90 protein-coding genes (2 of these 90 only partly in view) are annotated in these 115,343 nt (G+C 73.4%); 50 read left to right on the top strand and 40 right to left on the bottom strand.

Features of this window, described 5'->3' with window-relative positions:
* A protein-coding gene (locus HT134_RS23400) for a GuaB1 family IMP dehydrogenase-related protein (RefSeq protein ID WP_175602572.1) crosses the window boundary here: on the bottom strand, positions 1-1,169 show its 5' portion. 271 nt of this gene lie to the left of the window's left edge; 1,169 of the gene's 1,440 nt are visible here — the first part of the coding sequence; it begins with the start codon at positions 1,167-1,169; the stop codon falls past the left edge of the window.
* 98 nt (positions 1,170-1,267) lie between these two features.
* On the opposite strand from HT134_RS23400, the gene HT134_RS23395 reads away from it, so the two are divergent.
* Complete coding sequence (locus tag HT134_RS23395) at positions 1,268-1,720, top strand: GyrI-like domain-containing protein (RefSeq protein ID WP_175602571.1); 453 nt, start codon at positions 1,268-1,270, stop codon at positions 1,718-1,720.
* Here the strand turns inward: HT134_RS23395 and HT134_RS23390 are convergent.
* Positions 1,717-2,274 (bottom strand): TetR/AcrR family transcriptional regulator, encoded by a 558-nt coding sequence (locus tag HT134_RS23390; protein WP_175602570.1) that lies wholly within the window; start codon positions 2,272-2,274, stop codon positions 1,717-1,719. The genes HT134_RS23395 and HT134_RS23390 overlap by 4 nt on opposite strands.
* A 90-nt stretch (positions 2,275-2,364) precedes the next feature.
* Here HT134_RS23390 and HT134_RS23385 point away from each other — a divergent pair, with 90 nt between their 5' ends.
* Positions 2,365-3,582, top strand: coding sequence for an FAD-dependent monooxygenase (locus HT134_RS23385; protein WP_175602569.1), 1,218 nt, complete (start codon positions 2,365-2,367; stop codon positions 3,580-3,582).
* Between the two features lie 60 nt (positions 3,583-3,642).
* Here HT134_RS23385 and HT134_RS23380 read toward each other — a convergent pair whose 3' ends face one another.
* Positions 3,643-4,773: a CaiB/BaiF CoA transferase family protein gene (locus HT134_RS23380; protein WP_175602568.1), complete on the bottom strand. Its 1,131-nt coding sequence runs from the start codon at positions 4,771-4,773 to the stop codon at positions 3,643-3,645.
* Positions 4,774-4,933: 160 nt separating this feature from the next.
* Here HT134_RS23380 and HT134_RS44785 point away from each other — a divergent pair, with 160 nt between their 5' ends.
* The 5 genes from HT134_RS44785 (at position 4,934) to HT134_RS23355 (ending at position 10,746) form a co-directional block, all read left to right on the top strand.
* Positions 4,934-6,487, top strand: a complete 1,554-nt coding sequence (locus tag HT134_RS44785) for a serine/threonine-protein kinase (protein WP_217708223.1) — start codon at positions 4,934-4,936, stop codon at positions 6,485-6,487.
* Positions 6,484-7,467, top strand: coding sequence for an NAD(P)-dependent oxidoreductase (locus tag HT134_RS23370; protein ID WP_175602567.1), 984 nt, complete (start codon positions 6,484-6,486; stop codon positions 7,465-7,467). Before HT134_RS44785 ends, HT134_RS23370 begins: the two co-directional genes overlap by 4 nt.
* Before the next feature lie 148 nt (positions 7,468-7,615).
* Positions 7,616-8,965 (top strand): FAD-binding oxidoreductase, encoded by a 1,350-nt coding sequence (locus HT134_RS23365; protein ID WP_175602566.1) that lies wholly within the window; start codon positions 7,616-7,618, stop codon positions 8,963-8,965.
* A gap of 4 nt (positions 8,966-8,969) precedes the next feature.
* Positions 8,970-10,229 carry an SAM-dependent methyltransferase gene (locus HT134_RS23360; RefSeq protein ID WP_175602565.1) on the top strand — a complete coding sequence of 420 codons (1,260 nt, stop codon included), beginning with the start codon at positions 8,970-8,972 and terminating at the stop codon, positions 10,227-10,229.
* Positions 10,230-10,305: 76 nt separating this feature from the next.
* The gene (locus HT134_RS23355; protein WP_175602564.1) at positions 10,306-10,746 is read left to right on the top strand and encodes a group II truncated hemoglobin; all 441 of its coding nucleotides are present in this window, start codon (positions 10,306-10,308) and stop codon (positions 10,744-10,746) included.
* A gap of 7 nt (positions 10,747-10,753) precedes the next feature.
* On the opposite strand, the gene HT134_RS23350 is transcribed toward HT134_RS23355, so the two are convergent.
* Positions 10,754-11,140 carry an ACT domain-containing protein gene (locus tag HT134_RS23350; protein WP_175602563.1) on the bottom strand — a complete coding sequence of 129 codons (387 nt, stop codon included), beginning with the start codon at positions 11,138-11,140 and terminating at the stop codon, positions 10,754-10,756.
* 78 nt (positions 11,141-11,218) lie between these two features.
* Here HT134_RS23350 and HT134_RS23345 point away from each other — a divergent pair, with 78 nt between their 5' ends.
* Positions 11,219-12,175, top strand: coding sequence for a phage baseplate protein (locus HT134_RS23345; protein ID WP_217708222.1), 957 nt, complete (start codon positions 11,219-11,221; stop codon positions 12,173-12,175).
* A 9-nt stretch (positions 12,176-12,184) separates the two neighbouring features.
* Here the strand turns inward: HT134_RS23345 and HT134_RS23340 are convergent, their stop codons facing one another.
* Positions 12,185-13,717, bottom strand: coding sequence for a long-chain-fatty-acid--CoA ligase (locus HT134_RS23340; protein ID WP_175602561.1), 1,533 nt, complete (start codon positions 13,715-13,717; stop codon positions 12,185-12,187).
* A gap of 158 nt (positions 13,718-13,875) precedes the next feature.
* Between HT134_RS23340 and HT134_RS23335 the strand changes: the two genes are divergently transcribed.
* From HT134_RS23335 to HT134_RS23325, 3 genes are read left to right on the top strand one after another with little or no spacing between them, the layout of a single operon-like run.
* Positions 13,876-15,441: a GMC family oxidoreductase gene (locus HT134_RS23335; protein WP_175602560.1), complete on the top strand. Its 1,566-nt coding sequence runs from the start codon at positions 13,876-13,878 to the stop codon at positions 15,439-15,441.
* A gap of 28 nt (positions 15,442-15,469) precedes the next feature.
* Complete coding sequence (locus tag HT134_RS23330) at positions 15,470-16,723, top strand: cytochrome P450 (RefSeq protein ID WP_175602559.1); 1,254 nt, start codon at positions 15,470-15,472, stop codon at positions 16,721-16,723.
* Between the two features lie 47 nt (positions 16,724-16,770).
* Positions 16,771-17,607, top strand: coding sequence for an alpha/beta fold hydrolase (locus tag HT134_RS23325; protein ID WP_175602558.1), 837 nt, complete (start codon positions 16,771-16,773; stop codon positions 17,605-17,607).
* A gap of 46 nt (positions 17,608-17,653) precedes the next feature.
* On the opposite strand, the gene HT134_RS47715 is transcribed toward HT134_RS23325, so the two are convergent.
* Positions 17,654-18,874, bottom strand: coding sequence for a TRM11 family SAM-dependent methyltransferase (locus HT134_RS47715; RefSeq protein ID WP_175602557.1), 1,221 nt, complete (start codon positions 18,872-18,874; stop codon positions 17,654-17,656).
* A gap of 242 nt (positions 18,875-19,116) precedes the next feature.
* Between HT134_RS47715 and HT134_RS23315 the strand changes: the two genes are divergently transcribed.
* Complete coding sequence (locus tag HT134_RS23315) at positions 19,117-20,358, top strand: cytochrome P450 (RefSeq protein WP_175602556.1); 1,242 nt, start codon at positions 19,117-19,119, stop codon at positions 20,356-20,358.
* A 32-nt stretch (positions 20,359-20,390) separates the two neighbouring features.
* Here HT134_RS23315 and HT134_RS23310 read toward each other — a convergent pair whose 3' ends face one another.
* Positions 20,391-22,046 (bottom strand): hypothetical protein, encoded by a 1,656-nt coding sequence (locus HT134_RS23310; RefSeq protein ID WP_175602555.1) that lies wholly within the window; start codon positions 22,044-22,046, stop codon positions 20,391-20,393.
* Between HT134_RS23310 and HT134_RS23305 the strand changes: the two genes are divergently transcribed.
* Both HT134_RS23305 and leuS read left to right on the top strand, forming a co-directional pair.
* Complete coding sequence (locus HT134_RS23305; RefSeq protein WP_175602554.1) at positions 22,045-22,299, top strand: hypothetical protein; 255 nt, start codon at positions 22,045-22,047, stop codon at positions 22,297-22,299. The two genes, HT134_RS23310 and HT134_RS23305, sit on opposite strands and share 2 nt — an antisense overlap.
* A 518-nt stretch (positions 22,300-22,817) precedes the next feature.
* Entirely contained in the window at positions 22,818-25,304 is a 2,487-nt protein-coding gene (leuS, locus tag HT134_RS23300; protein WP_175602553.1) for a leucine--tRNA ligase, read from the top strand.
* A 161-nt stretch (positions 25,305-25,465) separates the two neighbouring features.
* Here leuS and HT134_RS23295 read toward each other — a convergent pair whose 3' ends face one another.
* Complete coding sequence (locus HT134_RS23295) at positions 25,466-26,356, bottom strand: NAD(P)H-binding protein (RefSeq protein WP_175602552.1); 891 nt, start codon at positions 26,354-26,356, stop codon at positions 25,466-25,468.
* 99 nt (positions 26,357-26,455) lie between these two features.
* On the opposite strand from HT134_RS23295, the gene HT134_RS23290 reads away from it, so the two are divergent.
* Positions 26,456-26,911, top strand: coding sequence for a MarR family winged helix-turn-helix transcriptional regulator (locus HT134_RS23290; protein WP_175602551.1), 456 nt, complete (start codon positions 26,456-26,458; stop codon positions 26,909-26,911).
* Positions 26,912-26,961: 50 nt separating this feature from the next.
* Here HT134_RS23290 and HT134_RS23285 read toward each other — a convergent pair whose 3' ends face one another.
* Together HT134_RS23285 and HT134_RS23280 are read right to left on the bottom strand one after the other, a co-directional pair.
* Positions 26,962-27,927, bottom strand: a complete 966-nt coding sequence (locus HT134_RS23285; RefSeq protein WP_175602550.1) for a TIGR03557 family F420-dependent LLM class oxidoreductase — start codon at positions 27,925-27,927, stop codon at positions 26,962-26,964.
* 54 nt (positions 27,928-27,981) lie between these two features.
* Positions 27,982-28,410: a hypothetical protein gene (locus HT134_RS23280; protein WP_175602549.1), complete on the bottom strand. Its 429-nt coding sequence runs from the start codon at positions 28,408-28,410 to the stop codon at positions 27,982-27,984.
* A gap of 180 nt (positions 28,411-28,590) precedes the next feature.
* On the opposite strand from HT134_RS23280, the gene HT134_RS23275 reads away from it, so the two are divergent.
* Entirely contained in the window at positions 28,591-31,764 is a 3,174-nt protein-coding gene (locus tag HT134_RS23275) for a S41 family peptidase (protein WP_175602548.1), read from the top strand.
* A 123-nt stretch (positions 31,765-31,887) separates the two neighbouring features.
* Here HT134_RS23275 and HT134_RS23270 read toward each other — a convergent pair whose 3' ends face one another.
* Positions 31,888-32,925 carry a MalY/PatB family protein gene (locus HT134_RS23270; RefSeq protein WP_312888349.1) on the bottom strand — a complete coding sequence of 346 codons (1,038 nt, stop codon included), beginning with the start codon at positions 32,923-32,925 and terminating at the stop codon, positions 31,888-31,890.
* 317 nt (positions 32,926-33,242) lie between these two features.
* On the opposite strand from HT134_RS23270, the gene HT134_RS23265 reads away from it, so the two are divergent.
* A complete protein-coding gene (locus HT134_RS23265) occupies positions 33,243-33,923 on the top strand; it encodes a tyrosine-protein phosphatase (protein WP_175602547.1) in 681 nt (226 codons plus the stop codon).
* Positions 33,924-34,601: 678 nt separating this feature from the next.
* On the opposite strand, the gene lexA is transcribed toward HT134_RS23265, so the two are convergent.
* On the bottom strand, positions 34,602-35,312 hold the full coding sequence (lexA, locus tag HT134_RS23260) for a transcriptional repressor LexA (RefSeq protein WP_217708220.1): 711 nt from the start codon (positions 35,310-35,312) through the stop codon (positions 34,602-34,604).
* A gap of 2,220 nt (positions 35,313-37,532) precedes the next feature.
* Here lexA and HT134_RS44780 point away from each other — a divergent pair.
* From HT134_RS44780 to HT134_RS23250, 3 genes are all read left to right on the top strand, one after another.
* On the top strand, positions 37,533-37,853 hold the full coding sequence (locus HT134_RS44780; protein WP_217708219.1) for a hypothetical protein: 321 nt from the start codon (positions 37,533-37,535) through the stop codon (positions 37,851-37,853).
* 699 nt (positions 37,854-38,552) lie between these two features.
* Entirely contained in the window at positions 38,553-39,008 is a 456-nt protein-coding gene (gene nrdR / locus HT134_RS23255; protein WP_175602546.1) for a transcriptional regulator NrdR, read from the top strand.
* A complete protein-coding gene (locus HT134_RS23250; RefSeq protein ID WP_175602545.1) occupies positions 39,005-41,884 on the top strand; it encodes a vitamin B12-dependent ribonucleotide reductase in 2,880 nt (959 codons plus the stop codon). The genes nrdR and HT134_RS23250 overlap by 4 nt, the downstream gene beginning before the upstream one ends.
* A 130-nt stretch (positions 41,885-42,014) precedes the next feature.
* On the opposite strand, the gene HT134_RS23245 is transcribed toward HT134_RS23250, so the two are convergent.
* The 4 genes from HT134_RS23245 to HT134_RS23230 all read right to left on the bottom strand — a co-directional run bounded on the left by HT134_RS23245 (position 42,015) and on the right by HT134_RS23230 (position 44,974).
* Positions 42,015-42,899 (bottom strand): alpha/beta fold hydrolase, encoded by an 885-nt coding sequence (locus HT134_RS23245; RefSeq protein WP_175602544.1) that lies wholly within the window; start codon positions 42,897-42,899, stop codon positions 42,015-42,017.
* A 12-nt stretch (positions 42,900-42,911) separates the two neighbouring features.
* Positions 42,912-43,328 (bottom strand): VOC family protein, encoded by a 417-nt coding sequence (locus HT134_RS23240; RefSeq protein WP_175602543.1) that lies wholly within the window; start codon positions 43,326-43,328, stop codon positions 42,912-42,914.
* Positions 43,329-43,497: 169 nt separating this feature from the next.
* Positions 43,498-44,466: an AraC-like ligand-binding domain-containing protein gene (locus HT134_RS23235; RefSeq protein WP_175602542.1), complete on the bottom strand. Its 969-nt coding sequence runs from the start codon at positions 44,464-44,466 to the stop codon at positions 43,498-43,500.
* A 28-nt stretch (positions 44,467-44,494) separates the two neighbouring features.
* Positions 44,495-44,974 (bottom strand): PPOX class F420-dependent oxidoreductase, encoded by a 480-nt coding sequence (locus tag HT134_RS23230; RefSeq protein WP_175602541.1) that lies wholly within the window; start codon positions 44,972-44,974, stop codon positions 44,495-44,497.
* Positions 44,975-45,144: 170 nt separating this feature from the next.
* On the opposite strand from HT134_RS23230, the gene HT134_RS23225 reads away from it, so the two are divergent.
* Positions 45,145-46,242: a PrsW family intramembrane metalloprotease gene (locus HT134_RS23225; protein WP_246365183.1), complete on the top strand. Its 1,098-nt coding sequence runs from the start codon at positions 45,145-45,147 to the stop codon at positions 46,240-46,242.
* Between the two features lie 114 nt (positions 46,243-46,356).
* On the top strand, positions 46,357-47,772 hold the full coding sequence (locus HT134_RS23220; protein WP_217708218.1) for an MFS transporter: 1,416 nt from the start codon (positions 46,357-46,359) through the stop codon (positions 47,770-47,772).
* A 42-nt stretch (positions 47,773-47,814) separates the two neighbouring features.
* On the opposite strand, the gene HT134_RS23215 is transcribed toward HT134_RS23220, so the two are convergent.
* Entirely contained in the window at positions 47,815-49,161 is a 1,347-nt protein-coding gene (locus HT134_RS23215; protein ID WP_217708217.1) for an MFS transporter, read from the bottom strand.
* Between the two features lie 47 nt (positions 49,162-49,208).
* Here HT134_RS23215 and HT134_RS23210 point away from each other — a divergent pair, with 47 nt between their 5' ends.
* Both HT134_RS23210 and HT134_RS23205 read left to right on the top strand, forming a co-directional pair.
* Complete coding sequence (locus HT134_RS23210) at positions 49,209-49,730, top strand: winged helix-turn-helix transcriptional regulator (RefSeq protein WP_175602538.1); 522 nt, start codon at positions 49,209-49,211, stop codon at positions 49,728-49,730.
* A gap of 33 nt (positions 49,731-49,763) precedes the next feature.
* Positions 49,764-50,384: a pyridoxamine 5'-phosphate oxidase family protein gene (locus HT134_RS23205; protein WP_175602537.1), complete on the top strand. Its 621-nt coding sequence runs from the start codon at positions 49,764-49,766 to the stop codon at positions 50,382-50,384.
* Between the two features lie 9 nt (positions 50,385-50,393).
* On the opposite strand, the gene HT134_RS23200 is transcribed toward HT134_RS23205, so the two are convergent.
* On the bottom strand, positions 50,394-50,564 hold the full coding sequence (locus HT134_RS23200; protein WP_175588129.1) for a hypothetical protein: 171 nt from the start codon (positions 50,562-50,564) through the stop codon (positions 50,394-50,396).
* Between the two features lie 340 nt (positions 50,565-50,904).
* Positions 50,905-51,411 (bottom strand): RICIN domain-containing protein, encoded by a 507-nt coding sequence (locus tag HT134_RS47100; protein ID WP_175602536.1) that lies wholly within the window; start codon positions 51,409-51,411, stop codon positions 50,905-50,907.
* Between the two features lie 153 nt (positions 51,412-51,564).
* Between HT134_RS47100 and HT134_RS23190 the strand changes: the two genes are divergently transcribed.
* Entirely contained in the window at positions 51,565-55,059 is a 3,495-nt protein-coding gene (locus tag HT134_RS23190; RefSeq protein ID WP_175602535.1) for a WD40 repeat domain-containing serine/threonine protein kinase, read from the top strand.
* On the opposite strand, the gene HT134_RS23185 is transcribed toward HT134_RS23190, so the two are convergent.
* Positions 55,056-55,529: a hypothetical protein gene (locus HT134_RS23185; protein ID WP_175602534.1), complete on the bottom strand. Its 474-nt coding sequence runs from the start codon at positions 55,527-55,529 to the stop codon at positions 55,056-55,058. The two genes, HT134_RS23190 and HT134_RS23185, sit on opposite strands and share 4 nt — an antisense overlap.
* A 43-nt stretch (positions 55,530-55,572) precedes the next feature.
* On the opposite strand from HT134_RS23185, the gene HT134_RS23180 reads away from it, so the two are divergent.
* The 4 genes from HT134_RS23180 (at position 55,573) to HT134_RS23165 (ending at position 59,572) form a co-directional block, all read left to right on the top strand.
* Positions 55,573-56,685, top strand: coding sequence for an MFS transporter (locus HT134_RS23180; protein ID WP_175602533.1), 1,113 nt, complete (start codon positions 55,573-55,575; stop codon positions 56,683-56,685).
* A 107-nt stretch (positions 56,686-56,792) separates the two neighbouring features.
* Entirely contained in the window at positions 56,793-57,044 is a 252-nt protein-coding gene (locus HT134_RS23175) for a metallothionein (RefSeq protein WP_175588134.1), read from the top strand.
* 59 nt (positions 57,045-57,103) lie between these two features.
* A complete protein-coding gene (gene sthA / locus HT134_RS23170; protein ID WP_175602532.1) occupies positions 57,104-58,507 on the top strand; it encodes a Si-specific NAD(P)(+) transhydrogenase in 1,404 nt (467 codons plus the stop codon).
* 141 nt (positions 58,508-58,648) lie between these two features.
* On the top strand, positions 58,649-59,572 hold the full coding sequence (locus HT134_RS23165; RefSeq protein ID WP_312888347.1) for a DMT family transporter: 924 nt from the start codon (positions 58,649-58,651) through the stop codon (positions 59,570-59,572).
* A 67-nt stretch (positions 59,573-59,639) separates the two neighbouring features.
* Here the strand turns inward: HT134_RS23165 and HT134_RS23160 are convergent, their stop codons facing one another.
* Together HT134_RS23160 and HT134_RS23155 are read right to left on the bottom strand one after the other, a co-directional pair.
* Positions 59,640-60,515 (bottom strand): DoxX family protein, encoded by an 876-nt coding sequence (locus HT134_RS23160; protein WP_175602531.1) that lies wholly within the window; start codon positions 60,513-60,515, stop codon positions 59,640-59,642.
* Between the two features lie 35 nt (positions 60,516-60,550).
* Positions 60,551-62,080: an MFS transporter gene (locus tag HT134_RS23155; protein ID WP_175602530.1), complete on the bottom strand. Its 1,530-nt coding sequence runs from the start codon at positions 62,078-62,080 to the stop codon at positions 60,551-60,553.
* 334 nt (positions 62,081-62,414) lie between these two features.
* Here HT134_RS23155 and HT134_RS23150 point away from each other — a divergent pair, with 334 nt between their 5' ends.
* The 8 genes from HT134_RS23150 to HT134_RS23115 all read left to right on the top strand — a co-directional run bounded on the left by HT134_RS23150 (position 62,415) and on the right by HT134_RS23115 (position 75,394).
* Positions 62,415-64,802, top strand: coding sequence for a hypothetical protein (locus HT134_RS23150; protein ID WP_175602529.1), 2,388 nt, complete (start codon positions 62,415-62,417; stop codon positions 64,800-64,802).
* Between the two features lie 263 nt (positions 64,803-65,065).
* Entirely contained in the window at positions 65,066-67,414 is a 2,349-nt protein-coding gene (locus tag HT134_RS23145; protein ID WP_175602528.1) for an AAA family ATPase, read from the top strand.
* 91 nt (positions 67,415-67,505) lie between these two features.
* On the top strand, positions 67,506-68,489 hold the full coding sequence (locus tag HT134_RS23140) for an ABC transporter permease (protein WP_175602527.1): 984 nt from the start codon (positions 67,506-67,508) through the stop codon (positions 68,487-68,489).
* Complete coding sequence (locus HT134_RS23135) at positions 68,486-69,406, top strand: ABC transporter permease (protein WP_175602526.1); 921 nt, start codon at positions 68,486-68,488, stop codon at positions 69,404-69,406. Before HT134_RS23140 ends, HT134_RS23135 begins: the two co-directional genes overlap by 4 nt.
* Positions 69,407-69,428: 22 nt before the next feature.
* Entirely contained in the window at positions 69,429-71,612 is a 2,184-nt protein-coding gene (locus HT134_RS23130; protein ID WP_175602525.1) for a dipeptide ABC transporter ATP-binding protein, read from the top strand.
* Positions 71,609-73,321 (top strand): ABC transporter family substrate-binding protein, encoded by a 1,713-nt coding sequence (locus HT134_RS23125; protein WP_175602524.1) that lies wholly within the window; start codon positions 71,609-71,611, stop codon positions 73,319-73,321. Before HT134_RS23130 ends, HT134_RS23125 begins: the two co-directional genes overlap by 4 nt.
* An 83-nt stretch (positions 73,322-73,404) precedes the next feature.
* Positions 73,405-74,532, top strand: coding sequence for a winged helix DNA-binding domain-containing protein (locus HT134_RS23120; protein WP_175602523.1), 1,128 nt, complete (start codon positions 73,405-73,407; stop codon positions 74,530-74,532).
* A 31-nt stretch (positions 74,533-74,563) separates the two neighbouring features.
* Entirely contained in the window at positions 74,564-75,394 is an 831-nt protein-coding gene (locus tag HT134_RS23115; protein WP_175602522.1) for a PhzF family protein, read from the top strand.
* A 117-nt stretch (positions 75,395-75,511) separates the two neighbouring features.
* Here the strand turns inward: HT134_RS23115 and HT134_RS23110 are convergent, their stop codons facing one another.
* The 6 genes from HT134_RS23110 to HT134_RS23085 form a co-directional block, all read right to left on the bottom strand.
* Positions 75,512-76,435, bottom strand: a complete 924-nt coding sequence (locus HT134_RS23110) for a 5-oxoprolinase subunit C family protein (protein ID WP_175602521.1) — start codon at positions 76,433-76,435, stop codon at positions 75,512-75,514.
* Positions 76,432-77,052, bottom strand: coding sequence for a 5-oxoprolinase subunit B family protein (locus HT134_RS23105; RefSeq protein ID WP_175602520.1), 621 nt, complete (start codon positions 77,050-77,052; stop codon positions 76,432-76,434). Before HT134_RS23105 ends, HT134_RS23110 begins: the two co-directional genes overlap by 4 nt.
* Positions 77,049-77,804, bottom strand: coding sequence for a LamB/YcsF family protein (locus tag HT134_RS23100; protein WP_175602519.1), 756 nt, complete (start codon positions 77,802-77,804; stop codon positions 77,049-77,051). The genes HT134_RS23105 and HT134_RS23100 overlap by 4 nt, the downstream gene beginning before the upstream one ends.
* An 18-nt stretch (positions 77,805-77,822) precedes the next feature.
* Positions 77,823-78,596 (bottom strand): thioesterase family protein, encoded by a 774-nt coding sequence (locus HT134_RS23095; RefSeq protein ID WP_175602518.1) that lies wholly within the window; start codon positions 78,594-78,596, stop codon positions 77,823-77,825.
* Positions 78,597-78,607: 11 nt separating this feature from the next.
* Positions 78,608-80,131, bottom strand: coding sequence for an amino acid adenylation domain-containing protein (locus HT134_RS23090; RefSeq protein ID WP_175602694.1), 1,524 nt, complete (start codon positions 80,129-80,131; stop codon positions 78,608-78,610).
* Positions 80,132-80,252: 121 nt separating this feature from the next.
* Positions 80,253-80,477, bottom strand: a complete 225-nt coding sequence (locus HT134_RS23085) for a hypothetical protein (protein WP_175602517.1) — start codon at positions 80,475-80,477, stop codon at positions 80,253-80,255.
* Positions 80,478-80,631: 154 nt separating this feature from the next.
* Here HT134_RS23085 and HT134_RS23080 point away from each other — a divergent pair, with 154 nt between their 5' ends.
* The 3 genes from HT134_RS23080 to HT134_RS23070 all read left to right on the top strand — a co-directional run bounded on the left by HT134_RS23080 (position 80,632) and on the right by HT134_RS23070 (position 85,426).
* A complete protein-coding gene (locus HT134_RS23080) occupies positions 80,632-81,213 on the top strand; it encodes an HhH-GPD-type base excision DNA repair protein (protein ID WP_175602516.1) in 582 nt (193 codons plus the stop codon).
* 194 nt (positions 81,214-81,407) lie between these two features.
* Entirely contained in the window at positions 81,408-83,501 is a 2,094-nt protein-coding gene (locus HT134_RS23075; RefSeq protein WP_175602515.1) for a SpoIIE family protein phosphatase, read from the top strand.
* Between the two features lie 242 nt (positions 83,502-83,743).
* A complete protein-coding gene (locus HT134_RS23070; protein ID WP_175602514.1) occupies positions 83,744-85,426 on the top strand; it encodes an RNA polymerase sigma factor in 1,683 nt (560 codons plus the stop codon).
* A 71-nt stretch (positions 85,427-85,497) separates the two neighbouring features.
* On the opposite strand, the gene HT134_RS23065 is transcribed toward HT134_RS23070, so the two are convergent.
* Positions 85,498-86,250 carry a YaaA family protein gene (locus tag HT134_RS23065; protein ID WP_175602513.1) on the bottom strand — a complete coding sequence of 251 codons (753 nt, stop codon included), beginning with the start codon at positions 86,248-86,250 and terminating at the stop codon, positions 85,498-85,500.
* Between the two features lie 149 nt (positions 86,251-86,399).
* On the opposite strand from HT134_RS23065, the gene HT134_RS23060 reads away from it, so the two are divergent.
* Complete coding sequence (locus tag HT134_RS23060) at positions 86,400-87,101, top strand: GNAT family N-acetyltransferase (RefSeq protein WP_175602512.1); 702 nt, start codon at positions 86,400-86,402, stop codon at positions 87,099-87,101.
* A 178-nt stretch (positions 87,102-87,279) separates the two neighbouring features.
* Here HT134_RS23060 and HT134_RS23055 read toward each other — a convergent pair whose 3' ends face one another.
* Positions 87,280-87,510 (bottom strand): DUF7455 domain-containing protein, encoded by a 231-nt coding sequence (locus HT134_RS23055; protein WP_175602511.1) that lies wholly within the window; start codon positions 87,508-87,510, stop codon positions 87,280-87,282.
* 280 nt (positions 87,511-87,790) lie between these two features.
* On the opposite strand from HT134_RS23055, the gene HT134_RS23050 reads away from it, so the two are divergent.
* Positions 87,791-89,857, top strand: a complete 2,067-nt coding sequence (locus HT134_RS23050; protein ID WP_175602510.1) for a DNA gyrase/topoisomerase IV subunit B — start codon at positions 87,791-87,793, stop codon at positions 89,855-89,857.
* Between the two features lie 395 nt (positions 89,858-90,252).
* Here HT134_RS23050 and HT134_RS23045 read toward each other — a convergent pair whose 3' ends face one another.
* On the bottom strand, positions 90,253-91,293 hold the full coding sequence (locus HT134_RS23045) for a hypothetical protein (protein WP_217708214.1): 1,041 nt from the start codon (positions 91,291-91,293) through the stop codon (positions 90,253-90,255).
* A 186-nt stretch (positions 91,294-91,479) separates the two neighbouring features.
* Positions 91,480-91,974, bottom strand: coding sequence for a beta-class carbonic anhydrase (locus tag HT134_RS23040; protein WP_175602509.1), 495 nt, complete (start codon positions 91,972-91,974; stop codon positions 91,480-91,482).
* Between the two features lie 139 nt (positions 91,975-92,113).
* Here HT134_RS23040 and HT134_RS23035 point away from each other — a divergent pair, with 139 nt between their 5' ends.
* Positions 92,114-92,419 (top strand): hypothetical protein, encoded by a 306-nt coding sequence (locus HT134_RS23035; RefSeq protein ID WP_175602508.1) that lies wholly within the window; start codon positions 92,114-92,116, stop codon positions 92,417-92,419.
* Between the two features lie 141 nt (positions 92,420-92,560).
* Here the strand turns inward: HT134_RS23035 and HT134_RS23030 are convergent, their stop codons facing one another.
* Positions 92,561-93,601 carry an aldo/keto reductase gene (locus HT134_RS23030; protein WP_175602507.1) on the bottom strand — a complete coding sequence of 347 codons (1,041 nt, stop codon included), beginning with the start codon at positions 93,599-93,601 and terminating at the stop codon, positions 92,561-92,563.
* A gap of 124 nt (positions 93,602-93,725) precedes the next feature.
* Between HT134_RS23030 and HT134_RS45870 the strand changes: the two genes are divergently transcribed.
* A complete protein-coding gene (locus HT134_RS45870; RefSeq protein WP_312888343.1) occupies positions 93,726-94,109 on the top strand; it encodes a VOC family protein in 384 nt (127 codons plus the stop codon).
* A 289-nt stretch (positions 94,110-94,398) separates the two neighbouring features.
* On the opposite strand, the gene HT134_RS23020 is transcribed toward HT134_RS45870, so the two are convergent.
* Both HT134_RS23020 and HT134_RS23015 read right to left on the bottom strand, forming a co-directional pair.
* Entirely contained in the window at positions 94,399-97,524 is a 3,126-nt protein-coding gene (locus HT134_RS23020; protein ID WP_312888342.1) for a glycoside hydrolase family 3 N-terminal domain-containing protein, read from the bottom strand.
* A gap of 287 nt (positions 97,525-97,811) precedes the next feature.
* Complete coding sequence (locus HT134_RS23015; protein WP_175602505.1) at positions 97,812-100,394, bottom strand: DNA gyrase/topoisomerase IV subunit A; 2,583 nt, start codon at positions 100,392-100,394, stop codon at positions 97,812-97,814.
* A gap of 391 nt (positions 100,395-100,785) precedes the next feature.
* Between HT134_RS23015 and HT134_RS23010 the strand changes: the two genes are divergently transcribed.
* Both HT134_RS23010 and HT134_RS23005 read left to right on the top strand, forming a co-directional pair.
* Positions 100,786-101,607: a TauD/TfdA dioxygenase family protein gene (locus tag HT134_RS23010; RefSeq protein ID WP_175602504.1), complete on the top strand. Its 822-nt coding sequence runs from the start codon at positions 100,786-100,788 to the stop codon at positions 101,605-101,607.
* Positions 101,608-101,674: 67 nt separating this feature from the next.
* Entirely contained in the window at positions 101,675-103,762 is a 2,088-nt protein-coding gene (locus HT134_RS23005; protein WP_246365000.1) for a RecQ family ATP-dependent DNA helicase, read from the top strand.
* 103 nt (positions 103,763-103,865) lie between these two features.
* On the opposite strand, the gene HT134_RS23000 is transcribed toward HT134_RS23005, so the two are convergent.
* A complete protein-coding gene (locus HT134_RS23000) occupies positions 103,866-104,759 on the bottom strand; it encodes a carbohydrate kinase family protein (protein WP_175602503.1) in 894 nt (297 codons plus the stop codon).
* 202 nt (positions 104,760-104,961) lie between these two features.
* On the opposite strand from HT134_RS23000, the gene HT134_RS22995 reads away from it, so the two are divergent.
* The 4 genes from HT134_RS22995 to HT134_RS22980 all read left to right on the top strand — a co-directional run bounded on the left by HT134_RS22995 (position 104,962) and on the right by HT134_RS22980 (position 110,627).
* Positions 104,962-107,613 carry a bifunctional acetate--CoA ligase family protein/GNAT family N-acetyltransferase gene (locus HT134_RS22995; protein ID WP_312888341.1) on the top strand — a complete coding sequence of 884 codons (2,652 nt, stop codon included), beginning with the start codon at positions 104,962-104,964 and terminating at the stop codon, positions 107,611-107,613.
* Positions 107,614-107,705: 92 nt separating this feature from the next.
* Complete coding sequence (locus HT134_RS22990) at positions 107,706-108,296, top strand: DUF5998 family protein (protein ID WP_175588167.1); 591 nt, start codon at positions 107,706-107,708, stop codon at positions 108,294-108,296.
* Positions 108,297-108,598: 302 nt separating this feature from the next.
* Positions 108,599-109,774 carry an alkaline phosphatase family protein gene (locus HT134_RS22985; protein WP_175602502.1) on the top strand — a complete coding sequence of 392 codons (1,176 nt, stop codon included), beginning with the start codon at positions 108,599-108,601 and terminating at the stop codon, positions 109,772-109,774.
* Positions 109,775-109,814: 40 nt separating this feature from the next.
* Positions 109,815-110,627, top strand: coding sequence for a sulfurtransferase (locus HT134_RS22980; protein ID WP_175602501.1), 813 nt, complete (start codon positions 109,815-109,817; stop codon positions 110,625-110,627).
* 87 nt (positions 110,628-110,714) lie between these two features.
* Here HT134_RS22980 and HT134_RS47710 read toward each other — a convergent pair whose 3' ends face one another.
* From HT134_RS47710 to HT134_RS22960, 4 genes are all read right to left on the bottom strand, one after another.
* Positions 110,715-113,648, bottom strand: a complete 2,934-nt coding sequence (locus HT134_RS47710; protein ID WP_175602500.1) for a CHAT domain-containing protein — start codon at positions 113,646-113,648, stop codon at positions 110,715-110,717.
* Entirely contained in the window at positions 113,645-114,091 is a 447-nt protein-coding gene (locus tag HT134_RS22970) for a hypothetical protein (protein WP_175602499.1), read from the bottom strand. Before HT134_RS22970 ends, HT134_RS47710 begins: the two co-directional genes overlap by 4 nt.
* Positions 114,088-114,627, bottom strand: coding sequence for an RNA polymerase sigma factor (locus HT134_RS22965; RefSeq protein WP_312888340.1), 540 nt, complete (start codon positions 114,625-114,627; stop codon positions 114,088-114,090). Before HT134_RS22965 ends, HT134_RS22970 begins: the two co-directional genes overlap by 4 nt.
* A 65-nt stretch (positions 114,628-114,692) precedes the next feature.
* Positions 114,693-115,343: the 3' portion of a S8 family peptidase gene (locus HT134_RS22960; RefSeq protein ID WP_175602498.1), read on the bottom strand. 363 nt of this gene lie beyond the right edge of the window; the window shows 651 of its 1,014 coding nt (coding positions 364-1,014); the start codon falls outside the window, past its right edge; its stop codon occupies positions 114,693-114,695.

Genomic DNA, 115,343 nt, shown 5'->3' with positions numbered 1-115,343 from the left:
GCGGAGGCCATGCCGAAGTTCTCCTTGTACTTGCGCCCGTCGGCGTCGGTGCGGGTGTCACCGGGCGACTCGTACGTGCCCGCGAACCACGACCCGATCATCACGTTGGCCGCTCCGGCCGCCAGGGCGAGGGCCACGTCGCGCGGGTGGCGCACGCCGCCGTCGGCCCACACGTGCCGGCCCAGCCGGCGGGCCTCGGTGGAGCATTCGAGCACCGCCGAGAACTGCGGCCGGCCCACCCCGGTCATCATCCGGGTCGTGCACATGGCGCCCGGGCCGACGCCGACCTTGAGGATGTCGGCCCCGGCCTCGACCAGGTCGCGCACGCCCTCGGCCGTCACGACGTTGCCGGCCGCCACGGGGACACCCGGGTCGAGGGCCCGCACCGCGCGCAGCGCCGAGATCATCTTGTCCTGGTGACCGTGGGCGGTGTCGACGACCAGGCAGTCGATGCCGGCTTCGAGGAGCTCCTTGGCCCTGGCGGCGACGTCTCCGTTGACGCCCACGGCGGCGGCCACGCGCAGCCGCCCGGAGGCGTCCACGGCGGGCTTGTAGAGGGTGGCGCGCAGGGCGCCGGTGCGGGTCAGGATGCCGACGAGCCGGCCGTCGCCGTCCACGATGGGCGCCAGCCGGTGCCGGCCCTCGTGCAGCCGCTCGAACGCGGCGCGCGGCTCCAGCCCGGCGGGCAGCGTCAGCAGCTCGCTCGACATGACCTGCGCGAGCTGGGTGTACATGTCGACGTCCGAGCAGTCGGCCTCGGTGACCACGCCGACGGGGCGGTTGTCCCAGTCGACGACGATGACCGCGCCGTGGGCCCGCTTGGGCAGCAGCTGCAGCGCCTCGCCGACGGTGTCGTGCGGGGTGAGCGTCAGCGGGGTGTCGTGGACGAGGTCGCGCTTCTTCACCCAGTCCACGACGTCGGCGACGACGTCGATGGGGATGTCCTGCGGGATCACGGTGACGCCGCCGCGCCGCGCGATGGTCTCGGCCATGCGGCGGCCCGCGACGGCCGTCATGTTGGCGACGACGATCGGGATGGTCGTGCCCGTGCCGTCGGAGGTCGACAGGTCGACCTCGAGCCGGGATCCGACCGAGGAGCGCGACGGCACCATGAACACGTCGCTGTAGGTGAGGTCGTGGTGCGGCTCGATGCCGTTGAGAAATCTCACGTTCGTCCATCTTATGCGGTGACAGGCCTATTCAGGGGTTTTCCCCGTTCTGGGGGGCTTATGATCGGCCCGGACACCCGAGGGGGAGGAGGGGCCCAGTGGAGATCACGGACCGCGACGAGCTGATCGTCGTCGGCTTCGCCATCCGCACCACGAACGCCGACGAGATGGACCCGTCGAGGGCGAAACTGCCGTCGCTGTGGCGGCGGGCCGGCGCGCCGGGGGCGTTCGCGCACGTGCCGGGACGGATCGACGAGAACCTGTACGCCGTGCTCACCGACTACGAGAGCGACCACAACGGCGCCTACACGCAGATCGTGGGCACCGGGGTGCGCACGGTGGTGCGGCTGCCCGAGGGCATGGTCGCGGTGCGCGTGCCGGCGGCCAAGACGCTGCTGTTCGAGGCGCGGGGGCAGATGCCGCAGGCCATCGTGGAGGCGTGGCAGCGGGTGTGGGCGCACACCGAGTCGGGAGCGGCCCCGGCCCGGGCGTTCACGACGGACCTGGAGATCCACCACCCCGGCGGGGCCGACCTGCACATCGCCGTCTAGGCCGGCACGGCGGTCAGGGCTGCGACGGCGGCCTCGACCGCCGGCCCCTTGACCTGCTCCAGCGGCAGGTGCGCGTACTCGACCGCGCAGTCCGACATGCCGCCCAGCGCCACCGTCGCGGCGATCTGGGCGGCGGTCGTCGGCTCGGGCCCGAGCAGCAGCAGGATCAGCCGCCGCCGCCAGGAGAACATGCGCTCGCCCAGCTCCAGCGGGGCCAGAACGGGCAGCTCGCGGATCACCATGACGAGCACGTCGCGGTGCTCCCAGGCCAGGTCGAAATAGTCGCCGAGCAGCTCGCGCGGATCGTGCGCCGCGGGCCCGGCCCCGTCGCGGGGCTCGCGCTCGGCCACGAAGCGCTCCATGCCGTCCATCATCGGCTCGACGATGCTGCGCACCAGGTCCTCGCGTGAGGCGAAGTGGTAGTAGAGCGCCGGCTTGGTGATGCCGAGGCGGTCGGCGATCTCGCGCAGGCTGGTCTCGCGCACGCCCTGCCGGACGAACAGCTCGCGGGCGACGGCGAGGATGCGGGTGCGCGTGTCGGTCGGCTTCGCCATGCCTGCAGCCTATCCCTTACCTATCGTTAAGTAAGTCCTTGCGCGCCCGCGGCGCAGCCACTTACCATCCGTTAAGTAAGGAGGTTCGCCATGCATGTACTCATCTCCGGCGCCAGCGTCGCCGGACCCGTCCTGGCGTACTGGCTGCGCCGCCACGGCTTCGACGTCACCGTCGTCGAGCGCGCCCCCGCGCTGCGCAAGACCGGCGGCCACGCCGTGGACCTGTTCCGGCCCGCCATGGACATCGTGGACAGAATGGGCCTGATCGGGCCCGTCACCGCCCGCAAGACCGGCACCGAGCACATCACCATGTACATCGAGGGCCGTGGACGCCCCGTCGAGATGGACATGCGCAAACTCGTCGCGACCGTCTCCGACCGCCACGTCGAGATCATGCGCGACGACCTCAGCGAGGTCTTCTACGACGCCACCCGCGACGACGTCGAGTACGTCTTCGACGACTCCATCGCCTCCGTCGGCGGCGACGGGCTCGTCACGTTCGAGCGCGGCGAGGCCCGGCGCTTCGACCTGGTCGTCGGCGCCGACGGCCTGCACTCCAACGTCCGCCGGCTGGTCTTCGGCCCCGAGTCCGCCCACACCCGCTGGATCGGCGCCTACCTCGCCGTCGCCACCATCCCGAACTACCGCGGGCTCGACGGCCGCATGGAGGGGATCACCGGCGTCGGTCGCATGGCGGGCCTGTACAGCGCGGCGCACCTGGACGGCGCCCGGGCGCTGTTCCTGTTCCGGACGCCCGAACAGCTCGACTACCACCACCGCGACACCGCGCGGCAGAAGGAGCTGCTGCGCGAGCGGTTCGCCGGCCTGGGGTGGGACGTGCCCCGCCTGCTGGACGAGGCCGACCGGGCCTCGGCCTTCTACTTCGACTCGATCACCCAGCTCACCCTCGACACCTGGACCCGCGGCCGGGTGGCGCTCGTCGGCGACGCCGGCCACTGCCCGGGCCCCGCGGTCGGCGGCAGCACGAGCCTGGCCGTCGTCGGCGCGTACGTGCTGGCGGGCGAGCTGGCCGCGGCCGGCGGCGACCACACGCGGGCCTTCCCGGCCTACGAGGCGGCGATGGGCGACTACGTGCGCCGCAGCCGCTCGTTCGCGCTCAACGCCGCCAGGCGGCTGCTCCCGGGCACCGCTCTCGATCTCGGGCTGCTCGCGGGGACCACCTGGCTGGTCGGGCGGCTGCCGAGCGGGCTCAGCCGCGCCGCGAGCAAGCTCGCCGCCAAGGGGGTGCGCCTGCACGACTCGGTCGAGCTGAAGGACTACTCCGCCTACGGGGCCGTCCCGCGATAGGAGCCGGTGAGGCGGGAGACCCGGGACCGGCGGGACCGGCGGGGCAGGCGGCCGGCCGGATCAGGCCAGCACGCCCTGGGCGCGCAGCTTGGCCGCGGTCTCGGCCGGGATGCCCCACGACGACAGGTCCTCCAGGCGCGTGGCCGGCGACAGGTCCGGCTCCGGCACGCCGAGCAGGCGCGGCGCGGGCACGGGCTGCACGACCCCGCCCACCTCGGTGAACGCGCCACGCGCCACGTTGTGCGGATGCCGGGCCGCCTCCGCCATGGACAGCACCGGCGCCACGCACGCGTCCGACCCCTCGAAGACCGCCTCCCACTCCGCCCGGGTGCGCTTGCGGAACTCCTCGGCCAGCCGGGCCTTCAGCGCGGGCCACTGGGCCCGGTCGCCGCGGTCGGGCAGGCCGGGGTCGCCGGCCAGGCCCATGCGGGTCAGCATCTCCGCCCAGAACTTCGGCTCCAGCGGCCCCACCGCGAGGTGGCCCCCGTCGGCGGTCTCGTACGTGTCGTACATGGGGGCGCCGGTGTCGAGCAGGTTGGTGCCGCGCGGTCCCCAGCCGCCGCTCTGCGCCGCGTTGTAGAACATCGCGAACAGCAGCGCGGCCCCGTCCACCATGGCGGCGTCGATGACCCGTCCGAGGCCGGTGCGCTGGCGCTCGACCAGGGCGAGCAGGATGCCGTAGGCGAGCATGAGGCCGCCGCCGGCGAAGTCGCCGAGGATGTTGACCGGCGGCGTCGGCGGCTGGCCGGCGCGGCCGAGCTGCGACAGCACGCCCGCGACGGCGATGTAGTCGATGTCGTGCCCGGCGGTGGCGGCGAGGGGGCCGTCCTGGCCCCAGCCGGTCATCCGGCCGTAGACCAGCCGCTCGTTGACGGCGTGCAGGTCGGCGGGGCCGATCCCGAGCCGCTCCGCGACCCCGGGCCGGAACACCTCGATGACCGCGTCGGCGCGGCGGGCCAGCTCCTTGAACGCGGCCACGCCCTCGGGAGCCTTGAGGTCCAGCCCGATCGTCCGCTTGCCGCGATCCATGACGTCGGAGCGCGGGGCCGCCGAGACGGCGGCGACGCGGTCGATCCGCAGCACCTCGGCCCCGTGGTCGGCGAGCATCATGCCGGCGAACGGCCCGGGCGCGAGCCCGGCGAGCTCCAGCACGCGCACGCCGGCGAGCGGTCCCTGACGGCCTTCGGACATGGGCGTCTCCTCGGTGATGCGGGCCGCGGGCCGGTCCCGCCCGGACCCCAGTAGAACAACATTCGGTGAGCTGTCGCAAGCCACCTTTGCGACCTTCCGGCGAAGCAAGGAGAGGTATGGGAAACTTGCCCACTGATCGGGTGGTCTACAGGGGTAGGACATGGTTTCGGATAGCACGCCGCTGATCGCCAGGCGTTACCAGTTACTCCGCGAGCTGGGGCGCGGTGGCATGGGGGTCGTCTGGGAAGGCCGCGACACGCTGCTCAACCGGCAGATCGCGGTCAAGGAAGTGCTGCTGCCCGACGGGCTGCCGCGCGCGGAACAGGAGAACATCCTCCTGCGCACGGCCCGCGAGGCCCGTACGGCGGCGCGGCTCAACCACCCGTCGGTCGTCGCCGTCTACGACGTCGTCGAGGAGGACGGCCGGCCCTGGATCATCATGGAGCTGGTCTCCCACCCCTCGGTGGAGCAGGTCGTCGCCACCACGGGCGCGCTGCCCATCCGGCAGGCCGCCGACGTGGGCCGCCAGGTGCTGTCCGCCCTGCGCGCCGCGCACGAGGCCGGGATCCTGCACCGCGACGTCAAGCCGAGCAACATCCTGCTCGCCGACGACGGCCGGGCCGTGCTGACCGACTTCGGCATCGCCACCGCCGAGGGCGACTCCTCGCTGACCCGGACCGGCATGGTCACCGGCTCGCCGAGCTTCCTCGCGCCCGAGCGGGTGCGCGCCGCCGAGGCCGGGCCGCCCTCCGACCTGTGGTCGCTCGGCGCCACGCTGTACGCCACGCTCGTGGGCCGCTCGCCGTTCGAGCGGGGTGAGGCGATGGCCACGCTCAACGCCCTGCTCAACGAGGAGCCCGACTACCGCCGCATCCCGCCGGCGATGCACCCGGTGCTCAAGGGCCTGCTCCGCAAGGAGCCGCACGAGCGGCTGACCGCCGAGGAGGCCGACCGGCTGCTCGCCGAGGTCATCGCCTCCCGTCCCGCGGGCGCCGACATGGACGCGCCCGACGAGGGCACGCCGCGCCGCCGCTCCAGCCGTACGCTGCTGGCCGCCGCCGCGGCCGCGGTGCTGGTGCTCGCGGGCGGAACGGTCGCCTACCTCAACCTGGTGCCGCCCGCCGAGGGCACCTCCACGATCGCGCAGCGCGCCGCCACCAGCCCTCTGCCCAGCGCGCCCGCCACCGTCACCGCGACCACGCTGCCCGCCGCCGTCACCCCCAGCGCCACGCCCACGCCCACGCGCACCAGGACCGTCCCCCTGACGCGGACCTGGACCTCGCGCGAAGGCTGGACGATCGCCCGCCCGTTCGGATGGCGCGGCGCGCGCAAGGAGGCCTACACCGAGTGGACGCGCCGCGACGGCGCCGCCCACCTCGGCGTCCAGGCCGTCTACGTCCAGCGCGACGCCGCCCAGCTCATCGAGGACGCCGAGACGCTGCTCCGCCAGGGCGCCCCCGACCTGCGCGTCGCGGGCCGCCGGTCCGTCATGCACCGGGGCGTCAAGGCGGTCGAGTGCGAGTTCGTCTACACGGCCGGCCCCGGGTCGGACACGCCGTGGGCCCGGCCGGGCGTGCGCTACCGGGAGCTGCGGCGGGCCGTCGTCGCCGGCGACACCTCCTACATCCTGTCCTGGACGGTCGCCGAGGCCCAGTGGCGGCGCAGCGCGACGCTGATGCGGCAGGTGATCGGCAGCTTTACCGTAGGGGCATGACGCCCTGGAACCTCCTCGCCCTGGCGCCGCTTCCCGAGGACGCGCTGCGCGGCCTGATGGCCCCGCTCGGCGACCGGGTGGAGGTCCGGGCGCCCGCCTCCCGCGACCGCGCCGCGCTGCTGGCCGCCCTGCCCGAGGCCGAGATCGTGGTCGGCGACTGGACGGCCGAGCTGGCGCTCGACGCGGAGGCCGTCGCGGCGGCGCCCCGGCTGGCGTTCGTGCAGCAGCCGTCGGTCGGCGTCGACGGCCATGACCTGGCCGCGCTGGCCGCCGCCGGCGTCCCCCTCGCCAACACCGCCGGCGTCAGCGCCACGGCGGTCGCGGAGTGGTGCGTGGCCGCCGCGCTCGCGCTGGTGCGCCGGCTGGCCGACGCCGACGCCGCCGTCCGTGCCGGCGGCTGGCCCCAGCAGTCGCTCCAGCCGGGCGAGCTGAACGGCAGGCGCGTCGGGATCGTCGGGTTCGGCCCGATCGGCGCGGCCTGCGCCCGGCTGTTCCGCGCGTTCGGCTGCGAGGTGTCGTACTGGACGCGCACGCCCCGCGACGAGCCCGGCCAGGTGGACCTGGAGACGCTGGTGTCGGCGTCCGACGTGCTCGTCGTGGTGGTGGCGCTGGCCGACGAGACGCGCAGCGTCATCGACGCCCGCCGCATGAAGCCGGGCGCCCTGCTGGTCAACGCGGCCCGCGGCGGGGTCGTGGACCAGGACGCGCTGGCCGCCGCGCTGCGCGACGGCCACCTCGGCGGGGCCGCGCTCGACGTGTTCGAGACCGAGCCGCCGCCCGCCGACGATCCCCTGCGCGAGCTGCCCGGGGTCCTGCTGTCGCCGCACGTCGCCGGCGTCACCCCCGGGTCCACCGGCCGCCTGCTGGAGTCGGTGCTGGCCAACCTCGCCGCCGTCCTCGACGGCCGCCCCGTGACGAACGTGCTGAACGGTGTCTCCCCGACGGTCCGTCGCCGGCCGGGCCGGTCACCGTCCGTGTAGCCCCCAGCTCGGAGCCCATGGGGCCACCTGGCGCGAAGAACAGTTTTCGAGTCTTTAACGACCCCGGTCTGTTCGACGTCTGGCCCGGGAGATACCTTCTTACGGACGATCTCTACCAGCTCAAGGGGGTGCTTAGGTGACGACGACGATGTCGACACACCAACGGGCAGTAGAGCAGATCCGGCGGTCCTACGCGGAGATCCCCGGTGGCGCGGCGCCCCGGCTGGCGAAGGCGACCTCCAACCTCTTCCGGTTCCGCGACGGCGGCAGGACCGCCAAGCTGTCCGCGCGCGACCTGGACGAGGTCATCAGCGTCGACCCGGAGACCATGACGGCCGAGGTCCAGGGCATGACGACCTACGAGCACCTGGTCGACGCCACGCTGCCGCACGGCCTCATGCCGTACGTCGTCCCGCAGCTCAAGACCATCACGCTGGGCGGGGCCGTCACCGGCCTCGGCATCGAGTCCACGAGCTTCCGTGACGGGCTGCCGCACGAGTCGGTCGAGGAGCTGGAGATCCTCACCGGCGACGGGCGCGTCATCGTGGCCCGCGACGACAACGAGCACCGTGACCTGTTCCGCGCCTTCCCGAACTCCTACGGCACGCTCGGCTACGCGCTGCGCATCAAGATCCGGCTCAAGCCGGTCCAGCCGTACGTGCGGCTCACGCACCTGCCGTTCACGGACGCCGGCAAGTGCATGCTCGCCATGCAGGAGATCTGCGAGCGCATGGAGCACGACGGGGAGCCCGTCGACTTCGTCGACGGCGTGTTCTTCTCCCCGCAGGAGATGTACATCACGCTCGGCCGCTTCGCCGAGCGCGCCCCGTACGTCTCCGACTACACCGGCATGCGCATCTACTACCAGTCGATCCGCAACCGCCAGCGCGACTGGCTGACGATCCGCGACTACCTGTGGCGCTGGGACACCGACTGGTTCTGGTGCTCGCGCGCCTTCGGCGTGCAGCAGCCGGTCGTGCGCTCGCTGATCCCGCGCCGCTGGATGCGCTCCGACGTCTACCGCCGGCTCGTCGCGCTCGACCGCAGGCACGGCGTGACGGCGCGGATCGACCGCTGGGCCGGCCGGCCCGTGCAGGAGTCGGTCATCCAGGACGTGGAGGTGCCGGTCGAGCGGGGCGCCGAGTTCCTCGACTTCTTCCACGACAAGGTCGGCATGACGCCGGTGTGGATGTGCCCGCTGCGGGCCTCGTCCCGCTGGCCGCTCTACCCTCTGGAGCCCGGCCGGCTGTACGTGAACTTCGGTTTCTGGGGGATGGTCCCGCTGCCGCGGGGACGGTTCGACGGCTACTACAACCGGTTGATCGAGCACAACGTGCACGAGCTCGACGGCCACAAGTCGCTCTACTCGACGTCCTTCTACGCCCGCGAGCAGTTCTGGGAGCTGTACAACGGCGGCGCCTACTGGCCGGTCAAACGGGAATACGACCGGGAGGGGCGCCTGCTGGACCTGTACGACAAATGTGTGCGGGGAAGGTGAGCAGATGGCTCTGGCAAGCATCTTCGAGAAGATCGTCGGCTCTGAGGCGAAGGTCGCCTTCCGGGCGTACGACGGGAGCAAGGCGGGGCCGGACGGCGCCGACCTCTGTCTTGAGGTGAAGTCGCCGATCGCGGTGGCCTACCTCGCGCAGGCGCCGGGCGAGCTGGGCCTGGCCAGGGCCTACGTCTCGGGTCACCTCGACCTCCACGGCGACCTGTACACCCTGCTCGATCGCATGTGGACCATCACGACCAACGACCTGACCACGGCCGAGAAGGTCGCGGCGGTCCGGGCGCTGGGCGTCAAGCCGCTGCTGATGCGGGTGCCCCCGCCTCCGCAGGAGATGCGGCAGAGCACGCTGGCCCGGCTGGGCTCCCGGCACGCCAAGCAGCGCGACGCCGAGGCCATCCACCACCACTACGACGTGTCGAACCGCTTCTACGAATGGGTCCTCGGGCCGTCCATGGCCTACACCTGCGCGGTCTTCCCCACCGACTCCTCGACCCTTGAGGAGGCGCAGTACGCCAAGTTCGACCTGGTGGCCCGCAAGCTCGACCTCAAGCCGGGCATGCGGCTGCTCGACGTCGGCTGCGGCTGGGGCGGCATGGTCATGCACGCCGCCAAGCACTACGGGGTCAAGGCCCTCGGCGTGACGCTGAGCAAGCAGCAGGCCGAGTGGGCGCAGCAGGCCATCGCCGAGGCGGGCCTGCAGGACCTGTGCGAGGTCCGCCACATGGACTACCGCGACGTCCCCGAGGGCGGCTTCGACGCGGTCAGCTCCATCGGCCTCACCGAGCACATCGGCAAGGCCAACGTGCCGGGTTACTTCCGGTTCCTGTACGGCAAGCTCAAGCCGGGCGGCCGGCTGCTCAACCACTGCATCACCCGGCCGACGGGCGCCGAGAAGACCTTCAACAAGGGCGGCTTCATCAACCGCTACGTCTTCCCCGACGGCGAGCTGGAGTCGGTGGGCTGGCTGATCCGCCAGATGGAGGACCTCGGCTTCGAGATCCGCCACGAGGAGAACCTGCGCGAGCACTACGCCAAGACGCTGCGCCACTGGTGCGACAACCTCGACGCCAACTGGGCCGACGCGGTCGAGGAGGTCGGCATGGGCACCGCCCGGGTGTGGGCGCTGTACATGGCGGGCTGCATCGTGGGCTTCGAGCGCAACAAGGTCCAGCTCCACCAGGTGCTGGGCGTCAAGCTGGACAAGGACGGCCGCTCCGGCGTGCCGCTCCGCCCGGCCCGCGACTGGCCGTGATCCGCGGTGAAGGGGCGCGAGGCGGCATCGCCTCGCGCCCCTTCACGCGTCGGCGGGCATTTGTAATGCTGTAATCATGGTCTCCTTATACGAGCACGCCGGCGGGCACGAGGCCCTGCACCGCTTCGTCGACCTCTTCTACGGCAGCGTCCTGAAGGACCCGCTGCTCCAGCCGCTCTTCGGCGCCGGCCGCCCGCACCACGTCGCGCACCTGACGGCCTTCACGGCCGAATCGTTCGGCGGCCCGGACGTCTTCACCCGCGAGATGGGCGGCTTCCCCACCCTCATCAAGGCCCACCGGGGGCTGCGCATCCGCGAGGACCAGCGGCAGCGCTTCGTGGAGCTGTTCATGGCCGCGGCCGACGACGCCGGGCTGCCGGACGACGCGCCGTTCCGCCAGGCGCTGCGGGAGCACGTCGAGTTCGGCAGCCACGTGGCCTTCCAGAACTCCCACGCCGAGACCGACGACCAGCTCCACCCGCTGCGGGAGGTGCCGCGCTGGGACTGGCCCTCCTAGCGCGGGTTCACGACCGCAGGTGCTTGGTGTCCACCCGGTGCCCCGCGCCTTCGAGGACGGCCACCGCCTCCCCGGCCCTCGGCTCCGGCACGAGGACGAGGTCGGCGTGGAAGGTCGAGGCGACGAAGACGGGGATCGCCGCCTCGGCCAGCGGCCCCACGACCGCCGCCAGCATGCCCGGGGCGTCGAGGCCGTGCGCGCTCGCGGCGCCGTACAGGCCGATCCAGCGCTCGCCCGAGCCCGACGGCCACGCCTCGCGGACCACGGTCAGCCCCTCGGGGGCGCGGACCAGCGCGATCCACTCGTCGTCGTCGGGGAAGGTCGCGTGGGGCAGGTGCTCCACGGCGAACGCGGACGGGACGACACTGAGGCGCTGGGCGGTGGGTGACGACATGGCACGTGTCTACCACGGCGAGATCACCCGCTAGGGTGTTGGGCTCCTGTCGATCGTTGTGGAGGACCCTTGTCCGAGATGTCATCGTCCTTGACCAGGAGGGGGCTGCTCGTGGGCGGCGCCGGGGCCGCCGCGACCACGTTGCTGGGCGGCAGGGGCGCCGAGGCCGCCGCGAGGGCCGCCGGCCGGTTCGACGTGGCGGCGCCCGCCACGAGCCTGATCTGGAAGAAGGCGCTGTACGACGAGACGGTCCTGCAGTCGTTCGCCTTCGACAACGCCCACGGCCACATCTACACGGTGCAGGTCAAGAACGGGGCCGGCAGCTCGGCGGCCGGCCACCTCTGCCTGACGAAGCTCAGCCTCAGTGGCGCGGTGCTCGGGCACATGTACCTCATGGGGTTCGGCCACGGCGTGCAGATCGGCGTGGAGCCGTCGGGCGGGTCGGCCTACCTGTGGACCGAGACCGACGCGGTCGCCGACGGCGCCGACGCCTGGGGCAACCGGCTGGCCAGGTTCGCCTTCGCCTCCGGCCGGACGATCACCCCGGCGTCCGCCGGCGTGACGCGGTACGCGCCCGTGACCGGCGCGACCAACACCACGTGCGCCATCGACCCCTCCACCGGCCGGCTCGTCATGCGCTACCGCAAGCACGGCGGCTTCCGCTACGCCGTCTTCCCGCTCCAGGCGGTCAGGTCCGGCTCGCGGACTCCCGTGCACGACATCGCCCAGCCGGCCGGCCTCGGCACCTTCCAGGGCTACGCGGCCCACGGCGACTACCTCTACCTGCTCGACGGCGACGCCTACGGCTCGGCCAACCCGGCGCCGGGCAACACCTACGTCACCTGCGTCGACCTGCGTACCGGCCGCAAGGTGCAGCGGGCGCTGACCCAGGCCGGCAAGTCGCTGGACCACCGCGAGCCGGAGGGCATGGCGATCCAGATCGCCTCGGGCCGCCCCCGGCTCTGCCTCGGCCTGGCCTCGGGCGCCTCCGGGGCCAGGAAGGCGAGCATCTTCTACAAGAGCGCCCTGGTGTGAGGGGCGGCGTCAGCGCAGCTCACGCTTGAGGATCTTGCCGGTGGCGGTCATGGGCAGGGCGTCGCGGAACTCCACGATGCGCGGGTACTTGTAGCCCGCCATGTTCTCCCTGCACCAGGCGACCAGCTCCGCCTCGGTGATCGTCGCGCCCGGGGTGCGGATGACGTACGCCTTGACCTCCTCGCCGTGCGAGTCGTGGGGCACGCCCACGACCGCGGCGAGCGAGACCGCCTCGTGCGTCAGCAGCACCTCCTCCAGCTCCCTCGGGTAGACGTTGAAACCGCCCCTGATGATCATGTCCTTGGCCCGGTCGATGATCGCGTAGTAGCCGTCGGCGTCACGGGTGGCGATGTCGCCGGTGCGGAACCAGCCGTCGCGCAGCACCTCGGCCGTCGCCTCGGGGCGGCCGTAGTAGCCCTTCATGACGTTGTGGCCGCGGATCGCGATCTCGCCCGGCTCGTCCTCGACCGTCTTCCATTCGGCGTCGACCAGCCGCATCTCCACGCCCCAGATCGGGGTGCCGATCGTGCCCGGCTTGGCGGGCCGGCCCGGCTGGTTGAAGCTGGCCACCGGCGAGGTCTCCGACAGGCCGTACCCCTCCAGGATGGGGACGCCGACGGTGCGCTCGAAGTCCTTCAGCACCTCGACCGGCAAGGAGGAACCGCCCGAGACCGCCGTCCGGAGCGTGGCCGGCAGCTCGCCGCCGTCCGCGTGGATCCTCGTCAGCAGCGCCCAGTACATCGTCGGCACGCCCGCGAAGAACGTGACGCCCTCCCGGCGCATCAGCTCCAGCGCCTCGCCCGGCTCGAAGCGCGGCATGAGCACGACGGCGGCGCGCCGCCGGAAGCCGACGTTCATGACCACCGTCTGGCCGAAGGAGTGGAACAGCGGCAGCACCGCGAGGTAGACGTCGCGCTCGATGTCGCGCTCGAACATCTGGTCGCAGACCAGGGTGTTCATCAGCATGTTCTGGTGGCTCAGCTCGGCGCCCTTGGGCTGCCCGGTGGTGCCCGAGGTGTAGAGGATCACCGCGGTGTCGTCGGGGGCGGTCGCCGCGGTCTCGAACGTGCCGGGCATCCCGTCCAGGGCCGCCCAGAACGACTCGCCGTACTCCGACTCGGTGGCCAGCGGCGTGGCGGGCAGCACGAAGAAGTGCTCGCACCCCTCGGCGGCCTCGAAACCGGCCCGGCCGCGCTCGCCCAGCGGCAGCTCCGGCGTGCCCTCGAAGCAGAACAGCGCCTTGGCGTCGCTGTCGTCGAGATGGTAGGCGATCTCGCGCGGCTGGAGCAGCACGTTCAGCGGCACCACGGCGGCCCCGGCCTTGAGGATGCCGTAGTAGACGAACGGGAAGTACGGCAGGTTCGGGCAGGCCAGCGCCACCTTGTCGCCCGGGCCTATGCCGCGCGACACCAGCAGGTTGGCGACCTGGTTGGCGACCGCGTCCACCATCGAGTACGGCAGGCGCATGTCGCCGAAGACCACCGCGACGCCGTCCGGGTTGTTCCTGGCGCTGTCCTCCAGCACGACGGACAGGTTGAGCATGTCGCCTTCCTCCCTCTGCGCAGCCTCAGCGAGCTCGCCGCCATCTTCGCAGGACGGCATACCGACCGGTAGGTAGCAGGGGTCACAAGTGGATATGGACGCCTCCGGCCGCCTGGAGTAAGCAGGTACCACGTCACTCAGGCCTGCGGAGGAGCCACATGGACTACGACTACGTGATCGTCGGCGCGGGGTCGGCGGGGTGCGTGCTGGCCGGCCGGCTGTCGGCCGACCCCGGGGTGAGCGTGGCGCTGGTCGAAGCGGGAGGCCCGGACGACAAGCTGGAGATCCGCATGCCGGCGGCCTTCAACAAGCTGTTCAAGACCGCCTACGACTGGAACTACACCACCGCCAAGCAGCCCGAGATGTCCGGCCGCGAGCTGTACTGGCCGCGCGGCCGGGTGGTCGGCGGCTCCTCCTCGATCAACGCGCAGATGTGGGTGCGCGGCGGCCGGCTCGACTACGACCAGTGGGGGGTGCCCGGCTGGTCCTACGACGAGGTGCTGCCGTACTTCCACCGGGCCGAGCACCGCGAGGGCGGCAACGCGGGCGGCGTGTACGGCACCGACGGCCCCCTGTACGTCTCCGAGCTGCGCAGCCCCAACGTCACCACGGCCGCCTTCCTCAAGGCGTGCGAGGAGCTGGGCATGGCCCGGCTGCCCGAGCTGAACGGCCCCGGCGACGAGGGCTGCGGCCCCACCCCCGTCAACCAGCACCGGGGCCGCCGGTGGAGCGCCGCCGACGCCTACCTGCGCCCCGCGCTCAAGCGGCCGAACCTGACCCTCGTCACGGGCGCGACCGTGGACCGGGTGGTGTTCGACGGCTCGCGCGCCGTCGGCATCGAGCACGACGGCGGCGCCCAGGTGCGGGCCCGGCGCGAGGTGATCCTGGCCGCGGGCGCGATCGGCTCGCCGTACCTGCTCATGCGCTCGGGCGTGGGCGCGGCGGCCGAGCTGCGCGACGCGGGCGTGCCCGTGGTGCGCGACCTGCCGGAGGTCGGCAAGAACCTCCAGGACCACCTGTCGTCGGGGGTGATCGTCCGCTGCCGGCAGCCGGTGACGCTCAGCAAGGCCGAGTCCGTGAGCAACCTGCTGCGCTACCTCGTGCTGCGCTCCGGCATGCTCACCACGAACGTGGGGGAGGCCGTCGCGTTCGTGCGCACCTCGCCGGAGGAGCCGGCGCCGGACGTCGAGCTCATCTTCGCGCCGGGCCCGTTCGTCGACCACGGGCTCACCCCGCCGACCGGCCACGCGATGACCGTCGGCGTGGTGCTGCTCCAGCCCGAGAGCCGCGGCCGGATCGGGCTGAACGGGCGTGACGTGGTCGTCGACCCCGGCTACCTGACCCGCGAGGGCGACCTCAGGCGGATGGTCGCCGGGCTGAGGACGGCCAAGCAGATCTTCGCCACCGCCGCCATGCGGCCGTACGCGGACGGGCCGATGCCGCCCTACGACGGCCCGGAGAGCGACGAGGAGCTGGCCCGGTGGGTGCGCGAGCGCGGGGAGACGCTCTACCACCCGGTCGGCACCTGCCGGATGGGCGTGGACGACGCCTCGGTCGTGGACCCGGAGCTGCGGGTGCGGGGCGTCGAGGGGCTGCGCGTCGCCGACGCCTCGATCATGCCGACCCTCAATCGCGGCCACACCCACGCCCCGGCCATAATGATCGGGGAGAAGGCCGCCGATCTGATCCTGGCGGCCCGTACCCGGCCGGACTCCTTGACGTAAGTGGGCACTTGCACAAGGCTTTGCGGTTATGACCATCTCCGCCGACATGGACCTGTCGCAGCTTCCGTTCTGGTCGCTGCCGCAGGCCCACCGCATGGAGACCTTCCGGCGGCTGCGCGCCCTCGACCAGCCCCAGTTCGTGCCGGAGCAGCCGCTGCCGTTCATCAAGAGCGGCGCGGGATACTACGCGATCGTGCGCCACGCCGACGTGGTCGAGGCGAGCCGCACGCCCGAGGTGTTCAGCAGCGAGCCGTGCTCCAACAGCATCCCGGACATGCCGCGCTGGCTGGCCGTCTACTTCGGCTCGATGATCAACATGGACGACCCGAAGCACGCCCGGCTGCGCCGCATCGTCTCGCGCGCCTTCACCCCGCGCGTCCTCGCCAAGATGGAGGAGGACCTGGAGCGGGCCGCCGCCGAGATCGTGGACCAGGCGATCAAGGAAGGGCCGCGCGACTTCGTCACCCAGGTCGCCGCCAGGCTCCCCGTACGCGTCATCTGCGACATGATGGGCGTCCCGCCCGCCCTGCACGACCTGGTGCTGCGCCGCACCAACGTCATCCTCGGCAACGCCGACCCCGAGTACACCGGCATCGGGCCCGAGCTCACCCGCCTCAACGTGGCGCGCGGGCTGGCCCGGCTCATCCACGCCGGCTACTCGCTCAACCGGCTGGCCGCCCGCCTCGGCGACGAGCGGCGCAAGCGGCCGACGGGCGACCTGGTCAGCCTCCTCGTCAACGGCGAGGAGCGGCTCACCTCGCAGGAGCTCGGCTCGTTCTTCATCCTGCTCGTGGTGGCCGGCAGCGAGACCACGCGCAACGCCATCGCCCACGGGCTCAAGCTCCTCACCGACCATCCCGACCAGCGGCGGCTGCTGACCGACAACTTCGAGGGGCTCATCGGCAAGGCGTGCGACGAGATCATCCGCTACGCCACCCCGGTGATCCAGTTCCGGCGCACGGTCACGCGCGAGCACGTCATGAACGGCATGCGCTACCGGCCGGGCGACAAGGTGCTGCTGTTCTACAACTCCGCCAACCGCGACGAGTCCGTCTTCCGCGACCCCGACGCCTTCGACATCACCCGCGACCCCAACCCGCACGTCGGCTTCGGCGGTCCCGGGCCGCACCACTGCCTGGGCGCCCACCTGGCGCGCCGCGAGATGACCGTGATGTTCCGGGAGCTGTTCACCCGGCTGCCCGACATCCGGGCGGTGGGGGAGCCCGACTACCTGCTGTCGAACTTCATCAACGGGATCAAGCACCTCCGTTACGCCTACTGAGCGCTTTCCCGGGGTCCGCGGCCAAGCGGGTGCTAGGTTTCGCAGTCATGGAGATCAGGACGATCCACGCCAACGGGGTGGAGTTCGCGTATCTGACCGTGGGCGAGGGGCCCCTGGCCCTGTGCCTGCATGGGTTCCCCGACACCGCGCACACCTGGCGGCACCTCATGCCGGCGCTGGCCGAGCGCGGCTACCGGGCGGTGGCGCCGTTCATGCGCGGGTACGCGCCGACCGAGGTGCCCGCCGACGCCGCGTACGAGGGCGCCGCGCTGGCCGCCGACGTGGCCGCCCTGCACGAGGAGCTCGGCGGCGACGACCGCGCGGTGGTGGTCGGGCACGACTGGGGCGCCTTCCCGGTGTACCACCTCGGCGGGCGCTTCCGCCGGTCCGTGGCCATGGCGGCGCCGCCGGTCGGCGCCATGGCCGGCTCGTTCCTCACGTACGAGCAGCTCAAGCGCTCCTTCTACGTGTTCCTCTTCCAGACCGGGCTGGCCGAGACCGCGGCGGCCGCGCCCGGCTTCCTGGAGGGGCTGTGGCGGGACTGGTCGCCCGGCTACGACGCGGGGCGGGACCTGGAGTTCGTCCACCGCAGCCTCGGCCGGCCCGCCAACCTGGCCGCCGCCATCGGCTACTACCGGGCCATGCTCGGCACCACGCCGCCCTCGGGCCGCCACCCCGAGCCGGAGCCCACGACCGGGCCGGTCCTCTACCTGCACGGCGGGCAGGACGGCTGCCTCGACCCCGGCCTGGTCGAGGCCGTGCCGGAGCACCTGCCGGCGGGCTCGCGCGCGGCGACCGTGGACGGGGCCGGCCACTTCCTCCACCTGGAACGGCCGGACGAGGTCAACCGGCTCATCCTGGACTGGCTCGGCCCCGCCTCCTGACCACCCGCCCCGCCTCCTGCCCGTCCGGCCGCGCCCGCGCCGGCGGTCAGTGGCGGCGCCGGGCCGGGTGGAGGACCGCCAGGAGCGGGTGCCTTCCGGACAGGGACACCTCGATCGCCCGCTCGACGCGGAAGCCGTCCGGCACGTCCTCGGTCAGGGCCACCACCAGCCCGCCGGGCGCCAGCACGCGCCGGACCTCCCGCCACAGCAGCCCGCCGTCCCGCGCCAGCAGCCCGGCGGCGGCGACCTGGCGGCCCCAGGGCGGGTTCACCAGCACCCGGTCCACGCTCCCCGAGGGCACGGGCAGCCGCCCCGCGTCGCCGACGACAAGGGTCAGGGGCACCCCGGCCCGCCGGGCGTTGGCCGCGGCGGCCCGCACGGAGGCGGGGGACCGGTCGATCCCGGCCAGGCGGGCGCGCGGCGCCAGCAGCCCGGCCTCCACCAGCGTCGTCCCCGCCCCGCAGCACGGGTCCAGCACGACCGGGCCCGCTCCGTGCCCGCGGTCCGGGCCCGCTCCGTGCCCGCGGTCCGGGCCCGCCGCGGCGAGGTCCGTCCCAGTGAGGCCCGTTTCAGTGAGGCCCGTTCCAGTGAGGCCGGCTTCGGTGAGGCCGGCTCCGGTGAGGCGGGCTTGGGTGGGCCCGGTTTCGGCGTGGCCCGCCTCGGGGAGGCCCGCGAGGGCGGCCATGGCGGCGGCCAGCGGCGGGTGCAGGGTGCCGGGGATCGAGTCCTCCTTGTACGGCCGGCGGTGCAGCGGCCGCTCGCCCAGTCGTACGGCGATGACCGCCTGGTCGTCCTCGATGGTGACCCGCCACGGCACCGCCCCCGGCGGCGGCGCGACGCCGCCCGCGCGGGAGTGGTACGGCACCCCGAGCGCCCGCGACAGCCCGGCGCCCACGGCGTCCTCGACGTCGAAGCGGCTGTAGGAGCGCCGCCCCACGAACGTCGCCGACACCTCGACCGGCCGCCCGCCGTCTCCCGGGGCGCGGGCCGTGCGGCGGAGCGCCAGCGCGGCGCCGGCGTCGGCGTTCCCGGCGGCCCGCCGCAGCCGCTCCAGCGCGCCGCGGCCCGCCCCGACGCCGTCCACGACGGCCGCCGCCAGCAGCACGTCGTCGGCCGTCCGCAGGCCCAGCAGATCGGTTCCGGTCCCGGGCGCCTCGAACCACACCTCGCGGTGGCGCAGTCTGCGCACGACACCCAGCTTCATGATTTCCGCGGCCAGCAGGGGCTCGATGCCACGCACCGCCCTGGCCACGGCGAAAGCACGCACGTGTCCTTCTCCAACGTCGCGACCCGGGACGGCCTCCGGCCGCCCCGCATCGCCGGCGGTGGGTCATGCCGCGACCCGCCGGCGGATCGCTAACGGAGCTGGAAGAAGAACTGCTGCACCCGCCCATGCTAGCGATCACCGACCGCTCGGCCGAACAGGTTTTTCCGGACTTCACGGACAGATACGTACGCTGTACGTCATGACCATTGACGTAAGTGGTCACTTGCCCGAATGATGGGCATATGACTGCCGTTGACTTCGATCTCTCGGACCTGGCGTTCTGGGCCAGGCCCATGGCCGAGCGGGCGCGGGCGTTCGAGGTGATCCGCTCGCTGGAGCGGCCGCCTCACTTCGAGGAGATGGAGATCTCCTTCGCCCCGAAAGGCCCCGGCTACTACGCCCTGGCCCGGCACGCCGACGTCGTCGAGGTCAGCCGCCATCCCGAGATCTTCTGCTCCGGCGACGGCGGGGCGACCAACATCCCGGACATGCCCGCCGAGTTCACCGAGTACTTCGGCTCGATGATCAACATGGACGATCCGCGCCACGCCCGCCTGCGCCGGATCGTCTCGCGGTCGTTCACGCCCAAGATGATCAAGCAGTTCGAGGCGGACGTGGAGGTGGCCGCCGCGAAGATCGTGGACGACCTGCTCGCCAAGGGGCCCGGCGGCGACTTCGTGACGGACGTGGCCGCCCGCCTGCCGCTGAAGATCATCTGCGACATGATGGGCATCCCCGAGCGCGACTACCAGTTCGTCTTCGACCGCTCGAACATCATCCTCGGCGGCTTCGACCCCGAGTACTCGAGCGGCGAGCCCGACCGCGTGGCCGAGCGCCTGCTCACCGCCGGCATGGAGCTCCAGCAGCTCGTGCAGGACCTCGCCGCCTACCGCGCCGAGCACCCCACCGACGACCTCACCTCGTCGCTGGTCAACGCCAACATCGACGGCGAGCGGCTGACCCTGCAGGAGCTGGGCTCGTTCTTCATCCTGCTCGTGGTGGCGGGCAACGAGACCACCCGCAACGCGATCTCGTACGGCCTGCGGCTGCTCACCAAGAACCCCGACCAGCGCGCCCTGTGGCTGCAGGACATCGACGGGCGCGCCCCCGGCGCGGTCGAGGAGATCGTCCGGCTCGCCTCACCGGTCAACTACATGCGCCGCAAGGTGACCAGGGACTTCGAGCTGAACGGCCACCTCTACCCGAAGGGCATGAAGGTCGTGCTGTTCTACTGGGCGGCCAACCGCGACCCCGAGGTGTTCACCGACCCGTACCGCTTCGACATCACCCGCGACCCCAACCCGCACGTCGGCTTCGGCGGACCGGGGCCGCACTTCTGCCTCGGGGCGCACCTGGCCCGGCGGGAGATCACACTGATGTTCCGCGAGCTGCTGCGCCGCGTCCCCGCGATCGAGGGCGGCGCGCCGGACCGGCTGCAGAGCAACTTCATCAACGGGATCAAGCACATGGAGTGCACGTTCTGAAGCCCGGCCCGGGCCGGTGGCCGCGCTCGCGGCTACCGGCCGAGGACCTTCAGCTGCCTGACCACCGTGTTGACGTCCGGGAGGAGCTGCTTGGCCGTCTCCGGGACCGACATGTAGACGATCGCCGGGACGTCCTTGCCGGAGTTCACGGCGATCGTCACGATCGTCGCCTTCTCCGTGGGTGAGGTCAGCGAGTAGGCGATCAGGCGGCCCGTGGAGTTCCCGACCCTGATCGGCTGCTGGGCGATCTTGCGGACCGTGTTGCCCTTCGGGAAGAAGTCCTTGCGGGCGTCCACCACGACCGCCTTGATGGCCGGCTCCAGGTCCTTGTCGGAGGTGAAGGACGAGGCCAGCGCCTGCGGCAGCGGGCCGGTGAGGATCTGGGCGTAGCTCTCGGGGCCCGTCTTGACGTACTGGCGGGTGTAGAAGCCGTACGTGCCGTGGACGGTGGCGCGCTGGTCGAGCTGCCACGTGCCGCCGAGCCGCGGGACGCTGATGCCGGCGTCGGCGTCGGTCACCGAGCCGAGCACCGGAGCGGCCTTGCCCGGGTAGCGCGGCAGGCGGCCGATCGAGGTGGCCTGCTTGGGGTTCTTGGGCGGCGTCGTGCCGGACGGCGGGGCCGAGGTCTGCGCGGCGGCCGTCTCCTTGCCGGAGCCGGACGCCAGCGGGCCCGCGAGGAACGCCCACAGCAGGGCGCCCACGAGCGCGATCGACACCGAACCGGCCAGGGCGTAGATCCAGATCGGCTTGCCCGGCTCGTCCAGCGACTCGGGCTCGCCCATGGCGTCGTAGTCCTCGCCGAAGACGGTGTCCCAGAGCTCCTGCTGCCGCTGCGGGGGAGGCGTGCGGGAGCCGCTGATCTGGCCGGCCGTCACGAACGGGCGGTCGGGGTCGGAGGGGTCACGGCTCAGGTTCGCACCGGGACGCGGCTGGCCGTCCGGCCGGCCCTGCTGGCCGGGGAACCCGGGGTCGCCGGGCTGCTGGTCGTCGGCGGGCGGCCGGCCCGAGGCGTGCTGGGCGTGCCCGGCCTGGCCGGGGCCCGCCGGCGGGTGGCCGGCGCCGGGGTGCGCGGGAGCGGGGTGACCGGGGCCGGGGCGGTCGCCGGACGGCCGTCCGCGGTCGCGTCCCTGGGAGGCGACCAGCTCGTCCACGGGGCCGCCGCCACGCGGTCCCTGCGGTGCCTGGTGCCGCGGCGGGCCCTGGTGTCCCTGCGGCGTGCCGCGCTCGTCGAGCCCGGCCGCGGGCGCGCCCAGGGGGGCGGCGCGGTCGTGCGACGGCGCGCCCTGCGGGACGGCGTGGTCGTGCGGCGGCGCGCCGCCGCCCTGGGGGACGGCCTGGTCGTTCAGAGGCGTGCCGCGGCCGTAGGTGACCGTGCGGTCCATGGCGGCCGCGGCCGACGCGCGCACCTGCCCGCCGTCGGCGGGCGGCCACGGGGCCGGGGAGCTGAGGTTGGACCAGGCGTCGGACGGCGAGGAGGGCGCGGAGACGCTGGAGGCGTCCTGCCAGGCGGGCACGGGGTCGCGGCGGCCGGGCTCACGGGAGCCGTCGCGCGCGCCGCCGTCCGTCCCGTCGCCGCGGCGTCCCGCTCCCTCACCGCGACGCGCGGAGCCGGGGGCGTCCCGGTCGTCCTGGCGCGGCGTCTCCGGCCAGGACGCGTTCGAGGCGACCGAGACGTCGGGCCAGGACATGTTCGACGCCGAGCCGGAGTCCGGCCAGCCGTTCGAGGCGGGGCCCGCGTCCGGCCACGGGTTGGAGGGGGAGGTCCCGCCCGACGGGGGCACGGGGTCCGGCCACGGGTTCGAGGGGGACGTCCCGCCCGACGGCGGTACCGGGTCCGGCCACGCGGCGGAAGGGCCCGCGTCCGGCCAGGAAGCCTGGGAGGCCTGGGAGCGCTGCGAGGGCCGACCGGCGGACGAGCCGCGGCGGGCGGACGAGGGCTGACGGGAGTCCCCGTGCGAGGAACCCTCCCAGGGCGGCACCTCGGGCCAGGAAGGTGGCAGGTGCTGTGCTCCGGAATGATCCGTTGCCATGGCTCCCGTACCTCCTGGTGGTGTTCTGTCCGCTTTTAGCGTGTCGGACATGATCTCATGGGATTTTCCAGGAGAGTCGGTGGGTTCCGCAGCGAAACGCGTGAAGCCATGCGGATCTGTGGGCGGATCCTGCATGGGCAGGCCGGCCAGGGACCACTGGGGCTCGACGGGGTGTACCACGGGGTCGAGGGTAGTCTAATGGGACATATGAGGTCACAACGGATAGATCACCATCGGGTCTCTTAAGGCGAGGAACTGGCGGGAAACGCCACTTGCGCCCGATGGTCACTGTCGAGTATCGGCAAAGTCCTGATGAGGTGCGCTAGGCTTGACCTATGCGTTCCGCGACCCTGCTTCTTAGCGGGCCGCGACGGCCCTGAGCTCTCGCCGTCGCGGCTGCCCCTCGTCCTGCGCACGAGGGGTTTTCTTATGGGTCCGAGTCGAGGCAGAAGGACATTCGCCGTGAGTGAGTACGATCCGCAGGCGCTGCAGGCCAAGTGGCAGCAGCGGTGGGAGGAGCTGGACCCGTTCCGGGCGGGCGAGGACGCCGCCGACACCCGGGAGCGGCGCTACATGCTCGACATGTTCCCCTACCCCTCCGGCGACCTGCACATGGGCCACGGCGAGGTGTTCGCCATCGGCGACGTCGTCGCGCGCTACTGGTTCCAGCGCGGCTACAACGTCCTGCACCCCATCGGCTGGGACTCCTTCGGCCTGCCGGCCGAGAACGCCGCGATCAAGCGCAACGCGCACCCGGCCGAGTGGACCTACGCCAACATCGAGACGCAGGCCACGTCCTTCCGCCGCTACGGCATCTCCTTCGACTGGTCGCGCCGCCTGCACACCAGCGACCCCGAGTACTACCGCTGGAACCAGTGGCTGTTCAACCGCTTCTTCGAGCGGGGCCTGGCCTATCGCAAGGGCGGCCTGGTCAACTGGTGCCCCAACGACCAGACCGTGCTGGCCAACGAGCAGGTCGTGGCCGGCAAGTGCGAGAGGTGCGGCGCCGACGTCATCCGCCGCGAGCTGACGCAGTGGTACTTCAAGATCACTGACTACGCCGAGCGGCTGCTGAAGGACATGGAGCAGCTGGAGGGCGGCTGGCCCGAGCGCGTGCTGACCATGCAGCGCAACTGGATCGGCCGCTCCGAGGGCGCCGACGTGCTGTTCGAGATCGAGGGGCGCGAGGAGCCGGTCCACGTCTACACCACCCGCCCCGACACGCTGTTCGGCGCGACGTTCTTCGTGGTGGCCGTGGACGCGGCGCTGGCCGACGAGATCGTCACCGACGACCGGCGCGAGGAGTTCGAGGCCTACCGCGCCGAGGTCGCCAAGCTGAGCGACATCGAGCGGCTGTCCACCGACAAGGAGAAGACCGGCGTCTTCCTGGGCCGCTACGCGATCAACCCGGTCAACGGCGAGCGCATCCCGGTCTGGGCGGCCGACTACGTGCTGTCCGACTACGGCCACGGCGCCATCATGGCCGTGCCCGCCCACGACCAGCGCGACCTGGACTTCGCGCTGAAGTTCGGGCTGCCGGTCAAGGTCGTGGTCCACACCGGCCTGGCCGACCCGGGCGAGACCGGCGAGGCCACGCCGGGAGAGGGCAGCCTGGTCAACTCCGGCCCGCTGGACGGGCTGAGCAAGACCGAGGCCATCGCGAAGATCATCGAGATCCTGCGGGCCCAGGGCAAGGGCGAGGCCTCGGTCAACTTCCGGCTGCGCGACTGGCTGCTGTCGCGCCAGCGGTTCTGGGGCACCCCGATCCCGATCATCCACTGCCTGGACTGCGGCGAGGTCCCCGTCCCCGACGACCAGCTGCCGGTCACGCTGCCCGACCTGCGCGGCGAGGCGCTGGCCCCCAAGGGCGTCTCCCCGCTGGCCAGCGCCACCGACTGGGTCAACGTCGAGTGCCCCAAGTGCGGCGGCCGCGCCATGCGCGACACCGACACGATGGACACCTTCGTCGACTCGTCGTGGTACTACCTGCGCTACTGCTCGCCGGGCTACACCGACGGCCCGTTCGACGTCGAGCAGGTCCGCAAGTGGGGCCCGATCGACCAGTACGTCGGCGGCGTGGAGCACGCGGTGCTGCACCTGCTGTACTCCCGGTTCTTCACCAAGGTCCTGCACGACATGGGCATGGTCGACTTCACCGAGCCGTTCCTGCGCCTGCTGAACCAGGGCCAGGTGATCAACGGCGGCAAGGCGATGTCCAAGTCGCTGGGCAACGGCGTCGACCTGGGCCAGCAGATCGACGCGTACGGCGTCGACGCGGTCCGCCTGACCATGGTGTTCGCCGGCCCGCCGGAGGACGACATCGACTGGGCCGACGTCTCGCCGGCCGCCTCGCAGAAGTTCCTGGCCCGCGCCTTCCGCGTGATGGACGACGTGGCGAGCGAGCCGGGCGTCTCCTTCGAGGGCGGCGACCTGGAGCTGCGCAAGTTCACCCACCGCACCATCGACGAGGTCACCAAGCTGGTCGAGTCCCACCGCTTCAACGTGGCGGTGGCGCGGCTGATGGAGCTGACGTCGGCGGCCCGCAAGGCCATCGACTCCGGCCCCGGCGCGGCCGACCCGGCGGTGCGCGAGGCGGCCGAGGCGCTGGCCGTGATGCTGTCGCTGGTCGCGCCCTACACCGCCGAGGAGGGCTGGGAGCGGCTGGGCCACACCGGCACCACGGTCGCGCTGGCCGGCTGGCCGGTCGCCGAGCCCGCGCTGCTGGTGCAGGACTCCGTGACCTGCGTCGTCCAGGTGGCCGGCAAGGTGCGCGACCGCCTGGAGGTCTCGCCCTCGATCTCCGAGGACGAGCTGCGCGGGCTGGCGCTGGGGTCCGACAAGGTCCGCGCCTACCTGGACGGCGAGCCCCGCAAGGTGATCGTCCGCGCGCCCAAGCTGGTCAACATCGTCCCCTGACCGGGACGGGCCCCGGCACACCGGCCCCCGGCCGGGTCGAACGGCGACGGCCTCGTGATCACATCGGTGATCGCGAGGCCGTTCCCTTGCCGGGGTGCGCGGCGCGGGCGGCGCACCTCATGGGGGTCAGGGGGTCCGCAAGGCGCGGCGTCGTGCGCGGGTCAGGGGGTCCGCAGGGCGTCGGCGTCGTGCGCGGACCAGGCGGTTCGGAAGGCGTCGGCGTTGCGCGCGCACCAGGCGGCGAAGGTGCGCGGCTTGCGCCCGAGCAGGCGCTCCACGGTGTCGGTGCGGAATCCGGCCGTGTCGGCGCGCATGAGGTGGAACCCCTCGACGATGGCCGCGGCCAGCGCCGGAGGCGCACCGTGGGGGAAGCGGGCGGCCACGGCCTCCTCCGCGGTCGTCACCGGCCGGATCGCGATCTCCCGGCCGAGCGCCGCGGCGAGGATCTCGACCTGCTCGGTGACGGTGAACAGCTCCTCGCCGGTGAGCACGTACTCCTGGCCCTGGTGGCCGTCGCCGGTCAGCGCCACGGCGGCGACGGCGGCGATGTCGGCGGGGTCGATCGGCGCGTACCGGCCGGGGCCGACCGGGTCGAGGACGTGGCCCGCCCCGCGGATGGTGGGCAGCCAGTCGAAGGCGTTGGTCATGAAGCCGCCGGGCCGCAGGAAGGTGGCCGGGATGCCGCCGGCTCGGATCGCCTGCTCGCGTTCGTGGTGCCAGCGCCCCATGGCGGGCATGGGGTCGCCGAGGACGTTGAACGAGGACAGGTGCACGATGTGCCGCACCCCCGCCGAACGGGCGGCGGCGACCGCGTTCCTGGTGTGGTCGAGGCCGATGCCGGGGGTGAGCAGGAACAGCCGGTCGGCTCCGGCGAAGGCGGGCGGCAGCGTCGCCGGGTCGTCCAGATCCGCCACGACCCGTTCGGGCCGCCCGGGCAACGTGGCGGCACGGGCCGGGTCGCGGACCAGGACGCGGAACGGCGCGCCGGTCTCGGCCAGCTCGCGGACGAGCTCACGGCCGACGTTCCCGGTGGCGCCGGTGACCAGTATCATGAGGACCCCATAATCGTGTACCGGTTAACGAACGAGGAGAACGTTAACCGGTACATGATCTGGTGTCAATCGTCCCTCGACAGCACCGGAGGTCTCCTCGTGCCCGAGTTCCTGGACCTGCACAGCACGATGTCGAAGGCGCTGCGGGCGGCGGCCGAGGCGGCCGTGCGGCGGCACGGGCTCCACCTGGGACAGGACCACCTGCTCGCGGTGCTGTGGCGGCAGGACGGCCGCACTCCCGGCGAGGTCGCCGCCGCGCTGAACGTCACCACCCCCAACGTGGTCAAGGCGGCCACCCGGATGGCCGCGGCCGGCCTGCTCACCCGGCGCCGCGACGAGCGGGACAACCGGCTGGTCCGGCTGTGGCTCACCGACGCCGGACGCGCCCTGCAGGCGCCCGTCGAGAAGGAGCGGCGGCTGCTCGAGGAGCAGGTGACCGCCGACCTCACCGAGTCCGAACGCGAGCATCTCCTCAGCGCGCTGGCGAAGATCCACCGCTCGGCGACCGCCCTGCTGAACGCCCCCGCCGATCACCGCGACCCGGCCGGCACCTGAGGAGGCGAGCGCGTCCGGGCCTGCGGGTGACGGGACGAGCCGCCGCCCGGTCAGAGGGCGCGCAGGGCGGGCAGCAGCTCCTGCTCGGCCCACGCGAAGAACGGCTCCTGCTGGTCGGGCCCGATCTGCACCAGCGCGACGTGCGTGTATCCGGCGTCCGTGTACTTCTTGACCGCCTCCACCACAGCCTCGACGTCGCCGCCGCACGGCACGCTGGAGGCCACGTCGTCAGGCGTGACGAACTGGGAGTACGCCTCGAAGTTCACCGGCCCCGGCAGCTCCGCCATGACCTTCCAGCCGGCCGCCGACCAGCGCCACAGCCGGTGGGCGCGCTCCTTGGCCTTCTCGGCGTCCGTGTCGTACGACAGGGCGAGCTGGCCGTAGACCGGCTTGTCCGCCCCGCCCGCCTGGACGAACTGCCCGACGACCTCCGGCATCGGCTCGTTGACGATCAGCAGGTCGCCGTACTCCGCCGCGATGGCCGCCGAGCGCCCACCCGAGGCGGCGATGCCGATGGGCACCGGCCGTTCCGGCAGGTCGTACAGCTTGGCCGAGTCGACGTCGTAGAACTCGCCGTCGTAGGTGACGTACTCGCCGCCGAACAGCTCGGTGATGATGGTGACGGCCTCGCGGAACATCCGGTGCCGCCGGTCCGCGGATGGCCAGCCCTCGCCGATGACGTGCTCGTTGAGGTTCTCGCCCGAGCCGAGGCCGAGCGTGAAGCGCCCGTCGCTCAGCACGCCCATGGTGGCGGCCTTCTGCGCCACCACGGCCGGGTGGTAGCGCATGATCGGGCAGGTTACGTACGTCATGAGGGGGAGCCGCTGGGTGGCGTGCGCCACCGCGCCCAGGACCGACCAGGCGTAGGCGGCGTGACCCTGCTCCTCCAGCCAGGGGAAGTAGTGATCGGAGATGACGGCGTAGTCGAAGCCGACCTGCTCCGCCCTGGCGGCGTCGGTCACGAGCTGGCGCGCCGGAGTCTGCTCGCACATCAGGGTGTATCCGATTTGTACCATGATGTGCCCGCTACCCCCGAGGGTGCGCGGTTAGCTCAGGAGAGCGGAGATCCCTCAGCGCGCGGGCCGGTCGAGGAGCTCCTCCGCCACCAGGCTGAGCCCTATGCCGAGCAGCCAGACGTCCTTGACCAGCCCGAGGCCCTCCTGCGACGGCCGCAGGCTGCCCTCGCGGCGCATGCCGGGGGTCCTGAGGTACAGGCCGATGAGGCCGCCCGCGAAGGCGGTCAGCGCCGCGCCCGCCACCAGCGAGGGGACCACCGGCACCAGCAGGGCGGCGCCCACCGCGATCTCCGCCTTCGACAGCAGCTTCACGAACGCCACCGGGTCCCGTTCGCCCAGGAAGGGGTAGGTCGCGGAGGCCATGCCGTGGACCCCCGCGGCTGTCCCGGGATCGGCGCCGGTCAGGTCGAGACCGGAGTTGAGGATGACCGTGCCGGCGGCCAGGCGGGCCGGGAGCTGGTGGACCTTGGGGAAGAGTCTCATGGTTCCTCACTCTGGAGAATTGCGACGTTTTTCGCCTTAAGTCCCATTTCTTCCCCGCGGTGTGGCGGGCATCCGCCCCGGCCGGCCCTCTTGGCCAGGACTTTCACCGGACCCGTCCGCTCGTGACGCTGAGCGGGAAATTCGTGCCGGCGCGTGGATCGGCGGCACTAGTGTTCACGTGTGACAACTGGCGCATACCTGAGATATCCGCATCTGTGGGGTGACCTGGTCACCTTCGTCGCCGACGACGACCTGTGGCTGGCACCCGTGACGGGCGGCAGGGCGTGGCGGTTCACCGCCGACCGCGTACCCGTCTCCTTCCCGAGGTTCTCGCCCGACGGCGCCCGCATCGCGTGGACCAGCCACCGCGAGGGGGCGCCCGAGGTGTTCGCCGCGGAGGTCGACGGCCCGCGGGGCGACCGGCTCACGCACTGGGGCAACGCCATGACCGGGACCCGAGGGTGGAGCGCCGGTGGCGACGTGCTCGCGGTCACCGCCGCGGGCGAGGGCGGACGCAGCCGCACCTGGGCCTACGCGGTGCCGCTCGACGGCGGCCCGGCCGTCCGCCTGCCGTACGGGTGGGTGAGCGAGGTCGCCCTCGGCGACGGCACGGTCCCCGGCCAGGCGGACGGCCGGGTGGCGACCGTGTCGTCCCTGTGGCGCGAGCCGTCGCACTGGAAGCGCTACCGCGGCGGCACCGCGGGCAAGATCTGGGTGGACGCCGACGGCGACGGCGCCTTCGCCCGGCTGTTCGCCGACAGCGACGCCCAGTACTGGTCGGTCATGTGGATCGGCGACCGCCTGGCCTTCCTCGCCGACACCGACGGCACGGGCAACCTCTACTCCTCCCTGCCCGACGGCTCCGACCTGCGCCGGCACACCGCCCACACCGAGTTCTACGCCCGGCACGCCGCCACCGACGGCCGCCGGGTCGTCTACGCGCACGCCGGCGACCTGTGGCTGCTCGACGGCCTGGACGCCGAGCCGTACCGGCTGGACATCAGGCTCAGCGGGCCGCGGGCGGCCCGCGCCCCACGACCGGCGCCCGCCCGCGTCGGCGCCTTCTCACCCGACGCCACCGGCCGCGCCAGCGCCGTCGAGGTGCGCGGCACCGCCCACTGGGTCACCCACCGCGACGGTCCGGTCGGCGCGCTGCGCGTGCAGCCCGGCGTGCGGGTCCGGCTGCCGCGCGTGCTCGGCGACGGCGGCAAGGCGGTCTGGGTCTCCGACGCCACCGGCGAGGACGGCCTGGAGGTCGGCACGCCCGGCGGCGAGATCCGCACGCTGGCCGCGGGCGAACTGGGCCGGGTGCTGGCCCTGGCCGCCGCCCCCGACGGCAAGCACGTGGCCGTGGCCACCCACGACGGGCGCCTCCTGGTGGTCGACGTCGAGACCGGGGCGCTGAGGGAGCTCGACCGCACCGCGTACGGCGACATCAGCGGGCTCACCTTCTCACCTGACTCCGCGTGGCTGGCCTGGGTCCACCCGCACCACGAGCCGCTGTCGCGCATCAGGATGGGCCGCCTCGACGGCACGTCCGTCATCGACGTGACACCGCTGCGGTTCGCCGACTTCGACCCGGTCTTCACCAGGGACGGCAAGCACCTGGCGTTCCTGTCGGTGCGCACGTTCGACCCGGTGTACGACGCGCACGTGTTCGACCTGTCGTTCCCCGTCGGCTGCCGGCCGTACATCGTGCCCCTGCGCGCCACCACCCCGTCGCCGTTCGACCCGAGCCTGCAGGGCCGCGGCTTCAACGGCGAGGACGACAAGCCCGACCACGACGGCGCCAAGGACGACGCGCCCCCGCGCACCGAGGTGGACCCCGAGGGGCTGGGCTCGCGCGTCGTGCCCGTGCCGGTGCCCGCCGGCCGCTACGGCAACCTGCGCGCCGCCAAGGACGCCCTGCTCTGGCTGCGCCACCCCCTCGCCGGCCAGCTCGGCGACGGCACCGAGCGGGCCGGCGAGGTGGTCCTCGAACGCTATGACCTCAAGAAGCGCGCCAAGGCCGAGCTCGGCACCGAGGTGCGGGCCTTCGAGGTGAGCGGCGACGGCACCCGGCTGGTCACCAACGGCAAGAACGGCCTGCAGACCCGCTCCGCCGCCGAGGGCGACGAGGTCGTCACCATCGACCTCGACCGGGTCACGGTCCAGCTCGACCCGGTCGCCGAGTGGCGCCAGAGCTACCTGGAGGCCGGCCGGCTCATGCGCGACCACTTCTGGCGCGCCGACATGAACGGCGTGGACTGGCAGGGCGTGCTCGACCGCTACCTGCCGCTGGTCGACCGCCTCGGCTCCTACTCCGAGCTGATCGACCTGCTGTGGGAGGTGCAGGCCGAGCTCGGCACGTCCCACGCCTACGCCCGCGCCAACGCCGCTCCCAGCGACCCGCGCCGCCGCCAGGGGCTGCTCGGCGCCGACCTGGCCAGGGACGAGGACGGCACCTGGCGGGTCGCGCGGATCCTGCCCGGCGAGTCGTCCGACCACGACGCGCGCTCGCCGCTGCTCGCGCCCGGCGTCGCCGTACGGGCCGGTGACGCGATCGTCGCCGTGGGCGGACGCCCGGTCGATCCCGTGCGCGGGCCGCTCGCGCTGCTGTCCGGCACGGCCGGCCGCGCCGTCGAGCTGACCGTGCGGCCGGCCTCCGGCGGCGAGACGCGCCGCGTGGTCGTCACGCCGCTGGAGGACGAGACCCGCCTGCGCTACCACGACTGGGTGGAGGGACGCCGGGCGTTCGTGCACGAGGCGTCGGGCGGGCGGCTCGGCTACCTGCACGTACCGGACATGGTGGCTTCTGGCTGGGCGCAGTTCCACCGCGACCTGCGCACCGAGATGGCCCGCGAGGGCCTGGTCGTCGACGTCCGCGAGAACGGCGGCGGCCACACCTCGGAGCTGGTGCTGGAGAAGCTGTCCCGCCGGGTCACCGGGTGGACGCACGTGCGCGGCTACGAGCCGATGCGCTACCCCGAGGACTCGCCGCGCGGCCCGATCGTGGCGGTCACGGACGAGTTCGCCGGGTCCGACGGCGACATCGTCAGCGCCGGCGTCAAGAACCGCGGCCTCGGCCCGCTCGTCGGCACCCGGACCTGGGGCGGCGTGATCGGCATCGACTCGCGGTACTCGCTGGTGGACGGGACGGTCGTGACCCAGCCCCGGTACTCGTTCTGGCTGGAGGGGCCGGGCTGGGGCGTGGAGAACCACGGCGTGGACCCGGACGTGGAGGTGGTGATCACGCCGCAGGACCGGGTGGCGGGACGCGACCCGCAGCTGGAGAAGGCGGTGGAGCTGGCGCTGGCCGCCCTGGAGGAGCGCCCGGCCGCCACCCCGCCGCCCCTCCCGCCGCCGGGCTCCTGACCTGCTTCGCGTCCCCCCGTTTCCCCTGGTTCGCGTGACCCCTGTTGCGCGTAAGCCCTGTTTCGCGTCACTTCTGTTTCGCCTGACCCCGGCCGGTGCCCGACGGCGCGCCGGCCGGGACCCTCAGCGGGCCTGCCGGAGCCGGTCCAGGATCTCGCCCAGGACCGGCTCGGTGGTGGCGAAGTTCAGCCGGACGTGGTTCTCCCCGCCCGGGCCGAACGCCGCGCCGTCGTTCAGCAGGACCCTCGCCTCCCGCTCCAGCACCTCCGCCATGCCGGGCCGGCCGTAGTCGAGCCACGCCAGGTACGTCGCCTGCGGCACGCGGTAGGCGACCCCTTCGGGCAGGCGGGCGGCGATCGTCTTGCGGTTGCGGTCGAGCAGCGCCAGGGTCTCCTCCAGCCAGGCGTCCCCGTCCCGCCACGCGGCGATCGTGGCCTCCACGCCGAACACGTGCGCCGAGCCGTACACGAAGGGCGGCTCGGCGGCGAGCGCCGCACGCACGGCGGGGGAGCCGACGTGGGCGACCGAGCAGCGGATGCCGCCCAGGTTGAACGCCTTGGTCGCGGACGTGAGCGTGACCGTGCGCTCCGGCAGGATCGTCGCGAAGGGGATGTGCTGGTTCGGGGCGTACGCCAGGTCCGCGTGGATCTCGTCGGAGATGACCAGCAGATCGTGCCGCTCGGCGTGCTCGGCCAGCTCCTCCAGCTCTTGGCGGGTGAAGACGCGGCCGGTCGGGTTCTGCGGGTTGACGAGCAGCAGCACGCGGCACCCGGACAGGTCGGGCAGCTCGTACCGCCACGAGTCACCATCGTCGGGGACCAGCCGGATGGGCCGCAGCGGCCGGCCCATGACCTCCAGCGTGCCGAGGAACGGATGGTAGGCGGGGGTGTGCAGCGCCACCCCGTCGCCCGGCCTGGTGGCCAGGTGGAGGATCACCTGGAGGGCCTGGTTGATGTCGCTGAAGGTGCGCACGTGGCCGGGGTCGGGGCTCCAGGAGTACCGGTGGGCCATGCGCTCGGCGAACGCCTCGGCCAGGGCGCCGCAGCCGGAGTCGTCGAGCCAGGTCGGGTAGCCGAGGTCGCCTTCGGCGCGCCGCTTGATGGCCTCGACCACGGCGGGGGCCGTGGGCAGGTCCATGTCGGCGACCCAGGCGGGGATCACGCCGGGGGCAGCTTTGGCCCACTTCAACCCATCGTTACGGGATTTAAAGTCTTCCGGGCTCAATGTGAAGTTCACGGGGTCATTGTAGGTTTTCGCGTTCTGGCGGCTCGGGGAGGCATTGATCGACGACGACTCCCGATGCTACTAATGAAGGAAACCTTCATATAGCAAGAGGACCTCATGCCGCCGACTCCCCGGACCTCCTCCCGGACCTGTTCCTCCTGGACCCGTTCCCGGACCTCTTCCTGGACCTGTTCCCGGACCTCTTCCTGGACCTGTTCCCGGACCTCTTCCTGGACCTGTTCCCGGACCTCGCGATGACCGCCCTCTCCTGGCCCGGATGCGACAACGCCCGCGACGTGGGCGGCCTGCCCACCACCTGGGGCGGCCGGATCAGGAAGGGGGCGCTGATCCGTTCCGACCGGCCCCGGCCGGACAGCGTCCAAGCCCTGCTGGGACACGACGTGCGGCTCGTCCTCGACCTACGCCTGGCGGGGGAGTGCGCGGCCGACCCCAGCCCGCTGGCCGGCCATCCCGCCTACCGCAACCTGTCCGTCCTGCGTGACGAGGACGACGTCCTGGAGGCCATCGCCGACACGATGCCCGCCATCTACCAGGCGATCCTCGATCGCGGCGCCGACCGCATGGCCGCCGCCGTCACCGCGATCGCCCTCGCGCCGCCCGGCGCGGTGCTCGTGCACTGCCACTCGGGCCGTGACCGTACGGGACTCGTCGTCGCCCTGGCGCTGACCTTGGCCGGGGTCCCGGACGAGGAGATCGCCCGTGACTACGCGCTCACCGCCTCCTGCCTGCGGCCCGGCACGGAGGCCCGCGCCCGCCGCCTGTTCGCCGAGGTCACCGAGGCGACCATGCTGCGGACCCTGGCCCACCTGCGTGACGAGTACGGCGGTGCCGCGCGGTACCTGGGCGTCGGCGAACCCGTCGTCACGCTCCTGCGCGCCCGCCTGACCGAACCCGCCACCGGTGCGCCGACGTGACCTCTCGATGAGCCGCCTCGTTCTGCCTCTCATGAAGCCTCGCCCGATAGGTCACGCGCGATGGCGCGACGGGAGGCAGACGCGATGCAAGCCAATCGCCTGGTACGTCACCGTACGACGGCGCGGCCGAAGGCCGGTCCGGTGCGTCACGCGCGACGGCGTGACCGGAGACGGGCGCGATGCGAGCCCGTCGCCTGGCATGTCACGTACGAGGGCACGGCCGAGGGCCCGTTGTAGGTCGCGCGCGATGGCGTGACGGGAGGCGGGGGCGATACGAGCCATTGCCTTCCAAGCCAGGTACGAAGGCGGGCCGGGCGGAAGACCGGTCCGGTGCGTCACGCGCGATGGCGCGACGGGGCAGCCGCGATGCAAGCCGTCGCGCGGTACGTCACGTACGACGGCGCGGCCGGAGACGGCCCCGACCGGGTACATCGCTCACCCTCCCGTCCACAGAAGGCATGCGGTGCAGTGACGGAACGGAAAAGCACGCCCCGGGCATCGGCGGCGCGCAGGGCATGCCCATGTGCCGGTGACCCGAACGACGGGCCCGTGCGCCAGCGGGGACGTTGAAGAGCCGGTGAGGAGGATGGCCGGCTCGTGGGGAGAGGAGCGCGGGCGGGGCCGGGGCGGCCCCCAGGACGCGCCTGCGCGCCTGGGGGCCGCCGGCGGCGGGACGCGTCAGAGGCGGCGGAGCACCGCCACGACCTTGCCCAGGACGCTGGCCTCGTCACCGGGGATCGGGTCGTAGTTGGGGTTGTGGGGGACGAGCCAGACATGCCCGTCCTTGCGCTTGAAGGTCTTGACCGTGGCCTCACCGTCGATCATGGCGGCCACGATGTCGCCGCTCTCGGCGACGGGCTGCTGCCGGACGACCACCCAGTCGCCGTCGGCGATGGCGGCCTCGATCATGGAGTCACCGGCGACCTGGAGGAGGAACAACGTGCCCTCGCCGACGAGCTGCTTGGGCAGCGCGAAGACGTCCTCGACGCTCTCCTCGGCGAGGATCGGCCCACCGGCGGCGATGCGGCCGACCAGCGGCACGTAGGCGGCCGTGGGCCGGCTCACGGTGGGCTCCACGGAGGAGGAGGCGTCAGGGTCCACCCAGAGCGCGGGCTCGCCGGGCAGGCGCACCTCCAGGGCGCGCGGCCGGTGCGGGTCGCGCCTCAGGTAGCCCTTGCGCTGCAACGCCGTCAACTGGTGCGACACGCTGGACGTGCTGGTGAGCTGCACGGCCTCGCCGATCTCTCGCATGGACGGCGGATATCCGCGCTGTTGCACCGAGTCGCGGATCACCTCGAGAATCTTGCGCTGCCTGGGCGTCAGGCCCAGGGAGTCGCGCCGCCGCACCGCGAGGTCGGTGACCCCGTTCGCGTCATCTCGCTCGCTCATGCTCTCCTCCTCGCCCGGGGGCCTGCCGCTCCGGCACGTCCTCCCGGTCCGTGGTCTCCATGTCGCACACAGCGACCGTATCGCTGTTGAAGATCATCTTCAAACAATTGTTCGAGTCGTCCTCGAAATTATCAGTGTCGTGGTGTACAACATCGTACGGGAGTTCGATCGACATCGTGTTCGATTTGCTGATCTTAATTGGGCCATTTTCTCGGACCCGGGACGGCGCGGGAGGTCAATCGTGCACACCACGGCGGTTGTGGACATGACCAGCGACGACGCCTGGCGCCCGGGCGTGGCGGCGGGGCGTACAAACGCGATCAAGAACGTTGGTGTGGACGATGAAGGTGTCATGGGCGGGCGCAAAGCGTTCAGTATTCGCGCTCGTACTGGTTTAGGCACCAATTCACGGTCTGAACGGCATCGCCCCACGGTCCCCGTGGCGCGGGCGACCGCCTCCGGAGTGAACGCGTCACGGCCGGGCGTCCCAGGGTTGTGGAGATCGAGGGCCTCACGGTGGGCGGTCGTTTCACGGAGGGTCGTTCCGCCCAGGGCTGTGGGGGTCGAGTGCCTCACGGGGGCGGTCGCTTCACGGAGGGGCGTTCCGCGTACGGCCGGGCTGAGGGCGGCGGAGAGGCAGGCGTCGGCGCGCGGGACCGCGGTGAGGCAAGCCGCGGCTGGCCAAGTCACGGTGTGGCGGGCGCCGGTGTGGCGGGCGGCGGCGGGCAAGTGCCGATGCAGCCGATGGAGGACCGGCAAGGGCCGTGTGGCGCATGGCAGTGACGCCTGAGGCCGTCGCGGTGGGCTGCCGGGCGGCACGTGGCGTCCTTCCTGAAGACAGGGCCGGTGCATGGCCGGCGGAGACGAGAAGCCGACCGGTCATGTCGGTGGGTTGTGTGATGTGGGGCGGTTCGGTCGATCGCGTCACATGTGGAAGGCGGACCGGGGCGTCGCGCCGATGGGGGCGGTCGGGCCCGGCGCGTGGCCGGGCGGTTCGCGGGTTTCGCTTCGAGGGGTGGGGTTCAGATGCGGGAGGACGGCTCGCGTAGGGACGAGGCGTCGCCGGACAGCGGGATGAGAGCGGTCCGCCGCGGAGCGGGGCGGTCCCCTGCCGCGGGAGGGAGACCTCAGCTGTGGCTCGTCCCACCGCCCAGACCGGAGGCGGAGGACCTCGGGCTTCCGGAGGGTGGTCCGGCTGAGAAGGGCGGACCTTCCCGCTGGAGTCGTGGGCGGGAGGTGAGGGGTGGGGCGGCCCGGAGTGGTGGTGCCGCGCCCGTCACCGGTGCGGCGGCGGCTCAGGGGGATGTTCCTGCGGTGGGCCACGCGGCCTCTGACGAGGATGCCCGCTCTGTTGCTGGTGCCGAGGCGAAGTCTCTTGACGGTGCCTGCGCTTGCGGTGGCGACCCGCCCCGGCCCTCTGGTGAGGGCCGGGCAGGCGCTGGGGCGCCGGCAGCCAGGGTGGGCTCGATCGTGCAGGGAGGCCGCAGCGGGGGACCGTCCGAGCCCGCCCGAGGGCGAAGGGGGCGGCGGGAGTCTCCGCGTCAGCGCGGGGCTGAGCGTGAGCCGGGGCAGGGGCGCGAGACCGTCCGAAAGCCTCTGCGGGGACGCGCGGCGGTGCGTGAGGCGGCGGCGCGGGAACGGGGCGGTCCTCGGGAGGCGGGGCGGGGACGAGGCCGTCTCGGCGTGGTGCGTGGAGGCGACGATGAGCGGGAGCGGGCGGCGGGGCGAGGGCTCGTGCAGGGGCCGGAGCCCGTGCGCAAGAAGCTGAGGGAACGCGGGGCCGCGCCTGACGGGTCTGTTCCGGTGAAGGGCGGCAGGCGAGGGCTGGCTCGAATCGTGTCCTTCGGGCGGAAGGGCGAGCGGACGGATCCGGCCGGATCCGTGCGGAGGGGTGAGCGGACGGACTCACTTGGGTCCGGGTCTGTGCGGAGTGGCCGGGCGGATGCTTTTCGGGCCGGGGGCGTGCAAGGAGGCTCCATGCGGCCGAAGCGCGTGCGGCGGGACGCTCCCGTGCGGACGGTTGCTCCAGTGCGCCGCGACGCTCCCGTGCGGACGGTTGCTCCAGTGCGGCTGGACGCTCCGGTGCGGCGGGACGCTCCAGTGTGGCGCGACGCTTCCGTGCGATCGGTTGCTCCAGTGCGGCGGGTGGGTGCCGGGCGGCAAGGAGCTTCCCTGCCGGTGGGGCGCTGCAGGGGTGCGGCTCGGCGGAAGGCGGCGCCGGTGCGGCTGACGCGTCGTGGGCGTGCCGCGATCATGGTGCTGGTGGCCGTGCTGCTGTCCCTGTGTGGGTTCTGGCTCGGAACCAGGACGGCCCACGCCGCCACGGCTCCCGGCATCGTGTCCCCTGGGCACGCCGCCACGGCTCTCGGTGTCGTGTCCCCTGGGCACGCCGCCACGGCTCTCGGTGTCGTGTCCCCTGGGCACGCCGCCACGGCTCTCGGTGTCGTGTCCCCTGGGCACGCCGCCACGGGTGCCGGTGTCGTGACTCCTGGGCACGCCGCCACGGCCCCGATCGCGCCGCTCTCGCCCGGGTCGCCGTAGCTCCCACATGCTCTGCCTCCGGTCGTGCCGTGGCGTCGCCTCCTGTCTCCTTGGATCCTCACGTCGCGCGGGATGGATCTCGCGTTGTGTGGTCCGCCCGTTGGTGCTGCCTGTCCGCGATGCCAGTCCGGGCGGGCGGCACCGCTGGAGGCTCGGTGACTCTCCTGTCGCCATCTGAGGCGAAGGCCGGGGGCCGGCTGAGGGTTTCGAGCTGACGGGGGACGCGCAGGCTCGCGGGCCGGGCACCATGGTCCAGGCCCTGCTGGGTGGGGTCTCCTGGCAGGGCCGAGTGCCCCGGCCGGGCTCGATTCCCCCGTCGCCCGGGGCGTCGGCTGCGCCGGTCCGGGTGGCCAGGTCGAGGGCATAGGTTTTGAGGCGCGTGAAAGGTGTTGTTTCCGTCCACGGGGCAGTCTTCTGGGGCGCTGGTGGCCGGAAAGGGACGACACGCCAGGCGCGCCGGGAACATGCGGCACTGATCAGCGGCTTCCCTGAGACGGGTGTGGCTCAACTTGCGTTCATGGTCTCGCGCTTCTACGGTTGGACCACAACATCTAGTACTTACACCGATGTAGTTCACCACACCTTGTGTTTTCGTGACCGCACCATGGCATGCCGTGGGGCGGGCGTGAGCGTTCCCTGGTCAAGCCGGGCAGGGGGCGCCGCCGGGGTGGGGTGGCCGCGGGTCAGGAGGCGAAACGCGTGCATTGTCCGTTCTGTCGCCATCCTGACACGAGGGTCATCGACAGCCGCTCGACGGACGACGGCGGCGCGATCCGGCGCCGCCGTACATGTCCGGAATGCGGGCGCCGGTTCACCACGCAGGAGACCGTACTCCTCATGGTGAGCAAGCGCAGCGGCGTCACCGAGCCGTTCTCCCGGGACAAGGTGGTCGCGGGCGTGCGCCGCGCCTGCCAGGGCAGGCCGGTCGGCGAGGACTCCCTGGCCCAGCTCGGGCAGCGGGTCGAAGAGGCCATCCGGGCGAGGGGCGCGGCGGAGATCCCCTCCAACGAGGTCGGCCTGGCGATCCTCGGGCCGTTGCGGGAGCTGGACGAGGTGGCCTACCTGCGGTTCGCATCGGTATATCGCGGTTTCGAGACCTTGGCGGACTTCGAGGCCGAGATCGAACAGTTGAAGGCGGAGAAGGGGGAGTCATGACGGAGACGGCAAGCGGTTCAGTCGCGCGCGGAGGCAAGCGTCCCCGCAAGGGTCTGAAGATGAAGCGGATCTTCACCAAGCCGGGCGTGCATCCGTATGACGAGATCGCGTGGGAGCGCCGCGACGTCGTCATGACCAACTGGCGCGACGGCTCGATCAACTTCGAGCAGCGGGGCGTCGAGTTCCCCGAGTTCTGGTCGGTCAACGCGGCCAACATCGTGACGACCAAGTACTTCCGCGGCGCCGTCGGCACGCCCCAGCGCGAGTGGAGCCTGAAGCAGCTCGTGGACCGCGTCGTGGGCGTCTACACGCGCACCGCGGTCGAGCACGGCTACTTCGCCGGCGACGAGGACGCGGAGATCTTCGACCACGAGCTGAAGTACGCGCTGGTCCACCAGATCTTCGCCTTCAACTCGCCGGTCTGGTTCAACGTGGGCACCAAGTCGCCGCAGCAGGTGAGCGCCTGCTTCATCCTCTCGGTGGACGACCAGATGGAGTCGATCCTCGAGTGGTACAAGGAAGAGGGTGTGATCTTCAAGGGCGGCTCCGGCTCCGGCGTCAACCTGTCGCGCATCCGCTCCTCCAAGGAGCTGCTGTCGAGCGGCGGCACGGCCAGCGGCCCGGTGTCGTTCATGCGCGGCGCCGACGCCAGCGCGGGCACCATCAAATCCGGCGGTGCGACGCGGCGCGCCGCCAAGATGGTCGTCCTCGACGTCGACCACCCCGACATCGAGGAGTTCATCGAGACCAAGGCGCGCGAGGAGGACAAGATCCGCGCGCTGCGCGACGCCGGCTTCGACATGGACCTCGGCGGCAAGGACATCGTCTCGGTCCAGTACCAGAACGCCAACAACTCCGTCCGCGTCTCCGACGAGTTCATGCGCGCGGTGGAGAAGGGCGGCGAGTTCGGCCTGCGCGCCCGCCTCACCGGCGAGGTCATCGAGAAGGTCGACGCCCGTGACCTGTTCCGCAAGATGGCCAAGGCGGCCTGGGAGTGCGCCGACCCCGGCGTCCAGTACGACGACACGATCAACGACTGGCACACCACGCCCGAGACCGGCCGCATCACCGCCAGCAACCCGTGCAGCGAGTACGTCCACCTGGACAACTCCTCCTGCAACCTGGCCAGCATCAACCTGCTGAAGTTCCTGAAGGACGACAACTCCTTCGACGTCGCGAACTTCGTCAAGCTCACCGAGCTGATCATCACCGCGATGGACGTGTCGATCACGTTCGCCGACTTCCCGACCGAGAAGATCGGCGAGACGACGCGCGCGTACCGCCAGCTCGGCATCGGCTACGCCAACCTGGGTGCGCTGCTCATGGCCACCGGCCACGCCTACGACTCCGACGGCGGCCGGGCCGTCGCCGGCGCGATCACCTCGCTGATGACCGGCACGTCGTACCGGCGCAGCGCCGAGCTCGCCGGCGCGGTCGGCCCGTACGACGGCTACGCCCGCAACGCCGAGCCGCACAAGCGGGTCATGCGCAAGCACGCCGCGGCCAACGACAACCTGCGCACGATCGGCTCCATGGACGCCAAGATCCACGCCGAGGCGTCGCGCCAGTGGTCGGAGTGCCTGCGGCTCGGCGAGAAGAACGGCTACCGCAACGCCCAGGCGTCGCTGCTCGCCCCGACCGGCACCATCGGCCTGATGATGGACTGCGACACCACCGGCATCGAGCCGGACCTCGCGCTGGTCAAGTTCAAGAAGCTGGTCGGCGGCGGCTCCATGCAGATCGTCAACCAGACGATCCCGCGCGCCCTCAAGCAGCTCGGCTACCCGCAGGAGCAGATCGAGGCCATCGTCGAGTACATCGCCGAGCACGGCCACGTCGTCGACGCGCCGGGCCTGCGCCAGGAGCACTACGAGGTGTTCGACTGCGCGATGGGCGAGCGCGCGATCGCCCCGATGGGTCACGTGCGCATGATGGCCGCGACCCAGCCGTTCCTGTCGGGCGCCATCTCCAAGACCGTGAACCTGCCCGAGTCGGCCACGATCGACGACATCGAGCAGGTCTACCTGGAGGGCTGGAAGCTCGGCCTGAAGGCCCTGGCCGTCTACCGCGACAACTGCAAGGTCGGCCAGCCGCTGTCGGCGGGCAGCGGCGCCAAGAAGGACGAGGCCAAGGACGCGGCGGACGTGGTCCCGGCCGAGCCCGAGGTCAAGGTCATCGAGGTCAACCGCCCGACGCGGCGGCGGATGCCCAACCAGCGCCCGAGCACGACGACCCGCTTCACGGTGGGCGGTGCCAAGGGCTACATGACCGCCTCCTCCTACCCGGACGACGGGCTGGGCGAGGTCTTCCTCAAGATGTCCAAGCAGGGCTCGACGCTGGCCGGCGTCATGGACGCCTTCTCGGTGGCGATCTCGATCGGCCTGCAGTACGGGGTTCCGCTCGAGACGTACATGAGCAAGTTCGTCAACATGCGCTTCGAGCCGGCCGGGATGACCGACGACCCGGACATCCGCATGGCGACCTCGGTGATGGACTACATCTTCCGCCGTCTGGCCCTCGACCACCTGCCGTACGACGAGCGGGCGGCGCTGGGCATCTTCTCGGCGGCCGAGCGGGCGGCGCAGCAGCGCGGCGAGGACCCGGCGGCGCTGCAGGAGACGGTCGACCGGGAGGCGCTCGCCCAGTCGGCGCCGATCGAGGCCAAGCCCGAGGACGCCCAGGCCGAGGACCGGGCTGCCGGTGTTGAGGCGCAGGGCGGCGGGGTCGCGCCGGCGAAGCCGTCGGCCATGGCGCTCGAGAGCCACCAGCGCTTCACGGCCGACGCGCCGCTCTGCATGACCTGCGGCACCAAGATGCGCCCGGCGGGCAGCTGCTACGTCTGCGAGGGTTGCGGCTCGACCAGCGGCTGCAGCTGATCAAGCCGGAGTCTCCCGGGTCGATCAAGCGGGAGCGCGGAGGGTGCCGGACGTCCGTCCGGCACCCTCCGCGAGGCTTCCGGGCCTCTGCGCGAAGTCCCCGGGTCCTCATCGGAAGCTCGAAAGGGGCTCAGGCAGCCACGAAGAACTCCAGGAGCTCCGGTGCCAGCCCCCGCGACGACACCGCGTGCGTCTCGCCCTCCAGGATCCGGTGCTCGGCGCCCGGTACGGCCGCGGCCACCGCGCGCCCCGCGTCCAGCATCCAGCCGGGGCTCGCGCCGCCGTTCAGCACCAGCGTGGGCCGGCTGATCGAGGCGAGCGGGCCGGCGGGCAGGGCGTTGCGCGGCCCCATGACGGCCGCCTCGTACGCCAGCGTGTGCGCCAGCGCCTCCATCCCGGCCCAGCCGGGCCCGGAACGCATCGCGGCGACCGCCTCGGCGGGCACCTCGGCCGCGCGCACCATGAACAGCTCCACGGCGTCCCCTGGCCGCCCCTCCTCCACCAGCGACTCCAGCCGCTCGGCGAAGTCGGCGGGCAGGTCGGGCGCGCCGGGACCGACGTGGTACGGCGGCTCCCACAGGGCCAGTTTGCCGATCGGCAGCCCCGCGGTCACCGCCCGCAGCGCCAGCGCGGCCCCCGAGGAGCCCCCGAACACCAGCACCGCCCCGCCCTCACCCGGCGCGCTCCCTCCAGGGCCGCCTGCTCGCGTCCCGATCGCGGGCTCGGGGCCTCCTCCTCCCGATCCGCCGGCCTCGGCCAGCAGGGCGGCCAGGTCCTCGACCTCCCGCTCGACCGCGTACGGCCGGACGTCGCCGCTGCCGCCCCGGCCGCGCCGGTCGTAGTTGTAGACCGTGAACCACGGCGACAGGGCGGCGGCCACCTCGCGCAGCAGGGGGTGCGTCCGGTCGGTGAACGCGCCGTGCACGAGCACGACGGGCGTCCCGGTTCCGCACCGGTCGTAGCTGATGAGGGTGCCGTCGGCCGAGGTCACCTGGCCGGTCGCGGGCTCGTCCACGGGTCCTCGGCCTCAGCCCGCCTGCGGCACCAGGCAGAGGGCGGACCACTGGTGGCCGTCAGGGTCGGCGAAGCCGCGCTGGTAGCGCTGCCCGTCGTTGATCGGCTCGCCGACGGGGGTCGCGCCCGCAGCGACGGCCTTGTCGAACATCGCGTCGACCGCCGCCGGGTCGTCCAGCCCGAGGACCAGGATCACCTGCGTGGTCTTGGCCGGGTCGGCGGGCTCGGAGCGCGCGTACGAGGCGAAGACCGGCTCGGCGAGCAGCATGACCTGCGTCCGCTCGTTGATCATCACGGAGGCCATGGCGTCGGAGGCGCCGAACAGCGTGAACCCGAGCGCGGCGAAGAACGCCTTGGAGCGGGCCAGGTCGGCGACCGGCAGGTTGACGAAGATGGTGTGGGAGACGGGGGGCTGGGACGTCGTCGGCATCGGAGGATCCTTCGTTCCGTGAGTGGTGGTGCGTGCGAACGGGTCCCAGTCTGCTCGCGCCGCTCCCCGGCGGTCTTGCCCGCGCGTGCCGCCCCCTTGACGATCCGTGCCGTCCGCGCCCGGCCGTGCCGTCCTTGCCCGTCCGCGCCCGGCCGAAGCCGCGGAGCGGTCAGTGGGGCGGGCCGAGCCGGGCGCGGCGGTACTCGGCGGGCGGCATGCCGTACGCCTGCCTGAACAGGCGGCTGAAGTGGGCCGCCCCCGGCAACCCCCAGCGGGCCGCGACGCCGCTCACCGGGACGCCGGACAGGGCGGGGTCGGCCAGGTCCCGGCGGCAGCGCTCCAGCCGCCGGTGCCGGATCCAGGCGGCCACGGTCGTGCCCCGCGGCTCGAACAGCCGGTGGAGCTGGCGCAGGGAGACGTGGTGGGCGGCGGCGACGGCGGCCGGATCGAGCCCGGGGTCGCCCAGGTGCTCCTCGACGAAGGCGTCGACGCGCATCAGCAGCGTGCGGGCCCGCGACTCGTCCGGCACCGCCGCGGCCTGCTCCGCCCGTTCGGCGATGACGGTGGTGAGCAGGTCCATCACCACGCCCGACAGCCGGGCCGCGCTGTCGGGCCGGTAGGTCTCCAGGTCCAGGGTGACCCGGCGCAGGAGCGGCGCGGCGAGCGCCCCGGCGCCGTCGTCCGTGGCGATCGGGACCGCGGTGAGCCGGGCCAGCGCGTCGGGCGGGAGCGCCAGCGCGTCACGGGGGAGGCTGAAGACCGCGAGGTCCACCGCCGAGGTGTAGGCGAGCTGGTACGGCCGGGCGAAGTCGTAGAGGGCGAGCCGGCCGGGGGCGAGCCGGGTGGAGCGGCCGTCCTGCTCCAGGACGGGTTCGCCGGACAGGGACAGCACCACCCGGTACAGCTCGCGCGAGCCCTGGCGGATCTGGCCGGGCGTCCGGTGGACGCTGTGCGGGGTGGTGGTGCGCACCCTGCCGACGCCCACGGAGCCGAGCGTCCCGGCGCCGATCTCGCCGCGCAGCGGCGCGTCCGGGTCGATGTGGCAGTCCAGCGGGCCGAGGGCGTCGCACACGATGCTCCGCCAGGCGGCGTGCCGCCGCCCCGGCGGCACGTCCTCGGCGCGGATCAGGATCCCCATCGCGAAACCCTCCGAACGGCCTGACGTCTCACCCGGTGACGGGCAGGGCGGTCCCGTACAGCCGCGACGCCCTGAGCCGGATCACCATGCGCCGGTCGGTGACCATCTGCCGCAGGAACGCCTCCTCGCCCGCCGGGTCGGTGATGCCGCCGGCCATCGCGAGCAGCTCGCGCCCGACCTCGTCGCCCGGCTCGGCGCTGACCGGCGACAGCTCGGCCACGCCCTCGGCGACCGCGAAGGACCAGAAGTCGTCACTGGTCACGTACAGGGAGCCGCGGGGGTCGCGCTGCAACTGGCGGACCTTGAGCCGGTCGGCGATGGTCGAGATCCGCGCCACGCGCCGGTCGGGATCCCAGGTGTAGAGGACCGTGGACAGGTGGGGGAGGCCGTTGCCGCGGGTGGTGGCGAGGGCGCCGAAGCGCTGCCCGGCGATGAGCTTGGACAGCTCCTCGTCGGAGAGCGCCCGAGGGGCGGGGCCGGCTCCAGGGCCGTAGCTTTCATCGGTCATGTGGTGATTCCTCCCTGTTGTGGGGAACCCTATCGCCGCAACCTCCACCCGGTCGCCGATCGCTTCGGCCCGCCGTCAAGGATCGCTTCGACCTCGCCGTCAAGCGACCGGCAAGCGTTCGTCGGCGCCGGGGGTCCATGCTGGGACCCCGAGCGAAGAGAGGCGTGACGATGACAGTCCCCCTGCGCCCTCCCCTGCTGGTGCAGCGGCCCAGCAAGGCGCTGCTGATCGGCATGGTGGTCTCCAGTCTGCTGGCCCTGGTCGTGCTGGCCGTCATGCTGTGGAGAGGGGGACCGGTCGGGTTCGGGCTGTCGCTGCTGCTGGCGCTCGCGCCGCTGCCCGTGCTGCTCGCGGCCGTCCTCTCGCTGGACCGGCTGGAGCCGGAGCCGAAGCTGCACCTCGCGTTCGCCTTCGCGTGGGGCGCCGGCGTGGCGATCGTGCTGGGCGTGGCGCTCACGCTGGCCGGTCAGGCGTTGTTCACCAGCGCCGGGTACGGGGCGCAGGTGGTGGACGCCATGGGCACCGTGGTCCTCGCCCCGGTGATCGAGGAGGCGCTCAAGGGGTCGGCGCTGCTGCTGCTCCTGCGCCGCCGCCGGGAGATCGACGGGCTGACCGACGGCATCGTGTACGCCTCGATGGCCGGGCTGGGCTTCGCGGCCGTGGAGAACGTCGGCTACTACCTGAGCGCCTTCCTGCAGAAAGGCGTGGGCGCGACCGTGCAGCTCTTCGTCATGCGCGGCCTGATCGACCCGCTCGGCCACCCGGTCTACACCTCCATGATCGGGCTCGGGGTGGCCTACGCGCTGACCCGGCGCGGGACCGCCCGCTACGCGATGGTCCCGCTCGGCTACCTGGCCGCGGTGGTCCTCCACGGGCTGTGGAACGGCGCCGCGGCCACCCGGTCGCTCGGCTGGCTCGCCTCCGCGTACCTGGTGATCATGACGGCGCTGGTCCTGCTCGTCGTGGTGGCGGTGCGCGAGCGCCGGCAGCTCGTCACCAAGATGGGCGCCTACCTGCCCGCCTACCAGCAGACGGGGCTGGTCGGCCCGCAGGACCTGGTCATGCTGGGCTCCCTGCCCGCCCGCGCCCGCGCCCGCCGGTGGGCCAGGCGCGCGGGGATCGGCCGGGCCATGAGCGACTACCAGCACGCGGCGACCGAGCTGACCATGCTGCACCTGCGCGCCGAGCGGGAGGGCATGGAGCCGGCCAGGTTCGCCGCCGAGCGCGACGCCCTGCTGGGCGCCATGGCGCACGCCCGCCGCTGGTAGGTCTCCCGCCGCGCGAGGAGCGGGTCTCCACGGGGCCCGCGCTCGCCGCCGGGAGAGGGCCGGTCCGCAAATTCGTACAAGACCGGGCGGGGGCGCGGGGCCGACACTCACCGCATGTCCATCTCCACCGCGGGCCCCGGGGCGCCCGCCGCCACCGCCGTCCGCCGCGGCCCGATGCTGGCCGTGCTGCTCGCCGGCCAGGTCATGGCCTCCATGGACGGCTCGATCGTGTCGGTCGCCGCGCGGACCATCCGCGACGATCTGCGCGCCGACGGCGCCGCCGTCCAGCTCATCGTGTCCGGCTACCTGCTGACCACCGGCGTCCTCCTGGTGACCTGCGCGCGGCTCGGCGACATCGTCGGGCACCGGCGCGCGTTCCTGGCCGGCCTCGCCTGGTTCACCGGGGCGTCGCTGGCGTGCGGCCTCGCGCCGACCGCGGGAGTGCTGGTGGCCGCCCGCGTCGCGCAGGCCATGGGCGCGGCGCTCCTGACGCCGCAGGTCTTCTCGCTCATCCAGCTCTACTGGGACGGGCCCGCGCGCCGCCGGGCGATCGGCCTGTACGGCATGGTGCTGGCGCTCGGCGTCGCGCTGGGCCAGGTCATCGGGGGCCTGGTCGTCGGCGCCGACCTGTTCGGCCTCTCCTGGCGTCCCGTCTTCCTGGTCAACGTCCCGATCGGCGCGGTCCTGCTGGCGCTCGGGCCGCGCCTGCTGCCGGACTCCCGCGTCCGGGAACGGCCGCGCCTGGACCTGGCGGGCGTGGCCGTCCTGACCGTCGCCATGGCCGCGCTGACCGTGCCGCTCATCTTCGGCCAGGACAACGGCTGGCCCGCCTGGTCCTGGGTGTCGCTCGCCGGCGGGGCCGCGCTGCTGGCGGCGTTCGGCCGTCACGAGAGCCGGGCGCGCCATCCGCTGCTCGACCTGGGGGCGCTGCGGCCCGCGGGGGTGAAGCCGGGGCTGGCGGCCTGCTGGATCGTCATGGGCTGCTACACCGTGTTCCTGCTGGTGCTGACCCTCCACCTCCAGTCCGCGCTGGGCTTCTCGCCGCTCCAGGCGGGGCTGGCGTTCGTCCCGTACACGGTCGGGTTCGGGACGCTCAGCCTGACCTGGACCCGCTACCCCCGGCGGCTGCGCGCCGCCCTGCCGGTGGCCGGTCCCGTCGCCTTCGCCGCCGGCGCGGTCCTGGTGGCGCTGCTGCACCGCGACCAGTGGAACCCGTACGCGGCCGCGCCGCTGCTCCTGCTCGCCGGGGCCGGGCACGCCGCCGGCTACAGCCCGCTGATCGCCCGGATCACGTCGCTGGTCGAGCCGCGGCTCGCCTCGGCGGTCTCGGCGCTCAACTCGACCGGTCCGATGCTCGCCGGGGTGACGGCCGTCGCCGGGCTCGGCAGCGTCTACTTCGCCGCGCCGTCCTCCGCCGACGGTCTCCTGCGGGTCGTCGCGGCTGTCGCCGCGCTGCTCGCGGCCGGTACGGCGAGCGCGTGGCGGGCCGTACGCGCCCGCCAGGCCCCCGCCGCCCCGGCGCCCGGGTGACCGGGTGACCGGCGCCTCCCATGAGCGGGAGGCCGGCGTGTTCTATGAGCGGGAGACCAGTGTCGCGACGGCCGTGGCCGCCGTCAGCACGACGCACCCCGCCACCGCCACGGTCGCCCCCTGCTGCGCGCCGAGCTGCCCGATGACCGCCGCCACGCCGGCCGCGCCGAGGGAGCTGCCCACGTAGCGGGCCGTGTTGTTGGCTCCCGAGCCCATGCTCACCCGGTGCGCCGGCACGCTCTCGACGGCCAGCTGCGTGATCGAGGAGTTGACCAGTCCCGAGCCGGCCCCGCTGACCACCAGCCCGGCCACGATCGGCAGCATCGACCCGCCCGCCCCCAGGCCCAGCAGCCCGGTGAAGCCGGCCGCGCTGAGCGCCAGGCCGAGCGCGAAGCGCGCCGGGGTCGCCAGCCGCACGTGCCTGGACAGCAGCGCGACCACGAACGACAGCGACGACCAGAGCCCGAACAGCAGCGCGGTCTCCAGCGGGGTGAGCCCGCGGCCCTGCTGGAGCACGCTCGGCAGGTAGCTCAGCAGCCCCACGATCGCCGCCCCCACGACGAGCGCGCCCCCGGTCGCGACCAGGAAGGCCGGCCGCCGGAACAGCTCCAGGTCGAGCAGCGGCTCCGGCCGCCGGCGCTCGGCCGCCACGAACGCCGCCCCGAGGACCGCGGCCAGCGCGAGGGCTCCCACGACGACCGGCCGCCCCCAGCCGAGCCTGCCCTCCGTCACCCCGGCCACCAGTGCGGCCACGGCCAGGCTCAGCAGGACCACCCCCGGCACGTCGAAACGCCGCGGCTCGGGGGAGCGCGACTCCTCCAGCACCCGGGCCGACACCGCCGCGAGCGCCACCGCGCACGCCCCCACCAGCCAGTACGCCGCCCGCCAGCTCGCCACCTGGGCCAGCGCCCCCGACACGAGCGGGCCCACGGCGGTGCCGAGGCCGATCATCGCCCCGTACCGCCCGGTGGCCCGCACCCGCTCCGGACCAGCCGGATAGGCGTTCCCGACCAGCCCGAGGCTGCCCGCGAGCATGGCGGCGCTCGCGGCGCCCTGCGCGAAGCGCGCCGCCACGAACACCGGCACGGCCGTGGCCAGCGCCGCCACCACGCTCGCGACGGCGAGCACGCCGGTGCCGGCCACCATCACCCGCTTGCGCCCGTAGTCGTCGGCCAGCCCTCCGGAGACCAGCAGCACGGAGGACAGCCCGAGAGCGATCGCGCCGAGGATCCACACCGGCCCGGTCGGTCCCGCGCCGAGCGCGCGGGCGGTGTCGGGCAGCGTGACCATCGGCACGGTGTAGTTCGTCAGCACCAGCAGCGGGGCCGCGGACGCCACGGCGGGAGCCAGGGCACGCCGCCTGGTTGGTTCAGTGATTGAACTCGTCATGGCTGCGCACGCTACCACGGTTCAGTGAATGAACTAGGATGGGGTCCATGGCGCTCGGCAAGAACTACGACGGCCAGGACTGCTCCCTGGCCCGGACCCTGGAGCTGGTCGGCGAGCGGTGGACCATGCTGGTGGTGCGCGACGCGCTCTACGGCGTGCGCCGCTACGGCGACTTCCTGGCCCACCTCGACATCCCGCGGGCGGTGCTGTCACAGCGGCTGGCCACGCTGGTCGAGGCCGGCGTGCTGGAGCGGCGGCGCTACCAGGACAGCCCGCCCCGCGACGAGTACGTGCCGACCGCGATGGGCCGCGAACTCTGGCTGCCCCTGCTGGCCCTGGGTCAGTGGGGCGAGCGCCACCTGAGCCGCCGCGGCGCCCGCCGGGTGTTCTCGCACGTGGACTGCGGCGGCCGGATCGACGCCACCGCCTCCTGCACCGGCTGCGGGGCCGCGCACCTGCCGCCCGAGCGGATCGAGGTGCGCCCCGGCCCCGGCCTGGCCGACGACCGGAGCGACCCGGTCAGCGTGGCCCTGCGCGAACCCCACCGGCTGCTGGAGCCGCTCCCATGACAAGATTCATGCGGACCCCCGAAGGGAGATCGCATGAGCTGGGTCGAGATCACCTCCGAGTCCGAGCTGCGCGAGCTGCTCGGTGACGTGATGCCGCGGGCCGCCACCAAGGAGAGGGCGCGCCTGCACGAGCGCGACCGGCAGTGGCTGGCCGCGTCGCCGTTCTGCCTGATCGCCACCTCGGGCGCCGACGGATCCTGTGACGTCTCGCCCAAGGGCGACCCGGCCGGGTTCGTCCACGTCCTCGACGACACCACCATCGCCATCCCCGATCGGCCGGGCAACCGGCGGGCCGACGGGTTCCGCAACGTCCTGACCAACCCGCACGTCGGCCTGATCTTCCTCGTCCCGGGCCGCAACGAGACCCTGCGGATCAACGGCCGCGCCCGCCTGGTCCGCGAGGCCCCGTTCTTCGACGAGATGGTCGTCAAGGGCCACCGCCCGCACCTGGCCCTCGTGGTGGAGATCGACCAGATCTTCTTCCACTGCGCCAAGGCGTTCCTGCGCTCGGCGCTGTGGAAGCCCGACTCGTGGCAGCCCGAGACCCTGCCCTCGCACGCCCGCCTCGTCAAGGACGTGCAGGCAGTCGAGGAGTCGCTCGAACAGCTCGAGCAGTACTACGGCGAGTCGTACGCCAAGAGGCTCTACGGCTGACCCGGGCCGTCAGGCGGCCGGGGTCGGGCCGCCGGGGAAGCGGATCACGTTGCGGCCGGCGTAGGCGCGCAGGTCGACCACCTTCGGGTCGGGCGGCGACGGCCTGCGCCGGTCCGCCGTGCGGATGTCGCGCACCTTGTGCCGGACGATGTGCGGCGGCACCACCGCTAGCCTCTTCATGCCGAGCCCCCCGTGATGTTCCTGTTATCTAATTTAACTACAGAAACACCGGTAAGCGCGGTGTAAGAAACGGTTCGGCGGGGAAATCATTTTCGGGTTGCCCCGGAGGAACCGCCGGCCGCCCGCTCAGTAGGGGAGCCGGCGACCCGAGGGTGAGCGCAGGTCCAGGTCCGCGTGGGGGTCCGGACGCCGCTTCGGCGGTCTGGTGATCCTGATGCGCCTCATGGTGAGCCTCCCGAATGCCCGGACGTACGGGCGCCGCGCCCGCGCGGCCCGGCGGGCCCGGAGCCCGCCATGCCGGACAACCTAGCGCGGGGTCACCTGCGCGTTCCACGTATTTCTACCGGCGCAGCCACACCTGGTCGGTCTGGTCGCCGCACGGCCACTGGATGACGACCTTGCCCTTGCGCCGCTCGGCCTTGCCGACGGCCAGGCACATGCCGGTCGCCTGGTTGCGCATGCGCTGCATGCCGTCGTAGGCCCACTCCTGCTCCGAGCCGCCGTCGGTGCACGGCCACTGGATCACGCCCTCCGCCTTGCGGGCCGAGGCGCGCGGGACGGCCAGGCACATGCCGGTCTTGGCGTTCGTGAGCCGTCCGTGGTGATAGATCCACTTCTGGTCCTTGTTGTTCGAGCACGGCCACTGGATGACCTTCTTGCCGGCCCGTACCTCGCTGCGGCCGACCGCCAGGCACATGCCGGTGGCGGCGTTCGCGAGCCGGGAGCCGGCGGAGGCCGAGGAGGCCGAGGAGGACGCGGAGGACGCGGAGGCGGGCAGGGCCGTGAGGGACAGGGCCGCGGCCGCCGCCGCGGTGAGGGCCAGGATGCGCCGAGGGGAGGTGAGCACGAGGAGCTCCTTCCGTGATGCCCGCGATGTCCGCGGATCTCGCGATGTTGGTGAAGTACGTGTCGATCGGGTGAGATGCACGCCTCGCCCGATTGGTTGGATCTTTTTTCGGGCGGCGGCAACCAGCCGCCGGGGTGCGGCATCTAACCCGCCGTGGAAACGCTCAGCGCGGGGGATCCGCAGCATGTCGGCCCGTACTGGCTGGCCGGGCGGCTCGGCTCCGGCGGGCAGGGCGTCGTCTACGAGGCCTACGACCCCGAGGGACACCGGGTCGCGCTCAAGATGCTCCACCCGGCGGGCAACGGCATGGCGGGCCGGCTGGCCAAGGAGGCCACGGCCGCGCGCCGGGTGGCGTCGTTCTGCACGGCCAAGGTGCTGGCCGCCGACCTCGACGGCAGCCGGCCGTACATCGTGTCCGAGTACGTCCCCGGACCCAGCCTCCGGCAGGCGGTGACGGAGGGGCGCCGGTTCACGGGCGACGACCTGCACCGCCTGGCCACCGCGGTCGCCACCGCGCTCACCGCGATCCACGACGCGGGCGTCATCCACCGCGACCTCAAGCCCGACAACGTGCTCCTCGGGCCGGACGGCCCCCGCGTGATCGACTTCGGCATCGCCCGCACCCTCGACATGTCCCTCACCGGGACGGGCGAGGTGGCGGGCACGCCCAGCTACCTCGCGCCCGAGGTGTTCGCCGGGCAGCGCGCGGGCGCCCCCGCCGACGTCTTCGCCTGGGGCGCCACCATGGTGTTCGCGACGACCGGACAGGACCCGTTCCACGCCGACAACCTCGGCGGCGTCATGCACCGCGTGCTGTCCCACCACCCCGACCTGAGCGCGCTGCCTTCGGGGCTCGCCCCGCTCGTCGGCGCCGCCCTGCGCAAGGAGCCGGCCGCCCGGCCCGCGGCCCGCGACCTGCTCCTCGCGCTGGTCAGCGGCGACTGCGCCGACCTCGGCGGCCTGCTCGCCGAGGGCAGCCGCGCGGCCGGCGGCGTGGCCGCCCCCGGCCGGGCCGACCCGGCTCTCGGCACGATCGCCGAGGACGCCTACGGCTCGCTCGGCCCGGAGGAGCGCGACCTGGCGGCGGAGGTGTTCCTGCGGCTGGTCGCCATCGGCGAGGACGGCCGGGAGACGGGGCGGGCCGCCTCGCACGACGAGCTGTTCGAGGGACGTCCGGAGCGCGAGGCGGAGGCCGTGCGCCGGGTGCTGCGCGCGTTCTCGTACGTCGTCTCCACCGACGGCCACAGCGTCGAGCTGGCCCGTCCGGCGCTGCTGCGCGCCTGGCCGCGGCTGCGCATGTGGGTCAACGCCGACCGCGACGGGCTCGCCGTGCTCGGCGAGATCAACCGCGCGGCCCGGCACTGGGCCGAGCACGGCCGGCGCGACGCCGACCTGCTCCAGGGCAGCCGCCTGGAGCAGGCGCTGCGGTGGGCGGCGACCAGCCGCCGCCACGTCACGCTGACCCCGCGCGAACGCGACTACCTCCAGGCGGGCACCGACCTGACCCGGCGGCGGATCCGCCGGCGCCGCCTCACCGTCGTGGCGCTGGCGGGGATGCTCGCCGTCGCCCTCGCGGCCGGTGGGGTGGCGGTGTGGCAGGGGCGGCAGACCGCCCGCCAGCGCGACGTCGCCGTCGCCAGGCAGGCGGCGGCCGAGGCGGACCGCCTGCGCACCGTCGACCCGGTCACCGCGATGCGGCTGAGCGTCGCCGCCTGGCGGCTGTCCCCGCAGCCGGAGGCCCGCAGCAGCCTGATGGCCTCGCTCCAGCAGCAGGAGACGGCGGTGTTCCGCGACCCGCCGGTGCAGGGGCTGGCGTACCGGGCGTTGAGCCGCGACGGCCGCACGATGGTGAGCGTCAGCAAGCAGGGGGTGAACGTCTACGACGTGCGGACGGGGCGGCGCACCGGCGGCTGGAAGGGCCTCGGCCTCAAGGGCGAGATCGTCTTCGCCCCGGTGCTCAGCCCGAGCGGCCGCCTGCTGGCGCAGTCCACGCCGGAGGAGCTCGGCGTCTGGGACCTGTCCACAGGCAGGCGCGTCTACGAGGAGAAGCTGGAACAGGCGAGCGGCGGCGGCTACTTCCCCCGGTTCGGCGAGCACGAGACGACCCTGCTCGTGGGCTACTGGGAGGGCCTGTCGCACCTGGTGGACCTGAAGACGGGCAAGCGGTTCGGCAGGCCGGTCGACAGAGCGGACGGCACCGAGGCCACCCCCGACGACCTGCTGGTGGACCCGACGGGCCGGCGCATGCTGGTCATGCAGGGGAAGCTCGGCGCGCTGTCGCTGCCCGCCTGGCGCAGGCAGGGGCCGTACCCCGCCTGCGGCAGGCAGTCGACCGTGGCCGCCTTCAGCCCGGACGGCCGGACCCTGGCCTGCGCGGGCGACGAGATCAGATTGGTGGACGCGGCCTCGGGACAGGTACGCGTCAAGGACGACGAGTGGACCTGCGACCTCTGCGGCAAGGCGCTGCCCGGGCTACGCCTGGACGACCGGCACGTCGCCGTCTTCTCCCGCCGGGACCTGCAGGTGTGGCGGATCGCCGACCACAGGGAGGTGCTCAGTTACCGGGCCGAGGGCGATCTGGCCGACGTCCGGCTCGACCCCGACGGCAGGACGCTGCGCTACCTCATGGACGACGTGGTCGTGAGCGTGGACCTGGGCCCCCGGGTGACGTCCACCCGCGTGAGCAAGGACGCCGAGATCCGCCTCGGCCCGAGGGGACGCTGGGCCACGGTGGCCGACTACGAGGCGACGCGCGTCAAGCTGATGGACCTCCGCACGCACCGGAACGTCGCCACGTTCGCCAAAGGCTCCGAGGAGTCCGTGGTGCCGGGCTTCGACGAGCCGGGCGGCCGCCTGGTCCTGGCGGGGCCGGAGAGCAAGGTCAGACTCATCGACCTCAGGACCTCGCGCCAGGTGTGGGCGGTGCGGACGCCGAAGTACAACCTTCCCGAGCAGGTGCAGTTCTCTCCGGACGGCACGAAGGTCGTCATGTCGATGGGCCCGGAGGGGCAGTCGGGGCCCTTCCGCGTGATGGTGTACGACGCGGCGACCGGGCGGACCCTGCACAACTATCGCACGACCGTGCGCGGCGGCCCCCTGACCAGGGACGGCACCACTCTCGTCACCGGAAGCGGCACCTACCTCGACCTGACGACGGGCAGGCTGGCCGGCACCGGGTTCGACCTCTCCGCGGGCGGCTACAGTCCCGCGCTGAGCAGCAAGGGCGTCATCGCGATCGGCCAGGACGAGGACGGGCGCATCGCCCTGTGGCGCTTCGATCCCCGCGGCCCCACGCCGATCCGTCCCGCGCTGCCCCGCGCCGCGGGATCGGTCGTCCTGCTGGCCTTCTCACCCGACGGCTCCGTTCTGGCGACCCTGGCCGGCAACGGGAAGCTCCAGCTCTGGGACCCCGCCGGCAAGCGCCGCCTCGGCGGCTCCTTCGACCTGCACACCTTCCAGATGCCGGACGCGCTCACCTTCAGCGCCGACGGCCGCACCGTGTACGCCGCCGTGGACGGGACCATCCACCAGGTGCCGGTGGAACCCGGGCAGGTGGCGGCGGACGTGTGCCGGCGCGCCGGCGGCGGCCTGTCCGAGCGGGACTGGTCCGCCCACCTGCCGGAGGTCCCGTACCGGGAGACCTGCTAGCCCTGGCAGTTGCCCCACGACTTGCGGCCGCCCCACGCCTCGACCCGGTTGTCCGGGGTGCGGGTCCAGCCCTCGTACTTCACGCACTTCCAGCTGCCGTCCACGTGGCCGGTCTCGGCGTAGAACTGGTACTTCTGCACGTCCTCGGACCGGCCGCCGCCGCGCACCTCCAGGGAGGCGCCGGTGAGCGTGCGCGTCCCGGTGAAGCGGGTCTTGATCGCGGCCACGCAGTTCTCGCCGCTGCTCTTGCTGTACATGAGGTAGACGTGCCCGAACACCGCCCCGTCGCGCGTCTTCATGGCCCGGTGGCCGTCCTTGACGCGGTGGAATCCGGACCCGCACACGCGCTCGGGCGTGTAGGCCGCCGACGCGGCGTAGGCGGGGGCGGGGACGGCGGCGATCCCGGCGGCGACGAGACCGACCGCGACGATCGTACGCTTGAGCACGAGGTTCCCTTCGTCGAACAACATCGTCGATCTTTACCATGGCTTGACAGCAGCGCGAGGGGGATTCGTGAAATATCGGGGCTTTCCGCTCATCCTGGTCTGCGGTGCGTGGGGCGTGTTCTGGGGAGCCTGGTCGGCCCTGCTGCCCGCGGTGAAGGACCAGCTCGGGGCCTCCACCGCCGACCTCGGCGCGGTCCTGGCGGCGGTGCCGGTGGGGGCGATCCCGGCGATGGCCGTGACCGGCAGGCTCGCCCGCGGGCGCGAGCGCGACGCCCTCCTGCTCGCCTGCGCCGCGTTCGGCCTCAGCGTCGCCGCCGTCGGCTGGACCTCGTCGCTCGTGGCCCTGGGCGCGGGCCTGCTCGTCCTCGGCGCGGCCAGCGGCGCGCTGGACGTCGCCCTCAACCTGGCCACCGGGAGGGCGGAGCGGGAGACCGGGCGGCGGCTGTTCCAGCCGGTCCACGCCGCCTTCCCCCTCGGGGTCATCCTGGCCGCCCCCGCCACCGGGCTGGCCCGCCAGCTCGGCCTCGGCACCACGGCGGTGCTCGCGGCGCTGGGCGCCCTCGTGCTCGCCGCCTCGGCGTCGCTGCTCCTCCTGCCGCTCGGACGCGGCGCCGTCGGCGCGGGTACGTCCGGCGGGCGGCGGCGGTGGCGCGCGGCGGCCCTGCTGGGCGGGCTGACGGCGTGCGCGCTCGTCATCGAGAACGCGGTGGAGCAGTGGTCGGTGCTGCTGCTGGAGGACTACCGGGCCGCCTCGGCGCTGGCCGCGAGCGCGGCCCCGGCCGTGTACATGGGGGCGCTGACCGTGGGCCGCCTGGCCGCGCAGGCCCTGCCCCGCCTGCCGCGGCGCGCCCTCTACCTGGTCGCCGGACTGGGCGGGGGAGCGGGGATCGCCCTCGCGGGCTGGGGCGGGCCGACGGAATCCGTGCCGGTGTCGCTGGCCGGGTTCGCCCTCACCGGGCTCGCCCTGGGGCCGCTGGTGCCGGCCATCCTGAGCCGGGCCGCGGCCGACGACCCGAGCGGGGCGCTCGTGTCAGGGGTCTCCGTCGTGTCGTACACCGCGTTCGTGATCAGCCCGCCGCTCGTGGCGGGGCTCGCCGCCTGGCTCGGCCTGCCGGCCGCCCTCTCGGCCCTGGCCCTGCTCGCTCTCCCGCTGCTGGCCCGCGCCGCCGTCGCCCGCTGACCGGGCGCCGGGCATGCCGGGGGAATATGGCGGTTCGTTGGGGCAACAGTGGCATTCGGCGGGGTATGTCCCTGCGGCGTACCGGTGACAGCGTGAGGGGGACCACCATGGCCGTCTGCGAGACCTGCGGCAACGACTACGACATGGCCTTCGAGGTGCACGCCCAGGGAGCCGTGCACACCTTCGACTCCTTCCAGTGCGCGATCCACGCCATGGCGCCGATCTGCGAGCACTGCGGGGCCCGTGTCATCGGGCACGGCGTCCAGGCGGGCGAGCACTGGTACTGCTGCGCCCACTGCGCCCGCCAGGAGGGCAGCGACGGGATCGTGGACCGGGTGATGGCCGGCATGTCCGGCTGAGCGCCGGTGCCGTCCGTCCGCCCATGGCGGGAACGGCCCGTGGGGGAGACACTGGACGTGTGGCCGACTTCGACGTAGCCGTCATAGGCTCCGGACCCGGCGGGCAGAAGGCGGCCATCGCCGCCGCCAAGCTCGAGAAGCGGGTCGCCGTCATCGAGCGCCGCAACATGATCGGCGGCGTCTGCATCAACACGGGCACGATCCCGTCCAAGACCCTGCGCGAGGCCGTCCTCTATCTCACGGGTCTCAACCAGCGCGAGATGTACGGCCAGAGCTACCGGGTCAAGGACGAGATCACGGTGGGCGACCTGGGCATCCGCACCCAGCACGTCATCGGCCGCGAGATCGACGTGATCCGCAGCCAGCTCGCGCGCAACCACGTCGCCGTGCTGCCCGGCACGGCGCGCTTCGTCGACCCGCACACCCTGGACGTGCTCGACGAGCAGGGCCGCGACGTGAAGATCACCGCTGAGAAGATCATCATCGCGACCGGCACCCGGCCGGCCCGCCCCGGCTCCGTCGAGTTCGACGAGCAGACCATCATCGACTCCGACGGCATCCTCAACCTCGCGGCGGTCCCCGGCTCGCTCGTCGTCGTGGGCGCCGGGGTCATCGGCATCGAGTACGCGTCCATGTTCGCCGCCCTCGGCACCAAGGTCACGGTCGTCGAGCGGCGCGAGCGGATGCTGGACTTCTGCGACCTGGAGATCGTCGAGGCGCTGAAGTACCACCTGCGCGACCTGGCGGTCACGTTCCGCTTCGGCGAGTCGGTCGCGGCCGTGGAGCGCCGGCCCAGGGGAGCGCTGGCGCTGCTGGAGAGCGGCAAGAAGATCCCGGCCGAGACCGTGATGTACTCGGCCGGGCGCCAGGGCATGACCGACGGCCTGGGCCTGGAGCTGGCCGGCCTGTCGGCCGACGACCGCGGCCGCATCCGGGTGGACGAGCACTACCGCACGGCCGTGCCGCACATCTACGCGGTGGGCGACGTCATCGGGTTCCCGTCGCTGGCGGCCACCTCGATGGAGCAGGGCCGCATCGCCGCCCACCACGCCTGCGCCGAGCCGCTGGCCGGGATCCACCATCTCCAGCCGATCGGCATCTACACGATCCCGGAGATCTCCTTCATCGGCCGCACCGAGGACGAGCTGACCAAGGCGCAGGTGCCGTTCGAGGTGGGCATCTCGCGCTACCGCGAGCTGGCCCGCGGGCAGATCATCGGCGACACGTACGGCATGCTCAAGCTGCTGGTCTCGCCCGAGGACCGCTCGCTGCTGGGCGTGCACGTCTTCGGCACGGGCGCCACCGAGCTGCTGCACATCGGCCAGGCGGTCATGGGCTGCGCCGGCACGATCGACTACCTGGTGGACGCGGTCTTCAACTACCCGACGCTGGCCGAGTCGTACAAGGTGGCCGCCCTCGACGCGATGAACAAGCTCCGCCGCGTCGCCCGCTTCGAGCTGTGACTCCAGTACCTTGATCGACTCCTCGGGGCGGGGATCGCGCTGAGGCGGCACGAATCTGAGGCGGCAAATACGGAAATATCCCTACATCCTTGGCCCGTGCCGGCCGCTACGCTCCTCGGAGTTCACCGACAGGAGGCAAGGGTGGGGATCAAGGGCGCGGGACGGTGGCTGCCCGCCTTCCTGGTGCTGGCGGCCATCTGGGGCAACAGCTTCTTCTTCATCAAGGTCGCCGTGGAGGTGCTGCGGCCGCTCCAGGTGTCGTTCGCGCGCATGGTGCTGGGCGCCGCCGCGCTCCTCGCCGTGGTCGCCGTGAGCCGCAGAAGCCTGCCGCGCGACCCGCGCCTGTGGGGACACTTCCAGGTCGCGTCCGTGGTGCTGACGACGGTCCCGTTCACGCTCTTCGCGTACGGCGAGCAGTACGTCTCCTCGGTGGTCGCGTCCATCTGGAACGCCACGACGCCGCTGTGCACCCTCGCCTTCACCCTGCTGCTGCGGGCCGAGCGGCCCACCGCGGGCCGGGTGGCCGGGCTCGGACTCGGGTTCGCCGGGGTCATGGTCGTCCTGGGTGTGTGGCAGCCCATGGCGGGCGGCCAGCTCGCGGGTAGCCTGGCCTGCTTCGGCGCCGCGCTCTGCTACGGCGTCGGCGCCGCCTACATGGGCCGCTTCATCACCGGGCGCCGCCCCGAGCCGCCCGTGGTGCTCGCGGCCGGCCAGCTCCTCAGCGGTGCCGTGCAGGTCGGCGTGGTCACGCTGGTGGCCGGCGTGCCGCTGGTGGACACCTCGGCCCCGGCCCGGGTGTGGTGGAGCCTGATCGCGCTGGGCGGCCTCGGCACGGGGCTGGCCTACCTGCTGCTGTACTGGGTGCAGGGCCAGGCGGGGGTGACGACGACCTCGACGGTGACGTACCTGATCCCGGTGTTCGCGGCGGCGTCCGGCGTGGTGGTGCTGGGCGAGAGGCTGAGCTGGAACCAGCCCGTGGGCGCCCTGGTGATCCTCGCGTCCATCGCCCTCAGCCAGGGGGCCGTCCGCCTCACCCGCGACCGCGCGGGCGTACCGGTGCGCTGAGCGCCACCGCGCGACGGTCGGCGGGACATGGGGGCGGTCACTCGTCGGCCGGTCAGTCGTCGGACGGTCACTCGTCGGGCTGGGCGCGGCGGGTCCGGGGTGCCGCGGGTTTCTTGCGGCCCGCGACCAGGGTGTCGCCGGGCGAGGGGGACGTCGGGGGCTCGTCGGCCGGCGGCGGCTCGGAGGCCGGGCGGCGCGCGCGTGGATGAGGCGCGGTGTCCTGCCGGTCGCTCTTCTCCGCGTCCGTACGGGCCCGGGCGCGAGCCGCCGAGGCCGCCGGTCCGGTGCGCTCCGTCGCGCTCGACGCCGTCCCCTGCTCGCCGGACGCGCCGGGATCCTGCCCGCCGCCGGACGCGCCAGGAGCGTGGGCACCGCCGGGAGCCTGGGCCGCGGACGACGCGCCGGGAGCCTGGACCCCGGACGACGTGCCGGGCGGCCGGGCCGTGTCGGCCTCGCCGGCGGAAGCGCTCGCGGGGGCATCGGGCTCGCGCAGCGAGGCGATGACCCGGTCGGCCTCCGTGTCGGCCGCGAACTCGCTGGCCGCCTCCGACTCCCGCCGCCGGATCACCACCATGTGGTCCACCGACACCCGGCCGGCCCCCACGACGGCCAGCAGCAGCGCGGCCACGCCGAGCAGCACCAGCTCGTTCACGGTGATGGGGTTGAGCGGCGGCGCCACCAGGAACACGGCCAGCGCCTCGGCGAACAGCACCAGCCCCGTCAGCGCCACCAGCAGCCCGGCGATGAGCAGCGCGCCGCCGATCAGCTCGGCGAGCATGGTGACCGTGGCCCACGCCCGCGGCGCGGGGGCGCCCTGCTGGGCGAAGTGCGTGCCGGTGGTCTTCAGGCCGTCCTCGAGCTTGTGCCAGCCGTTGGCGAAGAAGATGCCGCCGACGCCTAATCGGGCGACGAGCGCGGCGAGATCATGGAGGGCCTGTCTCACGGTAGATGTCTGCCCGGAGCGGGACATCGCACACCTCAATCACGGCGCAGCAGCATGGCCACGGCTACGGCGGTCAGGCTGAGCAGGACGATGCTCACCACGACCGTGGTGTGCAGGGCGTTGACGAAGGCCCAGCGGGCGGCCGTGAGCAGCGCGTCCCCCGCGCTGCCGCCGACCTCGTGGGCCACGTGGGCCGCGCCGGCCAGCGACTGCCGGGCCTGGTCCATGCCCGCGCCGGGCACGCCGGGCACGGACGGCAGGCCGGGCGCGTACACGATGGTGGTGATCGTGCCGAGGACGGCCACGCCGAGCCCGGCGCCGAGCTCGTAGGCGGTCTCCTCGACGGCGGCGGCCCCGCCCGCCCGCGCCTCGGACACCGACGACATGATCGTGTCGGACGCGGCCAGCAGCGCCACCTGCACGCCGAACCCGATGCCGACGAAGCAGACGCCGAGCATGACGGGATGGCTCTCGACGCCCCAGCTCAGGGTGGGGGTGAGGGACAGGGCGACGAGCCCGAGGCCGCCGCTCATGGTGGCGCGCAGCCCGGCGCGCGGCAGGATGTGGGCCGCGGCGAGCCCGCCGGCGATGGCCGACAGCACCAGCGGCAGCATCCGGACCGCCGCCCGGGGCGGCGGGTCGCCGAGGACGAGCTGGAGGTACTGCGCCAGCATGAGCTGGAGCCCCACCAGCGCGAACACGCCCAGCAGCACCCCGGCCACGCCGGTGGCGAAGGCGCGGTTGCGGAACAGCCCGATGTCGAGCAGCGGCGCCGCCAGCCGCGACTGCCGCCGGACGAACCACACCAGCAGCCCCACCCCGGCCAGGAAGACCGCCACGGACGCGCCGAACGGCATGAGGCTGCCCGAGCCCGCCTCCTTCAGCCCGAACGCGAGCGCCAGGATGCCCAGCACGGACAGCACGGCGCTCAGCCCGTCCCACGGCCTGCTCTCGTCCCTGCGCGAGTCGGGCAGCAGCCTGGCTGCGGCGGGCAGCAGCACCAGCAGGATCGGCACGTTGATGAGGAAGACGGCGCCCCACCACACGCTCACGAGCAGCCCGCCGATCAGCGGGCCCACGGCGGCCCCGGCGGCGGCGACCGCGCTCCAGATGCCGAGCGCGACGGCGCGTTCGCGGCGGTCGGTGAAGACCTGACGGATCAGCGACAGCGTGGCCGGCATGATCATGGCGCCGCCGACGCCGAGCAGCGCCCGCGCCAGGATGAGGAAGAGGGGGCCGGGGGAGAAGGCCGCCGCGGCCGAGGCGACGCCGAACAGCACGTAACCGCCCAGGACCAGCCGTTTACGGCCGTAGCGGTCGCCGAGCGTGCCGAACATGATCAGCAGCGGCGCGACCACCAGCGAGTAGACGTCGATGATCCACAGGAGCTGCACGGCCGACGGCTCCAGGGCCGCGGTCAGGGCCGGCACGGCGATGTGCAGGACCGTCGCGTCGACCGTGATGAGCAGCAGGCTCAGGCAGAGCACCAGGAGGATCGCCCAGCGGCTGTCGGGGTTTCGCCGGGCCCCACGCCGTACGAGGGGTGCGGCCTGTGTGACGGTCATGGACCTCCTTGCCGGCCGATCCGTCCACAACGGGCCCGCGCGTGCCTGTGGTCGCCGTGAGTGCGGGAGCCCGACGGTTCGTGCCTCTGCTCTCTGCTGCTAGCCGCGCCGCCCGGGACGCCGCCTGGTCGGGACGCCGCCTGGTCGAGACGCTGATGATGGGAAACGCTGCCTTCGGGCTCCTCCGCTCCAGCTTGCGTGGCAGCTTAGGCCATGGCTTGCGCTTGGTATAGCGGTATCGACGCATCGAAGGCCCTCACGCGTACCTCTCTAGAGAGATACAGCCCTATGTCGCGACCTGTTCAACTTTCATCGAACAGCCGATCATGAGCGAGTGGGGACGGACGGAAATCATAGCAAGAACCATGAAAAAACCGACAAATCCCCGCGCGAATGGTGCGCCGAAGCCGTCACCCGCCTCCACGCCGGCCGCCCCGAGGAGGCGCTGCACGCCGCCCACCGCGCCGCCGAGGCGGCCGCGCGCGACGACCACGGAGAGGCCGCCGCCGCGGGGGAGTGGGCGCACCGGCTGGTGAGCCTGGCCCTCGAACGGCTCGGCCGCGACGCCGAGGCCGTGGCCCCTGCGCGGGAGGCGGTACGGCTCTCGCCCGGCTCCTGGGCCGCCCGGGTACGCCTGGCCGCCGCGCTGTCCCGCCTGCCGGGGCACGCGGACGAGGCCGCCGCCCAGGCGCGGCTGGCCCGGTCGTTCGCCCCGGAGCAGCCGGCGGTCCACGCCCTGGAGGGGGACCTCGCCCTGCTGCGCGGCGACCACATCCACGCCGCCACGGCCTACCGCACCGCCCTCTCCCCGCACCCCACCCTCTCCCCGCACCCCGCCCTCTCCCCGCACCCCGCCCTCTCCCCGGACCCGGAGCTCGCGCACCCCGCCCACTCCGCGCACCGGGACGTCCTGCGCCCGGACCTCCCGCGCCCAGACCTCGCGCACCCCGCCTTCTCCCCGCGCCCGGACAGCTCGCGCCCGGACCTCCCGCGCTCAGACCTCGCGAACCCCGCCTTCTCCCCGCGTCCGGACCTCCCGTACGCCGGTGCGGCCGGGGAGGAGGCGGTGCTGGTTCGGGCGCGGGTCAACCTGGGGCTGGCGTTGCTGCGCTGGGACCGGCCCCGGGCCCATCACGACCCCTCCTGGCCGGTGGACCCCCGCGAGACCGGCCGGGCCAGGCGTGCCCTGGAGGTGTGGGCGCGGCAGGCCCGCCTGCTGGTGGCGGCGGCCACGCTGGGGGTGGCGGTGGTCGCCTACACCGCCGGACTCGCCGTCCAGGCACAGTGGGGCGGTCTGGCCGCGCTCGGGCTGCTGGCCGTCCTCACGGCGCGGCAGGTCCGCCGGGTACGGGTGTGGCCCCGCGTGCCCGCCATGCTGGGGCGCGACCCGTGGCTCGGGACGGAGGTGGCCTCGGCCGCCGTGTCGGTGGCCGCGTACACCGCCTGGCTGGCCCTGACCGCCCTCCCGGGCGTGCCGTCGCGGCTCGACCCGGTGTGGGCCGGGCTCGCGGCGATCGCGGTGCTCGGCTGGCCGGCGCACGCCGCCCTGCGCGCCCTGGCCGGTACGTGGCGCGGCCGTCCGGTCGGGGCCCTGGAGCAGTTCGCCGCGGCCGCGTACGGCGAGCGCACGACCCGCGAGCCCGCCTTGAGGAGCGGGTCGGCGGCGCGCCGGAGCACCGGCGAGAGGGAGCGGACGGCGCGCGGCGACGCCCCTGAGCGGGTGCGAATGGCGCCGGGGAACCTCCCTGAGGGGTTGCGGGCGGCGCCGGGGAACCTTCCTCAGGGGTTGCGGGCGGCTCGGGGGAACGTCGTGGAGGGGTTGCGGACGGCGCGCCGGAATGCCGGGGTGGCGCTGTGGATCATCGCCGGTCGCACGTGGTCGATGCTGGTGCCGCTGGTCCTGGGCGCCCTGGCCGTCGAGCCGAGGGTCGCGCTGGTCGCCGTGGCGGTGCCGTACCCGCTGCTGCGCTGCTATCGGCGCGTCCGTCCCGTGCCGGGCGCTCGCCGCGAGGACGGGTGGTTGCGCGCGGCGGTGCTCCTTATCGTCGTGGCGGCGGCCGGGTGCGCGGCGGGCGCCCTGCTCGGCGGCCTCGCGCATGTCACGCATCTCGCACAGCCGCCCGGCGCGACCGGCCACGGCGGCCCGGCGGGAGGCACCGGCGGCGCCGTGGGTGGTGCCGCCGGCCTGCCGAACGGCGCCGTGAGCGGAGCCGCCGGCCTTCCTGGCGGCGGTCCCTGGGTCGAGGGGGCCGCATGGGCGTGGCGGGTGGGCATCGCGGCGCTGGTCCTGGTGGCCGTCGTGTTCGCGGTGCGGGCCGCGCGCTCGTGGTGGCGCGGCGGTCCGGGGCCCTGGCGCTCCTCGCTTCTCATGTGCGACCTGCCCGCCGGTGACGAGCCGTCCGTGCCGCTCGGGCCCGAGGCGCGCCAGGCGCTCGCGTACGCCAGGACCGTCGTCCTGTCCTTCGCCGACCCCCTCGGCCCGCGGACGGTCGGCGCGGCGGCGTCCATCGGCCCCGCGGGCGAGCTGCGGCTCGTCGCCGAGGCCGGGGCGGGCGAGGCGGTGGAGGCGGACCCGCGGGTGGCGGTGTTCGCGGCGGGCCCGTCGCCGCGCCGCCGCTGGGTGGAGGTGCGCGGGGTCGCCGTGGCGGGCTCCGGCCTGCTGCGCGTCACCCCCAAGCAGGTGCTGACCGGAGACTTCCCCGGACGGCACCAGCGCGGCTGACCCCCGCGGCGGCAGCACCGGGCACACCCGCCGCGCCGATCCGGGTCATTCACCCGCCGCGCTGATCCAGGCCGTTGATCCGCGGCACTCATCCGACGGCGCTGATCCGCGGCGCTGCTCCGGCAGCGTTGATCCGGCGGTGGCCGTGTCGGGCGCCCTCTTCGTCCCCTACGTCCCCCGAGCGTCAGGCGTCACGTGGCGTGTCAGGTCCGCCCAATCGTCGGTCTGGTGCGGTATAACCGGGGGCGGACCGGGGAGGCGTGATGCGTGAGTCCGGCAGGGCCCAGGCCGCGGGGCGGGTCGCGGCGCGGGATCTGTTCGAGCGGGTGCGCCTGCGCTATTTCCATCTGCCCCCGGCCGTACGCCGGGTGATGTACGCCTCGGCGCTGATCGGGTCCGTCGGCCTCGGCGCGGCCCTCGGGTGGGACCTCGCCCGGACGTTCCTCGTCACCCTGACCCTGCTCGCCTTCGCCGCGCTGACCCTGCGCTTCCCGCGCGCCGCGGCCACCGCCGTGGTCGTGGCCGCCTGGGTGGTGCTGATGCCGGTGTTCGTCATGCTGTTCCCGGTCGGCTCGCCCGCCCCGACGCTCCTGCTCGCGCTGGCCGTGCCGGTGGCGGGCGTCGCCCACCTGATCCGCTGGGTGCCGCCGTGGCTGACCGCCCTGCTGGCGCTGCTGCCCGCGGGCTTGCTCGCCGCCGCGCTGTCCCTGGTCTCCGACGCCACCGCCGTCTGGGTCGCGTACGGCGTGGCCGCCGCGGTGCTGCTCTACCGCTTCGTGCTGGCCCGCCGCGCCCGGGCCGAGCTGGCCGGCCAGGAGCAGGAGCAGTTGCGTGTACGGGTGCGCGAGGGCGGCCCGGCGCAGCAGCACGAGCGGGGGGCGGCGCCGCCGAGCATCTCGGTCGAGGAGGCGCTGGGCGAGCTGGAGAGCATGATCGGCCTGGCCCCGGTCAAGGAGCAGGTGCGCTCCATCGCGGCCTCGATCGAGGCGTCCCGGCTGCGCGCCGAGGCCGGCTACACGGCCGGCCGGCCGACCCGGCACTTCGTCTTCTCCGGGCCGCCGGGCACCGGCAAGACCAGCGTGGCGCGCACCCTCGCGAAGATCTTCTACGCGTTCGGCCTGCTCGACACCCCGTACGTGGTGGAGGCGCAGCGGGCCGACCTGGTCGGCGAGTTCCTGGGCGCGACCGCCATCAAGACCAACGAGCTGGTCGACCGCGCCCTCGGCGGCGTGCTGTTCATCGACGAGGCGTACAGCCTGGTCAACTCCGCCGACGGGCAGCCCGACCGGTTCGGCGCCGAGGCCGTGCAGACCCTGCTCAAGCGGGCCGAGGACGACCGCGACCGGCTGATCATCATCCTGGCCGGCTACGAGCAGGAGATGGCCGGCTTCCTGGCCTCCAACCCCGGCCTGGCCAGCCGGTTCGCCACCCGCGTGCGCTTCCCCGGCTACTCGCCGGCCGAGCTGGCCGAGATCACCGAGCTGCTCCAGCGGCGCCGCGGCGACACGATGTCCGGCGAGACCAGGGCGGCCCTGCTCGGCCTGTTCGAGGACGTCCACCGGCGGGGGCTGGTGGACGAGCTGGGCAACGCCCGCTTCGCCCGCAGCCTGGTCGAGGCCGCCGCGCAGGCCCGCGACGTGCGGGTGGTGGGCGCGGGCGGCACCCCCTCCACCGAGGACCTCGTCACCACGACCACGCCCGACGTGACCAAGGCGTTCAACGAGCTGACCGCGCGCTTCCGCGGCCACGAGGCCACCCCCACGCTGGAGGAGGCGCTGGCCGACCTCGACCGGATGGCCGGGCTGGCCCCGGTCAAGCGGCAGGTCCACGCCATCGCCGCGCAGCTCCAGGTGGCGCGCATGCGGCAGGAGCGGGGCCTGCCCACGCCGCCGCAGACCCGCCACTTCGTGTTCGTCGGCCCGCCCGGCACCGGCAAGACCACGGTGGCCCGGGTCGTCGGCCGGGTGTTCGCCGCGCTCGGCCTGCTCGCCCGGCCCGACGTGGTGGAGGCGCAGCGCGCCGACCTCGTCGGCCAGCACCTCGGCGCGACCGCGATCAAGACGAACGAGCTGGTCGACCGGGCGCTCGGCGGCGTGCTGTTCATCGACGAGGCCTACAGCCTGGTCAACCCCGGCTACGCGGGCGGCGACGCGTTCGGCGCCGAGGCCGTGCAGACCCTGCTCAAACGGGCCGAGGACGACCGCGACCGGCTCGTCGTCGTGCTGGCCGGCTACGAGCGCGAGATGGACGCCTTCCTGGCTACCAACCCCGGCCTGGCCAGCCGCTTCAACCAGCGCGTCGCCTTCCCCAGCTACACCCCGGCCGAGCTGTCGGAGATCGCGGTGCTGCTGGCCGACAAGTCCGGCGACCGTTTCGACGAGGCGGCGCTGCGCGACCTGGACGAGGTCTTCACCTGGGTGTGCGAGGAGCGGCTGATCGACGGGCTCGGCAACGGCCGCTTCGCCCGGTCGCTGTTCGAGCGCGCGGCCATGCGCCGCGACGTGCGGCTGGCCGCGCTGGCCTCGCAGGGCGGCTCGGCCACCTCGGCCGAGCTGACCACCATCATCAGCGAGGACGTGCGCACCGCCGTCGACGAGATCTCAGGCCGGTAAACCCCGGGAGCGCGGGCCCCGCGCGTCCTGGCCCACGGCCCGTCGCATGGTGTAGCAATATGACTACGCATCGTGCGCGGGAGGGGGGAGCATGGCGGGGTTCCTGGCCCGCAGGCTGCTCAACTACGTCGTGCTCGTCGCCGTCGCCGCCAGTCTGGCGTACATGCTGGCCGCCACGGCCCTCGACCCGCGCTCCAACTACGCCGACCGCACGCCGAAGCCGCCGCCGGCGGTCATCGACGCCCAGCTCACCGCGCTCAACCTGAACGACCGGGTCCCGCTGCTGGAGCGCTACGCCGTCTGGGCCGGCGGGGTGCTGCACGGCGACCTCGGCAAGAACGTGACCGGCTCGCCGGTCAACGACGACATCGCCCGGCGCGCCGGGGTCACCTTCCGGCTGGTGCTGCTCGGCATGATCGTGGGCAGCGTCGGCGGGGTGCTGCTCGGCGCGCTGGCCGCGGTCCGCCAGTACGGGTGGTTCGACCGCGTGTCGACGGGCCTGTCCTTCGCGGTGCTCGCGGTGCCCGTGGTCGTGCTGGCCAACATGCTCATCCTGTTCGCCACCTGGGTCAACGACCGGCTGGGCACCCAGGTCTTCCTGGTCAGCGGCGAGTACACCGGCGGTCTCGACACCGGCTTCTGGGGCAGCGTGCTCGACCGGATCCAGCACCTCGTCCTGCCGACCGTCTCGCTGTCGCTCGCGCTGGTGGCGGTCTTCAGCCGCTACCAGCGCAACATGATGCTGGACGTGCTCGGCGCCGACTTCGTCCGCACCGCGCGGGCCAAGGGCCTGAGCCGGCGCGCGGCGCTCACCCGGCACGCGCTGCGCACCGCGCTGGTGCCGGTCATGACGTACTTCGCGTTCACGTTCGGGGCGCTGCTGACCGGCGCCACGTTCACCGAGAAGATCTTCGGCTGGCACGGGCTCGGCGAGCAGCTCATCAACTCGATCTTCACCAACGACGTCAACACCGTGGCGGCCATCGCGCTCCTCGCGGCCGTGGCGGTGCTGTGCGCCTCGCTGGCCTCCGACCTGCTGCACGCCGCGCTCGACCCGCGGGTGAGGGCGGGATGACGCTCCCCGAGGAGGAGGTGGCCGAGGAGCTGACACCCGGCGTCCCCGGGCGGGGGCCGCGCCGGGCGCCGTCCCGCGGCCGGGTGGTCGTCCGGCGGTTCCTGCGCTCGCGGCAGGGGGCGGCCGGGCTCGCGGTGCTCGTGGTGATGTTCCTGCTGGCCTTCGCCGGGCCGCTGCTCAGCCCGTGGTCGTACACCGACCGCGACTTCACCGCGTTCCTCCAGCCGCCCTCGGCGAGCCACTGGTTCGGCACCCTGCAGACCGGCGCCGACGTCTACGCCGTGACGCTGCGCGGCATGCAGAAGTCGCTGATCGTGGGGCTGCTCGCGGCCCTGGTCTCGACCGCGCTGGCCGCGCTCGTCGGCGCCTTCGCCGGGTACTTCCCCGGCTGGGCCGACCGGACCCTGACCTGGCTGACCGACCTGCTGCTGGTGCTGCCCGCGTTCCTCATCCTGGCGATCATGTCGCCGGTGTTCGGCGAGGGGACGTGGGCGCTGTTCGTGCTCATGCTGTCGCTGTTCCTGTGGATGGTCACCTCCAAGATCGTCCGCAGCATGACGGTCTCGCTGAAGCGGCGCGAGTTCATCCAGGCCGCCCGGTTCATGGGCGTCCGCCCGGTGACGATCATCTTCCGGCACGTGCTGCCCAACCTGTCGTCGCTGCTCATCGTGGACGCCACGCTCAACGTCAGCGCCGCCATCCTCACCGAGACCTCCCTGTCCTACTTCGGTTTCGGCATCCAGCCGCCCGACGTGTCGTTCGGCACGCTGATCGCCGACGGCTCCAAGACGGCCGTGTACGCGCCGTGGACGTTCTGGTTCGTCGCCGGGCTCCTCGTCGTCACCGTGCTGGCCGTCAACCTCGTCGGCGACGCCCTGCGCGACGCGTTCGACCCGACGTCCACGAGGCCGCGATGACACCCATCACCACGAGGCGGCGATGACGCCCGCCACCACGCCCGAGACCGCCCCGGCGCCCACCTCGGCGTCGGCGCCCGTGCTCGACGTCCGCGATCTCGGCGTCTGCTTCGGCGACGTGCCGGCCGTGCGCGGCGTGTCCTTCGAGGTACGGCCGGGCGAGGTGCTCGGCGTCGTCGGCGAGTCCGGCTCCGGCAAGTCGGTCACCGCGTCGGCGATCATGGGCCTGCTGCCGTCGTCGGCCCGCGTGTCCGGCTCGGTGCGGCTGCACGGCAGGGAGCTGGTCGGCGCCCGCGACAAGGAGCTGAACGCGCTGCGCGGCCGGGCCATGTCCATGGTCTTCCAGGACCCGCTGTCCGCCCTCACCCCCGTCTACCGGGTCGGCGACCAGATCGCCGAGGCCGTGCGGGTCCACCAGCGGGTCACCAAGGAGCAGGCCATGGTCAAGGCCGTGTCCCTGCTCGACCTGGTCGGCATCCCGCACCCGGCGGAGCGGGCGCTGGCCTTCCCCCACGAGTTCTCCGGCGGCATGCGGCAGCGCGCGATGATCGCGATGGCCATCGCCAACGACCCCGACCTCGTCATCTGCGACGAGCCGACGACCGCGCTCGACGTCACCATCCAGGCCCAGGTGCTGGAGGTGCTGAAGAAGGCGCGCGACGAGACGGGCGCCGCCATCATCATGATCACCCACGATCTGGGGGTGGTCGCCGGGCTCGCCGACCGGGTACTCGTCATGTACGCGGGTAGGCCGGTCGAGGTGGGGACCGTGGACGACGTCTACTACCGGCCCCGCATGCCGTACACGGTGGGGCTGCTGCGCTCGATCCCGCGGGTGGACCGGGGCGCTCAACGGAGGCTGGAGCCCATCGAGGGCTCGCCTCCCTCGCCCGCGGCGCTGCCGCCGGGCTGCCCGTTCGGGCCGCGCTGCCCGCTGCACGTCGGCGCCTGCGACGAGGCCGAGCCGCCGCTGTTCGAGACCGGCCCCGGCCACCTGGCCGCCTGCATCCGCTGGGAGGACGAGGCGGCGTCCCAGGCCGAGACGGCCGTGTCGGAGACCGGGACAGCGGCGGAGGAGGCCGGGACGGCGGCGGAGGAGGCCGGGACGAGACCCCGGGCTCCCGCGGAGGCCGGCGAGGCCGAGGAGGCGAAGGAGGCCGCCGTCCCGAGAGGCGAGCCGGTGCTGCGGGTGGAGGGCCTGGTCAAGGACTACCCGCTGCTGCGCGGCGCGGTCTTCAAGCGCCGCGTCGGCACCGTCCACGCCGTGGCCGGGGTCAGCTTCGCGATCCGCGAGGGCGAGACGCTCGGGCTGGTCGGCGAGTCGGGCTGCGGCAAGACCACGACGCTGCTGGAGATCCTGGAGCTGGCCAGGCCGCAACGCGGCCGCGTCGTCGTCTTCGGCCACGACACCGCCCGGCTCGGCCCCGCCGAGCGCATGGCGATCAGACGCGACATGCAGGTCGTCTTCCAGGACCCGCTGGCCTCGCTCGACCCGCGCATGACCGTCCACGACGTCGTGGCCGAGCCGCTGCGCACCCACGGGCTCGGCGACACCGGCCGGCGCGTCGCCGAGCTGCTCACGCTCGTCGGCCTGGAGCCGGAGCACGCCGAGCGCTACCCGCAGGACTTCTCGGGCGGCCAGCGGCAGCGCATCGGCATCGCCCGGGCCCTGGCGCTGGAGCCCCGGCTGCTCGTGCTCGACGAGCCGGTCTCGGCGCTCGACGTGTCCATCCAGGCCGGCGTCATCAACCTGCTCGCGTCGCTGAAGGCCAGGCTCGGCCTGTCGTACCTGTTCGTGGCGCACGACCTGGCCGTGGTCCGGCACATCGCCGACCGGGTCGCCGTCATGTACCTCGGCCGGATCGCCGAGATCGGCTCCGTGGACGCCGTCTACGACGCCCCCGCACACCCGTACACCCAGGCGCTGCTGTCCGCCATCCCGCTGCCCGACCCCGCCCGCGAGCGCTCGCGCAGGCGGATCCTCCTGGAGGGCGATCTCCCGAGCCCGGCGCACCCGCCGTCGGGCTGCCGCTTCCGCACCAGGTGCCCGAAGTTCCGCACGGTGCTGACCGAGGACGAGCGCGTCCTGTGCGTCGAGGCCGAGCCCGATGTGCTGCCGGTCGGCGAGCCCGCCGGCGACCAGGGCGCGGCCTGCCATTACGCGGAGAAGCTCGACGTCGTCCAACCCAGGAGGAACTCCCGATGAAGGCACACGCAGCCCGGATCGCGGCCCGCACGGCCGTCGCCGTGGCCGTCGCCCTGTCCGTCCCGGCCGCGCTCACCGGCTGCGGCGGGCGGCAGGGCGCGGGGGGCGGTCCCGGCGACGAGACGGCCCAGGCCGTCAAGGCGTACGACATCAACCCGCAGCCGCGCGAGAAGGTCAAGGACGGCGGCACGCTGCGCTGGGGCGTCAACGAGTTCCCCGCCCAGTGGAACCGCAACCACGTCGACGGCAACCTCGCCGTCGCCGCCGTGATCAGCAACGCGCTGCTGCCCGCGCCGTTCCTGTCCGACGAGAAGGCGGTGATCAGACCCAACCCCGACTTCGTCCTCGACGCGAAGATCACCTCACGGGAGCCGAAGCAGGTCGTCACCTACCGGCTCAACCCCAAGGCCCACTGGTCCGACGGCAAGCCCATCACGTGGGCCGACTACGAGGCCCAGTGGCAGGCGCTCAACGGCAAGGACCCGCGCTACCGCATCGTGTCGGCCACCGGCTACCAGGACATCCAGAAGGTCGCACGGGGCCGCGACGACCACGAGGTGGTGGTGACCTTCGCCCGGCCGTTCGGCGACTGGCAGTCGCTGTTCGGCCCGTTGCTGCCCGCCTCCGCCAACCGCACTCCCGACGCCTTCAACAACGCCTGGCTGAACAACATCCCCGTGACCGCGGGCCCGTTCCGGCTCAAGGGCTTCGACCAGACCGCCAAGACCATCACGCTCGTCCGCGACGAGCACTGGTGGGGGCAGCGCGCCAAGCTCGACCAGATCGTCTACCGCGCCTCCGAGCAGGACGCGCTGATCGGCGCGTTCGGCAACGGGGAGCTGGACGTCGCCGACATCGGCCCGTCCGCGCCCGACTACGCCCGTGCCCGCACCACCCGCGACGCCCAGGTGCGCCAGGCGGCCGGCCCCGACTTCCGTCACATCACCTTCAACGGCTCCAGCGACCTGCTGCGCGACCAGCGGGTCCGCCAGGCCGTCCAGCTCGGCGTCAACCGGCAGGCCATCGCCCAGTCCGACCTGCAGGGGCTCGACTGGCCGATCACGCCGCTCGACAACCACTTCTTCATGAACACCCAGGAGGGCTACCAGGACAACGCCGGCCCGCTCGGCGCCTACGACCCGGCGCGCGCCAAGCAGCTCCTCGACCAGGCCGGCTGGAAGGTCGCCGGGGCGGTCCGGCAGAAGGACGGCAGGCCGCTCGCGCTGCGCTTCGTCGTCCCCTCGGGCGTGCAGGTCAGCAAGTCGGAGGCGGAGCTGGTGCAGAGCATGCTGAGCCAGATCGGGGTGCAGGTCTCCATCCAGGCCGTGCCGAGCGACGACTTCTTCACCAAGTACGTCATCCCCGGCAACTTCGACCTGACGGCGTTCGCCTACATCGGCACCCCGTTCCCGGTGTCGAGCAGCTACGGCATCTACGCGAACGCACCGGACGGCAAGACGTGGAACGCCAACTTCGGGCGCACCGGGTCGCCGGCCATCGACGACGCCATGAACAAGGCGAGCCAGAGCCTCGACCCGGCCAAGGCCCGGGCCGCGACCAACGAGGCCGACCGGCTCATCTGGCAGGAGGTCAACGTCCTGCCGCTCTACCAGCGCCCGCAGAACGTCGCCGTGCGGTCGTCCCTGGCCAACGTCGGCGCCCGCGGCTTCTACGACCTGCGCTACGAGAACATCGGCTTCACCCCTTGATCCGGCCGGTCCCCCCGCCTCGGCCGATCCGGCGGTCGGGGCCGGGCCGAGGGACTGTCGGCGGCATCCGGTAGAACGGGGCCGTGACGACTTCCCTCGCCTGGTCCCAGATCCTCGCCTGGCGGCTGCGCCGGCAGTTCGTGAGCAGCCCCGACGGCGCCGACGCCGTGGCGGTCGCCCGGCGGCTGTGCGGGGTGCAGGCGCAGGTCGCCTCGTCGGCGCGCCTCGCGGTGGCCGTCAGGAGCGCCCGCCCCGACCCGGGCGGCCCGGACCGCGCGCTGTGGGAGGCCCGCACGCTGGCCAAGACGTGGGTCATGCGCGGCACCCTGCACCTGGTGCCCGCCGACGCGCTGCCCGACCTGTGCGCGGCGCTCGGCACGCTGCGCTTCTGGGAGAAGGCGTCGTGGCAGCGCGGGCACGGCGTCACCGCCGCCGAGATCGAGGCCGTCGTCGACGCCGTGCCGCGGGCGCTGGGGGAGCGGCCGATGACCCGCGAGGAGCTGGTCGGCGCCGTGGTCGAGGTGACCGGCGACGACCACCTGAGACAGGCGCTCACCTCCGGGTGGGGCGCGCTGCTCAAGCCGCTCAGCCGCCTCGGCGAGCTGTGCTACGGGCCGCCGCGCGAGGGCCGGGTCACCTTCACCGCCCCGCACCGCTGGCTGCCGGGCTGGCCCGCCGCGCTGCCGCCGCAGGAGGAGGCGGGGGTGCGGGTGGCCCGGGCGTTCCTCGGGGCGCACGGGCCGGCGACGCCGGAGATGTTCGACAAGTGGCTGTTCGGCGGGGTGGCGCGCAAGGCGGTGCTCAAGGCGTGGTTCCGTGACCTCGGGCCGGAGCTGACCGAGGTGGAGACCGACGACGGCCGCACGCTGCTCGCCCTCACCGAGCACCTCGACGAGCTGGCCGCCACCCGGCCGTCGGAGGAGGTCTGCCTGCTGCCGAGCTTCGACCCGTACATCCTGGGCGCGCCCCGCGACCTGGAGCCGCTGATCCCGGCCGGCGTCAAGGCCAGGGTCAGCCGCCAGGCGGGCTGGATCTCGCCGGTCGTGCTGCGCGGCGGGCGGGTGGCGGGCGTCTGGCGGCCCGAGGGCGGCCGGGCCGTGGTGGAGCTGTTCGAGCCGGTGCCGGACAGAGCCCTGGGGGAGGCCGTGGAGCGGGTGGAGTCGCTGCTGGCCGCCGTCCCGGCGGACACCACCGACCAGGGCGACACCTGAGCACACCTCCGGGTTCTGCGACACTTGCGGGATGCAGCGTCCATTCACCCAGGTCGATGTGTTCACGTCCGTTCCGTACCGCGGCAACCCGCTGGCCGTCGTCCTCGACGGCGAGGGGCTGACCACCGAGGAGATGCAGCGGTTCGCCCACTGGACCAACCTGTCGGAGACCACGTTCGTCCTGCCGCCGACGGACCCGGCCGCCGACTACCAGGTGCGGATCTTCACCACGGACTCCGAGCTGCCCTTCGCCGGCCACCCCACGCTCGGCACCTGCCACGCCTGGCTCGCGGCCGGGGGCAAGCCGCAGCAGCCGGGCGTGGTCGTGCAGGAGTGCGGGGCCGGGCTGGTGAAGGTGCGGGAGAGCGAGGGCGGGCTGGCCTTCGCCGCGCCGCCGCTCGTCAGGTCGGGGCCCGTGGAGGAGGCGTTCGCCGAGCACGTGGCCGGCCTGCTGCGCCTCGACCGGAGCGAGATCGTCGACATCGAGTGGGCCGACAACGGCCCGCACTGGGTGGCGGTGCTGCTGCGCGACGCCGACGCGGTGCTCGCGGTGGAGCCGGCCGTCGTCGACTGCTTCATCGGCGTGGTGGGGCCGTACCCCGAGGGGGCGCCGCAGGCGTTCGAGGTGCGTGCGTTCTGCCCGTTCGCCGGCGGCACCGTGGAGGATCCGGTGACGGGCAGCCTCAACGCCGGGGTGGCCCAGTGGCTGCTGCGCACCGGCCGGGCGCGGGCGCCGTACGTGGCCGCCCAGGGCACGCGGCTCGGCCGCGCGGGACGGGTCCATGTCTCGGCCGACGACGAGGGCACGATCTGGGTGGGCGGCTCGGTCGTCCCCTGCGTCTCCGGGCACGTCGAGCTCTGAGCCTCCCGTGGCGGCTCCGCCGGCCGCGTCTGCCGCGGCCGTGTGCGCCGCCGTCGCGGGCGCCCGCGTCGGGGCCGCTCCGAGCGTCCGGGCGGCCTCGCGGCGTCCCCGCGCGGCTCAGGCGACGCGGTGGGTGGTGAACCGGACCCGGTCGCCCGGCCTGAGCTGGGCGGCCACCGGCAGGTCGGCCGTCACCAGCACCGCGATGACGGGGTACCCGCCCGTCGGCGGGTGGTCGGCGAGGAACACGATCGGCTGCCCGCTCGGCGGCACCTGGAGCGCCCCGGCGACCATGCCCTCGCTGGGCAGCTCGCCCTCCCGCGCCCGCGCCAGCTCCCGGCCGCCGAGCCGTACCCCGACGCGGTTGCTGTCCTGGCTCACCGTGTACGGCTCCGCGCACAGCTCGGCCAGCGCCCCGGGCGCGAACCAGTCGTCGCGCGGCCCCGGCAGCACCCGCAGCACGGCGGGCCGCGGGCCGCGCGGCGGCGCGACGTCCGCGACGATCGGCTCCAGGCCCGTCAGGGGCCCCACGGGCAGCAGCGTGCCCGCGCGCAGCGGCTCGGGGCCCAGCCCCGACAGCGAGTCGGTCGAACGGCTGCCGAGCACCGGCTCCACCGCCACCCCGCCGCGCACGGCCAGATAGCTGCGCAGCCCCCAGGCGGGCGTCCCGAACCGCAGCTCGGTACCCGCCGGCACCCAGAACGGCACACCCCCACCAGCCGCCGGAGCGCGCCATCGGCCCCCGCCGGACGCGGTCAGCGGCACGGCGGAGAGCGGGCAGCCCGCGCCCGTGACGGCGACCCAGGCGCCCGCGCGGAAGGCCAGGCGCGCCCCGCCGAACGTCAGCTCGATCCCCGCCAGCCCCTCCGGGTTGCCGACGAGGCGGTTGGCCAGCCGCAGGGCGTCCGCGTCGGCCGCCCCGGAGCCCGGCACGCCCAGATGGGCCAGGCCCGGCCGGCCCAGGTCCTGCACGGTGGCGTACGGGCCGGGCGCCAGCACCTCGATCACCCGCGACGGCCCGGGCTCGGGCGTCCCGCTCATGCGCGCTCGAACCTCACCCGGGTGCCCGGCCGGAACGGCGAGGGCGGGTCGGCCGTGACGTCCCACACCCGCAGCGACGTGCGGCCCAGCAGCCGCCAACCGCCGGGCGAGGCGCTGGGATAGACGGCGGAGTACGGCCCGGCGACCGCCACCGAGCCCGCGGGCACGGACGTGCGCGGCGTGCCGAGCCGGGGCACGCGAAGGGCCGGGTCCAGGCCGGTGAGATAGGCGAACCCCGGCGCGAACCCCAGCCAGCCCACCACCAGGTCGCGCCCCGTGTGCCGGGCGACCACCTCCTCGGGGGAGAGGCCGGCCAGCTCCGCCACCGCGTCGAGGTCCTCCCCGTCGTAGACCACGGGGATCCGCACGAGATCCGGCTCGTCGGACCCCGCGACTCCGGTGGCGGCGCTCTCCGCCTCCGCCGTCAGCCGTTCCAGGGTGGCGCGCAGCCGCGCCGGGTCCGCGCCGGGAGCGACCACCAGGACCGTCTCCGGCCCCGGCACGATCTCCACCACCCCGCGCGGCCGGTCGTGCCGCAGCAGGGCGTCCAGGCGGTGCGACACCTCCAGGGCGCCGGTCTCCACGACCAGCCCGTGCTCGCCGGCCGCGCGGATCACGCGAACGCCTGGAGCACGACCCCGGCCTCCAGCAGCCCGTCGCGCACCGCCCGCGCCAGCCGCACCGCGTCGGGCGTGTCGCCGTGGACGCAGATCGAGCGGGCCCGCACCTCCACCGTGCCGCCGTCCACGGCCGTCACCGCGCCCTCCACGGCCATGCGGACGGCCCGCGCCGACACCGCCTCCACGTCGTGCAGGACCGCGCCGGGCTCGCGGCGCGGCACGAGCGCGCCCGCCGGCGTGTACGCCCGGTCGGCGAACGCCTCCGTCACCGTGGAGACGCCCTCGGCGGCGGCGACCGCGTGGACCGCCGAGCCGGGCAGCGTGAGGATCGGCAGCGCCGGGTCGTAGTCGGCCACGGCGTCCACGACCGCCTCGGCCTGCGCCGCGTCGCGGCAGATCCGGTTGTAGAGCGCGCCGTGGGGCTTGACGTACGAGACCCGCCCGCCCATGGCCCGCGCGATGCCGTCGACGGCCGCGAGCTGGTAGAGCACCTCGGCGCACAGCTCCTCGGGCTCGACGTCCATCTCCCTGCGCCCGAAGTGGGCGAGGTCGCGGTAGGACACCTGGGCCCCGATCGAGACGCCGCGGTCGACGGCCGCCGCGCAGGTGCGCCTGATCGTGACCGGGTCGCCGGCGTGGAAGCCGCAGGCCACGTTCGCGCTCGTGACGACGTCGAGCAGCGCGAGGTCGTCGCCGAGCGTCCAGATCCCGAAGCCTTCGCCCAGGTCGGCGTTGAGGTCGATCACCATGGACCCATCATGGCGTCATCACTGCCGCGGCGCGACGAAGAGGGTCTGAGTCGCGGCGCCGACCTCGCCCGACTCGTCGTACAGGGTCGAGCGGGTCAGGCCGCGGCCGGACGGCCCGACGACGGTGGCGGCGTCCATGCAGATCCACTCGCCGGCCGGCGCCCGGAACAGGGAGATCGTCAGGTCCACGTTGACGAACAGGTGGGTGGCGAAGTCCACGGCCGGGCTGACGCCGTTGCCGCTGTCGGCGAAGACCGCCAGCCGTTCCAGGGGCGTGGTCTCCTCGCCCTCGACCAGCGGCACCGTCAGCCGCCCCCACACCGTGGCGGGGCCGACCTCCAGGGGGTGGCCGGTGACGAAGCGCCAGTCCATGGCGCGGCCGTACCCGAAGCCGCTGCTCAGCCACGAGTCGCGCCGGCCGGGGGAGGGCGGCGGCACGGGCGCGGGCGGGCCCGGCGCCGGTGTGGCGGGCGTGGCGGACTCCCGGATCCGCCAGGCCGTGGCCCGGCAGTGCTCCCGCCCGCCCGACGACACGCTCGCCGACAGGCACTGCACGCGCTTGCCGTCACGCGCCACGTCGGTGCGCACCTCCAGCTCGCCCACCGGCACGGGCCCGAAGACGTCCACGACCAGGCGCGACAGCTCCAGTCCCGGACGCGGGGCGGTGGCGGCCAGCTCGTGCGCGATCAGCGCGGTGACGGGGCCCATGTGCTGCGCGCCGGGGTCCCAGGGGCCCTGGGTGTACTCGGACGCCCGATAGCGGCCCGCGCCGAGGGCCTCGTACATCGCCATAGAACGAAATTCTAGAACTCGTCGGGGATGTCGGCGATGTCGTCGAGGGCGGCGGCCAGCTCGTCGGGGTCGCCGCCGATCCGCTCGGCGATCTCGATGAGCACGTGCAGCACGTCGTGGCGGTCGTGCCCGAGGTCCAGCAGCCGCTGCGCCGCCTCCCAGAGCTGCGGCGGGTCGCCCTCCCACAGCCGGGTGGCGATCTCCTCGTGCCAGGCCAGGTGCTCCTCGTCCATCGCCCCGACGTGGTCGATCTCCAGCAGCGCCCGCCGGTCGGCCTCGTCCGCCGGGTTGAGCCGGTCCAGCTCGATCCCGTTGTGGAAGCCCTGCAGGAACGGGAACGCGAACGCCCGCCGCGCCAGCGCCGACAGGTCGCCGTCGGGCAGCAGCCGCTCCAGCAGCGGCCGGTCCAGCCCGAACGAGGTCGGGTCGCGGTACGCCTCCGGGAACTTGCCGATCGCCTCCCACACGGCGTCCAGCGTGGCCTTCAGGCCCTGCTCAGGCAGGCCCGAGCGGCGCGCCGCGAAGCGCACCCACGCCGCCAGCACGTGCGGCATCGCCTCCTGCTCGGCCGTGCTCAGCATCACCTTGCGCGGCAGCCAGTCGAGCAGGAACGTCTCGCACTTGGTCGGGCTCACGCGCAGCGGCCGGCTGAAGTCCTGCTCGCAGCCGTACTCGATGATGTGGTCGGCGCAGCGCGAGGCCGCCGACGGGTCCGACAGGTGCTCGGCCGCGTCGGAGGCGAGGAACTCGGCGGCCAGCATGGCCCGCCGCTCCCGGCTGTAGGGCGCCTCGATGTGCAGCGGCGCCGGGCGCTTGCGGCCCGGCGGCAGCGCCTTCAGGCGGGCCCTGGCGAAGGCGTGGTAGGCGCTGTAGCTGTCGCTGACGGGCGGCGGGGTCTTCGGCTCGCTCGTGGCCTTCATCGCCGACTCCAGCAGCGCCCTGGCCTGCTGCGGCTCGATCTCGCCGAACACCAGCATCGGGTTGCCCGCGGCCTCCGCGCGGGCCTCCTCCAGCAGCTTGTCCACCTGGGAGGAGACCCAGGCGTCACGCGCCATGCCGGACATGTTGTGGTCGACCACCATGACCAGCGCGTGCCGCTCCTGGCCGCCCGGGACCGCCGCCGGCGCGTCGCCGCGCCCCGGCCCGCCGTCGCCGTACCGGTAGGCGAACGTGCAGATCACCGTGTCCTGGTCGCCGTACGCGTCGCGCGAGACGTAGCAGCCGGTGGGCTTGACCGCGCCGACCCGGTCGGCCCAGCCGGGCCGGGCCACGCCCGACTCCATCATCGCCAGCGCCGCGCCCTCGGCCTTGGCGCCCTGGCGGGCCGTGCCGAGGTAGGCCAGGCAGATGAGCAGCGTCAGCGACGCCGGAGTGCCCGCCTTGGCGGCGTAGTCGACCAGCCCCTCACCGAGCACCTGCTCGACGTCGCCGCCCCGGACCCGCCGGCCCCACCAGGCGCCTATCATGTCGGAGACCATCAGCTCCGCGTCGAGCGGGCTGCGCACGGCCAGCAGCTCGCGGGCCGCCTGCACCATCTCCTTGAAGACGTCGTCTGGGGGGGTGCTCTCCCGGGGATCTCGTCGGTGTCGGCGCACGCCCTCACTCTCTCGCATTCCAGGCGGAAACGGTGCGTAGAACGCGGCCGTGACCCCGATGTTATCGGGGACTCCGCGGCGGCGGGGCGGAGTTCACGATCGCGAGCAGATGCTCCCGCGCGACGCGCTCCACGATCTCGGGAGTCGCCGTGATGCCAAGGTGCTGGGCGCACGCGCACACGTCGGCCACACAACGGTCGATGGTGTCCACGGGCACTGTCAGGAACTCCTCGGCCAGCCGAAGACTGACCGGCTCCCGGAGGAAGCGTGTGGCCAGAGCGAGCATAGGTGTGAGATTCCTCTGGATGCCCGGGGGCAAACCCCCAGGAATGGACTCAGGGCGACTTGCGCTCTCATTCCACCTTTTCTCGGCCCTGTGTCAAGCCTCCACTACGGTTGTGTTCGCATCCCCGCAAGCGCTTTCATGCGAAGCTGTTCCCATGCGCATCCAGCTCGCCCAGCGGACGGAGGCCGACGACCTGCTCGGCCGCAGTCCGCTCGCCCTCCTCATCGGCATGCTGCTCGACCAGCAGATCCCGATGGAGTGGGCGTTCACGGGCCCGTACACCATCGCCGAGCGGCTCGGAGGCGACCTCACGGCCGAGGAGATCGCCTCCCGCGACCCCGAGGAGTTCGCCGCCCTGCTGGCGGAGAAACCGGCGGTCCACCGCTATCCCTCCTCGATGGCGGCGCGCGTCCAGAGCCTGGCGGCCTATCTCGTCGAGCAGTACGGTGGCGACCCCGAGAGGATCTGGGCCGAGGCGGCCGACGGCAAAGAGCTGCTCAAGCGATTGCAGGCGCTTCCCGGTTACGGCAAGCAGAAAGCCCAGATATTTTTGGCACTGCTCGGCAAGCAACTGGGGGTCCGGCCGCCCGGGTGGCGCGAGGCGGCGGGACCGTACGGCGAGGAGGGATCGTTCCGGTCGGTGGCGGATGTGGTCGACGCCGACACGCTGGGCCGCGTGCGGGCCGCCAAGCAAGAGGCCAAACAGGAGGCCAAGCGGGCGGCGCGGGCCAAGTAGCCTGATCTTGCTGCGTAACGTGGAGCGATTTTGACAGGATGCGTTGACCGTATGGCCTGCGGGGCTTCCGTCCGCGCATGCCCATCGCCGATGATGTACAGCAGGATCCGGTCGCACGGAGCTGCGCTACGCCGATACACAGTTATGGAGATGTGCCGCGTGGGAGACCCTGGCACGCGACGGAGGTGCCGAGCATGAGCGCCGAGACCTCCGTTCCCCGTCCCCGGGAGTCGGATGTGGACATCTCAGACTCCGCCCTCTTCGGGGGCCTGCTGGCGGAGGCGCGCTACGCCTTCGCCTTCTTCGACCCCGACGGCCGGGTCCAGCGGGTCAACGACCTGTTCACCGACGTCGTCGGCGTGCCCGCCGAGCGCCTCGTCGGGCGGGTTCCCGTCGAGGCCCTGGCCGCCGACCTCAGCCAGCTCATCACGCACGCCGTGCAGGGCGTCATCGAGACCGACGCGCCGGTGACCGAGAGCCGGGTGCGCGTGCGCACCCCCGAGGGCGAGCACCGGCACTGGTCGCTGTCGTTCTCGCCGATCCACGACGACGCGGGCGAGCTGCGGGCCGTCGCGCTGATCGGGCTCGACGTGACCGAGAGCCGCCAGACCGAGGAGGACCTGCGCCGCAGCGAGGAACGTTACCGGTCACTGGTCGAGGCGCAGTCGCAGCTCGTCTGGATCACCTCGCCCACCGGCACGGTCGTCGAGGACGCGCCGCAGTGGCGCGCCATCACCGGCCAGGGCCTGGAGGAGTACCTCGCCCACGGCTGGCTGGAGGTCGTCCACCCCGAGGAGCGCCGGCAGACCGAGGAGGCCTGGAAGGAGGCGCTGCGCGGCCGCACGATGTTCGAGTGGAACTACCGCGTGCGCACCCGGGCCAGCGGCTACCGCCACTTCGAGGTGCGCGCGGTGCCCATCATCCGGCACGGCCGCGTGGTCGAGTGGGTCGGCGCCAACACCGACGTCACGCCGCAGCGCGAGGCCGAGGAGATGCGGGGCAGGCTGACCGACCAGCTCGGCGCCGCCGCGCTGCGCACCGCCCGGCTCCAGGGCGCCACCGCCATACTGGCCGAGGCGCTCACCGTGGAGCAGGTCGTCCAGGTCATCATCGACGTCGGCCGCACGGCCCTGGCGGCCGACCGCTCGGCCGTCGCGCTGCTCGACACCGACCGGGCCGCGCTCAAGCTGATCAACGGCGAGGGCGTCCCCGAGGCGGCCGGCACCTCCGGCGAGGAGATCCCGCTCTCCCACACCAGCGTGCTGACCATGGCCGTCAACAGCCGGCGGCCGGTGTTCGCCGAGTCTCCCGACAGCCTGCGCACGCAGCTGCTGGAGGCCGGCGGCGACGAGCAGGTGCTCGCCAACTACCTCACCCACAGCGACGAGCGCGCCTGGGTGGGCCTGCCGCTGCTGGCGGCCGGCCGGGCCCTCGGCGCGCTGCGCTTCTCGTTCACCAGGCCGCAGAAGATCTCCCAGGAGGACGGCGTCTTCCTGGAGGCGCTGGCCGGGCAGTGCGCGCTCGCGGTCGAGCGGGCGACGCTGTTCGAGCGCGAGCACAAGACCGCCGAGACGCTCCAGCGCAGCCTCCTGCCCGACCGCCTGCCGGTGGTCAAGGGGCTGGAGCTGGCCCAGCGCTTCCGCTCGGGCAGCCGCCACGTGCAGGTCGGCGGCGACTGGTACGACGCGTTCGTGCTGCAGGACGGGCGTGTCGCGGCGGTCGTCGGCGACGTCATGGGCAAGGGCGTCAAGGCCGCCGCGGGCATGGGCCGCATCCGCAACGCCATGCGGGCGCTGGCGCTGACCAACCCGCCGCCCGCGGCCGTGCTGACCGGTCTCGACCGGGTCTTCGACGCCACGGAGGAGGAGGAGCAGGTCACGACCCTGGCGTACATGGTGGTCGAGCCCGTCACCGGCGAGGGCACGCTCGCGCTCGCGGGCCACCCGCCGCCCGTGCTGGTCTCGCCGCAGGGCACCGCGATGCTCTGCGACGCCCAGCCCGGCACGCCGCTGGGCTGGCCGACGAGCCGCCGGCAGTTCCGGTTCGTGGTGCCGCCGGGTCACACCGCGGTGCTGTACTCGGACGGTCTGGTGGAGAACCGCAAGCGAGGTCTCGACGCCGGACTCGCAGAGATTTGCAGTGTTGTGACCGAAGCGCCGCCTGAGGTCGTGAGAAGTCCGCACATGCTGCTGGACTTCCTGGTTGACCGGATGTTGTCGGGATATGAACAGGATGATGACGTTACCGCCCTGGCCATCCACGTGCCGCCCGCCACGAAGAGTGACTGAATGAAACAGTCATAAGGGTTGCTTTCGGGTATCAGTGGCGCGCTTACGTACGCACTACTGCCTTGGTCGGCCTAGGGTGGAGGTCAACCGCCGGGAGGTGGCCGTATGGAGTGCGAGGTCGTGCCACAATGCTGGGCAGGTCCGTCGCGGTCCGCACGGCCTCACCGATCTCCGAGAGAGGCAACAGCCCCCCAGCGGGCATCTGGGTCCATTGTCGCCACGCGTTCGTTCGAGAGGTGTTCGTGTCGCCTGCAAGTTCGACTCGCTCGAAGCCACAAGAGCTGAACGAGCCCGTCATTCAGCGACTGCTCGAGCGTGGGCGCTCGCAGGGTTTCCTCGAGTCCGAGGATGTTCGCCAGGCCTTCGAGGAGGCGGACATCCCCATGTCGCACGCCGCCGCGTTCTTGCGGAACCTCAGCAAAGAGGGCGTGACCGTGGTGGTGACCGCCGCGGATTCGGCTGCGCCGAAGAAGTCTCGGGGACCAGCAAAGCGCCGCACCGCCGCCCCCGTCAAGACCAAGACCGCGGCGGCCGCCAAGGAGCAGCAGCCCGAGACCGTGACCGCGGTCGTGGGAGCAGCCGAAACCGCCGAGCCCGCCGCACCGCGGAAGCCGGCCGCCGCCAAGCCGGCGGCACCGGCCAAGCCGGGTCCCGCCAAGAAGGCCGCCCCCGCGGCGGCCAAGAAGGCGGCCCCGGCCGCCGCCAAGAAGGTCGCGGCTGACAGCGCCGGGCCTGCACCCACCAAGCCCACCGCTCCGGAGGGCGTCGACGACGACGAGGACATCGAGCTCGACGGCGACGTGGAGCTCGACGACCTCGAGGACATCGTGGTCGAGGACGACGACATCGTCGCCGAGGGCGATGCCGAGCCGGAGCCCGACGAGGACACCGACGACGAGCCGAAGGCCGCCGACGCGGCCGCGGCCGCCGCGCAGAAGAGCGAGGACGAGGTCCTCATCCTCTCCGACGACGACGATGACGCCCCTGTCGCGCAGGTCGCGGCCGCCGGCGCCACCGCCGACCCGGTCAAGGACTACCTCAAGCAGATCGGCAAGGTCCCCCTGCTCAACGCCGAGCAGGAGGTCGAGCTGGCCAAGCGCATCGAGGCGGGCCTGTTCGCCGAGGAGCAGCTGGGCAGCGGCGAGGCCGACGGCCTGCCGGTCGACGTCCGCGCCGAGCTGGAGTGGATCGCCGAGGACGGCCGCCGGGCCAAGAACCACCTGCTGGAGGCCAACCTCCGTCTGGTGGTCTCGCTGGCCAAGCGCTACACCGGCCGCGGCATGCTCTTCCTGGACCTGATCCAGGAGGGCAACCTCGGTCTGATCCGCGCGGTGGAGAAGTTCGACTACACCAAGGGCTACAAGTTCTCCACCTACGCCACGTGGTGGATCCGGCAGGCGATCACGCGTGCCATGGCCGACCAGGCGCGGACCATCCGCATCCCGGTCCACATGGTCGAAGTGATCAACAAGCTGGCCCGCGTCCAGCGGCAGATGCTGCAGGACCTCGGCCGCGAGCCCACGCCGGAGGAGCTGGCCCGCGAGCTGGACATGACCCCCGAGAAGGTGGTCGAGGTCCAGAAGTACGGCCGCGAGCCGATCTCCCTCCACACGCCGCTGGGCGAGGAGGGCGACAGCGAGTTCGGCGACCTCATCGAGGACTCCGAGGCCATCGTCCCGGCCGACGCCGTCAGCTTCACGCTGCTGCAGGAGCAGCTGCACTCCGTTCTCGACACGTTGTCGGAGCGCGAGGCGGGCGTCGTGTCCATGCGGTTCGGTCTCACCGACGGCCAGCCGAAGACGCTGGACGAGATCGGCAAGGTCTACGGGGTGACGCGTGAGCGCATCCGGCAGATCGAGTCGAAGACCATGTCCAAGCTCCGTCACCCGTCCCGCTCCCAGGTGCTGCGCGACTACCTGGACTAGCACGCCGACGAAGGCCCCGCACCGATCCCCGGTGCGGGGCTTTCGCGGTTCTCCGGGGGCCGGCGCGCCTCTCAGGGCAGGCGGACGTCCAGGGTCCAGGGGCGGGTGGGGCGGGCCGGCTCGGTCAGCTCCACGGTGTGGCCCAGGGAGTCGAGGGTCTTGGCCAGCTCGCCGGGCGTCGCCGGGTCGGCGCCGGAGACGAGCAGCGCGCGGGCGATCTCGCCGCGGGTCGCCTTGGCCATGTGGCTGACGACCTTGCCGCCCTTGAACACCCGGACCGCCACGGAGCGGTCCCCGGGCTGCCAGGCGGCCGCGTACGTGGCCGAGCGGAGGTCCACGACGAGTCCGGGCAGGGGATCGAGCTGGCGGGTCACCAGAGGCCGCCAGAAGGCCGCCAGGCCGCCCAGGGGAGGCAGGTTGACCCCCATGGACAGCCGGTAGGGCGGGACGCGGTCGGCGATCCGCAGGACGCCCCACAGGCCCGAGAAGATCAGCACCGACTCCTCGGCCCTCCGCCTCGCCTCGGCGTCCAGGGTGGCCAGGCCCAGGTTGTCGTACAGGACCCCGGTGTAGAGCTCGGCGGCGGGGAGCGTGGGAGCCGTGCCGATCGCCAGGTTCTTGGCGGTCTCGCCCGCCAGCCCGGGGGTCAGGCCGAGGACGTCGAGGGCGTCGCGGCGCTTGGAGGCGCGCTTGAGCGCGGTGAGCACGCGCTTGCGCGGCTTGTCGAGGGCGGGGAAGGACAGCTCGCCCACCGGCGGCCCGCCGCTCTCGGACGCCTTGCTCGCGGACGCCTTGCTCTCGGACGGCGGCAACAGGATCAGCACGGTGCCCCAGCCTATAAGGCCAGCTAGGCGGTGCTTCCGCGTGTCCCGGCTTCCTCTCGGGCCCGGGATGCCGCCGACCGGCGTCACCGGGCCGTCCCCTTCGGACGCCCCGAACCGCCTCCCGCACCCGGACGGATACCCTGCGCTGGATGGAATTCGACAGACTTGTCCACGAAGCCTGGCCCGCGTACGAGTCGCGGGAGCACGACGGCTGGGTCCTGCGTTACGCCGGCGGAGTGACGAAGCGCGCCAACTCGGTGCTCGCCCTGCGTGCGCCCGCCGACCTGGACGCCGCGATCGCCGCCGCCGAGGCGTTCTACGCGGAGCGGGGGACGCGCACCGCGTTCTCGGTGGGCCCCGGCGCGATGCCCGGGCTCGACGCCGAGCTGGAGCGACGGGGCTACGAGCTGGTGGACCCCACGCTGGTCATGTCGTGGTCCGGGGAGGCGCGCGAGCCCGAGCGTCCCGTGCGGGTCGAGCGGAGCCCCTGGCCGGCGTGGGGGGACGCCTGGTGGGCGGTGGACGGCCGCTACGACGGTGGGCGGAGGGCGGCCGAGCGGATCTTCACGGGTGTCCCGGCCTGGTACGCGGCGGTCGAGGAGGACGGCGTGCCGCTCGCGGTGGGCCGGGCCGTGCCGCAGGGGGACACGCTGGGGGTCTACTGCATGGCCACGCTGCCGGGAGCGCGCCGCCGCGGGCTGGCCCGCAGTGTCCTGCGCGCCATGCTGAGGCGGGGCGGCCTGCCGTCGGCGTACCTGGTCGTCACCCGGGCGAACGAGGCCGCGCAGGCCCTGTACGCGAGCGAGGGCTTCGAGCCGCTGCTCGGCGGCTACCACTACCGCGTCCGCTGACCCGGGCCCGGCTCCGGGCCACGGGCACCTCATCGCCCCGGAAACCCGCTCCGGGACGTCGGTGAGGGGCGATGAGGGACAAGTCGCGACGAACGCGAGACGGCGGCCCCGGTGGTGCCGGGGCCGCCGTCTCGCGTCTGTGCGTTATGTAATTATCTCGTCACGGCGAGACGCTGGGTCAGCGCTCGTCGTCGCGGGCAATGGTTGGGGTTTCGCTGAGCCGTGCCGACTCGTCCAGGATGTCGGCACCCTTCTCGCGCAGCGCCGCGATGTGCTGACGCCCGTGGTGGGCGCAGAACAGCAGCTCCCCACCCACAGGCAGGGTTGCGCGAATGTAGGCCTGGGCACCGCAACGGTCGCAGCGGTCGAGGGCCGTCAGCGGCTTAACGGGGGCGAGAGCTCCAGTCACGTATCGCCTTTCGGGTCACCCCCGCCGAAGCGAGGATCTGGCGTCAGTCACTTGGAACAACATCTAACCGGACCTGGACGTTCCCAACCGTCGCGTCGCTACGCCCAGAGCGGAATGTGTCCCAAAGTAATGACGATCAGCCCGTTGGTAACGCCAAACATGACCGCATGGCAAGCTTGTACGCGCGCATGTGCGTAAGTACGCCTACGCAGGCGAAGGACGGTAGGCTGCGCACTGGTGTTCGATACTGGTGTTCGATGACTAACCCGGAGGAGCTGGAGTGACGCTAGTGGAGGCCGGCTACACGGCTCGTCACCTCTCGGTGCTTGAGGGGCTCGAAGCGGTCCGCAAGCGTCCGGGCATGTACATCGGGTCCACCGACAGCCGCGGACTCATGCATTGCCTCTGGGAGATCGTGGACAACGGCGTCGACGAGGCGCTGGGCGGCCACTGCTCGCGCATCGAGGTCGAGCTGTACGCCGACGGCTCCATCGAGGTCCGCGACGACGGCCGCGGCATCCCGGTCGACGTCGAGCCCAAGAGCGGCCTGGCCGGCGTGGAGCTCGTCTACACCAAGCTCCACGCGGGCGGCAAGTTCGGCGGCGGCTCCTACGCCGCCTCCGGCGGCCTGCACGGCGTGGGCGCCTCCGTGGTCAACGCGCTGTCGTCCCGCCTCGATGTCCAGGTCGACCGCGACGGGCGGGTCCACGAGATCAGCTTCCGGCGCGGCGTGCCCGGCGTGTTCGACGGCGACGGGCCGACCGCCAAGTTCCGCAAGAAGTCGGGGCTGCGCGACGGCGGCAAGCTCGACCGCGACGTCACCGGCACCCGCGTCCGTTTCTGGGCCGACAAGCAGATCTTCCTGCCCGACGCCGAGGTCTCGCTCGACGAGATCCACGTCCGGCTCCGCCAGACCGCCTTCCTGGTGCCCGGCCTCACGCTCGTGGTGATCGACAGCCGCCACGAGGAGCAGGTGGTGGAGGAGTTCCGCTTCGACGGCGGCATCTCCGAGTTCACCGAGTTCCTGGCCCGCGACGAGGCCGTCTGCGACGTGCTGCGCCTGCAGGGCGTCGGCCACTTCCACGAGACCGTCCCGGTGCTCGACGACCAGGGCCACATGACGCCCACCGAGGTCCAGCGCGAGCTGACCGTCGACGTGGCCGTGCGCTGGGGCCGGGGCTACGAGTCGACCGTCCGCTCGTTCGTCAACGTGATCGCCACCCCCAAGGGCGGCACCCACATCACCGGTTTCGAGCGCGGCCTCGTCCGTACGATCAACGAGCTGCTGCGCGAGACCCGCCTGCTGAAGAACGGCGACGACCCGGTCACCAAGGAGGACATCCTCGAGGGCCTGACGGCCGTCGTCACCGTCCGCGTGCCGGAGCCGCAGTTCGAGGGCCAGACCAAGGAGGTCCTCGGCACCTCGGCGGCCACCCGCATCGTCTCCCACGTGGTCTCGCGCGACCTGAAGGAGCTGTTCGCCAACCCGCCGCGCGGCTTCAAGCAGCCCCTGCGCGCCGTGCTGGAGAAGATCGTCGCCGCCGCCAAGGCCCGCATCGCCGCCCGCGAGCACCGCGACAACCAGCGCCGCAAGAGCGCCCTGGAGAACTCCGCGCTGCCCGCCAAGCTCGTCGACTGCCGCAGCGACGACGTCGACCGCAGCGAGCTGTTCATCGTCGAGGGAGACTCGGCGCTGGGCACCGCCAAGCTGGCCCGCGACTCGGAGTTCCAGGCGCTGCTGCCGATCCGCGGCAAGATCCTCAACGTCCAGAAGGCGTCGATGAGCGACATGCTCAAGAACGCCGAGTGCGCCGCCATCATCCAGGTCGTCGGCGCCGGGTCGGGTCGCTCGTTCGACATCGAGGCGGCTCGCTACGGCAAGGTCATCCTCATGGCCGACGCCGACGTCGACGGCGCCCACATCCGGTGCCTGCTCCTGACGCTGTTCCACCGCTACATGCGGCCCATGGTCGAGGCCGGCCGCGTGTTCGCCGCCGTCCCGCCGCTGCACCGCATCGAGCTCACCAACCCGGGGCGGGGCAAGGAGAAGTACATCTACTGCTACTCCGACGCCGAGCTGCACAAGGTGCTGCGCGACCTGGAGCGGCGCGGCAAGCGCTGGAAGGACCCGGTGCAGCGCTACAAGGGACTCGGCGAGATGGACGCCGACCAACTGGCGGAGACCACGATGGACCCGCGCCACCGCATCCTGCGCCGCGTCCGCATCGAGGACGCCGAGGGGGCGGAGAGCATCTTCAGCCTCCTCATGGGCAGCGACGTGGCGCCGCGCCGCGAGTTCATCGTCAACAGCGCGGCCGAGGTCGACCGCGACCACATCGACGCCTGACCGGTTTCCGGATTCCCGGGGGCCGTACGCGCCTGACCGGCTCTCGGACGGCCCTTCCCCGGGCCGTCCATGCCTGACCGCCGCCTCACCGCTGCCTGGCCTCCGGGCGGCCCCTCCAGGGCCGTCCAGAGGTGACCAGCGGCCTGGCTTCTTCAGACCCACGCCCTGACGCGCCTCGGGGCGTCCCCTCCCGAGCCGTCCACGCCTGACCAGCGGTCCAGGCGGCTTTCTCGCCCGATCGCTCTCGCGAACGCCATCCAGCCCCGGTCTCATGCCGGCTTGGCCGAGCCTCGCGGTGTCTGGCCCAGTCTCGCGCCGTTCGGCCCGATTCCCCGCCGCTCGTCATCGCGGTGCCGTTGCAGCTGGTCCCTTTCGAGCACGCGCCTGCGAAGGAGTCAGCCGGTGACGGCCGGGTTGGCGGCGAGGATGTGGTCGGCGGCCTGCCGGAGGCGGGGCAGGAAGCGGGTGACCTCCTCGCCGCGCCGCCGCAGGTCGGCGGTGGTGGTGATGCCGAGGTCCCCGAGCGCGGCCTGGAACGCGGGCAGGCGGGAGCGGTGGAGCGAGGGCGCGTCGGCCGCCAGGATCGCGTGACACCGGGCGAACGTCGCGATGATCCAGAACACGGCCTCGCGGTGGTCGCCGCGCTCCACGAGCTCCAGGCTGCCGCCGATCGCGATGGGGCGGGCCGCCGGGGTGATGTCGCCACTGAACGGGAACGGCGTCGTCGCGACGCCCGCCGCCAGGTCGAACGTCCCGGCCAGCTCGCCCACGTGGTGCCGGACGCGTTCGGCGGACAGGCCGGAGCAGCCGAGGAGGTCCAGCAGCTCCGGGTAGCGGCCGGACAGCCCGTAGGAGTCCAGGACGTCGCGCGCCGCCGGATAGCGCAGCCGTACGGTCGGGTTGCGCAGGGCGGCGACAAGCAGCACATGGGTGGTGACCCCGGCCGCGAACAGCCAGGTCATGACCTGCTCGTGGAACGCGCGGTCCCCGGGGGCCGCGAGCGTCGCGAGGCGCGTCTCGATCCTGCGCATGGCGTCCTCGCACCGGCGGCGCACCCAGGGCCGGGCGGCGAAGCGCGCCCCCACGTGCTCCTGGACGGCGCGCAGGCGGCCGGTCGGGTCGTCGATCACCGTGTCCGTCCGGAACGCGCCGGCCAGATGGTACGACGCCAGCACCTCGTCCGGCGACCGGAGGGCGGACCACGGGAGATGGCTGACCTCCAGCAGGACGCCCTGGTAGCGCAGCTTGCCGGGTTTCGTCCCCGGGGTGTCCGTGACCACGAAGAGGTCCAGGTCCGAGGACGGCGGCAGCTCGGCGTCGTCCGGCAGGCCCACCGTGGAGCCGGTGACGTACGCGCCGCGATATCCGGGATCGCGGCGCGCGTGCTCGGACACCCAGCGCGCCGCGGCCTCGCGCGCGGCTCCCAGTCTCACCATGCCGTCCATCATGACGCCGCCCCGGGGAAGCTGTGCTGCCGGAAAGCCGTACTCCCGGGAAGCCGTACTTGCGGGAAGGCCGCGCCCCTCGGGGATGGGGGGCCTCCGGGTGTCGGGGCCCCTCGGGTGTGGCGCCAGTGGGGGCCGGCTGTCCGGTGAAGCCGTGCCCGCCGGACGGGAAGGCCCTCAGAGGGAGACCGGCATCAGCCTTCCCGTGTGGACGTCGTAGATCGCGCCGCCCACCGGCATGTCCTTGGGCAGGAACGGCGAGGTACGGATCCGGGTGAGGTCGTGGCGCAGCGCCGCGTCCTGGTCGGGGACCGTGTGGAACTCCAGGCTGCGCGTGTCCACCCCGTGCAGTTGCGTGAGGTCGTGCACGTCGCCGTCCGTCACCTTGGCCATGCCGCAGTCCGTGTGCGGCATCACCAGCACGCGCTCCACGCCCAGCAGGTACACGGCCAGGACGAGAGTGCGCAGGACGTCGTCGGTGATGCGGGCGCCTGCGTTGCGCAGGATCTTCGCGTCACCCGCCTCCAGGCCCAGCAGTCCGAGCGGGTCGATGCGGGAGTCCATGCAGGTGACCACCGCGAGCCCGCGGGCCGCGCGGCCGGTCAGGCCCGAGTTGGCGAATCCCTTGACGTACTCCGCGTTTCCGGCAATCAAGTCGTCGAACGCACTCATGGTGAGATAGTGCCCCATGCCGTCTTGAGGAACGCGCCCGGGGTCCCGACAGGCGAGAGTTGGTCAAGGTCCCACCATCGGCCGTCACGATGGGTGATGATGTCGTAGCCCTAAGTGTGAGTAGCCGAAGAAGGTTGTCGTGAGTAGGTCCGAATCCCTCGCCGCGTACTTCCGCGCCCAGGCGCGACGCCGTCTCGACCGGGTGGAGTCCAACGACGCCGGCCGCAACGCGCGGTCCGCGCTGGCGCTCCTCGACGCCGCCGCCTACGCGGCCGCCCTCCCGGACGACGATCCGCTCATCGAACGGCTGGCCGAGGCCGGGTGCTTCGGCGGCGACGGGTTCGATCCCGGGCCGGAGGGCACCCGGCTGGTGCGGCTGTGGGAGGGCGGCGAGCCCCGCGAACTGATCCTCGCCCTGCCCTCCGTCGCGGCGACCACGGCGTAGCGCCTCCAGCGTCCAGGAGCGGGCCCAGGCCGACACGGCCCCGGCGTCCGGGCCGACACGCCGGCCCCGGCGTCCGGGCCGACACGCCGGCCCCGGCGTCCGGGCCGGGACCGGCGTGACAGGGCCCGGCGTCGTGTGGCGTCAGGCGCCGCGCTCGTCCGGTGGGAGACGGCGCAGCCGGGCGTTGGCCAGATGCGGCGGCGTGTGGTCCACGTCGCCCGGGTTGAGGTCGGTCCCCGGCGGCACCAGCTCGTCGATCCGGTCCAGGACACCGTCGTCGAGCCGTAGGTCCGCCGCCGCCAGCAGGTCGTCGAGCTGCTCGGCCGTACGCGGCCCGATGATCACCGAGGTGATCGCCGGGTGGCTCAGCACGAACGCCAGCGCCACGTGCGACAACGGGCGGCCCACCTCGTCGGCCAGCTTGACCAGGTCCTCGATCACCTCCGCCTTGCGGGCGTTGCCGGGCAGCGACAGGTCGAACTTGTGCGAGATCATGCCGCGGAACTCGTTGAGCTCCATCCGGTCGCGGCGGAACCTGCCGGTCAGCCAGCCGCTGTTGAGGGGGCTCCAGGTGAGCACGCCCATCCCGTACCTCTGGGCGGCCGGCAGGACGGCCTTCTCGACGCCGCGTACGAAGATCGAGTACGGGGGCTGCTCGGTGCGGAACGGCACGTGACCGCGGCGCTCGGCCACCCAGCGGGCCTCGACGATCTCGTCGGCCCCGAAGTCGGAGCAGCCGATCGCCATGACCTTGCCCTCGCGGACGAGGTCCGACAGGACCGACAGGGTCTCGTCGAGGTCGGTCGCCGGGTCGGGCCGGTGGATCTGGTAGAGGTCGATGCGGTCGGTGCCGAGGCGGCGCAGGCTGTCCTCGACCGCCTGCCGGATCCAGCGGCGCGAGTTGCCGCTCCGGTTAGGGTCGTCGCCCATCGGGAAGTGCACCTTGGTCGCCAGGACCACCTGGTCGCGGCGCGCGCGGACGGCCTTGCCGACGATCTCCTCCGACTCGCCCGCCGAGTACATGTCGGCCGTGTCCACGAAGTTGACGCCCGCGTCGAGGGCCTTGCCGATCAGTCTGGCGGCGTCGTCGTGGTCGGGGTTGCCCCACGCGCCCAGCATCATCGTGCCGAGGCAGTACCGGCTCACGGAGATCCCGGTGCGGCCCAGCGTGGCTCTGCGCATGCGTTCTCACCTCCATGGAAGGGTCCTCTGCCGCTACGAGTCCACCACACCGCGGGAGACCGGCGGTGTGTGGGGAGGCGTCGCCTGGGTAGTCCCGCCGTCGGAACGCTCTGGGAGGTTTGTGGTGAAGGGCATCGCGGAATTCCGCACGATCGTCCTGGACTGCGCGAATCCGCGCATGCTGGGCGAGTTCTACGCGGGAGTGCTCGGCTGGTCGCTGGACGACCGGGACGACGACTGGGTGGTCGTCACCGACGGCGGCTCGCCGAAGCGGCTGGCGTTCCAGCGGGTCGAGGACTACCGGCCGCCGATCTGGCCCCGCTCCGAGCGTCCCCAGCAGTTCCACCTCGACCTGACCGTGCGCGACATGGAGCAGGCGGAGAAGGCGGTCATCGAGCTGGGCGCCACCAAGCACGACCACCAGCCGAGCGAGGAGGACACCTTCCGCGTCTTCCTCGACCCGGCGGGGCACCCGTTCTGCCTCTGCCGCGACGTCCCCGACGACTGACCGCCCGCCGCCACCGACCCGGCCGGTCCCCGACGACCGGCGACCCCGTCGAGCACCACCGACCGACCGGCCCCGGCGGCCGGTCCACCGAGCAGCCGGACGTCCAGGACGCCCAGGAACGAGCCAGGGGCCCCCGCCCTGGAACTCCGGTGAAGGAGGGGCCGGGCCTCCCGCGGGAGGCCCGGCCCCTCGCCGCATCCCGCTCAGCAGCGAGAGATCGGCAGGCAGAGATCAGCAGGCAGGGGCTGGCAGGGTGGGCTCAGCGGCCCGGGGCTCAGCGGCCCCGGGCTCAGCGGGCCGCCTGGGCCAGCAGGCTCACCGCCTGCCGTACCCGGCCCGCCGCCAGCTCCTGGTCCGCGCGGGCCGTCAGGTCGGGCCGCCGGCCCGTCGCCTGCGCCACGTCCCGCGCCACCGACGCCAGCGTGTCGTCCTGCCGGTACGTGTCCGTGGACGACCGTTCGAGCAGCGCCGCCGCGGCCTCCAGCGCGCCCAGCACGACGCGGGAGTCACGCACCGTCCCGTCGGCGTCCCAATTGCGCTCCGGCAGCGCGACGGTCAGCGCCGCCGCCGCGCCCTTCGCCGCGGCGTCGCCGCCCGCCAGCCGCTCGCGCAGCGCCTTGAGCCGGTCGCGGCCCGGGTCGGTCCGCAGGCCCCACCCGTACGGGAACAGCGGGTCGTACGCCGCGTCACCCACGTTGATCGGCAGCTGCGCGGCCGTGCGGAACCAGGTGAAGGGCAGCCGGCCGGTGTACGGCACGGCCCCGAACAGCGGGTCCGCCACGCCCGCGCCCTCCGTGCCGGGCAGCCACGACGCGACGAGCGCCGTGACGCGCGACAGGTCGCCGAGGACCATCGGCCGGCCCGACACCACCAGCACCACGCACTTCATCGCCCCGCACACCCGGTCCACCGCGGCCCGGTCGGCGGCCGAGAGGTCCAGCGTGCGGCCGGCGCGGCCCACGTCGCCGAACCCCTCCGCGTACGGCGTCTCGCCCACCACCACGACGCCCACGTCGTGCCCGGCGAGCGGCGCCGAGGCGTCGCGGGACCAGGTGACCGACGCGGCGCGCGAGCGGATGGCCGACAGGATCGTCGTGCCCGTCGTGATCGGCCCGGAGGATCCCTGCCAGGTGATCGTCCAGCCGCCCGACTGGTTGCCGAGGTCGTCGGCGTTCGACCCGGCCACGTACACCTTGGCGTCGCGGCGCAGCGGCAGCAGGCCGCCGTCGTTCTTCAGCAGCACCTGCGAGCGGGCCGCCGCCGTGCGCGCCACCGCGCGGTGCGCGGCCGAGCCGACGTCCGGCAGGCCCGACCGGTCCGCGTACGGGTGCTCGAACAGGCCGAGCCGGAACTTCTGGGTGAGGATCCGCGCCACGGCGTCGTCCACGCGGCTCATCGGCACCCGGCCGGCCTCCACCTCGGCCTTCAGCGTGCTCTCGAACTCCGCGTACGCGTACGGAACCATGATCATGTCCAGGCCGGCGTTGATCGAGGTGCGCACGTCGCTCGGGTAGTCGCCGGGGATCTGGTCGATCGCCTGCCAGTCGCTGATCACGAACCCCTTGAAGCCGAGCCGTCCCTTGAGCACGTCGGTGATCAGCTCGTGGTGGGCGTGCATCTTGGTCGGTCCCTGGCCGAGGTCCACGCTGGAGAACGACGGCATGACCGCGCCCACGCCCCGCCGGACCGCCGCCGCGAACGGCGCCAGGTGGACGGACTCCAGCTCCTGCCGGCTCACCCGGGTGACGCCCTGGTCGATCGTGTAGTCGCCGGAGGTGGAGGAGCCGTAGACGGTGCCGCCGTCGCCGACGTAGTGCTTGGCCGTGGCCAGGACGCCGTTCTTCTGCAGCCCGTCGATGATCGTGGTCATCCGGGACACCAGGGCGGGGTCCTCGCCGAAGGACTCGTAGGCCCGGCCCCAGCGGTCGTCGCGCGACACGCACAGGCACGGCGCGAAGTCCCACGGGACGCCCGTCGCCTTCACCTCCCGGGCGGTGATCTCGCCGGCCTGCTCGACGAGGCCGGGGTCGCGGGTGGCGCCGAGGCCGGCGTTGTGCGGGAAGATCGTCGCCCCGGCCACGTTGTTGTGGCCGTGGACGGCGTCCACGCCGTAGAGGAGCGGGATCTGCAGGCGGGTGCGCCGCGTCTGGAGCTGGAAGCCGTCCACCATGTCGGCCCACGCCTTCGGCGTGTTGGGCGTCGGGGTGGAGCCGCCGCCGGACAGCAGGGAGCCGAGCAGGCGGGTGGCGATGTCGCCCGGCGCGGCCAGCGCCTGCCGCTCGGCCTGCGTCATCTGGCCGACCTTCTCCTCCAGCGTCATGCGGCCGAGCAGGTCGGCGACGCGTTGCCGGACGGGCTTGCGGGCGTCGAGGTACGGCAGCCCGTGCGCGTCGATCACGACGACCGGCGCCTCGGCCGGCGGACGCACACCCTCGCCGGACAGCGTGATCGGGATGGTCTCGGCGGCCTCCGGCGCCCGGTCGGCCAGCGTCCTGACGGTGAACGACCTTGCCGCGCCGGAGGCGGTGCCCGCCGGGAAGGTGAGCGTGCCCTCGGCCGGGGTGTAGTCCTCGCCGGGCGTGGCGGTGCCGGCGCCCGTGCGGTAGTCCACCTTGAGGTCCGCGGGGAGCGGGGCGCCGGTGGCGGTGGCGATGGAGACGCTCACCTCCACGGAGCCCTTCTCGGCGACCGGGTACACCGGGTGGTCGGTCGCCAGCCGTACCGGGCGTGGGGGAGCCGTGCCGTACACCTGGACGTCGTCCCACAGGAGCGTGCCGGAGGCGGCGGGCAGGCGCATGGAGTAGCCCCACATGGCGACCAGGTCCAGCTCGCCGTCCGCCGGCGCGCCGCCGGGCTGGTAGTCGGCGCGGCGTACGAAGTCCGCGAACGGCGTGCGGACCTGCCGCCAGCCGGCCGTGTCGTCGGTGAAGGACGACTCGAACAGCTCGGAGGAGCCCGCGGCGGAGCCGCCGTCCTTGACCTCGAAGAAGACCCGCTGCCCGGATCCGGTGCCCTTGACCCAGAACGAGAAGCCCTCGTAGCCGGACCAGTCCTGGGTGGCGGCCAGGTCGTGGGTCCAGCCGCCCCACTGGCTGACGGCGTAGACGGCCTTGAGCGCGCGGTTGCCGGCGGGCGCGCCGGGGCGGTCCGCGGCGGGCTCGACGGTCAGGGCCGGGGTGGACGGGCCGTCGTTGCCCCAGGCGCCGACGCCCGGGGGGAGCCCGTCGGTCTCGAAGTCGGTGACGGTGACGGGGCCGGCCAGGTACGCGGCCGTCGCCGTGGCGGCCGCGCCGGACGCGCCGGCGGCGGCCACAGCTGATGGGGCGGCGGCCACGGCGGGTGGGCCGGCGGCGGCCACGGCCATGGCGGCCACGAGGGCGAGGGCCGCCCGTAACGGGGATCTGGCTCGGAACACGGTACCTCCCAGGAGAGAGCGCTCTCTCCGGAGAGATCGGGCATGGCGCGCATTTCATAACAGGTGCGCTCAAAAACCGTCCACGTCACCGGTCGAGCCAGGCCGGAAAGGCAGCACCGGCGCGCCACATCACGAGAGGCGAGGCGGAACGGCCGCACCGGCGCGCCACATCACGAGAGGCGAGGCGGGACGGCCGCACCGGCGCGCCACCTCACGCACGGCGAGGCGGGACGGGGAAGCGCGCTCATGCGCGCGGACCCCGCCCCGCCTGGCGCTGACGTCCGGAGCTAGTGCCCCGGACCGGAGCCGTTGCTCGACGGCGGCGTGTCGGCCACCTCCGAGGCGTCCATGGCCACCGTGCCCTCCAGCGGCACCGAGCCGTCCGGGGCCACCGCGGCGGCCGAGGCGGCCGTCACCGGGCCGCCCGCGCCCAGCGCGCCGCCGACCGCGCCGATCGTGTGCGTGAGGCGGTCGCCCGAGCCGTCGCGGCGGCCGAGCTCCTCGGGCAGCGGCACCGGCTTGCCCGAGGTGGACACCGCCTTGGCGGGCGCCGGGCCGGCCCAGGCCAGCAGCAGCACGTCCTCGCCCTTCAGGAACCGCTGCGCCCGTACGCCGCCCGTGGCGCGGCCCTTGGGCGGGAACTCGGCGTAGTCGGACACCTTGCCGCCGCCCACCTGCGTGCCGGGCAGGGCGGTGGACGACCCGGCCACGGTCACGACGCGGGACTCGCGCGCCGGGTCCACCACGCCGAAGAAGATCACCCGGGCCGAGCCGTCGAGCCGGATGCCGGTCATGCCGCCCGCGGGCCGTCCCTGCGGGCGCACCTGCGACGCCTGGTAGCGCAGGAGCTGGGCGTCGGAGGTGATGAACACGAGGTCGTGCTCCTCCGACTCCAGCTCGGCCGCGCCGACCACGGTGTCGCCGTCCTTCAGGGTGATCACCTCGAAGTCGTCGCGGTTGGCCGGGTAGTCGGGCACCACCCGCTTGACGACGCCCTGCGCCGTGCCGAGCGCCAGCCCGGGGCCGTCGGGGTCGAGGGCGCCGAGGCCCACCACGCTCTCGCCGCTCTCCAGCGTCACGAACTCCGACACCGGGTGGCCGCCGGACAGCGACGGCGGCGAGGCGGTGGGCGGCAGGATGGGCAGGTCGACCACCTGGACCCGGATGAGCCGGCCCAGGGACGTCACGATCCCGATCTCGCCGCGCGCGGACGTGCGCACGACCGAGACGAGGACGTCGTGCGAGGACCGGTCGCCCTCGCCGGACAGGGGGGAGGCGTCGGTGGTGCGGGCCAGCAGCCCGGTGGACGACAGCAGCGCCAGGCACGGCTCGTCGGCCACCTGGAGCTCCACCGTGGCCGCGCGGGGGGCGCCCGACGACTCCAGCAGCACGGTGCGGCGCGGCGTGCCGTACTTCTTGGCCACCTCGGCCAGCTCCGCCGAGACGACCTGGCGCAGCCGCGCGTCGGACGACAGGATGCCGGTCAGCTCGGCGATCTCCTCGGTCAGCCGCTCCTTCTCGCTGTCGAGCTCCAGCTTGTCGTAGCGGGTCAGCCGGCGCAGCGGCGTGTCCAGGATGTACGCGGCCTGGACGTCGGTCAGGTCGAAGACCTCCATGAGGCGGCTGCGCGCCTGCGCGGAGTCGTCGGAGGAGCGGATGACCTGGATGACCTCGTCGATGTTGAGCAGCGCGACGATGAGGCCGTCGACCAGGTGCAGGCGCTCCTCGCGCTTGCGGCGGCGGAACTCGGAGCGGCGGCGCACGACCTCCAGGCGGTGGTCGACGTAGACGCTCAGCAGCTCGCGCAGGCCGAGGGTGCGCGGCTCGCCGTCGACCAGGGCGACGTTGTTGATGCCGAACGTCTCCTCCATCGGCGTGAGCCGGTAGAGCTCCTCCAGCACCGCCTCGGGGATGAAGCCGTTCTTGATCTCGATGACCAGGCGCAGGCCCTTGTGCCGGTCGGTGAGGTCCTTGAGGTCGGCGATGCCCTGGAGCTTCTTGGCGTTGACCAGCTCCTTGATCTTGGCGACGACGCGCTCGGGGCCGACGTTGTAGGGCAGCTCGGTGACGACGATGCCCTTGCGGCGCGGGGTGATCTGCTCGACGACGCACTTGGCGCGCATGCGGAAGGTGCCGCGCCCGCTCTCGTAGGCGTCGCGGATGCCCTGCAGGCCGATGATCGTGCCGCCCGTCGGCAGGTCGGGACCCGGGACGAACCGCATGAGGTCGTCGAGCGTCGCGTCGGGCTTCTTGATCAGGTGGCGGGCGGCGGCCACGACCTCGGTGAGGTTGTGCGGCGCCATGTTGGTGGCCATGCCGACGGCGATGCCGGTCGTGCCGTTGACCAGGAGGTTGGGGAACGCCGACGGCATGACCGTGGGCTCGGTCTCCTGGCCGTCGTAGTTGGGCTTGAAGTCGACGGTGTCCTCGTCGAGCGACTCGACCATGAGCATCGCGGCCGGCGCGAGGCGGGCCTCGGTGTAGCGCATGGCGGCCGGCAGGTCGTCGGGCGAGCCGAAGTTGCCGTGGCCGTCGACGAGGGGCAGGCGCATGGAGAACGGCTGCGCCAGCCGGACCACCGCGTCGTAGATCGCGGTGTCGCCGTGGGGGTGGAGCTTGCCCATGACGTCGCCCACGACGCGCGAGGACTTGACGTGCCCGCGGTCGGGGCGCAGGCCCATCTCGCTCATCGAGTAGAGGATGCGCCGCTGCACCGGCTTGAGGCCGTCGCGGGCGTCGGGCAGCGCCCGCTGGTAGATGACCGAGTAGGCGTACTCGAGGAAGCTGGTGCGCATCTCCGAGGACACGTCGATGTCGACGATCCGCTCCTCGAAGTCCTCAGGCGGGGGTGCAGTCGTGCGTCGGGCCATCTTGATGCTGCGCGGCTACCTCGGCCGTCGCGCCGAGGGGGAAGCGCATCCTCCTGTCCTTGTGCTGTAACCGTAGCCGTCGGCTCGGTGGAGATGGGCCGGATCGGCGGGTGCGGCGCCGACGCGGGCCGGCCCGGTCGCGGTGCGACGGCCGGCGGCCCGTACGGCGGTGGGGGCGGGGGCGTGGTGCGCCCCTGGAGATGATGGCACAGGCGCCTCCCGGCACCGGATCGCTGAAGCCTGCTGTCCGCACGCATCGTACCAACCGCCACGACGACTTTTAGCATACGTGTTCGAGTGGCATGGGTGGGTCCTCGCGGAGTGGACTTGACCAAGCAATTGCTTGGGCGTTACGTTCCGGAAAGGGATAACCCTCGTCTCCGGAGGCGTCATGATCGAGTTTCATCCCGTCACCCGGCACATCGGCGCCGAGGTGACCGGCGTGGACCTGCGCAAGCCGTTGTCCCAGGAAGAGGTCGCGACCCTCCGCGAGGGCTGGCTCAGGCACCTGGTGCTGTTCTTCCGCGACCAGCCCATCGACGACGAGCAGCATCTGCAGTTCGCGCTCAACTTCGGCACGCTCAACCACCCCGCGTTCAAGAAGGACGGCGCCAGCCCCATCCACGTGCTCGATCAGACCGACCCCAAGGGCGAGGGCGGCGACGAGTGGCACAGCGACAACACCTTCGAGCCGACCCCGCCCATGGGCTCGCTGCTGCGCTGCGTGCAGCTGCCCAGCGTCGGCGGCGACACGCTGTGGGCGAACACCTATCTGGCGTACGAGACGCTCTCGCCCTCGATCCAGCGGCTGTGCGACGAGCTGACCGCCGTGCACGACATCACCATGTCGATGAAGAAGGCCATCTCCAAGGGGCACCCGTTCGACCTGAAGGAGGTCCAGGCCAAGTGGCCGCCGATCGAGCGGCCCGTGGTCCGCGTCCACCCCGAGACGGGACGCAAGGCGCTGTTCGTCAACCGCTCCTCCACCACGCGCCTGGTCGGCCTCACCGACCGCGAGAACGAGGCCCTGCTGCCGCTGCTGATCGACCACATCCGCTCGCCCGAGTACCAGGTGCGGCTGCGCTGGCGCCCCGGCACGCTGGCCTTCTGGGACAACCGCCCCACCCAGCACTACGCGGTGGCCGACTACACCGAGCGCCGGCGGATGCACCGGGTGACCATCAACGCCTTCCCCGAGCACGCCGACCGGTAGGCCGGGGAGCGCGGAGCCGGGGCGCGCGCCGGCGAAAACGTCGGGGAAACCTGGTAACAAGGAGCACATGACTGAAGCCCCCGACGCGGCGATGCTGCGCGAAGAGGCCGAGGAGCGGCTGCGCGCGCTGGCCGGCGAGCACGCCAGGCTCCGCGACGACCAGTGGTCCGCCATCGAGGCGCTGGTCCTCGACCGGCGGCGGGTCCTCGTGGTGCAGCGCACCGGCTGGGGCAAGTCGGCCGTCTACTTCGTGGCCACCGCGCTGCTGCGCGAGCTCGGCGAGGGCCCGACCGTCATCGTCTCGCCCCTGCTCGCCCTCATGCGCAACCAGATCGCCGCCGCCGAGCGGGCCGGCATCAGGGCCGCCACCATCAACTCCGCCAACCCCGAGGCGTGGGAGGAGATCTACGGCCAGGTCGCCGACGGCCTGGTCGACGTGCTGCTGGTCAGCCCCGAGCGGCTCAACAACCCCGACTTCCGCGACAACGTGCTGCCCGAGCTGGCCGAGAGCGCCGGCCTGGTCGTGGTGGACGAGGCCCACTGCATCTCCGACTGGGGCCACGACTTCCGGCCCGACTACCGCCGCCTGGCCACGCTGTTCGAGGAGCTGCCGCCCGGCGTCCCGATCCTCGCCACCACGGCCACGGCCAACGCCCGCGTCACCCGCGACGTCGCCGACCAGCTCGGCCACGACACCCTGGTGCTGCGCGGGCCGCTGGAGCGCGAGAGCCTCCACCTGGGCGTCGTGCGCCTGCCGACGGCCGAGCAGCGCCTCGCCTGGCTGACCCAGACGCTGCACGAGCTGCCCGGCTCCGGCATCGTCTACACCCTCACCGTGGCCGCCGCCCACGAGATCGCCGACCACCTGCGCGAGCAGGGCCACGAGGTGGCCGCCTACTCCGGCCAGACCGACCCCGCCGAGCGGCTGCAGGCCGAGGAGGCCCTGCTCGGCAACAAGATCAAGGCCCTGGTCGCCACCAGCGCCCTCGGCATGGGCTTCGACAAGCCCGACCTCGGCTTCGTCGTCCACGTCGGCGCCCCGCAGTCGCCCGTGGCCTACTACCAGCAGGTCGGCCGGGCCGGGCGCGGCGTCGAGCGGGCCGAGGTGATCCTGCTGCCCGGCGCCGAGGACCGCGACATCTGGTCCTACTTCACCTCGCTCGCCTTCCCGCCCGAGCCGGTCGTCCGGGCCACGCTCGCCGCGCTGGAGGAGCGCGGCACCCTGTCCACGCCCGCCCTGGAGACCATCGTCGACCTCGGCCGCAGCCGCCTGGAGATGATGCTCAAGGTCCTCGACGTCGACGGCGCCGTCCGCCGGGTCAAGGGCGGCTGGCAGGCCACCGGCGAGCCGTGGGCGTACGACAGCGAGCGCTACTCCCGCATCGCCGCCGAGCGCCGCGCCGAGCAGGAGGCCATGCTCGGCTACCTCACCACCACCGAGTGCCGCGAGCAGTACCTCCGCCGCCAGCTCGACGACGACACCGCCCGGCCGTGCGGCCGGTGCGACAACTGCACGGGCCGGCACCGCTCGCCCGAGATCGCCGCCCCCGCCGTCGAGAGCGCCCGCGCCCGGCTGGCCAGGCCGGGCGTCACGGTCGAGGCGCGGCGCCAGTGGCCGACCGGCCTCGACGACCTGTCCGGCCGGATCAAGCCGGAGCTCGGCGCCGAGCCGGGCCGGGCGCTCGGCCGCCTCACCGACATCGGCTGGGGCAACCGCCTGCGCGACCTGCTGGCCGGCCCCGACGGGCCGCTGCCCGACGACATGTTCCGCGCCGTGACCCAGGTGCTGGCCGCGTGGGACTGGCGGGAACGGCCGGTCGCGGTGGTCAGCGTGCCCTCCGCGAGCCGGCCGCTGCTCGTGCGCGGGTTCGCCGAACGGCTGGCCCAGGTCGGGCGGCTGACCTACCTCGGGGAGCTGGGCTACCGCTCGGGGCCGCCGGGCCGCCAGTTCAACAGCGCCCAGCGCGTACGCGCGGTCCGGGCCACGCTGGCCATGCCCCGCGACCTCGGCGCGGCGGTGGCCCAGTGCGGCGGCCCCGTGCTGCTGGTGGACGACCAGGTCGACACGGGCTGGACGATGACGCTCGCCGCGGCCCTCGTCCGCCACGCGGGCGCCCCGGCCGTGCTGCCCCTCGTCCTGGCCACCACGTCCTGACCAGAGCGGGTCACTAGCCCGTCCCCCCGGGCCTCCGCCTCCGCGCCGTCACAGGAGACCCCACCGCTCCGGTCAGAGCGGTGGGGTCGGGAAGGGGCCCGCGCTAGAGCCGGGGGCGGGCGCCCAGATGCATGATCGCCTTGGCGGCGAGGCGGCAGCCCGCGGCCAGCGCCTCGGCCGGCGGCTTGTTGTCCAGCCACGACGGCAGGAACCCGGCGCAGAAGGCGTCGCCCGCGCCCGTGCCGTCGACGATGCGCTCGACCGGCTCGGCCGGCACGTGGACCGGGTCGGCGCTGCCGTTGCCGAACCACAGCGCCCCGTCGGCGTTCAGCTTGATGACGACCTGCGGGAAGAACGCCGTCAGCACCTTGGCCGCGGCCTCCGGCTCGTCGCGGCCGGTCAGCACCTTGGCCTGGTCGATGTTGGCGAACAGCAGCTTGGCGCCGCTCGTCCACTCCAGGAACGGCTCGGCGCCCGTGCGCTCCAGCGGCGCGGACGAGGCGCAGTCGACCGAGATCGACATGCCGGAGCGGCGGGCCATGTCGAGCGCCGCGAAGCCGGCGTCGCGGGAGCCCTCGTTGATCAGTGTGTAGCCCGACAGGTGGAGGTGGCCGCCGCCGTTGAACAGGTCACGCGGGAGGTCCTCGGGCGAGAGGGCGGCGTTGGCGCCGGGGTCGGACAGCATCGTGCGCTCGCCCTTGTGCGTGACGAGCACGACGCAGGTGCCGGTCGGCCGCTCGGGGTCCATGACCAGCCGCGCGTCGACGCCGTAGCCCATGAGCTCCATGTCGCGGTTGCGGCCGGTGATGTCGGCGCCGCGGCGGCCGATGAACGCCACGTCCGCGTTCTCGACCGCGAGCCAGGAGGCGATGTTGGCCCCAGAGCCGCCACCGTGCATGGTCACGATCGCCGGGGTGTCGCTCGCCCGGGCGAGCGCATAACGGGCGCGCGCGACCGCGTCGGTCATGAGATCGCCCACCACGACGACCCGCGTCATGATGTCACCACCTTGCTGCCTTCAGAACGAGCCGGCCACGGCAAAACGCCACCGCAAAACTAACAGCTTCCGGGCGGCCCGTGGGGCGGTCCTCGAACACCGGTCCGCAGTCGATGCACAAGCGTTGCCAACAGGCCCTGAGGTCTTGAGATGTGGGACGCGGGATCGGTCGTGGGGCCAGGCGGGGATTAGTCTCGGGACTGTGCAGGCTCAGGCTCAGTACCCCGCCCACTGGGAGGCCGATGTCGTCCTCGCGGACGGCGGCACGGCCCACGTCCGCCCGATCCGCCCCGCCGACGCCGACCGGCTGCGCGCGTTCTACTCCCGCCTGTCCGACGAGTCGATCTACTTCCGCTTCTTCGGGCCGCGCCCGCGGCTGTCGGACAAGGAGGTGGCCTGGTTCACGACCGTGGACTACGTGGACCGGGTCGCGCTGATCGCCACCATCGGCACCGAGATGGTGGCCGTCATCCGCTACGACCGGATGAGTCCCACCGAGGCCGAGGTGGCGTTCCTGGTCGAGGACGCCCACCAGGGCCGCGGCGTCGCCTCGGTGCTGCTGGAGCACCTGGCCGCCACCGCGCGCGAACGCGGCATCGAGCGCTTCGTCGCCGACGTGCTGCCCGCGAACATGAAGATGATGGGCGTGCTGCGCCAGGCCGGCTACACCGCCGAGAGCAGCTTCGCCGACGGCGTGGTCCGCATGACCCTCGACCTCACCCCGACCGAGACCTCGGCCGAGGTGACGGCCTCGCGCGAGCACCGCGCCGAGGCGCGCTCGATCGCCCGGCTGCTCACGCCCGGCTCGGTGGCGGTGATCGGCGCCTCGCGCGAGCCGGGCGGCGTCGGCCAGGCCGTGCTGCGCAACCTGCTGGCCGCCGACTTCACCGGCCCCGTCTACCCGGTCCACCGCGAGGTGCGGGCCGTGGCGGGCGTGCGTGCCTACCCGAGCGTGTCGGCCATCGACGACACCGTGGACCTCGCCGTGGTGGCCGTGCCCGCCGAGAGCGTGGCCGACGTGGTCAAGGAGTGCGCGGAGAAGGGCGTCCACGGGCTCGTCGTGGTGTCGTCCGGGTTCGGCGAGACGGGCGAGGAGGGGCGGGCCCGCCAGGACGAGCTGGCGCGCATCGCCCGCGCGTACGGGCTGCGCATGGTCGGCCCCAACTGCCTGGGCATCGCCAACACCGACCCGGCCGTGCGGCTCAACGCCACGCTCGCGGCGACCGTGCCCGGCCGGGGGCGGGTGGGGTTCTTCAGCCAGTCGGGCGCGCTGGGCACGGCGCTGCTCCAGCGGGTGGCGCAGCGCGGCATGGGCATCTCGTCGTTCGTGTCGGCGGGCAACCGGGCCGACGTGTCGGGCAACGACCTGCTCCAGTACTGGGAGGAGGACGCCGCCACCGAGGTGATCCTGCTCTACCTGGAGTCGCTGGGCAATCCGCGCAAGTTCACCCGGCTGGCCCGCCGCATCTCCCACACCAAGCCGGTCGTCGTGGTCAAGAGCGGCGGCACCCCGGCCGGGCACTCCGCGCGGGAGCTGCGGCTGCCCGACTCGGCGATCAGCTCGCTGTTCGAGCAGGCCGGCCTGATCCGCGTGGACGACCTCATCCAGCTCTTCGACGTGGGCCAGCTCCTCGCCTACCAGCCGCTGCCCGCCGGGCCGCGGGTCGGCCTGGTCACCAACTCCGACGCCCTCGGGCTGCTGGCCGCCGACGCCTGCGTGGCCGCCGGCCTGTCGCCCCGGCCGCCCGCGAACCTGGGCGCCTCGGCCGGGGCCGCGGAGTACGGCGCGGCGCTGGCCGGGCAGCTCGCCTCGGCCGAGGTGGACGCGGCCATCGTGATCTACACGCCGCCAATCCCCGGGGCCGGGGAAGAGGTGGCGGCCGAGCTGCTGCGGGTCGCCGAGGAGTCCGGCAAACCCGTGCTGGCGACGTTCGAGGGGCATCTCGGGATGCACCCGGCTCTCCGGGTGGGCGCCACGCCGACACGGGGGCCCGGGGCGGCGCGGGCCACGCCCTCGCGCGGCTCCATCCCGTCGTACGCGGCGCCGGAGGAGGCCGTGCGGGCCCTTGCCCACGTCGTGCGGTACGCCGCCTGGCGCTCGCGGCCCGTCGCGCCGCCGCCGGAGCTGGCGGACGTCGACACGGCCCGCGCCCGCGACCTGGTCACCCGGGCCCTCGCGACCGGGCAGGACACCGAGGTGGACGCCGCCGAGCTGCTCTCCTGCTACGGCCTGGACGTGTGGCCGGCCGAGGTGGTGCGCTCGCCGGACGAGGCGGTCGAGGCCGCCCGGCGGCTGGGCTGGCCCGTGGTGCTCAAGGTCGCCGACCCCGACGCCTCCCGCCGGGCCGGCACCGTACGGCTCGGCCTGGAGAGCCCCGACAGCGTCCGGCACGCGTACACCGAGTTCGCGGGCCGCCTCGGCGAGGGCGTGGAGCTGGCCGTGCAGCGCATGGCGCCCCAGCCCGCGGTGCCGACGGTGGTGGGCGTCGTGGAGGACCCGGCGTTCGGGCCGATCGTGTCGTTCGGGCTGGGCGAGGTGACGGCGCGGCTCCTGCTCGACCAGGGCTTCCGGCTCGCGCCGCTCACCCGGGAGGACGCCGCCGGGCTGGTGCGCTCGGTGCGGGCCGCGCCGCTGCTGTTCGGCGAGTACGGCTACCCGCCGGTGGCGGTCGGCGCCCTGGAGGACCTGCTGGTACGGGTCGGGCGGCTGGCCGGCGACCTGCCCGAGGTGGCCCGGCTGGACCTCGACCAGGTGCTGGTGGGGGAGTCGGGCGTCATCGTGCTCGGCGCCCGCGCCACGGTCCGCACGCCGCCGGGCCCGCGCCTCGACGGAGGCCCGCGCCGCCTGTCCTGACGGGCGTCGAGGCGTGGCCGTACGACTTGAGACGTTATAGAGCGTTATGTACGGCAGGTGAGGGCGGCGCGCCGTCCTGGCAGGATGGACCCATGAGGGAAACCCGAGTCTCAGCCGCGGGCCTGCGCGAAGCGATCGAGCGCAGCGGCTACTATCCCGACCTCGTCACCGATGCGGTCGAATCCGCGCTGGGCAAGGAGGCCGTGACCGCCTTCGTGGTCCATCATGAGGCGACGTTCGACCCGGCCATGGAGGTGCGCAGGCACGTCACCGTCCTGGTGCTGACCGGCACCCGGCTCCTGGTGTGCCACACCGACGAGCACCCGGCCGTCGAGGGCGTGTCCGCCTCGCACGCCTCCACCACCACCGAGGCCGTGCGGCTCAGCCGCATCCAGTCCGTCGCGGTCACCCGGGTCGTCCCCGACCCCGCCTCCTACGCGCCCGGGGTGCCGCCCACCGAGGCGACGCTCACGATCGGCTGGGGCGCCATCGCCCACGTCGACCTGGAGCCCGCCACCTGCGGCGACGAGAACTGCGAGGCCGACCACGGCTACACCGGCGCCATCACGGCCGACGACCTGTCGCTGCGCGTCAGCGAGGCCGCCGACGGGCCCGAGGCGGTCTCCCACGTGCTCGCCTTCGCCAAGGCCCTGTCGGAGGCCACGGCCCGCGCCGCCTCCTGACCGCCCCGCGGCCTGCTTCCGGCTCGCGGTTGACGCTTCCCGGTCGCGGCCGGCACCGGAAGGCGCCCGTGTCACAGAGGGCTGCCGCCCGTACCGGAAAGGCGCCCGCGTCACAGAGGCACCCCGTGCCGGAGAGGCGGCCCGTCATGAGTCGGTGGCGGCCGGCGCCCCAAGGCCGGCGGAAGGCCGGCGGGTACAGCTGCGCGGGCCGGTCGGTGCGGCCGCGTAGGCCGGCGCGTACGGCCGCGCGGGTCGGCCGGTCGCGCCTCGGAACGGCCGCCGTACGCCGCTAAGCTCGGAGGATGGCCGACACCGCCCCTCTGCTCCCCGCGTACGGCGGGTCGTCGCTGGCGGACCTGCCCCGAGCGCTGCTGGCGGCCCTCGGCCCCGCCGTCCTCGCCCTCGGCCCCGGCCCGGGCCCCGCCGGGCCCGGCCAGATCCGTGTCGAGCCCGCCCGCGCCGTCTGCGTCCTGCTGGTCGACGGCCTCGGGGCCGAGGCGCTGCGCGCCCACGCCGGCGCCGCGCCGTTCCTCTCCCAGGGCATGCGGCCGGTGACCGGCGCGCCGCCGCTGACCGCCGGGTTCCCCGCCACCACCGTCACCAGCCTGTGCTCCCTGGGCACCGGCCTGACCCCCGGCGAGCACGGCATGATGGGCCTGACCCTGGCCGTGCCGGACACCGGCCTGCTGTTCAACGCCCTGCGCTGGTCCACGCGCGACGGGCTGGTCATGGACCCGCGGGTCTGGCAGCCCGCGCCCACCGTGTTCGAGCGGGCCCGCGACGCGGGCGTCCTGGCCGCGTACGTGGCGCCGGGCGAGTTCGCGGGCACCGGCCTGACCGAGGCCGTCTACCGGGGCGTGCGCCACCTCGCCGCCGCCACCGTGGACGAGCGCGTCGAACGGGCTCGCGAGGCCCTGCGCGAGCCGCCCGCCTACGTGACCGTCTACTACGGCGACCTCGACGCCGCCGGCCACGAGAGCGGCTGGGGGAGCGAGGAGTGGCTGCGGCGGCTCGCGACCGCCGACCGGCTCGCCGAGCGGCTGGCCGGGGCGCTGCCGGACGGCTGCGCCCTGTACGTCACCGCCGACCACGGCATGGTCAACGCCACCGGCAAGCTCGACGTGGAGGGCGATCCGGCGCTGCGGCACGGGGTGGCCATGCTGGGCGGCGAGGCGCGGGCCCGCCACGTGTACGCCGAGGAGGGGGCCGCCGCCGACGTGCTGGCGGCCTGGCGCGAGCGGCTGGCCGGCCAGGCGTGGGTGGTGCCGCGCGAGGAGGCGGCCGAGGCCGGGTGGTTCGGGCCCGCCGTACGGGCCGAGTGGCTCCCGCGCCTCGGTGACGTGCTGGCCGTGCCGTACACCGGCCTGGCTCTGGTGGCGCCCCGCGCCCACGCGCACGAGGCGGCCTTCGCCGGCTACCACGGCTCGATGACGGCCGCCGAACAGTACGTGCCGCTGCTGGAGGCGAGCACCCGTTGACCGGTCCCGCGCGCGGGACGCCCGACCATGAGGAGCCGAGATGAGCCCGCTGATCACCCCCGCCGAACTCGCCGCGCTCGACGGCGTGACCGTGCTGGACACCCGCTCGCCGCTCGGCGCCCGGCCCGGGATCGAGCTGTACCGGGAGGGGCACCTGCCGGGCGCCGTCTACTGCGACGTGGACGCCGACCTCGCCGCCCCGGCCGGCCCCGGCGGCCGGCACCCGCTGCCCGAGGCGGCGCCGTTCGAGGCCGCGATGCGGCGGCTCGGCGTGAGCGACACCCGGCCGGTGGTCGTCTACGACGACGCCGGCTCGACGATCGCCGCGCGCGCCTGGTGGACGCTGCGGTACTTCGGCCACCAGGACGTCCGGGTGCTCGACGGCGGCCTGCCCGCGTGGGTGGCGGCGGGGCTGCCGACGGCGACCGAGTTCCCCGAGGTCGAGCCGGGGGACTTCACCGCCAAGCCCGGCGGCATGCCCATGCTCACGGCCGACGAGGCCGCGGCGCTGGCCGATGACGGGGTGCTGCTCGACGCCAGGGCCGCCGAGCGCTACCGCGGCGAGACCGAGCCGATCGACCCGGTGGCGGGGCACATCCCGGGCGCGGTGTCGGCGCCGACGGTGGGGAACGTGGGCCCGGACGGCCGGTTCCTGTCGCCGGAGGAGTTGCGGGAGCGCTTCGCCGGGCTCGGGGTGAGCGAGGGGGTGCGGGCCGGGGCCTACTGCGGGTCGGGGGTGACGGCCGCGCACCAGGTGCTGGCCATGGAGCTGGCGGGGCTGCCGGCCGCCCTGTACGTCGGTTCGTGGTCGAACTGGGTGGCCGACCCGACGCGCCCGGTCGCGACCGGCTGACCCGGACCCGCTCGGTCCCGCCCGGCTGCGGTCGGCTGACCCGGCCCCGCCCGGCCGGTCGGCTGACCCCGACCCGCCCGGTCGCGGTCAGGCGGGGGGTGTGACCGGGCGGTGGCCCGCGCCGAAGCAGGCGAAGCCCGGCACCTCCGTCTTGGCCGAGGCCGCCGCCAGCGCGGACGCGGGCGGCTCCCCGCGGGCCAGCAGCTCGTGGAAGAGCGTCATGACGGCCAGCGCGTCGTCGTCGCGCACCGGCACCATCCCGGCGACGACGCAGGCCGTACCCCTGGCCAGGAACGCCCCGGCCAGCCCCAGCGGCGCGCCCTCGGCGGGAACGCGCGCCATCCCCGAGTCGCACGCCGACAGCACCACGAGCCCCGGCGAGCGGGGCAGCCGCAGCAGGTCGTACGCCATGAGCGGCCCGTCGTCGAGGGTGATGGACGACAGCAGCGGGCTGCGCGCGTGGAACACCCCGTGCGCCGCCAGGTGCAGCACGTCCGCGGCGGCCAGCGCCTCCGTCACCGGCCCGGTCCGGGCGGGCACCTCACGCCCGCGCGGATGGCCGGCCAGCACGCGGTCCACCTCGGTACGGGCGTGCGCCAGCCCGGGTCCCGCGGCGGCGGCCACCACGGGTGCGCGGTCCGGGACGGGCGCGCGCCGTCCGGCCGCCAGCCAGGCCGCCGCGCTCGCGGCCACGCTCACCGGACGCCCGCGCAGGCAGGGCAGCGCGGCCCACGGCACGGTGTGCAGCACCCCGGCGGGCACCACCACCAGCGGCCGGTCGGCGATCTCGGGCTCGACGGGCCGCAGGAGCAGCCGTTCGACCTCGTCCGCCGCCTCCCGCACCGGCCCGCCCGGGGCGAGGGCGCTCCGCTCGTCCACCGGCGGGCCGTCGCCCAGGGTGTGGCGGCGCAGCGCGTACCGCAGGCGGACGACCGCCTCGGCGACCTCCTCCAACCGCCCCAGCCGCCGCACCAGGACGCGCTCCTCCGCCACCACCACGACGAGCAGCGACGCCGCCTCCACCACGAACTCCACCAGAACGGCCCCGCCGCGCGCCGCCACCCCGGCGCCACTCCCCGCGGGCGCGGCTCCGCCTTCCGCACCGCTCCCACCGGCCGCGATCCCGCCCTCTGCGCCCTCGGCACGTCCCCCGGTCCCGTCCTCTGCCCTCTCGGCACGTCCCCCGGGCCCGCCCTCCGCGCCCACGGCACGTCCACCCGATGCGGCCTCCGCCAGGGCGGACCGTACCTCGCCCACGTCGGGCACGTACGCCTCCGGAGCGGCCACGGCCCGCCAGCGCTCGGCCCAGGCGAACACCTCGGCCGCGCCCCGATCCCGCGCCGCCAGCCGCAGCCCGAGCCCGGCGAGCCGCTCGCCCGCCCGGGCCATGTGCGCCCGCAGCCCCGGGTCCTCGAACGCGCCGGCCTGGCTCCGCGCCTCGGCCAGCCCCTCGCGGGCCGCGCGCAACGCGGCGTCCGTGTCACCCCGCAGCTCCGCCTCCAGCGCCAGCGCGTGCTGCCGCACCAGCCCCGGCACCTGCCGCCGCGGGGGAGGACCGGGCTCTCCGCCGATCAGCTCCTGGAGCGCCGGAGGCAGCGCCGCCACCTTCCGCGCCGGCACCTTCTTCCGCGCGCCCACCCCGCCCCCGCCGGCCCCACCGCCTTCCGCCCCACCGCCTTCCGCCCCGCGGTCACCCGCACCGCGGTCACCCGTCCTGCGGTCACCCGCACCGCGGCGCTCCTCATCGTGGCCCCCGGTCCCGCACCCTTCCGGGATCACCACGGCGTTCGAGCAGGCCGGGGCGGGTTCCTCCACGGGCGCGCTCGTCAGCTCGGCGAGCTGGCCCAGGACCGCGGGCCGGTCGCCCAGGGCGAGGGCGGTCTCGGCCGCCTCCAGCCGCAGGGCCGCGCCGCCCGCCTGGTGCGCGGGGTCGCGTTCCAGCTCCCCGGCGCACGCCACCAGCTCCGCCACCAGCCCGGGCGCGGGCCCGTCCAGGGCCAGCCGGGCGCGCAGCAGGACCTCGCGGGCGAGCGGCAGCCAGGAGACGCGCCCCTGCGCCTCCAGTTCCCGTCCCGCCCGGGCGGCGAGCGCAAGCGCCCGCCGCGGGTCGCCCGTCAACAGCTCCGCCCGGGCCAGCTTCAGCCGCGCGTCGGCCAGCGCCACGTGCGCCCCGGACGCCTCCAGATCGGGTACGGCCCGGCTGAGCAGTTCGCGCGCCTCGCCGGGCTGCTGGGCCGCCAGCAGGGCGCCCGCGAAGTCCGCCCGCATCGTCGCCAGCCGCTCGGCGAAGCCGAACAGCGCCTCCTCGGCCTCCCGGTAGTGCGCGAAAGCGCCCGCGACGTCGCCCCGCCGTACGGCCATGAAGGGCAGGTTGGCGGCGGCCAGGCGGGCGAGGTGGTCGAGCCCGGCCTGCCTGGCCAGCTCCAGGCAGGCGGTGACGTCGCCCATGGCCGCGTCCCACTCGCCGAGGAAGGCGCGCACCAGCCCCCGGTTGAGCAGCCCGCCCGCCAGGAACCGGTGGTCGTCGCCGTCGCCGGGCGCCGCGGCCAGGATCTCGACGGCGCGGTCGCAGGCGGCCACGGCCTCCCGGTACCGGCCGAGATGGGCCAGGGCCACGGCGCGCTGGGTGTCGAGCTTGGCCCGGTCGAGGGACGACAGCGCGGGCCAGGCCAGGGCCGCGATGCGCAGCGCCTGCAAGGGGTGCCCGCGCTCGGTGCGTACGGTGACCAGCGACAGCCGCGCCTGGGCCAGCCGCTCGGGCGGAGCGCCGGACGTGGCGACGGCGCGCCGCAGGTGGCGCTCGGCTGCCGGGAGGTCGCCGAGCTCGCGCGCGGCCAGTCCCATGGCCCTGAGGGCCACGACGGCCGCCTCCGCCACACCCCGGGCTTCGGCGGCCGACAGGACGGCCTGGGCCGTGCGCATGGCCCGAGCGGGATCGACGACCGAGCGCAGCACCGCCGCCTCGGCCGTCCCCACCAGGCCATGCGCCACCGCCCCGCCGATCGGGGGGTCCTGCGTCACGGCCGTATGCGCACCCACCTGGTCTGGACGGGTGGTTGGCCGGGACGGTGGCAGACCACGCTGAGCCAGCCCGGCGGCAGGCCCGTGGCCGCGAAGTGGCCGGTGCGGGCCAGGCGTCGGGTCAGCGTCAGATGAGGGGTGCGGACGTCGACGTGGCTGCCCTCTCCGGGATGCGGGGCGATCTGCCCCGCCACGTCGATGAGCCCGTCACCCACGGTCACCTCCAGGTCGAAGGTCAGTCCGGCCGCCACGAACCGGACCATCTTGCAGCCGTCCGCGCTTCGCACCTCGCGTGAGGCGGGGCACTCCGCAGGCACGGCGGTCACCGCTTGAGGGACCCGGAGCCCGTAGGCGTCGCGGGCGGCAGCGGAGACGTGTTCTGGGAGCGGGTCGTGCCCGGCGGCAAGACGAAGCGCCGCCAGGAAATACTCTTCGTTGATCATTGCACCGTCTCCTGTTGGTGGATCAGAGTGCGCAATCTCTCCAGGCACCGCGATCTGGTTGGACCCACGCTGCCCACAGGCACGCCCAGTCGCCCCGCCACCTGCCGGTTGCCGCAGTCGGCGGCCACCAGCTGGAGCAGGGTGCGGCATGGTTCGTGCAGGCCAGAGACCGCATTCCAGAGCCGGCGGCTGATGTCGGCCTCCAGGACGGCCGCCGCCGGATCAGGGTCGCCGGGCACGACCTCAGGCAGGGGAACGCCGGGACGTCCCTTCCTGAGGATCAGCAGCGCCTCACGACGAGTGGTCGTCGCGAGCCATGCGCCTATGCCCGAGGGGTCCCTGATGGTGTGCAGATGCTCCAACAGGCGCAGCCACGCTCCCTGTACTGCGTCCGCCGCATCTGCTTCGCTCAAGCCACAGGCGCGGGCGGTCGCCCACATCCTGGGTCCGTACCTGGACTCGAGCATGTCCCAGGCCCTCTGGTCGTCGTCGGCCGCCGCCTTGAGCAACTCACCTGAGTCACGTGGCTCGTGCACGCGGCCTCCTTCGCCCGGTCTACGAGGCTGCCTCCTCGTAACTGGCCGAGGACTGAGCGTAAACTCTACAGACTCGACGGGACGAGAGACCCCAGATCAGGGATTTGCCTGGCCCTCGCCGGGTCCAGCAGGAGCCTGGCCGCCTCCTGCGCCGGCCGCTCCCGCGCGGCGTCGGCGATCGCGCCCGCCACCAGGGCGGCGGCGAAGGACGTCCCGCTCCACGCCGCGTACCCCTCGAACTCCCCGGTCTCCAGATAACTGCTGGTCAGCCACTCGCCGCGGGCGCACGCGTCGACCCAGGTGCCGTGGGCGGTGAACGGCGCCGGACGCTGCTCGGCGGCGTCCACCGCGCCCACCGCGATCACCCCCTGCAGGGCGGCCGGCCAGAACGGCCGGTCGTCGGCGGTGTTGCCGGCGCAGGCCACCTTCACCGTGTCGGGCAGCCCCTTGAGCGCGTCGGCCAGCAGGGGCGGCGGGCGGTCGTCGAAGGTGTAGCAGCCAAAGGACAGGTTGATCACCTGGGGCGCCCGCTCCCGCATGCGGTTCAGCGCCCGGATCACCGTCGCCTCGTCGCCGATGCCGTCGCCGTCGAGGACCCGCCGCGCGCACAGCGACACGCCCGGCGCGCCGCGCAGGATGAGCCCGGCCAGGAACGTGCCGTGACCGGCCTGCGTGCCCTCGGCGGCGTCGCCGTCGTCGCGGCCGAGTTCGCCGTA

The sequence above is a fragment of the Nonomuraea rhodomycinica genome (assembly GCF_013363995.1).
Taxonomy (GTDB): domain Bacteria; phylum Actinomycetota; class Actinomycetes; order Streptosporangiales; family Streptosporangiaceae; genus Nonomuraea; species Nonomuraea rhodomycinica.
The sequence above is the reverse complement of the archived record's forward strand: the minus strand, read 5'-3'. Positions and strand labels throughout refer to the sequence as shown.

Bases quoted from the DNA above. Each gene is read 5' to 3' on its own strand.
- HT134_RS23390 (WP_175602570.1), bottom strand. From the start codon at position 2,274: ATGGCGAAGCCGACCGACACGCGCACCCGCATCCTCGCCGTCGCCCGC.
- HT134_RS23385 (WP_175602569.1), top strand. From the start codon at position 2,365: ATGCATGTACTCATCTCCGGCGCCAGCGTCGCCGGACCCGTCCTGGCG.
- HT134_RS23380 (WP_175602568.1), bottom strand. From the start codon at position 4,773: ATGTCCGAAGGCCGTCAGGGACCGCTCGCCGGCGTGCGCGTGCTGGAG.
- HT134_RS44785 (WP_217708223.1), top strand. From the start codon at position 4,934: ATGGTTTCGGATAGCACGCCGCTGATCGCCAGGCGTTACCAGTTACTC.
- HT134_RS23370 (WP_175602567.1), top strand. From the start codon at position 6,484: ATGACGCCCTGGAACCTCCTCGCCCTGGCGCCGCTTCCCGAGGACGCG.
- HT134_RS23365 (WP_175602566.1), top strand. From the start codon at position 7,616: ATGTCGACACACCAACGGGCAGTAGAGCAGATCCGGCGGTCCTACGCG.
- HT134_RS23360 (WP_175602565.1), top strand. From the start codon at position 8,970: ATGGCTCTGGCAAGCATCTTCGAGAAGATCGTCGGCTCTGAGGCGAAG.
- HT134_RS23355 (WP_175602564.1), top strand. From the start codon at position 10,306: ATGGTCTCCTTATACGAGCACGCCGGCGGGCACGAGGCCCTGCACCGC.
- HT134_RS23350 (WP_175602563.1), bottom strand. From the start codon at position 11,140: ATGTCGTCACCCACCGCCCAGCGCCTCAGTGTCGTCCCGTCCGCGTTC.
- HT134_RS23345 (WP_217708222.1), top strand. From the start codon at position 11,219: ATGTCATCGTCCTTGACCAGGAGGGGGCTGCTCGTGGGCGGCGCCGGG.
- HT134_RS23340 (WP_175602561.1), bottom strand. From the start codon at position 13,717: ATGCTCAACCTGTCCGTCGTGCTGGAGGACAGCGCCAGGAACAACCCG.
- HT134_RS23335 (WP_175602560.1), top strand. From the start codon at position 13,876: ATGGACTACGACTACGTGATCGTCGGCGCGGGGTCGGCGGGGTGCGTG.
- HT134_RS23330 (WP_175602559.1), top strand. From the start codon at position 15,470: ATGACCATCTCCGCCGACATGGACCTGTCGCAGCTTCCGTTCTGGTCG.
- HT134_RS23325 (WP_175602558.1), top strand. From the start codon at position 16,771: ATGGAGATCAGGACGATCCACGCCAACGGGGTGGAGTTCGCGTATCTG.
- HT134_RS23315 (WP_175602556.1), top strand. From the start codon at position 19,117: ATGACTGCCGTTGACTTCGATCTCTCGGACCTGGCGTTCTGGGCCAGG.
- HT134_RS23305 (WP_175602554.1), top strand. From the start codon at position 22,045: ATGTTCGACGCCGAGCCGGAGTCCGGCCAGCCGTTCGAGGCGGGGCCC.
- HT134_RS23310 (WP_175602555.1), bottom strand. From the start codon at position 22,046: ATGTCCTGGCCCGACGTCTCGGTCGCCTCGAACGCGTCCTGGCCGGAG.
- leuS (WP_175602553.1), top strand. From the start codon at position 22,818: ATGGGTCCGAGTCGAGGCAGAAGGACATTCGCCGTGAGTGAGTACGAT.
- HT134_RS23295 (WP_175602552.1), bottom strand. From the start codon at position 26,356: ATGATACTGGTCACCGGCGCCACCGGGAACGTCGGCCGTGAGCTCGTC.
- HT134_RS23285 (WP_175602550.1), bottom strand. From the start codon at position 27,927: ATGGTACAAATCGGATACACCCTGATGTGCGAGCAGACTCCGGCGCGC.
- HT134_RS23280 (WP_175602549.1), bottom strand. From the start codon at position 28,410: ATGAGACTCTTCCCCAAGGTCCACCAGCTCCCGGCCCGCCTGGCCGCC.
- HT134_RS23265 (WP_175602547.1), top strand. From the start codon at position 33,243: ATGACCGCCCTCTCCTGGCCCGGATGCGACAACGCCCGCGACGTGGGC.
- lexA (WP_217708220.1), bottom strand. From the start codon at position 35,312: ATGAGCGAGCGAGATGACGCGAACGGGGTCACCGACCTCGCGGTGCGG.
- HT134_RS23250 (WP_175602545.1), top strand. From the start codon at position 39,005: ATGACGGAGACGGCAAGCGGTTCAGTCGCGCGCGGAGGCAAGCGTCCC.
- HT134_RS23240 (WP_175602543.1), bottom strand. From the start codon at position 43,328: ATGCCGACGACGTCCCAGCCCCCCGTCTCCCACACCATCTTCGTCAAC.
- HT134_RS23235 (WP_175602542.1), bottom strand. From the start codon at position 44,466: ATGGGGATCCTGATCCGCGCCGAGGACGTGCCGCCGGGGCGGCGGCAC.
- HT134_RS23230 (WP_175602541.1), bottom strand. From the start codon at position 44,974: ATGACCGATGAAAGCTACGGCCCTGGAGCCGGCCCCGCCCCTCGGGCG.
- HT134_RS23225 (WP_246365183.1), top strand. From the start codon at position 45,145: ATGACAGTCCCCCTGCGCCCTCCCCTGCTGGTGCAGCGGCCCAGCAAG.
- HT134_RS23220 (WP_217708218.1), top strand. From the start codon at position 46,357: ATGTCCATCTCCACCGCGGGCCCCGGGGCGCCCGCCGCCACCGCCGTC.
- HT134_RS23215 (WP_217708217.1), bottom strand. From the start codon at position 49,161: ATGACGAGTTCAATCACTGAACCAACCAGGCGGCGTGCCCTGGCTCCC.
- HT134_RS23210 (WP_175602538.1), top strand. From the start codon at position 49,209: ATGGCGCTCGGCAAGAACTACGACGGCCAGGACTGCTCCCTGGCCCGG.
- HT134_RS23205 (WP_175602537.1), top strand. From the start codon at position 49,764: ATGAGCTGGGTCGAGATCACCTCCGAGTCCGAGCTGCGCGAGCTGCTC.
- HT134_RS23200 (WP_175588129.1), bottom strand. From the start codon at position 50,564: ATGAAGAGGCTAGCGGTGGTGCCGCCGCACATCGTCCGGCACAAGGTG.
- HT134_RS23185 (WP_175602534.1), bottom strand. From the start codon at position 55,529: ATGTTGTTCGACGAAGGGAACCTCGTGCTCAAGCGTACGATCGTCGCG.
- HT134_RS23175 (WP_175588134.1), top strand. From the start codon at position 56,793: ATGGCCGTCTGCGAGACCTGCGGCAACGACTACGACATGGCCTTCGAG.
- HT134_RS23155 (WP_175602530.1), bottom strand. From the start codon at position 62,080: ATGACCGTCACACAGGCCGCACCCCTCGTACGGCGTGGGGCCCGGCGA.
- HT134_RS23145 (WP_175602528.1), top strand. From the start codon at position 65,066: ATGCGTGAGTCCGGCAGGGCCCAGGCCGCGGGGCGGGTCGCGGCGCGG.
- HT134_RS23140 (WP_175602527.1), top strand. From the start codon at position 67,506: ATGGCGGGGTTCCTGGCCCGCAGGCTGCTCAACTACGTCGTGCTCGTC.
- HT134_RS23135 (WP_175602526.1), top strand. From the start codon at position 68,486: ATGACGCTCCCCGAGGAGGAGGTGGCCGAGGAGCTGACACCCGGCGTC.
- HT134_RS23130 (WP_175602525.1), top strand. From the start codon at position 69,429: ATGACGCCCGCCACCACGCCCGAGACCGCCCCGGCGCCCACCTCGGCG.
- HT134_RS23125 (WP_175602524.1), top strand. From the start codon at position 71,609: ATGAAGGCACACGCAGCCCGGATCGCGGCCCGCACGGCCGTCGCCGTG.
- HT134_RS23115 (WP_175602522.1), top strand. From the start codon at position 74,564: ATGCAGCGTCCATTCACCCAGGTCGATGTGTTCACGTCCGTTCCGTAC.
- HT134_RS23110 (WP_175602521.1), bottom strand. From the start codon at position 76,435: ATGAGCGGGACGCCCGAGCCCGGGCCGTCGCGGGTGATCGAGGTGCTG.
- HT134_RS23100 (WP_175602519.1), bottom strand. From the start codon at position 77,804: ATGGTGATCGACCTCAACGCCGACCTGGGCGAAGGCTTCGGGATCTGG.
- HT134_RS23095 (WP_175602518.1), bottom strand. From the start codon at position 78,596: ATGGCGATGTACGAGGCCCTCGGCGCGGGCCGCTATCGGGCGTCCGAG.
- HT134_RS23090 (WP_175602694.1), bottom strand. From the start codon at position 80,131: ATGGTGCAGGCGGCCCGCGAGCTGCTGGCCGTGCGCAGCCCGCTCGAC.
- HT134_RS23085 (WP_175602517.1), bottom strand. From the start codon at position 80,477: ATGCTCGCTCTGGCCACACGCTTCCTCCGGGAGCCGGTCAGTCTTCGG.
- HT134_RS23080 (WP_175602516.1), top strand. From the start codon at position 80,632: ATGCGCATCCAGCTCGCCCAGCGGACGGAGGCCGACGACCTGCTCGGC.
- HT134_RS23075 (WP_175602515.1), top strand. From the start codon at position 81,408: ATGAGCGCCGAGACCTCCGTTCCCCGTCCCCGGGAGTCGGATGTGGAC.
- HT134_RS23060 (WP_175602512.1), top strand. From the start codon at position 86,400: ATGGAATTCGACAGACTTGTCCACGAAGCCTGGCCCGCGTACGAGTCG.
- HT134_RS23045 (WP_217708214.1), bottom strand. From the start codon at position 91,293: ATGGTGAGACTGGGAGCCGCGCGCGAGGCCGCGGCGCGCTGGGTGTCC.
- HT134_RS23040 (WP_175602509.1), bottom strand. From the start codon at position 91,974: ATGAGTGCGTTCGACGACTTGATTGCCGGAAACGCGGAGTACGTCAAG.
- HT134_RS23030 (WP_175602507.1), bottom strand. From the start codon at position 93,601: ATGCGCAGAGCCACGCTGGGCCGCACCGGGATCTCCGTGAGCCGGTAC.
- HT134_RS23015 (WP_175602505.1), bottom strand. From the start codon at position 100,394: ATGGCCCGACGCACGACTGCACCCCCGCCTGAGGACTTCGAGGAGCGG.
- HT134_RS23010 (WP_175602504.1), top strand. From the start codon at position 100,786: ATGATCGAGTTTCATCCCGTCACCCGGCACATCGGCGCCGAGGTGACC.
- HT134_RS23005 (WP_246365000.1), top strand. From the start codon at position 101,675: ATGACTGAAGCCCCCGACGCGGCGATGCTGCGCGAAGAGGCCGAGGAG.
- HT134_RS23000 (WP_175602503.1), bottom strand. From the start codon at position 104,759: ATGACGCGGGTCGTCGTGGTGGGCGATCTCATGACCGACGCGGTCGCG.
- HT134_RS22990 (WP_175588167.1), top strand. From the start codon at position 107,706: ATGAGGGAAACCCGAGTCTCAGCCGCGGGCCTGCGCGAAGCGATCGAG.
- HT134_RS22985 (WP_175602502.1), top strand. From the start codon at position 108,599: ATGGCCGACACCGCCCCTCTGCTCCCCGCGTACGGCGGGTCGTCGCTG.
- HT134_RS22980 (WP_175602501.1), top strand. From the start codon at position 109,815: ATGAGCCCGCTGATCACCCCCGCCGAACTCGCCGCGCTCGACGGCGTG.
- HT134_RS22970 (WP_175602499.1), bottom strand. From the start codon at position 114,091: ATGATCAACGAAGAGTATTTCCTGGCGGCGCTTCGTCTTGCCGCCGGG.